The organism is Flavobacterium rivuli WB 3.3-2 = DSM 21788 (assembly GCF_000378485.1).
In the GTDB taxonomy this organism is placed as follows: Bacteria; Bacteroidota; Bacteroidia; order Flavobacteriales; family Flavobacteriaceae; genus Flavobacterium; species Flavobacterium rivuli.
In genome coordinates this window covers 57,672-158,353 of sequence record NZ_KB899974.1, presented here as the reverse complement: position 1 = coordinate 158,353, position 100,682 = coordinate 57,672, and the positions used below count along the sequence as shown (strand labels likewise).

Below are 100,682 nucleotides of genomic sequence, written 5' to 3'. Positions count from 1 at the left end.
ACCCTGTTAGGATATTTTTCGTGGTCAGATTTGTAACGGCTCTCTGTATAGTTGTAACCTGCAATATCAAGCAATCCGGGATATTCGGTTTCGTTACTCATTGCTACACCTGCAAGTCCTGCCGTTGTAGGGCGCGATTTGTCATATTTTTTAACCGCGGCAACAAGGCGTTTAGCAATAGCGCCAAGCCTCATAGCATCCGGGGCATCTTTTTTATAGCCACCGTAAGCAGCCTGCGTAAAGCCCATTGCTTTAGTACCGTCAAGTATTGGGTGCGAGTAAGGGTCGTTAGGATAATCTACCTCGTTACCTATACTCCATGCAAATACAGACAGGTGGTTGCGGTCGCGGCGCACAAAATCTTCAAGGTCTTTTTCGGCCCAGTCGGCAAAAATATCAGAGTTTCCTTCGTAGCCCGGAGTACCATAGTTCCATCCCTCAAGCCATTTACGCTTAGGGTATTCCCACTCATCATACGCTTCGTTTAAAACAAGTAAACCTATCTCATCGCAAAGTTCATAAAAATCAGGAGACTCTGGGTTGTGGCTTGTACGTATGGCATTAACACCTATCTCTTTAAGGGTTTTAAGCCTTGTCTTCCAAACATCCCTTGGCACTGCCGATCCTAATACGCCTGCATCATGGTGTAAACACACCCCTTTAACTTTCATCCATGTCCCATTAAGGGCAAAGCCTTTATTGGCATCAAATGTAAAGGTGCGGAAACCTGTAGTGGTTGTAGTAGCATCAGTTTGCTTACTGCCTTTAAGAACCGTAGTTTTCAGTTTATAAAGGTTAGCATTATTTAAATCCCATAACTTAGGGTTGCTGACTTTTAACTGCGTTGTAACCTTTTGGTTTTTACCAGCCGCAGCAGTAAGTTTCTGCGAGTTTTTAGCAACTGATTTTCCGTCAGGGCCAATAAGTTCATTTACAACGGTAACACTTTCTTTAGACGATGAGCCGTTTTCTACTTCAACCTCCACGTTAAGGACACCATTACCTTTGGTAACTTCAGGATATGCATATACACCCCACTGTGCAATATGCACCGGGTTAGCATATACTACCCACACATTACGGTATATACCAGAGCCTGTGTACCAACGGGAATCGGCACTTTTACTGTGGTCTACGCGAACGGCAATGGTATTGTCTCCACCAAAGTTGATATATGGTGTAGCATCATAAGAAAAAGAAATATATCCGTTAGGGCGTTTTCCTAAAGAGTGCCCGTTTACAAATACTTCGCTCCTGTTATAAACACCTTCAAAATATAAATATACTTTCTGGCCTTTTTGTGCATTTGGCACATTAAGGTTTTTGCGGTACCAGCCTATACCTCCGGGAAGGTAGCCTGTAGCACTTGCAAGTGTAGGGCTAAGCTGCCCTTTTATACTCCAGTCGTGCGGAAGGTCTATCGCCTGCCATTCTTTGTCATCAAATTTAGTTTCCTGGGCGTTCCTGGTATCTTCAAGGTTAAACTTCCAGCCATCATTTATCTTTTTTGCATCGCCAAAAGATATCTGGCTAAAGCCCGGTATCCAGGTAATGCCAAGTATAAATAAAAAAAGCAATGTATTATTCGCGGTAAGTTTTTTCATTCTTTATGTTTAATGCGAGGATTATAATATATATAATTTAATAAATGCAGCTGCCCAATGGTGAAATGGCTCATCACCCTGGGCATACTGCATTACAATCACTCTATTTACTAACCCAACAATTTATTATATTAATAGCCCGGATTTTGAACTAAGTTTTTATTGATATTTAATTCTGTTTGTGGTATGGGCCAAAGCTCGTTTACGCCCACAATAAAATTCCTTCGTTGATAGATGTAAAAACCATTACTGTCTACCGGATAGTCGCTATAGCTTTCAGGAGTATTTGTTAACTTCATACCTGTAAACTGCCTGTTTAATTCTTGTCCAGCTGTACCCCAACGTAAAATATCGTAATAATGTATACCTTCAAAAGCCAGTTCTACTTTACGTTCCCTACGAAGTATTTCTCTTACTGCGTTAGGATCCGTAGTGGTAACATCAGGCATATTTACGGTTGGCCTGTTACGTATAAGGTTTACAGTTTCATCTAACAATGACTGTGTAATACCCTCACCTGCCTCAAGCTTAGATTCAAGATAGCCGAGTAAAACTTCAGGATAACGCACTACCGGGAAATTACCACCATAGTTCATTAGGTTACCATCAAAAGTAGGATCCATTAGCTTGTTAATGCAGTAGCCGCTCCAGCTGTACCTGCTTATTCTATCGGGCGACGATGAGTCTGGCCTTGATACGTAGGTAACGCCTTTAAATTGAGTTCTATCAGATATCATAATAGTATAATCAAGCCTCGGATCCCTGTTATCGTACGGAGTGCTCGAGTTATAAAGTGGTGATAGTTCAATCGTTTTACCATCAGTACATTCATATGACTGCACTAACTCATTATAAGGTGAAAATTGGTGCCATCCTCCATAAGTTTCAGGGTAAAGGTACTGTGGCAAAACCTGGGCATAAACATCTGGCTGATATTGTGTACTAAAAATTACTTCCTTACTGCTTTCACCTGTTTGCCAAAACAATTGCGCAAAGCCCGCCTGATCAATTATGTAAACTTGGCTATCGATAATTTGCTTATAAGTTAATGCTGCATCATGCCATTTTTGCTCGGCCATTTGCACACGTCCTAAAAAAGCTAATGAAGCACCCGCTGTAATACGACCATCTTCATTAGAAGGGCGGGTAGATGGTAAATCGGGATAACTTGCTGCAAGTTCCTGCTCTGCAAAAGCCCATACATCTGCCCTTGACGTTTGCGGTATGTTATTCGCTTCCTCTACTGTTAATAAATGGGTTGACAGTGGCACATTACCAAAATACAAGGCCAGGTTAAAGTAGCAATATGCCCTTAGGGTGCGTATCTCTGCTTTCATCATGGCTTTCTTTACCTCATCCATTGGTACAGCATCAATATGATCCAAAAAATTATTACACTTAGATATCTTACCGTAAGTGTTTGACCAATATGCAGCAGTAACCCAATAACTTGAGTTTAATGTTCCATCAGTCATATGGTCGGGATAAAATTCTTTTTCCGATCCATCGCCTGCCGCAAGATCCAGCCATAGTAAAGAAATGCCGTTAAAAAAATCCTGACCTGCCCAGTAAGCACCAATATTGTAGCAACCGGTAAGCGCCAGCATAGCATCATTTTCAGTTTTCCAAAAAGTAGCATCAGAAATCTGATCTAACGGCTGCTTGTCTAAAAAATCTTCTGTACAACCAATAGTAAGAACGGACATTGTAATGACACAAAGTACTTTAGCCGGAGATAAAAATTTATATTTTATAGTTTTCATGATATTTATATGTTAAAAAGATGCGTTTAAGCCAAGTGTATATGTTTTAGTGATAGGATAAAAATTGCCACCACCCATTTCTGGGTCCCAACCCTTATAAAAATGATTGAATGAAAGGACATTTTGACCCCCAATATAAAATCTCAGTCTTGACATTTTTAATTTATCTTTTACCAGGCTATCTGGTAAAGTATATCCAATTTGTATATTTTTAACCCTCAAAAAACTTGCGTTCCGTAACCAATATGTAGATGTCATCGTAGTACCGCTACCACCATTAAGACTGGTTAATTTAGGATATGATGCATTTCTGTCAGGATTCGCTTCTGTCCAACGGTTATCTGCCTGCCACTGTTGTATCTGTCCTCCATTATAAAATGCGTAGGCCTGATAGGAAGATAATTGTTTATCATAACCGCCAAGCCCTTGCAGTAGTGTAGCAAAATCAAAGCCTCGATAATTAGCTGTTAAATTAAGTCCATAAGTATATTTTGGCATTGTATTACCTATAACTTTCCTATCGTAAGTAGCATCCACTTTACCATCCGGGACACCATCCGGACCGCTAATATCTTTGTATCTAACCAGTCCCGGTTCTGCTGCATAAGGCTGTGATGGATATGCTGACACATCATCCTGGTTTACAAACAAGCCATCTGCAACATAACCATATATAACACCTATAGGCTGCCCTACAAACAAGTTACTATTAATATCTTCGCTAAGTCCGCTAGATAACTCCGTAACTTCATTTTTTATATAGGAGAAGTTAGGGCTAATTCCTATTTTAAGATTACCTATTTGTTGGCTATAGTTAAGAGCAACCTCAAACCCTGTATTTTTTACACCACCTACATTTACCGGAGATGTACCCATACCTAATACTGATGAAGTGGTTACCCCATAAAGTACACCAGATGTTTTTTTATTGAAAAAATCGGCAACAAGCCCTAATTTTCCATCAAAAAAATTAGCATCCAAGCCAAAATCAGTTGTAGCTGTACTCTCCCAGGTTATATCAGAATTACTTGTAGTTGTTACAGCAGCACCCGGTAATAAAGCTCCCCCAAAAGAATAGTTTTGCCCTAGGCTAACCCTGTTTTGGTAAGGATATGACCCTACATTTTGATTGCCCAGCTTACCCCATGAAGCACGAAGCTTAAAAGTTTGAAGCCATGATAATTTATCTTTAAGGAAAGATTCTTCAGATACGATCCAGCCTCCCGAAAAAGATGGGAATACACCCCAACGGCCTTCGCTTGGAAACCTCGATGTACCATCAGTCCTTATATTAGCTTCAAATAAATACTTGTTGCCAAAAGAATAATTCAACCTTCCAAAATAGGACCTGATAGCCCACTCTGACGCAGATCCTGAAGTTGTCATGCCTTCAGCTGAGGCCGCATTAAGCTCGCTAAGTAAGTTATTTGGAAAGTTCCTACGGTAACCGTTAAGGCTCCAGTCAGAATATTTTTCCTGAGATGCGCCCCCCAGAAGCGTAAAACTGTGGTCTTTAATTGTTTTAGTATAAGTAGCTAATGCCTGTAACGTAACCTGAGTACCCTGCCCTGAATATACATTTAAATTATTAGGGCCTATAGTTTTATATTGATCAAACTGTACTTCAGCCAAATAATTTTTATCATAGAAGCTAAACAGGTTATAGCCGGCTTTACCACTTAGGGTAAGCCCCTCTATAGGTTGCCATGCCAATTCACCGCTTCCTAAAAAGTTTTTATTAGTTCCCTTTTTAAATGAGTTACTATCTACCCATGCTTCAGGGCTATAATTATCCTGGTAGCCATAAGTACCATCCGACTTTCTGCCTGCGTAAATAGGGCCTTCACGTACAGCGTAGCCTATAATGCTCATCATATCACCTTCAGATTGTATAGGCTCGTTGGTTTCTGATGTATATCCCATTAAATTTACTTTAAGGGTAAGATTCTCCTTTATTTTACTGTCTACATTAAGCATAAAATTATACTTTTTGTAATCGTTTTTAGCCACGAGGCCGTTTTGTTCTAAATAAGTAGTAGAAAACAAATACCGTGTTTTTTCATTTCCACCCATAAAGGTAAGATTATGGTTAGTCTGGAAGCCTGATCCTGAATTAAGCAGGTTTTTTAAATGGGGAACATTTGGGTAATTGTCAGGGTCTGATTGATTGCGGAATTTTTCGATGTCAGCATCAGTATACGAAGCAGCCTGCCCCATATTTGCATTAGCTTCATTTCTCATTGCGGCATACCCGGCAGAATCTAAAAAGTCAGGCAATGCTACAGCACTCTGAAAACCTGCATAGCTGTTATAATTAACCTGCATAGTCCCTGCCTGCCCCCTTTTTGTCTCAATTATAATTACACCATTTGCAGCCCTGCTACCATAAATTGCCGCTGATGCTGCGTCTTTAAGTACAGAAATACTCTTTATATTATTAGGATCTACATCGTTAAGTGATACCGCGATACCATCTAAAATTACTAATGGGCTACCCCCTGCTCCATACGACCCTTGTCCTCTAATAGTTATACTGGCACCATCATTACCTGGCCTGCCTGATGTTTGGGACACTACAATTCCTGACGTTAGTCCTGACAGAGCCTGTGATGCCTGCGTAATGGGCCTGTTTTCTAAATCTTTCGATGCTATTGCTGATACAGAGCCCGTAAGGTTAATTTTCTTTTGGGTGCCGTATCCTACAACAACTACTTCATCAAGTACTTGCTTGTCGGGTGTTAATGACACATCAATAACAGATTTTCCATTTACATACACTTCTTTAGTGGCAAAACCTAAATAAGTAAAAACCAAAGTATCAGTTGCTGTAGCAGCAATAGAATAACTTCCCCTGTCGTCGGTATTAGCAACATTTTTTGTAGCTTTAGAAAGTACAGATGCGCCGATAAGCGTTTCATTAGCGTTATCTGCCGCGACCACTTTTCCAGTAACCTGCTGTTGTGCAAAAACCGGAAATGACAGGAGCGTTATTATACACACCAGCCATAAATTAGGATAGGGTTGCAAAGCACTATCTTTTGCTTTCGCTACATTTCCTTTGAGTAATTGATTCATCATACTTGTACATTAAATTAAAATAGATAATACATTAATTAAGTGTTGCCTTTCACAACAATGTGCACTACAACGTTTTAGTGAATAGGTCAAACGTTAGGCGCTAAAAAAAATCCTTTACATAGCTAACAAAACGCAATCTTTTCATTACTTCATGTTGAATTAATGGCTCTACTTTTGTGCATACAAGTAGTAACTACCCTAACATGAAAACTTTAATTTCAATCATTTGCTGCTAAAAGATATTTCCTTCTAACAACTGTTTTGCTTAAAAAAATTTATGGTATTATTAAAGCGATAAAAACATTATTCGCATTTATAATGTTAAAAAACCGTTAATTACTTTTACAAATTAATGGCATTTTTGAGCATCTAAATTTTGAAAAATTATCCAATTATTAAGTTTTATTATCCCAAAAATATCAAATGCATATTTTATGCTTAAATTAGCTTAAAATATCGTTATCGTTGAAACCACATCATCTTACTATTTCCCCAAACTCTACCAGGTCATTCACAGCAAAAAGAGAAATTTTGCCCGATATAAATAGTTGGTGGCATTACCATGAAGAAATTGAACTCATATACTTTAAAAAGGGATCTGGTACGCAATTTGTTGGCGATAATATAAGAAATTTTAAAAGTGGTGATGTTGTACTTGTGGGTAGCAATTTACCGCATTACTGGCAGTTTAGCGAACGGGACAAGGAATCGGAAATTGAGGTGTATGTAGTGCATTTTAATAAGAACTTTTGGGGAAAAGACTTTTTATACCTGCCGGAAAACCTGGAAATTAGCAGGGTCATAGAAAAATCTAAAAGGGGTATACAAATAGAAGATAATTTTGATAATTGCCTTACAAAATCAATCATACAGGTAATAGAGTCGCAAGGTCCCAAAAAAATAATAAACCTAATTGAGGTACTTTTAGAAATCAGTAAGTGCATGAAGGCGCAGATATTGGTCTCATTAGGTTTTAGGGCAAATTTTCAGGAATCTGAAAGAGACCGAATGCAGGCAATTTATAATTACACCCTTAAAAATTATAGTCAAAAAATTAGCCTTGATAAAATTGCTAATGAGGCAAAAATGAGCCGTACCTCATTTTGTAAATTTTTTAAATTGAGAACAGGCAAAACATATTCTGAATTTGTAAATGAAATAAGAATAGGAAATGCCTGCAAAATGCTTATCGAGAAAAGAATGACAGTTAAGGAAATTTGCTTTGAAAGTGGTTTTTTAAACTTTTCGAGCTTTCATCAATGTTTTAAAGAAATTACTGGACAAACTCCTTTAAAATATCAAAAATCGTATAATTAATAATTTTTCACAACCAATTGATAATACGCCTCAATTTTTTTTTAACTGATTACTATATTTTTGAATTCAGTAATTTGTAATAGTCAGGATCTATTAAGGCCTGATGTTGTTATTCAAATTACATGCCTTTACTATTCAATTGCCTATTACACACAAGATGATAAAAATACACAAAGCTTTTTTACTATTATTATTTGCAACAAGTGCTTATTCACAACAAGAATTAAAACTTCATTATAACCAGCCTGCAACCGTATGGACGGAGGCATTGCCTATTGGTAATGGGCGGCTTGGAGCTATGGTTTTTGGCCGGGTTAATGAAGAACTTATACAACTTAACGAAGCTACATTATGGAGTGGTGGGCCGGTATTAAAAAACATAAACCCTACAGCTTTCGAAAATTTAGCGCCTACAAGGGAAGCTTTAATTAATGGCGATTATGAAAAAGCTTATGAGCTAACAAAAAAAATGCAGGGCGTTTACAGCCAAAGTTACCTGCCATTAGGCGACCTGTTATTAAAGCAAGATTTGGGTAATGCTAAACCATCTGCTTATTACAGAGATCTAAATATACAAGATGGTGTAGCCACAACAACTTTTACCGCTGATGGAATATCTTACAAACGCGAAGTTTTTGCATCGGCACCGGGGCAATGTATTATTGTGAGGCTTACAGCCAGCGAGCCCAATAAACTTTCGATTACAGTTAATGCCAATAGTCAACTACAATATAAAAGTTCTATAAAACAACAAGCCTTGTTTTTAAATGGCAAAGCCCCCGCTAATACAGATCCCAGTTATATTAATTATAATAAGGAAGCCGTGGTTTATAAAGATGGTGGTTGCGGCGGCATGCGTTTTGCATTAATTGTAAAACCCATTATTAAAAGTGGTACACTTACTACCAATAGCGATAATAGTATAGATATTAAAAATGCTACCGAAGTTGTACTTGTACTATCGGCAGCTACAAGCTTTAATGGTTTTGATAAATGCCCGGACAGCGAAGGTAAAGATGAAAAAAAACTGGCAGAAGAGTATCTTGCAAAAGCTGATGGCAAAAAGTATGACCGATTACTTAAAGAGCATCTGGAAGATTTTCACCACTTTTTTAATCGCGTTTCTTTAAACCTTAATAACAGCGAAACTAATAAGAGCAATCAACCTACAGATAAACGGCTTGAAGACTATGCTACCGGTGCAAAAGATGCAAACCTTGAAGCACTATTTTTTCAATACGGGCGGTATTTACTAATATCTTCATCACGCACTAAAGGCGCACCTGCTAATTTACAGGGAATTTGGAATAAGGAATTGCGCGCGCCCTGGAGCAGCAACTATACAACTAATATTAACCTTCAAATGAATTACTGGCCTGTAGAAACGGCAAACCTTTCGGAGTTGTTCTCTCCGTTAAATGATCTTATAAAGAACCTTTCAGTTACCGGTGCAGAAACAGCACAAAGCTTTTACCATGCACACGGTTGGGTAGTACACCATAACTCTGATATCTGGGCTTTAAGCAATCCAGTGGGCGACCTTGGTAAAGGCGACCCTATGTGGGCAAACTGGTATATGGGAGCCAACTGGCTAAGCAGGCATTTATGGGAACATTATCAGTTTACCGGCGATAAGAAATACCTTAAAGAAGCCTATCCTATTATGAAGGGTGCCGCAGAGTTTACTTTAGACTGGCTACAAAAAGATAAAGACGGCTATTTAGTTACAATGCCATCTACCTCGCCAGAAAACAGGTATTATTACGATGGTAAAAAGAAAGGAGCCGTAACAGTGGCAAGTACTATGGATATGGGTATTATTAAAGATTTATTTGCTAACATTACAGCAGCGTCAACCATCTTAAATACCGATGAGGATTTTAGAGACACTATTATAACTGCTAACCAAAAATTATTCCCATTTAAAATTGGCAGTAAAGGCCAGTTGTTAGAGTGGTACAAAGATTTTGAAGAAGAAGACCCACACCATAGGCATATGTCTCACCTATATGCATTGCACCCTACAAACTTAATATCGCCATTAAAAACACCCGATCTTGCCAATGCTGCCAAAAAAACGTTAGAACTGCGCGGCGATGGTGGCACCGGCTGGAGCCTGGCTTGGAAAGTAAATATGTGGGCACGCCTTTTAGATGGCAACCATGCCTATAAGTTATTTAGGAACCAGTTGCGCCTTACTAAAGAAAGCGACCCTCATTATAACAGCGGTGGTGGTGTATACGCTAATCTTTTTGATGCGCACCCCCCATTTCAAATAGATGGTAACTTTGCAGGTACCGCCGGCGTTATAGAAATGCTTATGCAAAGCCAAAATGAAGAAATACAACTACTGCCTGCTTTACCTAATGTCTGGGCCAATGGCACTATTAAAGGTATTGTGGCAAGAGGCAATTTCATTGTAGATATTAGCTGGGATGAAGGCAAGCTTTCATCAGCCAAAATTGTTTCTAAAAATGGAAATGATTGTACCATAAGAGCAAACGAGCCTTTTGAAATTAAGTCACTGCATTTAAAAAGCGTAAAATCAGCTATAGGTTATACTATTAGTTTTAAAACTAGAAAGGGGTATGAATACCTATTAAAATCGATATTGTAAACATAATCTCCAGACTTGGGTTCGTTTCTATATTTTCCAAATTTTTAAAAAACCCTAAAAAAGCGTGAGAAACCCTGCAAATCCTTGAATTTGCAGGGTTTTCTGTTTTTAAGCACCCCACCAAAATTTATAACGAAGCCCAAAATTATTGTGGCAAAATCGTGGCAAAATTTCACTATAATTTTTTTTGCCACAAAACACCATATAAACACCTGTATACCAATATGTAAAGCAGGTTAGCGACTTGATTTAAAGACCCTGTAATTCTACCTTTATTAATTTAAAATGTTGAATTATGTTAGAGAGCAGTTTTTGGTTGGGTGTTTTTATTAAAAGGCATTGATAGTGAATACTGGATTATGACCGCAGGGCAGAAAACCGATTCTCCTACTCTCCAGGCACTGGCTATTATTAAAAATATAAAGACCATCCATTGTGCATGGAATGTGATAGGGTACTGCAAATATCCTCCAACCGGAAAATGAATGAATACCTTAAAGAGATCGCGAACCTGAGCAGGTTTTCTTTAAGCTCAATACGCACATGGCCTACAATACATTCTGCAGTAAGTAACCTTTGCCAACAAAGGACTGATTCCTGTGGTAAAAGAGATGTTCGGCTACCAGTTAGTCAAAAAGGCGGAAGCATACGCTATTACTCAACAAATGACAACCGGTCGTGCAACGTCCCTATTTAACGAAAGGATTAATAAGGATAACCGGAAATATCATCGGATGATATTGCAGTGATCGGCAGGTTGGAAAAAGAGAGAAAAGCGATAAAGAAAGTAAAATATACAATTATCATAAAATTAACCCTTGACATTATAAATATAATCCTGCTTTGTAACCCTGCATATTACTACTTATTCATAAAGGAATAAATTTTATAACTTAGATTTTACAATACCGGCATCAATATCATCATGTGATGTATTATATATTTCCTGGCCATTTTTTATAACAATTACCTGTGGTGACTGGTGTGTAACCTTAAAACGGGATGCAATTTCGTTACTTATATCACGGTGTGCAATAAGGTCAAGAAAGTAAGGTTTTGCACTCCCCTCTTCAATATTGTATTCATTTTCAAAGTTCTTTAATGCCATGCGGCTAACAGGGCAACGTGTGCTGTGTTTAAAAATTATAACAGGTACCTCTTCAGACTCTAAAACTATGTTATCAAGTTGTTTAAGTTCTGTTAAATTACCCCATTGAAAACCAGATTCAGGCGTATCTTTACTGTCAGAATTACCGAATATTTTACCGAAAACACCCATAATTATATATTTTTAAGACAATTTGTCGCTTAATTACTTTAAAACCGTAATGAAAAAGACAATTTGTCGGATTTTACTTATTGGATTAAAAATTGAATTGTACTTATCAAATTTAAACATTTTAGATTATGAACTTAGCCAATTTTACTATAAAATCTCAGGAGGCCATACAAAGGGCACAACAAATAGCCCAGGAACTTGGGCATCAGCAAATTGAAAACGAACACATTGTTAAAGGTATACTTGAGGTTGATGAGAACGTAACCCCGTTCCTTCTTAAAAAACTCAATGTAAACCTGCCGTTATTTAGCCAGATACTGGATAGCACCCTGCAAAGTTTTTCAAAAGTTACAGGTGGAGAAATGGGTATAAGCCGTGATGCCAATACGGCCCTAACCGAAGCATCTAACATTGCCCGAAAAATGAACGACGAGTTTGTTTCTATAGAGCATTTGTTACTTGCCATTTTAGCATCGCGCAGCAGGGTTGCACAAATATTAAAAGACCAGGGCGTTACAGAGAAAGGCCTTCGCGCAGCTATAGATGAAATGCGCAAAGGCGAAAGAGTAACATCTGCCAGTGCCGAGGAAAACTACAATGCCCTCAACAAATTTGCCAAGAACCTTAACCAGCTGGCTAATGATGGTAAGCTCGACCCTGTTATAGGCCGTGACGAAGAAATTCGACGTGTATTGCAAATACTAAGCCGCCGTACTAAAAATAACCCAATGCTTGTGGGTGAACCCGGTGTAGGTAAAACTGCCATAGCCGAAGGTTTGGCACACCGTATCATTCAGGGCGATGTACCGGAGAACCTTAAGAATAAAGTGGTATACTCGCTGGATATGGGTGCGCTCATTGCAGGTGCTAAATATAAAGGAGAGTTTGAAGAACGGTTAAAATCGGTTGTGAAAGAAGTTACCTCTGCCGATGGTGATATTGTACTCTTTATAGACGAAATACATACCCTTGTGGGTGCAGGTGGTGGCGATGGTGCCATGGATGCTGCCAATATACTTAAGCCGGCACTTGCCCGTGGAGAGCTGCGCGCAATAGGTGCAACCACACTTGATGAATACCAGAAATATTTTGAAAAGGACAAAGCGTTAGAACGTCGTTTTCAGCGCGTTATGGTAGACGAACCGGATACCGAAAGCGCAATATCAATACTTCGTGGTATTAAAGAAAAATATGAAACACACCACCAGGTACGTATTAAAGATGAGGCTATTATAGCTGCAGTAGAACTGTCACAACGCTATATTACAAACCGCTTCCTGCCGGATAAAGCCATTGACCTTATGGATGAGGCTGCCTCTAAAATAAGGATGGAGATAAACTCTAAACCTGAGGAGCTTGATGTGCTTGACAGAAGGATAATGCAGCTGGAAATTGAGATTGAGGCCATTAAGCGCGAGAATGACGAAAGTAAACTGAAATCGTTAGGCCTTGAGCTTGCCAACCAGAAGGAAGAACGTAATGAGATTTATGCCCGCTGGAAAAGTGAGAAAGATGTTGTAGACGGGATTCAGGCTACAAAAAGTGAAATTGAGAACTTTAAACTGGAAGCTGAGCGTGCCGAACGTGATGGCGACTATGGTAAGGTTGCCGAACTGCGCTACGGAAAAATAAAACAGGCACAGGAAAAACTGGACGAAATGCAAACACAGCTGCATGAAAACCAAAATGGCAAAAACCTTATTAAAGAAGAAGTAACCAGGGAAGATATTGCCGAAGTTGTAGCAAAATGGACGGGCATCCCGGTTACTAAAATGCTGCAGGGCGAACGCGAAAAACTGCTTAACCTTGAGGCAGAACTGCACAAACGTGTGGTAGGCCAGGAAGAAGCTATTGAGGCTGTTAGCGATGCCGTAAGGAGAAGCCGTGCCGGATTACAGGACCAAAAGAAACCTATAGGATCATTCCTGTTTCTTGGTACAACAGGTGTTGGTAAAACTGAGTTAGCTAAAGCACTTGCCTCCTACCTGTTTGATGATGAAAATGCCATGACCCGTATAGACATGAGCGAGTACCAGGAACGCCACAGCGTGAGCCGTTTAGTGGGTGCTCCTCCGGGATATGTAGGCTATGATGAAGGTGGACAGCTTACCGAAGCAGTGAGGAGAAAACCATATAGCGTAGTGCTTCTTGACGAGATTGAGAAAGCCCATCCTGACACTTTTAATATCTTATTACAGGTGCTTGATGAAGGCCGACTTACCGATAATAAAGGGCGGGTTGCCGATTTTAAGAACACCATTATTATCATGACCAGCAATATGGGCAGCGCTATAATTCAGGAGAAATTTGAAAACCTGAAAGGCAATGTGGAAGCTGCCATTGAGGCTGCTAAGGTTGAAGTGCTCGGATTGTTAAAACAAACGGTACGCCCCGAGTTTATAAACCGCATAGATGATATTGTAATGTTTACCCCGCTTAGTGCCGATAACATAAGGGAAATTGTAAGCTTACAGATTAAAAGCGTTACAAAACTGCTGGCACAGCAAAACATTACGCTGGATGCCACACCGGAAGCAATTGACTACCTTGCTAAAAAAGGTTATGACCCTGATTATGGCGCACGCCCGGTAAAACGTGTTATACAAAAAGAGATTATGAACGAGCTGTCTAAACAAATACTATCCGGTAAGGTAAGTACTGATAGTATTATACTTATAGATAATTTTGATGGACAGTTAGTTTTCAGGAACCAGACTGATCTGGTTAATAACTAAATAAATGTTATGTATCATAATTTAATGCCTTGTGAAAACGGGGCATTATTTGTTTTAACTAATTTGTTAATAATTAAGATCATCAGGCTCACATTAATTTTATAAACTATCACTACTCACGATAAAGTTTTTGAAATTACATGCCAGGATATCAATAGCAAATTTTATAAAACAAAACATCCCGCTAATGCAGGATGTTTCTGTAAAATATCTAAAAGTTTAGCGGGCACTTCTGTAATTATAGTATTGACGTATTGTCATCATATCTTTATCCTGTAATTTTTTTCTGTGGGAAAATAACGCAACCAATCCTGCAATAATTAACGAGCACGGCAATAATATAAACAGGCCATTAATAAGAAAACTGCTAAAGCCTGAATGATCGAATCTAAAATTATTCATGATCAGGTATCCGGTAAGTATAAGACTCATAACAGATAAGAAAAAGTATAATAGCTTCATAGTTGGGGTTGCTTAAGAGTTAGACGTTTAGCTTAATCCTGTTTCAAATTTCTACAATTAAATCCTTATCTGCCAGAACTTTGTGACTATATAACTTTTGATTAAGATACTTTTAACATGCGCTGCCTTTTTTAACTTTATTAAATTTAAGTGTAATGTAGTAAAAAGTATTTTATACGACCTGAAATTTGGTGCGCGATTTTTTTATATGAGTTCAATGCATTAAATTTATTTTTACAATCTATAGGTAAGGGTTTTGCTTATATAGTGCCCGAAGTCAGGCTTACAACAAATATAGACAAACAGGGTATTTTTGTATATGCCACCAAGCTAAAAGCTAAACATATATTTAATAATAGTTTCGAGTTTTACCAGGCAGCTACTATAGGCGATGGCGATGGTTTAAGGGGTTTCAGGAGAGAACGCTTTAGTGGTAAAACATCTTTTTAACACAACTCTGTTTAAGGGTCGATTTTGGTAAACTTGCTAATGGTGTTATCCCTATTACTTTTGGATGCTATGCAGGCTTTGATTACGGGCGCGTTTGGGTAGATAACGACACATCATCAAAATGGCATACGTCTCCGGGTGGTGGTTTTTAATTTAATATTGCAGGTCTTACCACCGCTAATATTGCTTACTTTAGTTCATCTGATGGTGGTCGCCTTAGTGTAAAGTTACAATTACCGTTTTAGTACGGACAAGATATGATGAAACAAAAACACAGGAAGACGCTCCGGTATTTTTTGTTATGTTTACTACATTTAGCTTTTAGACTTTAAATTAACCACACCACTTTGCAAACCATCGCCTTTTACTTCCAGTTTTATATCACCCGGTTTATCGGTGGCTTTTACAAGCACTACCAGTTTACCGCTAAACAGTTTCATAGTGGGCTCATGGAAAATTTCGAGCGATGTTGCATCGCCATTACAAGCAGCCCTGTAAGTACCTGCACCCGTAACTGTAAAATCGAGCTGGTTAGTAGCTGTTGGGCAGGGCAACCCATTTTTATCTACTACAGATACAGTTATAAAAGATATATCTTCCCCATCGGCAGTAATGGTTTCCCTGTCCGGGTTTAAAACAATTTTATAGGGAGCTCCCGCAGTTTTTACTTCTTCCTGCGCAACTGCCTTACCGTTTTTATCTAAGGCAACAACTTTAAGCGTTCCCGGTTCATATTTTACGTCCATCCACATTAGGCGGTACCTGTTTTGTGGCGATGCATTGCTTTTCTTTTGTATACCCATGCTTTTACCATTTACAAACAGCTCTGCACTATCATAATTAGTATATACAAACACCGGTGTAGTTTGCCCTTCGCGGCCTTCCCAGTTCCAGTGTGGTAATATATGCAATGTTTCGGCTTCTTTATTCCAACGGCTCCTGTACAGGTAAAATCTGTCTTTAGGAATACCCGCTAAATCTGCCATACCAAAATAGGAACTGCGCGATGGCCATTTCTCGTCATAAGGTGTTGGTTCGCCCAGATAGTCAAATCCTGTCCATACAAACTCGCCTATAACCCATGGTTTATCATCCTGTAACACAAAATCTTCATCGGGCACATTGCTCCAGCTGCATGCTTCAAGGTCGTAAGATGAACATTGCAAATCATCATATTGCTTTTCTTTGGCCTGTACTACAGGAAATTTATAAATACCACGGGAACTTACTGTAGATGCCGTTTCTGAACCTAAAATAAAACCCTGCGGAAACGATTTGTAAGCCTCTTCATAAAGGTGCACACGGTAGTTTAGCCCGGGAATATCGAGCACAGAACCAAAACCGGACTGCATAGTTTGTTTAACCTGATCCATACCCACTGTAACGGGTCGCGTAGGGTCTTCACGATGAAAAATATCCTGTAAAAACTTTGCACGCACAATACCTTCGGCTCCATACTGGTCGGGCACTTCATTACCGCTGCTCCACATAACAATACATGGGTGGTTACGCGTTGCCCTTATAAGATTTACAAGATCCTTCTCGGCGTATTCATCAAAAAAGCGGTGGTAGCCATTTTCTACTTTGGGCTTAACCCACTCGTCAAAACTTTCTGCAAGAAACATAAAGCCCATTTCATCTGCCAGTTCAAGCTGCTCAAACGACGGCATGTTATGCGAACTGCGTATGGCATTACACCCCAGGTCTTTTAGTATGGTAAGTTGGCGGCGCATTGCGGCTTTATTTACCGCAGTACCCAGTGGCCCAAGATCGTGGTGCAGGCAAACGCCTTTAAATTTTGTTATTTTACCATTAAGGCTAAAGCCTTTGTTAGCTTCATATTTTATTTCGCGAATACCAAATTTCGTTATCTCTTCATCTTTTAAAGTGCTGTCTGCAAATAACTGCGTGGTTGCAGTATACAGGTAAGGTGTTTCAGGACTCCATAAATTAGGGTTGGCTACCGTAATGTTCTGCTCAAAGCCTTTAGTTGCAAAATCTTTAGTAGTACCAGTTGCAACAACTTTTCCCTTAGCATCTTTAATGGTAGTAACCATATAAATAGTATTACCTGTAGCTTTAGCTTTAATATTTATGGTAGCCGCACTTTTAGTAATAACGGGAGTGGTTATATAAGTACCCCACTGCTCAAAACTTTCAGGCTCTTTAACAACAATACTCACATTTCTATATAGCCCCGCACCGGGATACCAGCGTGACGAATATTCTTTATTAGTAAGTTTTACCGCCAGTATATTCTCCTTACCGGCAATAATATCGTTAGTAATATCTATGTAAAAGTAGCTGTAGCCATAACCCCACTGCCCTATTTTTTTACCATTAAGGTACACCTGCGGTTCGCTCATGGCGCCATCAAAAACCAATAGTGCTTTTTTGCCTACTTTAAACTGTGGTAAGGTAAATGTATTGCGGTACCAGCCGGTACCTATGTGTGGCAAGGCACCTGTACGCCCCGTCTTTTCAGATGCCTCAGTTTCGCCATTTTGTACAATAGCTACTTTTTGCATGTCCCATTTTTTATCAAATGGCCCATAAATAGCCCAGTCATGTGGCACTGTAACTGTTTGCCAAGCATCATCATTAAAATTGTTGCTGTAGGCATCGCCGTTAACGGTATTAGAAAATTTCCAGTTGTTATTTAATACCGTAGTATTGCTGGCAGCACTGCCCATTTTTGCTGAAGAACAGCCAACATGCAGAAATCCAGCGAGTAGAATTACTGAAGCTAACAGGAGTTTATTGTTCATTTTTTTCATTAAGTACTATTTAACCGAGAAGTATAAGCAATGTAAACAATTTTATGTCATAATAGTTCTGAGATTTCTTCTGTGCGCTAATAGGGAGAAATCTCTAATAGACAAAACACCACATTTTTTTGTTCCAATTACTTAGTATTTATAAAACAATCCCAAGCCGTAAAGATAATATTACTTTAAATTAGACAGCAATATTTTATACTTTCTGCCTACAGGAAGTTTTATAGCATTTGTAAGCGTTATATTTTCCTGCTCTATTATACTAATACACGCCTTATTAACTATAAAAGAACGGTGTACCTGTACAAAATCGGGGCTTGCAATATCCTGTGCTATACCTAAAAGGGACCCATAAACTATGTGCGGCGATTTTAGTTTATGGCAAAACAACTTCATGTAGTTACCCATACTCTCTACATAAATTATATCGTTTACCCTTATTTTTACTACTTCACCGTCAGACCTGTAACTTATAAATTTTTCTTCGGTTGCATTTTGCTTTTCTAAAGCATAACCTATATAATATGCCTTGGCTTTTTCTATTGCTTTGCTAAACTTTTCTAAAGAAATAGGTTTTAGTAAATAATCTATAGCATCATTAGTATAAGCCGATAGTGCAAAATCAGAATAAGCGGTTGTAACAATCGTTAACGGCCTCTTAGGCTGAAGTTCCATAACCTCAACACCATTAAGCACGGGCATGTTTATATCGAGAAAAATAATATCATATTTGTTTTCATTCAGCATCTTAAGGGCTTCTGCCCCACTGTAAGCACTACCGGAATGCTCTAAATCATCAAATTTAGAAATATGCGATATGAGTGCCTTGTGTGCAGGTGTTTCGTCGTCTACTATAAGGCAGCGGTAGGTAGTTCCCATATATTTAGTTTTATAGTATACATATTATCCTGTTTTGTGGCTATAAGCTCGTGCTTTAAACCATACACCTCGAGCCTTCGTTTTAAATTTTCTATACCTATGCCCGTACCTGTAAGGCGGGAGCCGCTTACCAAAAAATTATTTTGTAACGAAAAAGACAACTTTCTTTTATTTATATTTAGGTGCATCTTAATTATTGGTAACGGCACTTCACCCGAGAATTTCACGGCATTTTCTACCAGTGGTAAAAAGAACAATGGCGGTATCTCTATAGCATCTATCGCTCCTTCAAAACTTTGATTAACTTCAAGTTTTTCATTTCTAAATGTATAGTATTCTACGTAGCGTTTAATAAAATTTACTTCTTCATTAAGAGGTACGAGGTTTTTCTTGGTTGCCTCAATCTGATAGCGGAGCATATCGGCAAGGTTTAATATCCTGTCCGGCACATTTTCCGGTTCCGATAACGATTCGCCATAAAGGTTGTTCATAGCATTAAGCAAAAAATGAGGATTAAGCTGCTGTTTTAAAAAAGAAAGCTCTGCCTCAAAATTCAGAATATCTTTTTGCCCTTTAGAAATATTCCTCAAAATCCAGAGATGGATAAAGTAAATTCCCGTACCGTTGCTTGCAACCGTTACCAACTTTAGTGCAGTGAATTTTCCGAGATCAAAATAATCAAAATAGTAGCAAACAATAAAATAAAACGAGCACCAGAATAGTATAAACATTACAATGAAAGAGGCATACTTTTTTTTTAAGAACAACTCCTTTATAAGTACCATGTTACTAAAAATTATAGCTATATAAAAAGGAAAAATACCAATGCATATTGTAAATAATAGCTTAAACCAGCCAATGTGAACCTTATGTATCTGCGAATAAAAATCATTGTAAACACAGCTAAAAATTACACTTAGGAAAACAATAATGAGTATAACGTTTCTCAGGAAGAAATTTTGATAAATTTTCAGGATATTCATAATTACAAAATTAGCCTATAATTTAAACTACAAGCTTTTACAACAGTATATTTATACAAACGCCATTGGTATAAATGATGTGGCGGCTGTATAATTAAAACATTTACACAGGTAATAACGTACTACTTTTACCACAATTATATAGCTATACATTAAAATCAATCATCAGTCAGAAAATGAAAATCAGGTTATTAATCCTATTGCCGCTAATTACAATATTGCCGGCTGCTGCGCAAAACGATTCTATACCTAAAGAAACGGGAAAGGTAATTACATCAAAATTCCCTACCACACGTGTGTTTGATGTGCAGTACAACCAGCTGGGCCCGGCAGATTATACCACAAAAGCCTTTGGTAATGAGAAGGAAAAAGCCCGTGTAAACAACCATTACCGTTTTAGGGTTTCGGCAAACATACCGGTATATAAAACTAACCGATTTTTTATTACAGGGTCACTACGATATAAGTATGAAGTTTTTGAGTTTGATAATGTGTATGATATTCCTTCCCAGACTAACTATAACAGGCCCACGCAGGAGTTTCATTATTTTGCCGGTGCCGTTAGTGCCACTTATTTTTCTACATTGTTTAAAAAACCTGTAATCTATAATGTTTCGGGTACGGTAGATGCTAACCAGTATGCTTTTCAGCGGGTTAAAGGGCTTGCATCGGCTACGCTCGTATTAAAAAAGAACGACAGGACAACCATTACTGCGGGTGCGCTTGCCATGTTAGACCCATCCTCTATACTGCCTTTTGTGCCTATATTTACTTATGAGCATAATTTTAAAAACTCTCCCTGGACATTAGATTTTATAATGCCACAGCGTTTACTGCTTAAACGTAAACTGCTGGAAAAAGGTCAGCTATCTGTTGGTACAGAACTTAACAGCGAGAATTTTTATTTAAGGCTAAATACCGGCCTGCTTAATGGAACTTATGAATTAAACCAACTGGAACTACGCTCCGGCCTTACCTACGAATACTGGCTTGGCAAAAATCTTATTGGCACTTTTAAAGGGGGGCTTACCAACGTTATTACAACGCGTATAACAGAGAGGGGCGAAAAAACAAGTAAATATGTACTTGAAAGTAAGCAGGATCCGCAATGGTATTTTAATATCGGGATTTCTTACAATCCTTTTTAAGGTGTTAAACTTAAATATAATATGCAATGCCGGTATCAATTTATAAAACGAACATAACATCTAAGGTTAAAATTAAAAAGGTAAAGCCGCTACTTGATGCTTTGCTGCATAATGAAAAATGGAATTTTGACCTTGATGATTGCGATAAAATTTTAAGGATAGACAGTTCTAAAAATGTAAATAACAGTATAGTGGCTGCATTGCACAATGCCGGTTTTAAATGTGAAGAGCTATTCTGATTCCCCCAACCTGATTCTTCAATTACTTATTCATAAATTGTTTTTTGCTAATGCTTAACACTACATGTGTTGGGCATTTTTTGTTTTTACGGCATTTATCAATCAGTATTATAAATAAAAACTTAGTAATAAAGTTGCAAAATGTGTAGTGAATAGTATTATAATGACAGATTACCATTATATTAGCTATGTTAAAATTAAGATAAACAATGATATTTTTTGAAGTCCTTACCTACTTCACAATCTCTATGAAAAAAAGCTTACTTATATTCCTAATAACGTTACCCTTATATGTATTTGCACAAATATCTCCTAAAAAAGAAAGCGAACTAAAGCGACAGTTTGCAAAAGCGGCTCATGACACTACAAAAATAAATATTGCCGGGCAGCTGGGCGGTAGTTACAGGTTTAGCAATATAGATTCTTCTATGGTTTATTTAAACCGTGCCCTAAAGATGAATGACAAATTGCCCAACCAATATGCAACGTTTGCTGTACAAAAAAAGGCTTATCTTTTATCGTTGAGAGGTGCAACAGAATTAGAAGCAGGGAGGTTGCCGGAGTCGTTACAATCTCAGTTTGAGGCATACCGCATAGGCAAAGATTTAAATGACGAGAGCATTATGGCTATAGCGCTTAACAGGATAGGCAATACCTACATGGAATTAGGCGATTACACAAAAGCAAACGACTATTATGTACAGTCTAAAAACCTGTTTAAAGCTGTTGGCAACACTGGCATGTATTACAATGAAGTTTCTAACATAGGTAATATATATGACCTGCTAAAAGTACCCGATTCTACTTTGTACTATCAAACCTTAGTATATAACGCACACATTAAAAACCCGCAAAACAGGTATGATTTTACGATTCCCGAAATAATGTTCAGGATGGGGAATGCCTATAAACTAAATGGCGATACAAACAAGGCTATGAACTTTTACAAAAGAGGCATAGCTGAGGCTAATATTGATAACGATATAAGAAACCTTACCATGAATAACCTGTTCCTCGCAAAGTTATATAATGAGCTTAAAGTACCGGACTCTGCCATGAAATATGCCCGTAATGCAATGCAATCCGGCAGGGCTGTTTCTTTTAGGAAAGGTTTGTATGACGCTTCCCTCCTGCTTAGCGACTTGTATAAAAACAAGGGCGAATATAACAATGCTCACCAATATCTTTCTGTTGCTATGGCCGAGAAAGATAGCCTTATGGGTGCTGAACGTTTTAGGGAACTGCAAAAAATTGTTTTAAACGAGCAGGAGCGTCAGCGGGAAGCTACTGCAAAAAGGATTGCCCTGCAAAACAGCCAAAGGCAGTATGTACTTATAGCCGGTATTTGTATATTTCTTATTATAGTGTTCATTCTTTACCGTAACAACAGGCAAAATAAACGCATTAATAAAAAGTTAGAAAGTACTCTTACTAATTTAAAGTCTACACAGTCGCAACTTATACAGAGCGAAAAAATGGCATCACTGGGCGAACTTACCGCAGGTATTGCCCACGAAATACAAAACCCGCTAAACTTTGTAAACAACTTTAGCGATGTGAGTATAGAATTGCTGGAAGAGATGCAGGAAGAAATAGATAAAGGCGACATAGAAGAAGCCAATGCTATAGCTGTTGATATAAAACAAAACCTCGAAAAAATTGCCCATCACGGCCGTCGTGCCGATGGTATTGTAAAAGGCATGCTCCAGCACAGCCAGTCGTCTACAGGGCAAAAAGAACTTACTGATATTAATGAACTTACAGATGAATTTTTGCGACTCGCCTATCATGGCCTGCGTGCAAAGGACAAAACATTTAATGCCGATTTAGTAACAAACTTCAGCGAAAGCCTGCCTAAAATACCTGTAATACCTCAGGATATTGGGCGAGTACTGCTCAATCTTTTTAACAATGCTTTTTATGCCACACAGGAAAAAAGTAAACAGTCGCAGTTTACAATTAGCAGTTACAAACCCGTAATAAAAGTTACTACATGGCAAAAAGATAATGCCATTATGATTGCCATAAAAGATAACGGCAACGGTATCCCAAATGCTATTAAAGATAAAATACTACAGCCATTTTTTACAACCAAGCCCACAGGTGCAGGTACCGGGCTTGGCCTTTCGCTTAGTTATGATATTGTTGTAAAGGCACACGGCGGCACTATAGAAATTATAGGTAACGAAGGCGAAGGAGCCGAATTTACCATAAGCCTTCCTGTTTAAAATTTATAAAACATCAAGCAAATGAAAAGAATTTTACTTTGTTTCTTATTATTTCTTACAGTACCTGTATTTGCTCAGAACGAATGGCCGGAAGCATTTGTTATGGATAATAATGCAAATATATATACCCACCTCCCTAACAGAAACTGGCAATATATAAATACCGGCGAAGATAGTGTTGCCTTTAACAATGTTATAAAGCCTGAATATTCTAAACGGTTTAAGGAACAAACAAACAAGATATCTAACATTAAAGAAAAAGCACATATATGGGTGCGGTTCAGGATTAAAAATGCAGCAAAAGAGCCATTGATCTTTACCATTTCTGTTTATAATGAAAGAGAAGATGTTTATATTAACCGCAAAAATAAATGGGAACACTTTGTAACCGGTTACATGGTGCCCTGGAGCAAACGTAGCGGAATAAAAAGTATTGACGATATAAAATATACTCTTGCAGCAGGAGAAGAAATAAAAATATATGCAAATTTAGGCGACGTAACTTTTATAAACGGCGTTGGCCCCAAAATAGGTAATTATCTTAAAGTTGTAGACCGTTATTACTTAAGTGCACCCAACTATGCTAAAGATGATGTTTTGTCTTTCGGTTTTTTTGGCTTTATCATTTTTGCATTAATATTCAATCTGTTCTTTTATTACGTTAACCGCGAAAAGGTATATCTTGTCTTTGCATTCCTTTTGTTTTTCTCGGCACTGTTAATTGCCGAAAATGTTTTATCGTCTTTGCTGTTTGGCGAGTACAGGATGGGTTATTCTGCCTTCCTGGCCGCTACAATTATCTTTTTTATAATTACGTTTATACATACGTTACGCTACTTTTTCAGGATAAAGATACATTTTCCGGGTTGGGATAAGTTTTTAATTTATTTCTCTGTTTTTGTTGGAGTTACGGGTTTTGCAGAGTTTATACTTTTTATTAACAACTGGCCTATTCCTTTAATTGTAATAGGTATTATAACTGCTTTAGGATTTTTCGTCTTTTTTATAGCCGCCATAGTAATGATCATTTCATTGCTTCGCAAAAAAGATAAGGAAGCCCGTCTTTTTGTTATTGCCGCAATGCCATTTTTACTAAGTCCCATAATTGCTGCAATTATAGAGTGGGACTGGATATTTGCAGCATGTGGCATGTGGACAATCCTTGTTTTATCCTGGGGAATGTTTGCCCGTTTTAAATCGCTGCAAATAGAGAATGCCCGCGCCGCCCTGGAAAAAGAAGAAGAACGCAACCGCCTTATAGCACAGCAAAATGAATTACTGGAACAGCAGGTAGCAGAGCGTACGGCAGAGCTGCAACACTCGTTAGAGAACCTTAAACAAACCCAGGCGCAGCTTATACAATCAGAAAAAATGGCGTCGTTGGGAGAGCTTACAGCAGGTATTGCCCATGAAATTCAGAACCCGTTAAACTTTGTAAACAATTTTAGCGACGTAAGTGTAGAGCTGTTACAGGAACTTAAAGAAGAGGTAGATAATGGCGACCTTACAGAAGTAAACGCCATTGCAGATGACGTAATACAAAACCTTGAAAAAATTGCGCATCACGGCCGCCGTGCCGATAACATTGTTAAGGGAATGCTGCAGCACAGCCGTTCATCGTCGGGACAAAAAGAGCCAACAGATATTAATATACTTGCCGACGAGTTTTTGCGCCTGGCCTACCATGGCCTGCGTGCTAAAGATAAAAGCTTTAATGCCGAGATGATAACTAACTTTAGTGAAGGCCTGCCTAAAGTAACCATAATATCTCAGGATGTAGGCCGCGTGCTGCTTAACCTTTTTAACAATGCTTTTTATGCTACACAGGAAAAGAGTAAGCAGTCGCAGTTATCAGGGAACGGTTACAAGCCGGTAATTACAGTTACTACATTGCAAAAAGAGGATGTGATACAAATTATTATTAAAGATAACGGAATAGGTATTCCACCTGAAATTAAGGATAAAATACTACAGCCCTTTTTTACTACTAAACCTACCGGCGAAGGTACCGGCCTTGGCTTATCGTTAAGCTATGACATTATTGTAAAAGCCCACGGCGGAACGCTGGATATAGAAAGCCAGCCGGCAGAAGGTGCTGAATTTATTATAACACTGCCCGTTAGCTGATCTTAAAATCCCATAAATGAAAAAAATATTATATCTCTGTGTTTGCTTATTAACCGTTAGTTATGCTTTCGCGCAAAAAAACTTTCCTGAGCCCTTTATTGTAAGTAATGACTTAGACACTAACCACAATCTGCCTGTTGAAAACTGTCAATACCTGGTTACTAAAGATAGTATAAGCTTTAAAGTAGCATCCGGGGCAGAAAGTAATTCTAAATTTAAAACCGGCGTTGAAAAAACTGCCGATGTAGGAGACAAGGCTAATATCTGGATACGCTATAAATTAAAGAATGGTCTTAAATCCCCTAAAAAAATAGTGCTGAGCCTAATTACAGGCCGCTGTGATATGTATGTTACAAACGGTAATACTACCAAACATTTTGTAACCGGTTATTATGTTCCCTGGAGCCAAAAAGATGGTATAAAACGTTTATTACAAATACCAGTAATACTACCGGCAGAGGGAGAAATTACGGTTTATAACCATTATATAACCAAAGCTGGACTGACAAATATCCCAACCCCGATAATAGGTGATTATAATAAAGTAGTTGAAAAAGAACTCACAAAAAAAGTTTCTTACGATGAAGATATGCTTTTAGAGGCAGCACTATTCGGTTTTATACTATTTGCAGCATTATTCAATTTCTTTTTTGTAATAATAACCAGGGAACGGGTTTATGTGCTCTATTTTGTTACACTGCTTATTTGCGCATTATCATACGGAACAGATATTATAGCATCAATGTTTTTTAATGAGAACCCTAGAGCGGTATCATCATTTAATGGTATGGTAAGCTTAATATTGTTATTTATGGTATTGCAAACCTTCAGGGCATTTATTCAATTAAAAAAGACGTTTCCGCTGTGGGATAAATTTTTGCTATGGTACCCCATTTTTTTATTGGCTACCAGCACGATATCGTTAATACGTGGCCCTTTGTTCGTTCAGGAAGTAGCAGAAATAATATCTATAGGCAGTATTTTATTGTTTTTAATAGGTAATATAATAGTACTGATTAAATTGCTTTTAAGAAGAGATAAGCAGGCAAGGATTTTTATTGTAGCCGGAATCCCCTTTTTGGCATGCTTTCTTTTATCAATATTTAATAACCTGGACTATTTAAGAATTATAGGCGGGCTATGGGCTATAATAGTATTATCTTGGGCCATGTTTGCACGCTTTAGGCTATTGATGGAGGAAAATGCCAATCAGGCATTGTTACGCGAAGAAGAACGTAATAAACTTACAGAACAGCAAAATGAAATCCTTGAAATACAGGTAGCTGAACGCACTGCAGAGCTGCAAAGCTCTATAGAAAGCCTTAAGCAAACACAAACCCAACTTATTCAATCAGAAAAAATGGCATCGCTGGGCGAACTTACTGCCGGGATAGCACACGAGATACAGAACCCGTTAAACTTTGTAAACAACTTTAGCGATGTAAGTATAGAGTTGCTTGATGAGATGCAAGAAGAGATGACTAAAGGCGATACCGAAGAAGCTGCTGCAATAGCAGGCGACATTAAGTTAAACCTCGAAAAAATTGCCCATCATGGCCGCCGGGCAGATGGTATTGTAAAAGGTATGCTGCAGCACAGCAGGGCGTCATCAGGCCAAAAAGAACCTACCGACATTAATGTTTTAGCCGATGAATATTTACGCCTTGCCTATTATGGCCTGCGTGCCAAAGACAAAGGCTTTAATGCCGAACTGGTAACAAATTTCGGCGACAGCCTTGCTAAAATAAACATTGTACCGCAGGATGTTGGCCGTGTTTTACTTAACCTGTTTACCAATGCTTTTTATGCAACGCAGGAAAAGAGTAAACAGTCACAGTTTTCAGATGGAAGCTATAAGCCGACAGTAAGTATTATAACACATCAAAAAGATAATACCGTTGAGATTATTGTAAAAGACAATGGCACTGGTATACCCGACGCTATAAAAGATAAAATACTCCAGCCTTTTTTTACCACCAAACCTACCGGCGAGGGTACGGGGCTTGGCCTGTCTTTAAGTTACGACATTGTGGTTAAAGGCCATAACGGAAGCATTGAGATTGATAGTAATGAAAATGAATGGTCTGAATTTAAAATTACATTGCCAATAGCTTAACTATGAAAAAATATATACTACTGCTTGCAGCAATGTTGCTAAGCTATACTGTTACAGCACAGCATGAGCGTGCAATAGATAGCCTGGTAAATCTTGGTTTTTCTCAAAAAAACACGGTTAAGTACTTTCCTGAAATTAACCGGGACAGCCTGTTGCAATGTGTATATATGGCAGCCACTACCGAAAAACGTGTTGACCTTGCCTACCAGATAACCTCTTTTAATGGCATCCTTCCTCAAAAAGAGGCACTAATGTATTATGACAAGCTACTAAAATACAGCCACAAAACTGGCGATAAGCCTTTTGAAGCTATAATAATGAGCGAAATTGCCTATTATATTGCTATTAATGGCAACACAGCCAGTGCTCTTAGTATGTTAACAAAAGCACTTGCTATAGCAAAAAAATCTGGTAATAACCACGCAATAGGCATTGTATATGCCAACCTTGGGGTTAGTTATCCTCAAAATCTGGAAATGAAAAAAAAATATTTCCAGTTGGGCCTAAAATATTCTTTATTGGCAAAAAACGATTTTTTTGCAGCCTCTGTCTATGTTAGCATTTATAGCGTATATATAGAACTTAAACAAAAAGATTCTGCCCAATATTATTTTTATGAAGGGCTTAAGTATAGTATAGAACATCAGCGCGACGAAGCTTTTTCTCCTATGGCAATTATGTATGTAAGAGGAAAAAGCAACGCTCCTTATTATTATAAAAAAATACTTAAAAGGCCCTATGTAAAAGTGCAGGGTTATTTGCGCGCCCAGATATTAATGGAGCTTGCCGGTTACTACAAAGGCCGTAACATGATCGATTCGACAGTATACTATGCCGACCAGTCTAAACAATTACTAAAATCAGAAGATTATGTTACCCAGCGGTATCACACCTATGGGTTGTATCAAATTTATAAAGGTATAAATGCCGACAGTAGTAACGCTTATATAGAAAAGAACCTTATTATAAGAGATAGTATTTTTAGCAGCCGCAACATGGAATATGCTGCCAGCATGAAGTTTACCGAAGAGCAGCAGGCACGTGAACTTGCCCTTAACTACAAAAACAACCTTAAACTGTATGTACTGGCAGGCATTGTGCTTATAATTCTTATTGTTTTGCTGTTGCTTTGGCGCAACAACCGCATACAGAAAAAAGCTTTTGCCGACCTTGAATTGCAAAAACAGGAAACTGAGACTCAGAAATCTGTTGCAGAAGTGGCACTATCTGAACTTAAACAAACCCAGAACCAGCTTATACAATCAGAGAAAATGGCATCGCTGGGCGAGCTTACTGCCGGGATAGCACACGAGATACAAAACCCATTAAACTTTGTAAACAACTTTAGCGATGTAAGTATAGAGCTGCTCGATGAAATGCAGGAAGAAATGGCTAAAGGCGATGCCAAAGAAGCTGCCGCAATAGCGGGCGATATTAAGTTAAACCTTGAGAAAATTGTCCATCACGGCCGCCGTGCAGATGGTATTGTAAAAGGTATGCTACAGCACAGCCGCGCATCATCGGGACAAAAAGAGCCAACTAATATTAATATATTGGCTGATGAATATTTACGCCTTGCCTATCACGGATTACGTGCTAAAGACAAAAGCTTTAACGCCGATCTGGTAACTAATTTAGACGAAAGCCTGCCTAAAATAAACATTGTTCCACAGGATATTGGGCGTGTTTTGCTTAACCTGTTTACCAATGCTTTTTATGCTACTAACGAGAAGAGTAAGCAGTGGTCAGTAAACAGTTATCAGTCGCAGTTTGCAAGAGAAGGTTATAAACCAATAGTTTCCGTAAGCACCCACCACAAAGGAAACGCCGTCGAAATTATTATAAAAGACAACGGTACTGGTATTCCGGATACAATAAAAGATAAAATACTGCAGCCGTTCTTTACCACAAAGCCCACAGGCGAGGGTACGGGACTGGGCCTTTCTTTAAGCTATGACATTGTGGTTAAAAGCCATAACGGAACAATAGAAATTATAAGTAATGAGGGCGTTGGCAGCGAATTTATTATTAAAATCCCGGTGTAAACATTTGCTCAGGGCTCAGGAATTTAAGTGTAATTTAACTATATTGCAGCGTTTCCAAACAACAAATTTTCAGCATGGCTATAAAAATATTAGTAGTAGATGACGAGGCCGATGTACAGCCACTTTTCCTGCAACGGTTTAGGAAAGAAATTAAAAATGAGGAAGTTGAATTTGATTTTGCCCTTTCCGGAGAGGAAGCCTTGAAGTATCTTACAGACCATTACTCTGAAGTAGTGCTTATATTATCTGATATAAATATGCCTGGCATGAGCGGTATAGAGCTGCTGTCTAAAATAAGGACACAATACAGCGCACCACCGCCTGTAGTAATGATGGTAACTGCTTATGGCGACGACGAAAACCACAGACAGGCCATGCAAAACGGCGCCAACGATTTTTTAACCAAACCACTTGATTTTAATTTACTAAAAGACAAGCTTAAACACCTTACATAATAATGTCTAAAATACTTGTAGTAGATGATGAAGCGGATCTTGAGATACTCGTAAAACAAAAGTTCCGCAAAAAAATACGCGAAAACATATACGAATTTGTCTTCGCACAAAATGGCGAAGAAGCCCTTGAAAGAATAAAAGAACACCCGGACCTGGAAGTTATATTAAGCGATATAAACATGCCGGTAATGGACGGGCTTACGCTTTTAACACGCCTTGCAGAAGTTAACCCAACACTTAAGGCAGTTATGGTATCTGCTTACGGAGATATGCAAAACATACGGTCTGCCATGAATAAAGGGGCGTTTGATTTTGTTTTTAAACCTGTAGATTTTGATGACCTTGACCTTACCATACAAAAAACAGTTGTGCATGTAAGGCAAATGCAGGAAACTATTAAGGCCATTAAAGAAAATAACATACTTAAAATGTATGTAGACGAGAATGTGCTAAACTTTATGGCACATAAAGAGTTTGAAACCAGCCTGCTTAAAAACGAAGTACTTGATGCTACTGTTATGTTTATAGATGTGTGTGGTTTTACCTCTATTACAGAACAAATTCCGGCTAATACAGTAGTGACACTCTTAAACGGTTTGTTTGATAAAATTGTTGCCGGTATCATAGCCCAGAATGGACACGTAGATAAATTTATGGGCGATGCCGTTATGGCGGTCTTTAGGGGAGAATTTCACCTGGACAGGGCTATAGATGCCGCATTGGCCATACGCGAAGAAATTAAAAATACCGAAGAGCTTATTGCCGGTGAGAAAACTTTTAAACCCGAGATATCGATAGGGATAAACTCGGGCGAAATGGTATCGGGTAATATTGGTTCGGCATCTTTAAAAAGGCTCGATTACACAGTAATAGGCGATGCTGTAAACCTGGCGCAACGATTACAATCTGTTGCTAAGGCAGGGCAGATACTTATTACAGAAGAAATATACCACAAGGCAAAAGAATCATTTAAGTGCAATCCTGCAGGCGAGTTTACTTTAAAAAACAAGGTAAAACCCGTAGTTACCTACGAGGTTGCCGAATAACTGTTAATGCCTGGCATGGCGGCTTAATACCCCGCCGGCCGTTTCTTTAATAACATTAGTAAATACAAATGCTTTTGGGTCCAGTTCGTGTACAATGTTTTTAAGGCGCCTAAGTTCTAAACGTGTTACTACTGTAAAAACAATATCGCATGGCTGACTTATGTTATAACTGTCCTTAAGAAAGCCTCTTTCGCCTTTATAAATGGTTATACCCTTGCCCAGGGTCATTACAAGTTCTTCTTTTATAAGTTCGCTCTGGCCGCTTATTATAGTTACACCATTAAATTCCTCAATGCCCTCTACTACAAAGTTTATGGTTCTCGATGCACAATAATACGTTAATATAGAGTACAATGCCGTGGGCAAACCCAACTCTACAGCCGCAACTAAGAATATTATTATATTAATACCAAGTATTATTTCGCTTATGGTAAAGCTTATGCGCTTGCCTGTATATAATGCCAGTACCTCTACCCCATCGAGCGCATAACCACCACGCATGGCAAGGCCAATGCCTATTCCCATAAAAACACCTCCAAAAATAGATACCAGTAATTTATCTGATGTAATTTCCGGGTACGGAATAAATTGCAGGCATAGTGCAAGGCCTATAATTGCCAAAAAGGTTTTTATGGCAAACCCCTTATTTACCTGAAAGCCCGCCATAATTATTAAAGGCAGGTTTGCCACTACAATTACAACACTTATGGGCCAGTGGTATAGCTCATGTAATAAAAGCGATAAACCTGTAATACCTCCGTCAAAAAAACTGTTAGGTACTAAAAAGCCCTTTAATGCAAAACCACAAAAAAGAATACCGGCGGTGGCATAAAGTACATCTACAATAGTATGTTTAGCAAAAAGTTCTTTCATTATAATGTATTCTTAGATAGTAGTATAGTTAGGTTTTCCTGTTTTTTGGCGTTACGCTGTTGCAGGTTTGTTTTTGTAAAGTAATGGTGCTTTTGCAAAAAATCTATTTGCAGGCGGTTCCAGTCATCTTCATTACTAACCTTACCGGCAGTAAGCATTTCAAGATACAGCCCGTGGCCGGTTTTAAAAAAATCGTCACGGCCCAGATAATCAAGGTCGGCATCGCAAATAATTTCTTCCGTTTTAGAGTGCGGGTTTTGTGGCAGTTTCGTAGCCATTATAATGCGGCAAATCGTATCTATATCGGCAGCATTGTAGCCGTAATTGGGTAAAACCTCCGCTGCAATTTTACAAGATATGGCCTCATGCCCGTCACTTTGTGTTAAATAGCCCGAATCATGATATAAAGCGGCAATAAGCAGCAGTTTTGTATCGGCAACGTTTATGGCCTCCTCTTTAGCTATATAAGCCGCATGATTATATACATCGAGCGTATGCTTAACCGTGTGGTAATGCAAATGGGGAGCTAATTCATTGGTTAACCTGCCAAGTATAAATTGAGATTCCGGTAGCTGAAGCATATATAGATATTAGCGGCTAAAATACAAAAAATTATATATTTTGTACAGCATAATAATAATTTGGTAATAGTAAAATCAGGAATTTATATAATTCATAAAGTTTACTTAATCCCGATAGCGCGTTTCATTTAAAGACAGGCTGTTATTGTTTTCTTAAATACTTTTTACAGGTATAACGAGTACGCAAATGGGCTATATTTGTAAGAACTTCTATACTATTTTATATGCCGGTTTTAATATTATTACGTCACGGGCAGTCTGTCTGGAACCTGGAAAACAGGTTTACAGGCGATACAGATATAGACCTTACACCCGCCGGCGAGCAGGAAGCTGCCCTTGCCGGAAACCTTCTTCAGGATTTTCATGTAGATGTAGCCTATACCTCTATGCTTAACAGGGCGATGCATACCTTAAATATCGTATTGTCAAAAATAGGTACAACAATACCGGTTATACGATCGGCAGCATTGAATGAGCGCAATTATGGTAGCCTTCAGGGACTTAATAAAGCCGAAGTAGAAAAGCAGTACGGCACTAAACAATTAGTGCTATGGAGGCGGAGTTATGATACAGCGCCGCCCAACGGCGAAAGCCTTAAAGATACCTACAACAGGGTAATACCGTACTATAACGAAGAAATAGCACCACAGTTACAGGCAGGCAAAAATGTGTTGATAGTAGCACATGGCAACAGCCTTAGGGCGCTAATGATGTACCTTGAACATATTAGCGTTACCGATATTACCGGTATAAATATAGCTACGGGCATACCAAGGCTGTACACATTTACAAGCGATATGCAACTTCTTGATGCCCATTATTTAGCCAACGCGGCACCGGAACCTGCCACAAAATAAGTACAATAAACTATAGTAAAAAGCAAAACAGCCCATTAGAGCTGTTCTGTTGTTTATTGAAACGTGTTTACTAATAAAATTTTGGCGGAGGGTTTAGCGTAAGGTTTTGCCTTTGGTGCCAGTATGGATATATCGTGGCAACTTCGCTTGCTTCATCCAGTTTTTTTACCTGGTCTGTGGTAAGGTTCCACCCTATGGCTTCGAGATTTTGTTTAAGTTGCTCTTCGTTTCGTGCACCTATTATTACGCTTGATACCGTAGGGCGTTGTAACAACCAGTTTATCGCTACCTGCGGTACTGATTTTCCTGTCTCTTCAGCAACATCCTCCAGGGCATCGGTTATTTTAAACAGGTGTTCCTTCTCTACTGCACTTTCGGGTACCGGGCTGCCACCATCAGACACCCTGCCTGTATTAGGCCAGTCTTTGCTTCGGCTAAACTTGCCTCCCAGCCTGCCGCCTGCCAACGGGCTCCATACTATAGCGCCTACTTTTTGGTCGATGCCCAGTGGCATTAACTCCCACTCATATTCTCTGTTAGTAAGCGAATAGTAAACCTGGTGAGCCACATACTTATTCCACCTATATTTTTCGCTCACTGCCTGAGATTTCATTAAGTGCCAGCCGGAAAAGTTAGAAGCCGCGATATAACGCACCTTACCACTCTGAACCAAATCATCAAGTGTGCGTAAGGTTTCTTCTACAGGTGTGTTGCCATCAAAACCATGCATGTGGTAAATATCAATATAATCGGTTTTAAGCCTTGTAAGGCTGCCCTCTATCTGTTTTAGCAAATGATGGCGGGACGATCCCTGGTTATTAGGCGCATCGCCAAAAGTAAACGTAGCCTTAGATGATAAGAGCAGTTTATCTCGCTGTAAATGGCTTATGGCTTTACCCAATATATTTTCAGATAAGCCATCGCTGTAAATATCGGCGGTATCAAAAAGGTTAACGCCGGCCTCCATACATATATCTACTAAACGTGTAGCCTCGGCCACATCTGTGCTTGCCCATGCCTTAAAAAAATCGTTGCTGCCGCCAAAGGTAGCCGTACCAAAACTTAGAACCGGAACAAATAAACCGGATGCCCCTAATTGTCTGTATTCCATAATTATAAATTATTAATTTGTAAAGTTATTATTTACTGCTTATAAAATTACATTATAATTTTGTAAAGCAATACACGCAAATTTCAGAATATAATTACAAACTATCTTGTAAATTTAAATGGAATACTTGTAAATTTATTACATGATAAATATAACTGCTACAGACAATAGCAAAGTCATATTTTAGTAAAATTATTGTTGTTTTTGTCATCATATAAGCAAAAAAAATTAGTTCATTTCAGTTATAATAGTAGTTTTGTTGAAAATCACAATCATGAAAAAAACACTACTCTTTGCCTCACTTTTATTTGCAGGCCATTATGCTGCCAGTGCACAGCAAAATATTTCTTTTGAAACATCTGAAGGTTACACAACCGGCGCCCTTCACGGACAGAATGGCTGGACGGTTGAGGATGATGAAGATGGAGGTACCGGCCCAAACAATATAGTAATATCTACAAGCCAGCATAGCGATGGCACTAACTCTTTAAAATTTGTAGCTGATGAAGAGGATAATACCTTACTTTATGATGTTTATAAATTTGTAACACCGGGAAGTACTACATTTAGTATTACACAGGATGTGTTTATTGATGGTATTGACGAAACTGACGGTTCTGATCTTGGCTTTGTTACAGTTGACATACAAGGTGAAAACACAATACCAAATTCTGCTTTTAGCTTTGAATATGACGGAACTATCAGCGTGCTTTCAAATTATGACGCTATTGAAGATGAATATGATTTTGAACAGGTTGGTACATTTCAGGACCAGACATGGTACCATATAAAAACCACATTTAACCTTACTGCAGGTACTGTAAAATATTATTTAAATAATCAATTAGTATATACCGCAACCCTGCCGGCAGGTCAGGGAGTGGATGCAATTGCTTATAAGTTTGATGATTACACCACGTCATTTTATGCAGATAATATTGTAATATCTACAGATGTTGCAGGTATTGATAAAGTGGATGCTACGAAATTTTCGGTATTTCCTAACCCTGCAACAAATAGTGTAACCATCGCCAATAACGGTAATGCAATTGTAAACGGCATTACTATTACAGATTTGAATGGCCGTACAGTAAAAACTTTTACACTAACCGGTGTTGTAAATGCACAAATAAATCTAAGTGAACTTTCGGCAGGTGTTTATATGATGAATATAGCATCTGATAGAGGAACTGTAACAAAAAAGATCTTTAAGCAATAGTAATTCTAGTAACACGTATTAATAAGGCTGAAACTACCCGTTTCAGCCTTATTTTATTTAGGAATATTTAAAAACAATACAAAAAATACTTACTCGTTATTTTTAATATTGTTAGTTTTGCCAAAATTTTAAATTATGAAAAAAACATTACTATTAGCCACGCTTATGCTGGGCGCCCTTACTGGTATTAATGCACAGGAAACAATTTCTTTTGAAACAACTGAAGGGTTTACCCTGGGCCAGTTAAGTGGCCAGAACGGCTGGATTGTTACAGATGATGGCAATGCTACTGCACCAAATGCTATAAATGTTATAGTATCTGATGAATTGGGAACAAACGCCATTAAGTTTCCGAGTACTACTAATATAGACTTTGGCGATATCCATGCATCAAAAATGATTACCCCGGGTAATGTTTTTAGCATTACACAAAAATTGTATGCTGCAGGCAGAGATGTTGACTTCGGATCGGATATGGTATTGGGAACAAGTGCCATGATAGATGGAGAATTAGTACAAACATCCGGTATTGACTTTGACTATGAAGGTCATATTCAGATTTTAACAAGCTACAACGAACCTTTTGATGCTTATGGCTATAGTTATGTTGCTTTACCTGTTAGAAATTTTGATGCTGATACATGGTATACCGTAAAAGAAACGTTTAATATTAATGCTAATACTGTAGATTATTATGTTAACGATGTATTAGTAGGTTCTGGTGTGTTATATAGAGGCGGTGTAGATGCTATTACCTATATGCATGACGCTTTGACTACAGTTCATTATGTAGATGATATTAGTGTAGTTACAGAAACTGCAGGTTTACATAAAGCTATAGCCACTACATTTTCTGTGTCTCCTAATCCGGCTTCAACCGTTATTAACATTACAAACAACAATAACGCACTTGTAAACAGCATATCTGTTACTGACCTGAACGGACGCGTAATTAAAACCAACCAGTTTACCGGTGTTGCTAATGCCGAATTAAACATTGCAGACCTTTCTGCAGGCATATACATGTTAAACATAACATCTAACCAGGGAACTGTAACAAAAAAGGTTGTTAAGAATTAATTAGTCTTAAATAGCTACTTCATACAAAAGCCCGGAAATATAATTTTCGGGCTTTTTACTTATATTGGTAAACCTTAATAATATTAAATTTTCATTATTTTAAACCTAATAAAAAACTTAAGTAACTCATATACTGAAAAATACCTATTGTTAGGTATTTTTTTTATGTCTTATTTATTATATCTTTAAGCTTTAAATTCTTACAATTTATACTCCGTTAAAAAATACAAGCCTATAAATTTAATACACAACAAATGAGCAAAAAACCATTCAGGATAGGATTATGCATGGCCGGGGCAGTATCTGCCGGGGCATATACCGCGGGTGTTATGGATTACCTATTAGAAGCACTTGCCGAATGGGATAAAAGACGTGGTGAGCCGGGAGTGCCTAACCATAGTGTTACCATACCTATTATGGGTGGGGCATCGGCAGGCGGAATGACAGCCCTTTTAGCCGCAAGTACTCTTAACAATACCATTACACCGGTACCTTTGCCTGAACCAGCAAAATTATTAGATGAACACCCCGAAAATAAACTTTACCACAGTTGGGTAGACCTTATAGACGGGGATATGTTTCCGCACATGCTCGAAACTTCAGATATTAAACCGGGCAAAATAATATCAGCGCTTAACTCTGATTTTATAGACAAGATAGCCAATAAAATGATGCGGAGCGATGTAACAAAATGGGTACCTACACCCTCTTATTTTGAAGCTCCCGTAAAAATATTCAGCACCCTTACTAACCTTGAAGGCTTTTATTATTATGCCGACCTAAATTCTGCACAACGCAACGAGGTTCGTAAAGAAAAATACTACATGTCGGTACATAACGACTATGCGTGTTTTGAGGTTATGGATGGCGTGAAGCCAGAAACGGGAGGCCCGTGGATACCGCTCGATTTTAGAAGCGGCAAATATGTTGCTACTGCAAAAGATGCGGCAATGGCCACCGGAGCATTTCCTGCAGGGTTGAAGCCGAGGATACTGGTACGCGAAAAAAAGTATGTAGAGCAAATACCCTGGCTGGATTACGTTTTTAAAAATACACCCTTAACAGATGATCTTGTTACTACCCTTAATGTAGACGGTGGCGTTATAAACAATGAGCCGTTTGAAAAAGTGCGCGACCTGCTTAACGATATTTATTTAAAAGAATATGGTGCAGGCTTTATAAGCGAAGATGCTAAAGAAAAAGCACTGGCAGATATAAACTGCGATTACAACACTTTTGAGAATACAGTGCTCATGATAGACCCGTTCCCGAGTGTACAGGCCGACCCTTTTGTTATGGACTCCGATATTATGACGGTATTGCCTAACACGCTTAGCGCAATGCTATCGCAAATGCGGGCCAAGCCAAAAGAGTATAAGGATGCCATGGTGCTTAACGATGGCAGCAGGTTTATAATATCGCCTTCGCGCATTATTAAAAACCTAAAGGGTGAAGACGAAGAGGTTTTTGGAGAGAAAGCCATTGCCTGCGGTAACCTTTCAGGATTTGGCGGGTTCTTAAATAAGGAGTTCCGCATACACGATTATTATCTGGGAAGGTACAACTGCGAGATATTTTTGAGGGATTACTTTACCGTTCCGGAATCGGCGTTATATAACAACGAGATATTTAAAGAGGGTTATAAAAATGCCGACTGGGCAAAATTTGCATCGGGAGTTACAAAGCCGGAAGAGCAAAAAGAATACCAGATCATCCCGATATTTACCCCACGCCCTGCCCCACGCACCTTAAAGATGCCTGTATTTAGTTCGGGCGAAAACTGGCCAAGAATTAAACCCGAAGATATAGACCGCTTTAAGACACCTCTTAAAAAGCGTGTTGAAAAACTGATACTTAATGTAGCCGATTTGCCCTGGTATCAGGACTTACTATTAATGGGTGGGGCAAAATTATGGCTTAATAAAAAACTTACCAACAAAACCCTTTCGCTTATAAAAGACTCGTTGTATGAATGGTCGCTTATAACGGGCTATACATCAGACAAGGCAGTAGCGAAAGCAAAAGCAGCAAACAACAAAATTCCATAACACTATGTCAAGAGCAAAAGTTTTAGAAACTGCAAAAGCAGAGTTAAATACGGTAGAGAGCCCCGCCGGAAGCAACAAAACAAAGTATGGCGTTTGGTATAACCTTAACGGGCAAAAGTGGTGTGCCATATTTGTAAGCTGGGTTTTTGATAAAGCCGGAAATCCGTTAGGTAATATCCAGACACCAAAAGGCATCCACCATTGCCAGTCGGCACATAACTACTACAAATCTAAAAACAAGCTCACGACAACACCCGAACCCGGCGACATTGTAATTTACGACTGGGAAGGTAACGGCTATGCCGATCATATAGGGATATTTATAAAATGGAAAAATACTGCTAAAACGTTGTTTGAGGCTTATGAAGGTAACACTATTCAGGGTAATGACAGCGATGGCGGTAAAGTAATGGTGCGTGAACGGTCGCGCAATCTGGTAAAATCGTTCATTAACCCGGGGATCTATATAGATGTTGCCATTACCGTGCCCGATGCCGTATTGAGCAATGGTGCAAGAGGATCGGCCGTAACAGTTTTACAAAAATATTTGTTTGATTTAGGATATGCTATAGAGGTAGACGGATGGTTTGGCACCCAGACCGAAGATTTTTTAAAGCAATTTCAACAGGAAAACAATATGGCAGTTACCGGTACTGCAGATACAGTTGTTACAGGCGCACTGCAGGAGGCTGTAAACGATCAAAGGATAGCCCGTGCCAAATTAATATCGGGGAGTTACCTAAAAAAGGGGAGTTCAGGATTTTTAGTTACCGAGGTGCAGAAAGCATTAAACGCTAAAGACCCGCAATTAAATTTACCTGTTACAGGCGTATTTGCAGATAAGACTTATAAGGCAGTTAAGGCTTTTCAGCTAAATAATAATTTGGACGATGATGGTGTGGTTGGCCCGCTTACTTTTGCCAAGTTGGGAATTGTTTAGTGTTTAATGGCAGTCACAATCTTACCTGTTCGAAAAATTGCACATATAATTATATTTTTCAGAGAGATTATATGTCAATTACGATATAACGTATAGAAATATTTGAATATATTTATTTTAAATTTCAAGAATTAAAGCGCTGAAAAACAATAATTTAAAACCTAAAAAACAATCATCTATTATAGCATAGAGAAAATTTATGACAAATTTTTAATTACACATTAATAAAGGTAGTATCTTTGCCTAACGTTGTTAAACGATTTAATGCAAGATACAATGGCCAGTAAAGATAGAATACTAAGACAAAAGGAAGAAACCAGGTGCAATATCCTGAATGCTGCCTATGACATAGTTAAAGAAGAGGGATGGCTTGGTTTGAATATGCGTAAGATTGCCGACAGGATAGAATATACTGCCCCCATTATTTATGAGTATTTTTCGAACAAGGATGCCATACTGAATGAATTAACTAAAAAAGGTTTTTTAGAGTTAACACAAAAGCTTAAAATAGCTAAAGAAAACTCAGCAAGCGCCGAAGAGGGACTTGAGGCAATGTGGTTAGCTTTTTGGGATTATGCTTTTAGCGATAAGGAGCTTTATCAGGTTATGTTTGGTGTAGAAATGACATGTTGCTTAATGCAGTGTGCTGAGGCAGAAAATCCGTACCGATTATTTACTGATACTATTAGTGAAGTTATGGGAAATCCGGCGCACGAGATTGTTAAGCAAAAATATTTTACTTTCTTCTCGATCATACATGGACTAATATCCATAAATATTATAGGTAATGGTTTACCTGTAGAAATGAATACACAAATATTAAGAGATGCTATTAGCGGAATAATACATTCACTAAAAGTAGCAGCATAATTTTTTTGTTGTAAACTTAACGCTGTTAGATTATTTATTAAGCATAAGTATAATAGTAGCATTTTTTTTAACAATTAACTTAACGCCGTTAGATTATTTAAGGCATAATATAAGAGGATAATTACCTTTTTTTTGATTTGCCACTTAACGTTGTTAGATTATTTACAAGGTGTATAACTAACAATTTTTAAGGCAATTATTTGCCAAAGCACTTAACGGTGTTAGATTATTTAATTAATGTAATAATTATGAAAACATTTAATCATTTATAGTTACCCGGAACACTTATTCTATATCATCAATTACACATATAAATACAAAGCAATACCTATATAAATGAAAACAAATATCTCTCCTCAATATAATTTAATCTTCAAAATTCTCGACAACATGAAAATTATCCTTCCCCTTGCCATGTTACTGGCAGCAATGGCCAGTTGTGGCCCAGACCAATCGGCACAACAACAGGCGGTACCAGCCCCTACCCTTCCGGTTGCTACCATCAACAGTGCCAATACAGTTACAGACCAGGAATATCCGGCAGCATTACAAGGCACTGTAGATATAGAAATTCGCCCACAGGTTAACGGTAACCTGGAAAAAATATTTGTAGATGAAGGCGCCCTTGTAACTAAAGGCCAGCCATTGTTTAAAATAAACGAACAGCCTTACCGTGAGCAACTTAATAATGCTCTTGCAAGCTACCATGCTGCCCAGGCTTCCTTAATTAACACCCAGTTAGAAATTGATAAACTTACCCCACTTGTTGCTAACAAAGTAGTATCTGATTATCAGTTAAAAACAGCTAAAGCTTCACACCAGGTTGCACAGGCAAACCTTGAGCAGGCTAAAGCAATGGTGGGCAGTGCAAAAATTAACTTAGGCTATACCCTTATTACAGCACCGGTTGGTGGCTATATAGGCCGTTTACCAAAAAAACAAGGCAGTCTTATTGCGGTAACAGATGCTGAGGCATTAACCAAACTATCTGACGTTCATGAGGTTTATGCTTACTTTTCTCTTGGCGAAGCCGACTTTATTAAGTTTAAAGAGCAGTATAGCGGTAATACTATAGACGATAAAATTAAACATCTTACACCTGTGTCATTAGTACTTGCAGATAATTCTGATTATCCTGTAACAGGAAAAGTGGATATGGTAGATGGCCAGTTTGATAAAAACACCGGAGCTATTACATTAAGGGCAAAATTTGCCAATGCTAAAGGATTGTTACGCTCTGGTAACACAGGTAAAATACGCCTTAGCCTGCCCCATGAAAATGCCATTATTGTACCTCAGTCGGCTACTATAGAAATGCAGGATAAAGTTTTTGTTTTCACTGTAAGCAAAGATAATAAGGTAACTAAAATGCCAATTACAGTTATAGGAAAGAGAGGTACTGATTACTTAATTAACGACGGTGTAAAATCCGGCGATCAAATTGTACTTAGCGGTATCGATAAACTTCAGGACGGACAAGTAATACAACCTGAAAAAGCGGGTAAAGTTGCCCAAGTAATTAATAAAAAATAATTTTTACGACAATGTTCAAAATATTTATACAAAGGCCGGTACTGGCAACCGTTATCTCCATCTTATTGGTGATTATGGGTATACTGGGGCTTACAAAATTACCTTTACAACAGTTTCCTGACATTGCCCCACCATCTGTATTAGTTACAGCTGTTTATCCGGGAGCAAATGCCGAAACAGTTTTACGATCTGTTGCTCCGTCATTAGAAGAATCTATAAATGGTGTTGAGAACATGACCTATATGAGCTCTACAGCCAGTAACGACGGTACATTAGCCATTACAGTTTTCTTTAAACTGGGCACAAATGCAGACCAGGCTGCTGTAAATGTACAAAACAGGGTTGCGCAGGCAACAAGCCAGTTACCGGCAGAAGTTGTTCAGCAGGGTGTTATTACCGCTAAGCAGCAAAATAGCTTTATCATGGCTATAGGTTTATATACCGAAGACGAAGCTAAATACGACCAGACTTTTGTTGCCAATTATGCTCAGATAAACATTATCCCTGAGATAAAACGTATACCGGGCGTAGGTTCGGCTGCTATTTTTGGAGGTACAAAAGATTACTCAATGCGTGTATGGCTAAACCCTACGCAAATGGCAACTTATAATGTTGCGCCAAATGAGGTTATGGCAGCTATACAGGACAAAAGCTTAGAAGCTGCCCCAGGTAAATTTGGAGAAAGAAGTAAAGAAGTTTTTGAATATGTAATTAAATACAAAGGAAAACTTACTAAACCGGAAGACTACCAAAACATTGCAATACGATCTGACGCAGACGGATCTGTACTACGTTTAAAAGATGTTGCAAGAGTAGAACTTGGTGCTTACTCATATAACAGTTTAACACGCTTAAACGGTAAAAAAGGAGTTGTAATGGGTATTATCCAGTTGGCTGGTTCTAACTCTAACGATATTCAGGTTGCCATTAATAAATTGATGGTTAAAGCATCTAAAGATTTTCCTACCGAAATAAAACACAATATATTTTACAGCACAAAAGTTTCGTTAGACCAGTCTATCGAGCAGGTAGAACATACACTACTCGAAGCTTTTATTTTAGTATTTATAGTAGTATTTATATTCCTTCAGGATTTTAGGTCTACTTTAATACCGGCAATTGCTGTACCGGTAGCCATTTTAGGAACATTCTTTTTCATGCAGCTTTTTGGTTTCTCAATAAACCTGCTTACGTTATTTGCCTTAATCCTGGCCATTGGTATTGTGGTAGATGATGCTATTGTAGTTGTAGAGGCGGTGCATGCCAAAATGGAGCACAAAGGACTGTCTCCTAAAGTAGCAACACAGGAAGCCATGCACGAAATTACAGGTGCTATTATCTCAATCACGCTGGTAATGGCTGCCGTATTCCTTCCGGTAGGCTTTATGGAAGGTTCAACCGGGGTATTTTACCGCCAGTTTGCCTTTACTATGGCAATTGCAATTGTAATTTCTGCTGTTAATGCATTAACGTTAAGCCCTGCCCTTGCCGCTTTGTTCTTAAAAGATAACCACAGCGCTCACGACGGAGAAGCTCCATACGCTAACAAAGGATTTAAAGAAAAGTTCTTTATAGGTTTCAATAATAGTTTTAATGCATTAACAAACCGCTATGTAGGTGGTATAGCTTTCTTAATACGTAATAAATGGGTTAGCCTGGGCGGCCTGGCATTAGTTACCGTGGCTACCGTTGTAATGGTAAAAACTACTCCTGCAGGATTTATACCTACAGAAGATCAGGGCTTTATTGCCATATCAGTAAACACACCATCCGGTACTTCGCTTGATGGAACCCAAAAAATAATGACAGAAGCTGAGAATACCTTAAGAGGCCTGGATGCTTCAAGGTTTGTAACGGCAATCTCCGGTTTCAACCTGCTTACAAATTCTACAAGCCCGTCATCGGCAGTTGTGTTTGTATTGCTTAAGCCAAATGAAGAACGCGGCGATGTTAAAAACATAGACGAAATTATGAACCAGGTTCGTGGCAAATTAGGTGCCATTTCAGGCGGTAGTTTCTTTGTATTCAGCTTCCCTACAGTACCGGGCTTTAGTAATGTTGAAGCGTTAGATTTAGTATTACAGGATAAAACCGGCGGTAAACTGGATAAATTTAGCGGCATCTCTCAGGGCTTTATAGGAGAATTAATGAAACGCCCGGAAATAGCTGTGGCCTTTACAAGTTTTAAAGCCGATTATCCTCAATTACAATTGGACATTAACGATGCAAAGGCCGACCAGTTAGGTGTAAAAGTAAAAGACATTTTACAAACTATGCAGGCTTACTTTGGTAGTGCACAGGCATCAGATTTTAACCGCTTTGGTAAATACTACAGAGTTGTGGTTCAGGCAGATATTCAGGACAGGGCAGATCCGTCGGCTATAGACAGGGTATTTGTAAAAAACAAAAACGGCGAAAGTGTTCCTATAAATACCTTGGTAAAACTAACCCGTATATATGGTTCTGAAACAGCTTCGAGGTATAACCTTTTTAACTCTATCTCTATTAACGCAATTCCTAAACCGGGATTCAGTTCGGGAGATGCCATCAAGGCAATTGAAGAAGTTGCGGCACAAAACTTACCGGCAGGATATAGTTATGAGTTTTCCGGGCAAACACGCGAGGAGATTTCTTCCGGAGGACAGTCTGCTACGATTTTCTTATTATGTCTTATCTTCATTTACTTCCTGCTTGCAGCGCAGTACGAAAGTTACATCCTGCCTTTAGCAGTAATCTTATCAATCCCTGCCGGAATATTCGGAGTATTTGTAGCCATAGGCTTAACAGGAATAGAAAATAACATTTATGTACAGGTTGCACTGGTAATGCTTATAGGGCTCCTCGCTAAAAATGCGATCCTTATTATTGAGTTTGCATCGCAGAAACGAAAATCAGGACAGGCATTGGCTAAAGCTGCTATAGATGCTGCCAAGCTGCGCTTACGTCCTATCATCATGACGTCGCTTGCCTTTATTGTAGGTTTAATACCCATGATGAGTGCCACAGGACCATCTGCACAGGGTAACCACTCTATTAGTATAGGTGCTGCAGGAGGTATGATATCGGGTGTAATATTAGGTTTGTTCATCATCCCTGTATTATTCGTCATCTTCCAGTACCTGCAGGAAAAAGTGGGCAAAAAACCACAGGCAGTAATCAATAACGAAGCAAAAGCTGCAAATGCCGCTGCATCTATTTAATCATAATCATGAAAAAGTATATAACAACGTATTCAGTATCCCTTTTACTGATACTTATAACATCCTGCAAAATATCTAAGGATGTAGAGACTCCTAAAGATGCCCTGCCGGAAACATACAGGGATGTAACATCTACAGATACTACCAGCATTGCAGACCTGGACTATAAAACCTTTTTTACAGAGCCTACCCTGCAAACGCTTATAAGCAATGCCGTTGCTAAAAACAACGACCTGCTGGTAGCCCAAAAGAATATAGAAATTGCACAATTGCAATACAGGCAAACCAAGTGGAACAATGTGCCCAACGTTAATGTAAACGTAGGTGCTACTTCTACAAATCCGTCGCAAAACAGCCTTAACGGTATAAGCCTTAGCCAGTTTTTAGGCCAGAACCATATTGACGATTTTACTGCTTCGGCAGGACTATCATGGGAGGCTGACATCTGGGGTAAGATAAAAAACCGCAAGCGTAGTGCACTGGCACAATACCTGCAAACCGAAGAAGCTAAAAAAGCACTGCAAACTACTATTGTATCTACTGTAGCAAAGGGTTTTTACAACCTGCTTATGCTTGATGCCCAACTGGAAATTGCTAAAAAAAACGTAGCACTTAATGAAAGGACGCTGACCATTATTAACCTGCAATATGATGCAGGCCAGGTAACATCGTTAGCTAAACAGCAAGCCGAGGCACAACGTTTAGTTGCGTCTCAGCTGGTGCCGGAGTTAGAGCAAAACATTGCCATACAGGAAAACGCGTTAAGCGTACTGGCGGGCAGTTTCCCTAAAGCGGTAGAGCGTAAAGTGGTATTAAACAACATTGCATCAGGCAATAATTTAACGGCAGGTGTACCTTCATCTTTAGTAAGCCATCGCCCGGATGTAAAAGCTGCAGAGCTTGCCATACTGGATGCAAATGCTAAGGCAGGTATTGCAAAAGGAAGCCTTTACCCATCGTTAGTAATATCTGCAACTGGTGGCGTAAATGCCTTCGAAGCCAGTAAATGGTTTAATATTCCTGCTTCGTTGTTTGGTATTGTGGGCGGTAGTATTGCACAGCCACTATTAAACGGAAAAAGGCTGCGCACAGAATATGAAGTTGCTAAAGTGCAGCGCGAAAAAGCAGTAATAAACTTTCGTCAGCAGGTATTAGTTGCTGTACAGGAAGTATCTAACTCGCTAATAAAAATAGAGAAACTGGAAACAAGCTATGGTATAGTTGCCAACAGGGTAAGCACGTTGCAAACCGCAGTGGGCAATGCCGATATGCTTTTCCAGAATGGTATGGCAAATTACCTGGAGGTAATTACTGCGCAGGGCAACTTACTGCAAAGTGAGCTTGAGCTTGTTGCCCAAAAGAAATCGAGGCTTGAAGCCGATGTAGAGCTTTACCGCTCTCTTGGCGGAGGCTGGAGATAATTTTTCGAGGTTTTGTTTATTGAGAGAGGGGCGATCTGTAATGGGTCGCCTATCTTTTTTTTTATAGTAGACACAAAATAATTCTTACAAAAAAATAGAATAATTATATGTTAATGCGTAAAGTCATTCTAAATGATTACCTGAAATTTACATTTTGTTATAATCTGACTTTAAATGGTTAGATTTGGATAATATTTTAAATCAGGTACCGTGCAAGAAGCAAATATCATGACGAATGAAAATGACAAGTTTCAATTCCCGAAGACGCCAACAGGAATAGAAGGGCTTGATGAGATTACCGAAGGCGGGTTTCCTAAAGGCCGGCCTACCCTTATATGTGGCGGCGCAGGATGTGGTAAGACACTACTGTCTATGCAGTTTTTAATTAAAGGTATAACAGAATATAATGAACCGGGAGTTTTCATGTCGTTTGAAGAGCCCAGTAATGACCTTTCTTTAAACGTAAAATCTCTTGGTTTTGACCTTGAAAAACTTAAGGCCGATAAAAAGCTGGTGGTGGATTATGTGCGTGTAGAACGTTCTGAAATTGAAGAAGCAGGAGAATATGACCTTGACGGACTCTTTATTCGCCTTGCACACGCCATAGATACGGTAAAAGCTACCCGCGTGGTGCTTGACACTATAGAGTCTTTATTTTCGGGGCTTGATAACCAGGCAATTTTAAGGGCAGAGCTGCGCAGGCTTTTTCATTGGTTAAAAGAAAAAGGCGTTACTGCGGTAATAACCGGAGAGCGCGGAGAAGCAACATTAACACGCCAGGGACTTGAAGAATATGTATCGGACTGTGTTATAGTATTAGACCACAGGGTAATAGAACAGGTTTCTACACGAAGGCTGCGTATAGTAAAATACCGCGGGTCTACCCACGGCACTAACGAATACCCTTTCCTTATAGACGAAGATGGTATATCTGTATTACCTATTACGTCGCTAAGACTTGATAATGAGGTATCATCGGATATTGTATCTACAGGGGTTCCCGGCCTCGACAGCATGTTTGCAAGCGGCGGTTTTTACCGTGGTAGTAACATATTAATATCGGGTACGGCAGGTACTGCTAAGACCACTATCGCCGCTTACTTTGCCGAAGAGCAATGCCGCAAAGGCGAACGTACCGTGTTTTTTGCCTTTGAAGAATCGCCACAGCAATTGGTGCGTAACATGAAGTCTATAGGTATGGACCTTGATAAATATATACAGTCAGGACTTTTACAAATACACTCTTCCCGCCCATCATTAAACGGATTAGAGCTGCACTTGCTTAAGCTTCGCAAAATGATTAAAGATTTTAAACCCACAACAGTTATAATAGACCCTATAAGCAACCTTATAAGCGTGGGCAGCGAGCAGGAAGTACGCTCTATGCTGGTACGTTTAATAGACATGCTTAAGTTTAATAATATCACCGCCCTGTTTACTTCACTTAATAAACAAAACGAAAACTCCAGGCCTGACCTTGCCGAAGAATCGGTTTCATCGTTAGTAGACACTTGGGTTACAGTGCGTGATATGGAAGGTGTAGGAGAACGCAACCGTGGGCTGTTTATAGTAAAATCGCGTGGTATGGGCCACTCTAACCAGGTGCGCGAATTTGTAATTACGGCTAAAGGGATAGAATTGCTTGATATAGAGATGGGTCCTAATGGTATATTGACAGGCACCGCCAGGAAAACCAATCAGCTTAATAAAGAAGTAACCGAGGTTACCCTGCAAAACGAACTGGAACGCAAAGACCGTGAGATTGCCCGTAAGCGTAAATTACTTGAAGCCAATATTGAAGCGCTTAAAAACGAGTTTGAATCGGTTGAAGAAGAACTAAGCATCTTAAAAGCTACCGAAGCCTTGCAGGCAAAGGTGTCTTTAAATAATAAAGAAATTAGATAATGGCAGAAAAAGTAGCCGAATGGCAATTAATGCTTTACATAGCCGGGCAAACGCCAAAGTCTATCAAAGCATTAAATAACATAAAAAAATATGCCGAAGAACACCTTAAAGGTATTTACAGCATAGAGATTATAGACCTGTTGCAAAACCCGCAACTGGCAGAAGGTGACCAGATACTTGCAGTACCCACACTGGTTAGGAAATTTCCTGAGCCAATACGCAAAATTATAGGCGACCTTAGTAACGAAGAAAGGGTACTTGTAGGATTAAACATTAAACCCTTAACTTAATTAAATTGGAAAACGGCCAAAACAGCACTGCCGAATCTGGGAGACATGAGTTTTTACTTTTTGTTTCGGGCATGTCTGTTAAATCAGGCCACGCCATAGAAAACCTGCGCAAAATTTGCGATACTTACCTGCCCGGCAACTTTGAGATACAAATCATAGATATAAGCCGCGACAGGGAACAGGCAGTAAATTATCAGATTGTAGGCATCCCCACCTTAATAAAAACAGCCCCGAATACACCCCGAATTATTATGGGTGATTTGTCGGATACCGAAAAAGTTTTAAGAATACTTGACCTTTAATTTGGAAGATAAAGATTTACATATAAGCCACCTTGAACAGGAAATTGAAACCTTGCGCAGCCAGCTGGATGATGCCAATAATATTATTGATGCCATCAGGGATGGATCTGTAGATGCATTGGTGGTACAGAAAGAAGGCAAGGCAGAGATATACTCTATAGAAAGTGCTGATTATACGTACCGTATCCTTATCGAAAAATTTGGAGAAGGTGCATTAAGTATCTCCGACGATGGGCTTATATTATACTGTAACGACTATTTTTCTCAGCTTATAGGCATTCCAGCAAGTAAAATTACCGGCAGCTATTTTACAGAATATGTAAACTCTCACAGGGATTATGTAAGGCTAAAGAATTCGTTAAATGACGGGCCTGTTAAGGGAGAATTTACATTGAAAGGTAACGACAGAAACATCCCCGTTTACATATCTTTAACCGACCTGCACCCTACTGTACCTGCTATTGGCGTTGTAGTTACCGACCTTTCTGAAAAGAAAGGGCACGAACTGGCACTCGTAAAGCACCAACACGAACTGGAAGATAAAATTCATGAATTAAATGCCAGTAACACCAGCCTGGAGCAATTTATACATGTTATATCGCACGACCTTAAAGAGCCGTTGCGCAAAATATTAATGTATACTGCACGCCTTAATGGTAGTGAGGAAAATGAGGATGCCGTTTACCACAATATTATTAAATCATCGGCATTACGACTAAACTCGCTGGTAGATGACCTTGTTAAGTATGCTTTTATAGCTAATAAAGATGAGGAATTAAAAATATCCTTAGACGAAGTTTTAAAAGAGGTTATCGACGACCTTGAAATTACAATACAGGAAAAAGCTGCCATTATAGAAAGTGACAGCCTGCCCGTAATAAAGGGTTCAAAGGTACAAATGAGGCAGTTGTTTTCTAACCTTATTATTAATGCCATTAAGTACAGTAGAGAAAATGGTATACCTGTAATTAAAATTAAATATGCGCATGATATAGTTACCGAAGGTAAAATTAAATATCATAAGGTTAGCATAACAGACAATGGTATAGGAATGGAAAAAGCCCATATAAGCAAAATATTTACTATCTTTCAAAGGTTGCACATGCGAAACGAATACTCCGGAAACGGAATTGGCCTTGCCATCTGCAAGAAAATAATGGAAAACCATAACGGACACATTACTGTAGAAAGTATAATAGGAAGTGGCAGCACCTTTAACCTTTATTTCCCTGTAAATGATATTAACTAACCTACATATTGTAATTGCAGAGGATGATCCTGATGATGGCATGCTTGTAGTTGAAAGTTTTACCAGGAACGATTTTTATGCAAAGGTAAATTTGGTTAATAACGGAGAGGAATTAGTTGAGTACCTAAAGAACAATACTAACAATATTCCCGACATTATACTTACCGATATTAACATGCCCATAATGAATGGTATTGAGGCTTTAATTCAAATTAAAGATAATTCAGAATTTAACAAAATACCATGTTTTGTGTATTCTACATCAATAAACCCGTCTTATGAAGCACGGGGCAGAGAACTTGGTGTAAAAGGGTTCCTTATAAAACCATTTAGCCTTGAAGAATTTGACGATATTCCTAACAAAATTATTTCTATCCTGGATAACGCATAGATTTATAATTACACACAAAATTATAAATACTGGTTTTATAAAGTTGTAACAAATCAGCACGGTCACTGCATAGAATACCCGTATCACTTTGATGTGCAAAATGAATACGGGGTGCATTACTAATAAGCCTTCCAAATGGACAATGCGGGATTATCGCACAAAACTAATCAGGATAATTGTGCATAATGGCAATAAAGTGACTCCGTTGGTTTTACTAAAGAAAAATGCGTAATTTTAATACTCTAACATTTCGTCGTCTACAAAGCAATACAACCAGCGTTCTCCCGGTTGTGCCGATGCTATAACAGGGTGACCGGTAGCATTATGGTGTTTACGCATGTGCTGCTGCGGCGACTGGTCGCAGCATAAGGTAACGCCACAATCCTGGCAAATGCGCAAATGCACCCACTGGGTATGTTGCTTTACACACTCTTCGCATACGTTTGTTTTGCTGGTAATAACTTCTCTTATAGCATTTAAGTGGCTGCAAAAATTAGGATCGCTCATAATGTTTTTTTTGATTTAGTAGTTATAGTTCTGCAAGATATTTATGTACCATAGTTACTGCCATGGCACCCTCGCCCACTGCGGCGGCAACACGTTTAACAGAGTTAAACCGTACATCGCCTGCGGCAAAAGAGCCGGGCATACTGGTTTCTAAATGATAGGGCCTTCTTTCCAGCGGCCAGCATGCAGGGAAACCCTGAAAGTCTAAAAGGTCGCTGCCCGTTACAAGATAACCGTTTTTGTCGCGTATAATGGCTGTATCTTCGGCCCAGTCTGTATTTGGCTTACCTCCTATGCAAATAAAGAGCTTACTCGTATCATGCCACTCATCGTTGCCGGTAACAGAGTTATAAATACAAATGCGCTGTAATATATTATCGCCTTCCAGTTTTTTTACTTCAGAATTATAAAGTATGTGTATATTAGGTATTTGGGTAATGCGTTTTACAAGGTAATCAGATAGCGTTTCTGCAAGGTTGCCCTTTCGGATAACCATAAAAACATTTTGCGCAAAGCCCGAAAAGTAAGAAGCTGCCTGCCCCGCCGAGTTTCCACCACCTATGATGTACACATCTTTACCATTGCAAAAACAGGCTTCGCCCATACCCGCACCATAATAAACACCTTTATTAAAAAATTGCTTTTCGTTAGGCAGCCCCAGTTCGGCATAATCTATACCTGTAGCGCAAATGTTAGCTTTGGCAACCATTTTATCGCCACTGGCAAGATCTACATGAATGCGGTTATCATAAAAAGTACCTTTTATACCTTCGCCAAGCAGCAATATTTCCACACCAAATTTTAGTGCCTGCTGCCGTGCCCTTTCTGCCAGTTCTGCACCCGATATCCCTTTAGGGAAACCCATATAGTTTTCTATTAGAGAGCTCGTACCCGCCTGCCCGCCTATAGCTTCTTTTTCTACAAGAATAGTCTTTAACCCTTCAGATGCTGCATATACCGCAGCACTCAATCCCGCAGGGCCTGCTCCATATATAGAAAGGTCATATTCTGCAAGGCTTGGCTTTTTTATCCAGCCCAAATGTCTGGCAATTTGTTCTATAGTAGGGTTAATAACTAAGTCTCCATCAGGAAATTTAATTGCTGCCGTAGTATCTTTAGAAAATTGTGAAGCGATATTCTTATCGTTAATTTCAATCCAGTCGAAATCGACCACACTGCGGCGTAAAAATTCGCGTATGGGATATACCGCTGCCGAATCGGCCCTGCCATATAATTGTAATCTGTCCATACCCTAAAGGTAAGAAATATAGTATACAGCTAAAATATTTTTTAACGGTGTTCTTTATAAAAGTTAACACTTTTTAACAATTGTAAATTTTCAATTTCAATTGCAGACAAAGGACTTGCATTCCCGGCAGCTAAGGCATCTTTCAATTGTTGCATGGTCCTTATACCCACTACAGCGGTAGTTATAGCAGGATTATCTATTGCATAACGTGTGGCGGTAACAGATGGCGTTTTACCTTCAGGGATATTCGCATTAAATTCTTTTAAAATAGCGGTTACTTCTTCTTTAGTAAAATTTAGATATTCTTTAGCCGGTTTATCTGCCAGTAGCCCCGAAGCTACTGTACCACGGGCCAAAACACCTATTTCATTTTTCTGCAAAAGACTAAGAGTTTCCTCTTCCGGCCTGCGATCTAATAAACTGTATTGGGTCATTACCGCAGCAATATTCGACCGGCTTACATATTCCCTGATAACATTAGGGCGAATAGACGAAATGCCGTAAGCACGTATCTTCCCTAAATCTGTTAATCGTTCAAAAGCTTCAATAACCTCATCTTCAGGATCTTCAATAGTACCCCCGTGCAACAGGTATAAATCTATGTAATCGGTTTGTAAACGTTTCAGGCTATCGTCTATAGCTTTAAGAATGTAGTTTTTACGCGGTGTCCAGTCCCAACCGGAACCGTCTTCTTTCCAGCGGTTGCCTACTTTGGTAGATATCAGCACATCGTTTCTCTTGCCCTTTAGCGCATTGCCTAACAGTTGTTCATTAGAGCCTTTATCATAAAGATCGGCAGTATCAAACAGGTTAATGCCTTCGCTTATGGCTTTGCCTATAATAACATCATTATCTTTAACATCAGCTTTTAAAGACATACAGCCAAAGCTGACTTCGCTTACTTTAAGGCCTGATCTTTTAAGGGTATTGTATTGCATACGTAATTTGTATAAAATACAAATATAACCATTAGTTTTCCTGACGGTACAAGACTATGATTACTTTATGATTTAATACCAAAAGCGTATGTTATAGTATGCTTATATGTGCGTCCCGGTTGCAGAATAGTATCCGGGAAATTAGCATGGTTAGGGCTATCAGGATAGAACTGGCACTCCAGGCAAAGGCCATCAAAAGGTTTATATCGCTTGCCATTATGCCCTTCGTCTGCACTATCTAAAAAATCGCCTGTGTACAATTGTACTCCAGGATATGTAGTAAAAACCTTCATTACCCTACCGGAAACATCATCAGAAAGTATACAAACCGGATTATTTTTTGGTATATCATCATTAAAAATATAAAAGTTATTGAGTCCGCCGTCTTTCATAACATCGCTTAACGCCTGGCCATGAAAGCCCTGCATGCTTACCTGAATAATTTTCCCCGTGGGAATATATTGCGGTGTACTTTCTAACATTGAATCCGCTTCTATTTGCAACTTATGACGATGAATAGTTTCATCCCTACCGGACAAATTAAAATAAGCATGATTTGTAAAATTTACGGGCGTAGGTTTATCAGTCTCTGCAAAATATTCTATTATAAACTCATTGGCATCTGTCCATTTGTAGACCACTTTTACTTTTAATTTGCCGGGAAAACCACCTTCGCCATCAGGGGTATCAAGCAAAAAGGCAACATTATCATAACCCAAAACAAAGTCGAACACTTTATTATTAAACCCGCTAAACCCGCTGTGGTTGTTATTTATGCCATCGTTTTTATGCAATTGATAATGTTGATCGTCAATAGAAAATTGGGCATTTGCTATCCTGTTAGCAAACCTGCCTATGGTTGCTCCTATATATGCTCTATCTGCCAAATACCCTTTAAGGGTTGGGTAACCCAATACCACATTACTGCGATATCCATTTTTATCCGGCACCACTATGGATTTTACTATTGCTCCATAATTTGTTAATTCAATATAATTTCCGTGTATATTTGTCAACCGGAACACAAATATTGCTTTGCCGTTATGATAGCCAAAATGTTCATGGTGAGTTTTAGTAATAACCTGATTCATAAAGAAATTTTCGTTAGTATTGTATAACTCTAAGGTTCTAAGTAACTAAGAATCTCAGGTTTTAGAAATCGATATAGTAAACTTACAAAAATAGAATTGTACCATTAAAATACAATGGACAATATTTTTATAAACATGGATTAAATTATGATAAATATTAATTCTGGCATTTAGTAATAAGGTACTACAACAAACATTAATGAACACAGAAGAAAACATTAGGGTTAAGGAAGGATTTTTAGGCCAGCGCATGATTGTACTACCTAAAAATATTGTTTCGGGTATTAAAAAGAATCCGTTGGTAAGCAGCCTCTATTTTACAGATATTGGTTTTTTCCCAAAGGCCAGCCACCATCTTATAAAGCGCAAAAATGGCAGCAAACAGTTTATATTAATGTATTGTTACAAGGGTGAAGGCACTATAGAGCTGGAAAATCGTACTGTCTTTCTTAAGCCTAACACGTATTATATTATACCACCCGGCCTGCCGCATGAATATTATGCACTGGCAGAAAACCCCTGGAGTATTTACTGGATACATTTTACCGGTGTACAGGCAGCCCATTTTTACGATAAGTTTACATCCCTGCATCCGGAAGGCGCGCCTTTGCTCGCCCTGGAAGAACGTCGTATAGGCCTTTTTGACAACCTTATTAACGTAATGGAAGATGGCTATAGCGCAACTAACCTTGAGTATGTAAACCTATCGCTATGGCAGCTGTTAAACTCCTTTTTATATGAAAGTTTTTTTTATGGTGAAGACAAAAAATATTCAGAGAATAATACAGTTGAGGCTGCAATAGACTATATGAAAAAACATCTCGAAATGCCTCTTAAAGTAAATGATGTGGCAGCACATTTTAGCTATTCACCATCGCACTTTTTTACCTTATTTAAAAAACGTACAGGCTATTCTCCTATACATTATTTTAATTACCTTAAAGTACAAAAAGCCTGCCAATACCTTAGTTTTACATCTATGAGCATAAAAGAAATAAGCTTTGCCCTTGGCTTTAACGACCCTCTTTACTTTTCGCGTTTATTTAAAAAATTAATGAGTACATCTCCCCTGCAATACCGTGCAGAATACCGCCACTAACGCAACCGATTTCGGTTTTTAGCCATTTCAACCCTAAAATCAGATAATAGTCCATTCATTCAAAAAAAATATCCATATTCAAAAGGGTTCATTCTGCTAATTTTACATCTGCTATAAAACCTTTTATGAAAAACTATAATTATACTTTCCTGCTTTCTATTAGCCTTGTGGCTGCATTGGGCGGCCTCCTTTTTGGTTATGACTGGGTGGTTATTGGCGGTGCCAAGCCATTTTATGAACTCTATTTTGGCATTGCAAATTCTCCGGCCCTGCAAGGTTGGGCCATGAGTAGTGCCCTTGTGGGCTGCGTGGCCGGTGCTGCTGTTGCCGGCAAACTTGCCGATACTTACGGGCGTCGCCCGCTACTTATTATTGCTGCCGTATTATTCTCCTTATCTGCTTTAGGCACAGGAGCGTCAGAAACTTTTACGGCATTTATCATCTGGCGCATTATTGGCGGTATTGGCATTGGTATAGCTTCTACCATTTCGCCTTTATACATTGCAGAGATTGCTCCGCAGGAAACCCGTGGGCTGTTTGTATCTATAAATCAGCTTACTGTTGTTATAGGCATACTTGGCGCACAAATAACTAACATGCTTATTACAGAATCTGTCCCTGATGGCTTTACGCCCGAACAGATAATGGCTTCATGGAACGGGCAAACAGGATGGCGCTATATGTTTTGGGCGGGTTTACTACCTGCCGTGCTCTTTTTTATACTTATGTTCCTTATACCCGAAAGCCCACGTTATATGGCTAAAAAACATAAATATGCAAAGGCCGAAGGAACTCTTGCCAGAATAGGCGGGCTATCTTATGCCGAGAATGAACTATCTAACATTAAAGCAACTTTTGATTCGACCGAAGATAAGCGTACCGATATTAAAATGCTGCTCGACAAAAAAGCATTATCCATACTTACCATAGGTATTGTATTGGCAGCCTTCCAGCAATGGTGTGGTATAAATATTATTTTTAACTACGCTCAGGAAATATTTGTATCTGCAGGATACAGTATTAACGACCTGTTTATGAACATTGTTATTACAGGCAGCATAAACCTTGTGTTTACTATTGTAGCTATGGGCACTGTGGATAAACTGGGACGTAAAAAGCTTATGCTTTTAGGCTCTGGCGGGCTTGCTGTTATCTATGCCGTAATGGGGTATTTCTACTACGCACATGTTACCGGCCTTCCGTTATTGCTTCTGGTTTTATTAGCTATTGCCATATACGCCATGTCGTTAGCACCTATTGTTTGGGTTATCCTTTCAGAAATTTTCCCTAACCGCATTCGTGGTGTGGCAATGTCTATAGCAACCTTCGCGCTATGGATAGCCTCTGCCCTACTGGTACAAACCTTCCCGTTCTTTAACGAATACCTTGGCACATCGGGCACCTTCTGGGTGTATGGCATCATCTGCGCACTGGGTTTCGTATTCGTATTAAAAAGACTGCCGGAAACCAAGAATAAAAGCCTGGAAGAAATTGAGGAACTACTTCTTAAAGACAAAAAAGCCACTACCAAAATATAATTCATCTCTTAGAGTACATTGTTATGCAAAAAGTAAATGTTTGGCAGGAAAAAGTGATCCTGCCCACGTATGAGACGGGAAAACCTGAAAAAAACCCTGTGTTTATAGAAAAGCGAGTATACCAAGGCAGCAGCGGATCTGTATATCCGTACCCTGTTATAGAGAAAATAGAAGATGTAAAAGTTGATAAGGAATACCAGGCAGTATATCTTGAAAACGACTTTGTTAAAATAATGATATTGCCGGAGCTTGGCGGCCGCGTACACATGGCTTATGATAAGACCAAAGAGCGCCATTTTGTATATTACAACCGGGTTGTTAAACCTGCATTGGTGGGCTTAACAGGCCCATGGATATCTGGCGGAATAGAATTTAACTGGCCGCAACACCACCGCCCAAGTACTTTTGATGCGGTAGATTTTACCATTGAAGAACATGCCGACGGCAGCGCGACCGTATGGTGCAGCGAACTGGAACGTATGTTCCGCACTAAGGGTATGGCTGGCTTTACATTACACCCAGATAAATCCTATTTAGAAATAAGGGCTAAGCTATATAACCGTACCCCTTTTCCGCAAACATTTTTATGGTGGGCAAATCCTGCCGTTAAGGTAAATGATGATTACCAGTCTGTCTTCCCGCCCGATGTTAATGCGGTATTCGACCATGGCAAGCGCGATGTATCATCGTTTCCCATTGCTAAAGGCACCTATTATAAAGTAGATTACTCACCGGGAACCGACATTTCTAAGTATAAAAATATCCCTGTGCCTACATCGTACATGGCTATTACATCTAAATATAATTTTGTAGGTGGCTATGAAAACGATTCTAAAGGTGGCCTGCTCCACGTGGCCAACCACCATGTATCTCCCGGAAAAAAACAGTGGACGTGGGGTAACGGCGATTTTGGGCGTGCGTGGGACCGTAACCTTACCGATGAAGACGGGCCTTATATTGAATTGATGTGTGGTGTTTATACCGATAACCAACCCGATTTTTCGTGGCTGATGCCCGGAGAGCAAAAAGATTTTGTACAGTATTTTATGCCATACCGCGATCTTGGGGTAGTAAAAAATGCGACACAGGATGCCATGGTTAATTTAGAGAAAATAGAAGGCAAACTTGTTGTAAAAGTATATACTACAGGTGTGTATCCTAATACTAAAATAACGGTTAAAAATGGTAATATCATTATCCTGAAGAAGGAATATGACGCCTCACCCACTACTTCTTACAAAAAAGAAATTGAGTATACTGAGGATAACCTTGAAGGGTTATCAATATCTGTTACTGATGCTAAAGGTAAAGTACTGGTAGACTGGGAATATGAAGGGCCTAACGAAGCTGAGATCCCGGAACCCGCAAAACCTGCTATGGCGCCTGAAGATATAGAAAACAATGAGCAGCTGTTTTTAACGGCTTTGCATTTAGAGCAATACCGCCATGCAACATATAGCCCAATTCCTTATTATGAGGAAGCGCTGAGACGCGATGCAGGAGATATTCGCAGTAACAATGCCATGGGGTTATGGCTCATGCGTAAGGCAAAATTTAGCCAGGCCGAACCTTATTTCAGGGCAGCAATAAAAACACTTACACAACGCAACCCTAACCCTTATGAGGGCGAACCCTATTTTAACCTTGGCCTGTGCCTTAAATATTCAGGCAGGAACAGTGAGGCTTACGATGCTTTTTACAAAAGCGCATGGAATGCTGCGTGGCAAAACCAAGCTTATTTTTATGTAGCCCAGCTTGATGCCCTTAAAGGCGATTATGATAAGGCATTAGTGCATGTAAACAAAGCCATTGCTAAAAACACACAGGACCATAAGGCGCTGCACTTGCAGTTAACATTGCTTCGTAAATTAGGACAGGCCGAAAAAGCGTTACAACTTAACGATGCTTATCTTGCCGAAGACCATTTTAATTACGGTGCGCTTTATGAAAAATACCTGTTAAGCAACAATGAGGCCGACATGCAATCACTGCATTTATTAATTCGTAGCAATATTCACAATTATATAGAGTATGCACAGGATTATGCTGCTGCCGGTTTTTACACAGAAGCTATAAACCTATTACAACTGGGCATAAACAATGATAACGAACACTACCCTATGGGATGGTATTACCTTGGTTGGTTCTATGAAAAAGCAGGCGACACCACTAAAGCTACTGCGGCCTACAAAAAAGGAGCTGAAGCCAGTCCTGAATATTGTTTTCCTAACCAGGTAGAGGCTGTACAGGCACTCACGGCAGCGGTAAAAAATAACCCTGACGATGCTAAGGCATATTATTATTTAGGTAACTTTTGGTACGGAGCAAGGCAGTATAATGAAGCTATTGCCGCTTGGGAAACCTCTATAGAGGCTGACCCTAAATTCCCTACTGTGCACCGCAACCTTGCCCTTGGATATTTTAATAAAGTGGCTAAACCACAGGAAGCATTGGCATTATTAGAGAAAGCGTTTGCACTAGACCCTACCGATTCCCGTATACTTATGGAGCTCGACCAGTTATACAAACGCTTTAATAAAGACCTTGTATACAGGCTGGCCTTTTTAGAGAAACATTTAGAACTTGTCATTCAGCGTGACGATATTTATTTGGAGCGGATTGCCTTATACAACCTTTTAGGTAAGCACGATAAGGCTTACACGCTATTGCAAAACCGTATTTTCCACCCGTGGGAGGGCGGTGAAGGTAAAGTGGCCGGGCAGTACCTTACAAGCCTTATAGAAATGGCTAAAAAATACATAATGGAAGGTAAATATAAGGAAGCCATATCTAATCTGGTTCAGGCACAAACCTACCCGGATAACCTGGGCGAAGGCAAGCTTGATGGTGCTCAGGAAAATGATATTTTTTATTGGCTGGGTGTAGCATTTGAGAAAAACGGTAATACGGAAGAAGCAAAAAAATGGTGGAAAAAAGCATCGGAAGGACTTGACGAACCAACGGCTGCAATTTTTTACAACGACCAACAACCTGACAAAATTTTCTATCAGGGTCTTGCTTTACTAAAATTAAATAACCCGGATGCTGCCAATACACGCTTTGAAAAACTGGCTTCTTACGGCGAGAAACATCGTAACGATAATGTAACTATAGATTATTTTGCAGTATCACTACCCGACCTGCAAATATTGGAAGACGATCTTGACCGCCGTAACCAGATACACTGCGGTTACATGCAAGGACTTGGATATCTTGGCCTTAACAAGAAGGATGAGGCAGAAGATATATTTACTTCAGTGTTAGAAGAAGAGAAAAGCCATGCCGGTGTTACCCTACACCTCACTATGCTTAAAGAGCAGCTTAACAAAGTTTAAGCAAATACTTGAGTAAAAGTGAAAAGAGGCTGTCACTTTTTGCTTTTACTCAAGTTTATATTTATTGGGTATGTCGCTGCATTCTCAAGTTGTATTAAACTGCTTATCTGAATATAAAATCAATATTGTTTAAAATACGGCACTATTGTTTTACAATTTGACATCAGCCCTAAATTATTTTGGTACTTTTATAATAACAAACAGGCTGCTGTAGTATTCAGAATTTTGTAAATCATGCAAATGTATTAGTTCACTAAAAATAATGCATTACTAAACAATAGATTTCCGTTCTCCCAAAACCCACGAAATAGAGGGTTATCTACCATATAAATTATTTGCCCCTGCCCTTTTTGCTCTACGGCAAAGGTTACGGTATTAGCAAAAGTCTTTTTAAGGCTGCTGCCAATGAAACCAAAACTTTTATAACCTGCCGGAATATATGCCGTGTTTACAGCCCCCTTAAGCAACTGGTAACGGGCATCGCTTATTTTGAGGCTAAAATAGGTATTGCCCAGTCCATAATTAAGCGGATGGGTGGTATCTATAGTGTTTTCTATAATAGCACCTGTAACTACAGATGATATTCCGCGCCTTAAAAAACTCTCGTAGTTGTAATAACGCGCATTAAGCTCTTCGGCCTCTTCTTTATCTTTTGCGGTATTACGGGCAGCATCGGTTGCATATTTTGTAAGGCTGTAACCCGGCCTGTCATCAAACAGGTTAAGTGCCCCACCCATTGCAATAACTTTACCGCCATTAGTTATAAAAGTATCTATCCTCACTTTTTCCGGTTCCGATAATGAATACCATCCGTCGGGTATTAAAAGGGTATTAAAATCTGCCAGTTTTACACCTGCAAAATTTTGCAGGTCTACTATACTTACCGGATAATCTATAATTTCGTCCATATAAAACCATGCCTGCCCAAAATCGGTACTATTTACATCTTTGCCTGCTACGAGTAAAACTTTTGGCTCTTCGAGCAGCGGATAGGATTCTCCACCAAGATCTGACCCATTAATGGCAAACCCACTTTCTATAACTTCATAATCGCGTTTGCTTTCCAGCAGTACGGTCATTGCCTGTTTAAATTCGGTAAGCTGGCTGTTGTCGCCTTTTAAAACCACGAGGTCGCCGGGGCTCACTTTAATGCCTCTGTATAGAGCGGCTTTGCGGGCAGACCTTACTTTTATCTTATTTTTATGCAACTGAGCCAGTATCTTTGCCGATGCCCGCCCGTTCCACGGAATATAATAGGCATAGACCCTGTCATATTCAAACTTGCCTTTGTACGTTACTTCTGTTTTAGTTTTAACAGAGATTTCCTTTTTTAGTGCATAACTATCTATACCATAAGCATGCGGCAGTGCCCATGCGGTAATATCATAAGATAAACTATCGCTTAAATGCTGTTGCGGCTCAAACAAAACCTGTGTAAGCAATGCTTTAGGCTGGTTGATACTAATAATTAAATCATTTGGCTCCAACACAAAATCTTTGTCCTTATCGCTTTGGTAATGGTAACCTGATAATTTTTTAGTTTCATCGGCAAAAGCATACTGTATTTTGTTTCGGGTAAGAAGCTTAGCCAGCTCTTCGGTCTTGCCGTTATTTTTAACTATGTAAGTCCTGTAAGTGCCTTTAGGGTTCTCGCGGCTGTCTTTAAAATAAGCCCTAAAGTTTTTAACCAGTTTATCTTTTTGCCATGATGCCGTTTCTACCGCAGTAAGAACTGCTGTAGTATGGTGGTTTATCCTGTCCTGAAGCGTTAGTGTAGTGCCATTGCGCATTTGTACTGCCCGCCCTGCACCAATACCGCCCTGCTCATACGTCATTCCCACCGCCCCGTTAAATGATGGGTAGGTATCGCCATAACTGGGATAAAATAAATCATACACTTCACGGGTAAAATAGCTCCAGCCATTGGCATCAAACTTTTTAGCCGTCATTTCGCCAATTACGCTATAAAAATCTTTTTGTGCCGGTGTAATATAGTCATGCATAGGCTCTGCCGGCGGCGGAAAAAAATACGGCTCGTTAAAACCCATTTCGTGCACATCTACATGTACCATAGGCATCCACTCATTATAAAGCGCCATACGCTGTTGTGTCTCTGTTTGCACCTGCCATGCCCAGTCGCGGTTAAGGTCGTAAGCATAATGATTCTCTCGCCCACCCGGCCAGGGTTCCATGTGTTCACGGTCGGTAGTGCCAGTGTGGGGTTCTTTGCCACTAATGCTTCGCAGCCAGTTGCCGTAATGCGAAAATCCATCAGGGTTAACACAGGGGTCCAGTATCACAATAGTATTTTGCAGCCACTCCTTTGTAGCAGTATTGGCAGGGTTTATAAGTTCGTAAGCAACATTCATAGCACTTTCTGTGCCCGCAGGTTCATTGCCATGAACGTTAAAGCTAAGCCACACAATGGCCTTATCTATAGCAACGGCAGGTTTTGGCCCCATGCCAATATTGTACAAGTTATTCTGGCGGATGTTTTCTATATCCTTCAAATTTTCGGGGGTCGAAATATAGTAGGCATTCAGTCCGCGTTCCTCGTTGGTTTGTCCATAAGGTTTATGCTGTATATAACCCGAATTTTGTACGAGGTAGCTAAAGTAATTTTCGACCTGATAATGGTAAGTAACCTGTTTACCATAAGATGGTAAAAAATCGGCAGGGCTTTTAAGCTGTGCCTGTAACGACAGGCAAATACAAATAAAGAGGCAGGTAAATAATTGTTTCATAAACAATGGATGGTATAAAAACCAAATGTAAGAAAATTGGGCAAACAGGATAAACTTATTTAAGCTGAAAGAACCAAAAACATATATTTATAAGCTTTAAACATAAATATTTAAAAATCAATAACTTAATTAAAAACGAAAACGATTTAAAAATTGAAAAATCCCTACTAATGGGTATTTTTTTGTACTGTGGTAAACCGTAAATTAGCTACATAGTATTAATGCCCCTAAAATTAAAACTATGGAAACAGAAATTACCCAACACGACAGTTTTATGCAAATGCTACTTTTAGACCTTCTTATTTTTATTTTACTTATTGTACTGTTTTATTTTTTGTACAAATTGTATCTGCACTTAATAAAGTATCCTGAAAAAAGCCAGTTGTAATTTATATGTAAGTTAGTCATAAAACATTGTCCTTGCATTTAAGATACCTTTAACCTAATGATTGCTATATTTGATTTAACAAGTATATAACTCAATGAACATAGGCAACGGTAATATAACGCAGGCGTTAGAACAATGTAAACAGGATTTGGAAAATTTTAAAAATGCAAAGGTTAAATGCGGTATCATAGGCCGTAGCGGCACAGGAAAGTCATCGCTTATAAATGCTATTGTAGGCGAAGAAGTATCTGCCGTAGGCGAGATAGAAACCACTATGAAAATCAGTGAACCTATAGAACATAAGGGGTTGCTGTTTTATGATCTGCCCGGAAGCTCTACTATTAATTTCCCTATGGATACCTATATTGAAACTATGGGTATTAAGAATTTTGACTGTGTAATCCTTGTTACTTCCGATCGTTTTTTTGAGGATGACCTGTACCTGATTACCGAAATTGCCAAACTTAAAATCCCGGTATTCCCGGTGCGTACCAAGCTCGATTTTTCTATAGACCGTGCATTAAAGCGTGGTATTACCGAAGAAGAAACGTATAACAGCATTTATGCCGACCTAAAGAAAAGCCTTGAGAACTATAATGTAAAAGGCATCTATCTTACATCTGCCGACTACCCTACCCGTTACGACCTTAATAAACTTCTCGACGATATTTCTAACAGCCTTAACAGCATAAAGCGCGAGCGTTTTATTGCCGATGTTAACGTGATTAGCCACAACCTGCTTAAAGAAAAACGCGACCTTTCTACTAAATTAATCTCCCGTTATGCTGCGCTTTCGGCAGCAAATGGGCTAAATCCTATTCCGGGACTTGACATATCGGTAGATCTTGGACTGCTCTATAAAATGAGCACCGATATACAGGAAATTTACGGCCTTAAAAAAGAACAAATACACTACAGTTCTACCCTGTTGGGCGATAATAAATCGAAAGTTATTGTGGCCAAAGCGGTGCAGTTTGCCTCTAAATACATAGGCCGCGAAGCTATATTGTTACTCCTTAAAAAAGCAGGTATGGGCTTTGCTAAAAAAGAAATCTCCAAATGGATACCCTTTGTGGGGCAGGCCATTGCCGCCGGACTGGGGTATAAAATGACATCGTCTATAGGCGATGAAATGCTTACCGATGCCGAAGATATTGCCTCGCAGACTTTTGAGGCGATTAAGGGGGTGTAGAGTTGGTAAAAATTAAAATGAAATGCGAAAAATAAAAGCCGTAATCTTCGACCTCGATGGCACGTTAGCCAATACTTTACCGCTGTGTATTAGTGCCTTTAGGAAATCTATAGAGCCGTTGATAAATAGAGAAATATCCGACGAAGAGATCATTGCTACCTTTGGCCCATCGGAAGAAGGAACTATTGAAGCCCTTGCCCCTGATTTTTACGACAAGGGCTTAGCCGATTATATTACCCAATATACTGCCCTGCACGATATGTGCCCTCAAATTTTTGATGGTATGCCGCAAATTCTTGAAACACTTAAAATTAACGGCATCCGTACTGCAATGGTTACCGGAAAAGGAAAAGCCAGTGCCGATATCTCACTACAGCATTTTGGAATTACAACGTATTTCGAACTATTAGAGACCGGAATACGCACCGGCCCAAGCAAGCCGGAGGGAATAAAAACAATTCTTAATAAATGGGAGGATCTTGATAAAGATGAGATTATTTACGTGGGCGATGCACCAAGCGATATTACAGCCTGTCGTGAAGCGGGCATCTCCATTGTCGCTGCTGCCTGGGCGGAAACTGCCGAACCTGAAAAACTAATTGCCCTACACCCTGATGAATTGTTTTATACGGTTAATGATTTCGCTGAATGGTTGTACGGAAAAATTTAGATTTTCGCTTAAAGAACGCAAATAAGGCGGATTGAAAAAAAACTTATGCGGGTTTTACGGCTGAGTGCAGCTGGCTCCCCTCTTGAGAGGGATTGGGGTTGTTCACAGTTTACTTAAGTACGGAGTAAAATTGTTTGCTAAGTAATAATGAAGTGAATTAAGTGATATGTATATTAATCCTATATAACATACCCCTAACCCCTCTCAAGAGGGGAACCATCTACACTCAATCGGGCCAATTCAGGCCTGTAAGTACTTTTGCTTTCATCCGCATTCATTAGTATGCAAATAATTAGATCGCATTGTGCCTCGCAATGACAGCGAAGGTTAAACTACCTATAAATTTACTACTCCTCCAGTTTTCTTCTTTTACGCTCTGTTGCAAGTAAATTAAGTTCGCGGCTTGTTTGGCCTGAAACCGAGGTGTTTTCTTCAGCACGACGAATAAGGTATGGCATAACATCGCGCACCGGACCAAACGGAAGATATTTAGCAACATTGTAGCCATTCTCCGCAAGGTTATAACTTATGTTATCGCTCATACCATACAGCTGCCCAAACCAAACGCGGTTATCGTTTTTATCAAGGCCGTTATGTTTCATGAGCTTCATTAATTTATAAGAGCTTTCTTCGTTATGTGTACCCGCAAAAATGGCCATTTTATCAATGTGCCCGGTCATATAAGCAATAGCATCATCATAATTAATATCGGTAGCTTCTTTAGAAATGCAGATTGGCGACGGGTAACCCATTTCGGCAGCACGCTTATTTTCTTTTTCCATATAAGCGCCACGCACAATTTTCATACCTATATAAAAGCCTTGTTCCTGTGCAAGTGTGTGTAATTTTCTCAAATAAGTCATCCTGTCATGGCGGTACATTTGCAGGGTATTAAAAACAATAGGTTTCTCCTTGTTATATTTTGCCATCAGGTTGGCCACCAGGTCATCTGCAGCATCCTGCATCCAGCTTTCTTCGGCATCAATAAGCAAGGCTACATCATTAGCATGGGCTGCTTTACAAACAATTTCAAAGCGGTTAAGCACGCGGTTCCATTCGGCAGCCTCCTCAAGGTTAAGGGTTTTACCTTCGCCCAGCTTTACATACAAATCAAAACGCCCAAAACCCGTAGGCTTAAAAACGGCAAAGGGTATGGCACTAATTTCTTTAGCAAACGTAATAGTTTTAAGGGTCTTCTCCAGCGCCTTATCAAATTCAGCCTCGTCTTCTTTAGCCTCTACAGAATAATCAAGCACAGACGATACACCCTTGGTAAACATTTTTTCTACCACAGGCAGGCAGTCCTCTTCGGTAGTTCCTCCACAAAAATGGTCGAAAACCGTAGCACGAATAAGCCCTTCTACCGGCAAATGCGCCTTAAGGGCAAAATTTGTCACTGCTGTCCCTATACGCACCAGTGGTTCAGACGCTATCATTTTAAACAGGAAATACGCCCTGTCCAGTTCGGTATCACTTTTAAGTGCAAAAGCAGCAGCGGTATTATTGAAGATCTTTTCCATTACTTTAAAAAAATTTATGCAAATATAAATACTGTTCAAGAATATAAAGCGATTTTTAGCTTATTTTGCCATTTCTTTAATACAAAACCATGCAGCACATTACCAGCTCCGGCTACAACATATATTTTAATGATGATTGCTACAGTTACCTGCAGGCATTATTAGCACCGGGCAGCTACAGCAATATATTTATAATTGCCGACGAAAACACATCGCAGCACTGCCTGCCTAATTTTTTAGCACAGCTGGCTACAGAGTTGCCTATCGAAATTATAGAATTTGATGCCGGCGAGATTAATAAAACTATTGAAACCTGCATACAAGTATGGCATGCACTTACTGATATGGGTGCCGATCGTAAAAGCCTTGTAATAAATGTGGGCGGCGGCGTATTGACTGATCTGGGCGGGTTTGCTGCTTCTACCTTTAAACGCGGTATGGATTTTATCAATGTGCCCACTACCCTGCTTGCCATGGTAGATGCATCTGTAGGTGGTAAAACAGGTATAGATCTGGGAGTACTTAAAAACCAGATAGGCGTTATCAATAACCCTGTAGCCGTTTTAATAGACAGTCAGTATTTAGAAACACTGCCGGCTGCAGAAATGCGATCGGGACTTGCTGAAATGCTGAAGCACGGGTTAATTGAAGATGAAAAGTATTGGGCGCAATTTAGCAACCTTGACGGTTTAACCACAAATGATTTAGATAGCCTTATTTACAGGTCGGTTCAAATAAAGAATGAAGTGGTAATGCAGGACCCTACAGAGAAAGGACTGCGCAAAATATTAAACTTTGGGCATACGCTGGGGCATGCTATTGAATCTTATTTTTTAGAAAGCCCACTTAAAACCACACTTTTGCATGGTGAGGCCATTGCTATAGGCATGATACTGGAAGCACACATATCTGTAGCTAAAAATCTGTTGCCACAAGCCGAATATATTCAGATAAAAGAGGTTATACATTCTATATTCCCTAAGGTTGAATTTACACCACAGGATATAGACATTGTTATAGGATTATTAATACATGATAAAAAAAATGAGGCCGGGAAGGTACAATTTGTACTGTTAGAGCGCATTGGCCATGCAGTTATCAACAAGGAGGCAGAGAACCAATTGATATTCAACGCTTTCGGCGACTATCAAAACTAACAATTTTTTAAGACATTTGTTTTTAAATACGCATTATTATTTTTTACATTTGCCGGGATGAAATTAAAACAACAGGTATTTTGCCTTACAAGCGTGGTTAATAAATACAAGGCTTTAGCCAATGTAAATGTGCTGCTTCCTGCTAACAGGATAGTACATTCTGCAACGGATTTATACAGTATTAATAACTGCCACGACGAGTTACAGATACGATATGCTAATTTAAGGGTTTGAAAATGGTTGTACCATTAGGATATTTCTTATTTTTATAATCACTTTTCCCCAAATTTCATAAAATGAACACAAGATATTTTGACCTTATAAATCAAACGTTTTACTTTCCTCAGGAAGAATTTACGTTAAACAAAGATAACCTGCAATTTCATAACATAGACCTAATGAAACTTGTAGAGCAGTACGGTACCCCGCTAAAGTTTACGTACCTGCCGCAAATTTCCAGCAACATTCGAAAAGCAAAAGAATGGTTTAGGAATGCCATGGAAAAAAATAAGTACGACGGTAAATATTACTACTGCTATTGTACAAAAAGCTCTCATTTTGAATACATTATGAATGAGGCTTTTAAAAACAATATTCACATTGAAACCTCGGCAGCTTTTGATATTAATATTGTTGAGAAATTACTTGAAAGTGGCAAGATAAACAAGAATACCTATGTTATTTGCAACGGTTTTAAAAGAGACCAGTACATAACAAATATTGCAAGGTTAATGAACAATGGCCACAAGCAAACCATTCCTATTATTGACAACTACGAAGAGCTTGACCTGTTACAGGAACAAATAAACGGTAAGTTTAAAATAGGTATCCGTATTGCTGCCGAGGAAGAGCCTAAGTTTGAATTTTATACTTCGCGCCTTGGTATTGGCTACAAAAATATTTTACCTTTTTACCGCAAACAAATTCATGAAAATAAAAATGTAGAGCTAAAAATGCTTCACTTTTTTATTAATACAGGTATAAGGGATACGTCTTACTACTGGAACGAACTTTCTAAGTGTTTAAAGGTGTATGTTAACCTTAAAAAAGAATGCCCTACACTGGACAGCCTAAACATAGGCGGTGGTTTCCCAATCAAAAATTCGCTTCATTTTGAATACGACTATCAGTACATGATAGACGAAATTACCAACCAGATTAAAAAAACGTGCGAAGAAGCCGATGTTCCCGTACCTAATATTTTTACTGAGTTTGGTTCGTTTACCGTGGGCGAAAGTGCCGGTGCCATTTATCAGGTACTGTATCAAAAACAACAAAATGACAGGGAAAAATGGAACATGATAGATTCTTCTTTCATAACTACCCTGCCGGATACCTGGGCTATAAACAAGCGTTTTATTATGCTTGCCATTAACAGGTGGAATGACCAGTATGAGCGTGTACTGCTGGGCGGTATGACGTGCGACAGCGATGATTATTACAACTCTGAGCAAAATTTAAATGCCATATATTTGCCCAAATATAACCGCGATAAGCCTTTATACATTGGCTTCTTTAATACCGGCGCTTACCAGGAAACCATAGGTGGATATGGTGGTTTGCACCACTGCCTTATACCGCAGCCTAAACACATCCTTATAGACAGGGACGAGAACGGCTTCCTTGCTACAGAGATATTCTCTGAACAACAAAAAGCAGAAGATGTACTTAGTATTTTAGGATACAACACTACTACTGTACAAGAAGAGAAATAGTTAGAACACAGAATTGAATTTAAAATAAAGAACAACAAACAAGAACACAATGAATAAAGGACCTATTAGCCAGTTTATCGAGAAGTACTACCTGCACTTTAATGCAGCGGCACTTGTAGATGCTGCAAAGGCTTATGAAAAGCAATTGCAGGACGGTGCAAAAATGATGGTTACACTTGCCGGTGCCATGAGTACAGCCGAGTTGGGTAAAATTTTTGCAGAAATGATCCGTAAAGATAAAGTACAGATCATATCGTGTACAGGGGCTAACCTTGAAGAAGATATAATGAACCTGGTAGCACACTCTCATTATGAAAGGGTGCCTAACTACCGCGACCTTACACCGCAGCAGGAATGGGACCTTTTAGAAAGGGGACTAAACCGCGTAACAGATACCTGTATACCGGAGCATGAAGCTTTCCGCCGCCTGCAAAAACATATTTACAAAATATGGAAAGATGCAGATGATAAAGGAGAAAGCTATTTCCCACATGAATTTATGTACAAAATGCTTTTATCGGGTGTTCTTGAAGAGTACTATGAAATAGACCTTAAAGACAGCTGGATGTATGCTGCAGCAGAGGCTAACCTGCCTATTATTGTACCGGGATGGGAAGATAGTACTATGGGTAACATTTTTGCATCATACGTTATTAAGGGCGAATTAAAATCTACTACTGTAAAAGGTGGTATAGAGTATATGGCATTCCTTGCAGACTGGTATACAAAAAACAGCAGCAATGGTGTTGGGTTCTTCCAGATAGGTGGTGGTATTGCCGGTGATTTTCCTATTTGTGTAGTGCCTATGCTTTACCAGGATATGGAAATGCACGATGTTCCTTTCTGGAGCTACTTCTGCCAGATATCTGATTCTACCACAAGTTATGGTTCATACTCCGGTGCTGTGCCTAATGAAAAGATAACATGGGGAAAACTTGACATTAATACCCCAAAATTTATTATAGAATCTGATGCAACTATCGTTGCACCTCTTATATTTGCTTACTTATTAGATTTATAGTTGATTTATGAAAAGAGTTATTGTTGATTACGCTAAACTAACAAATGAAATCCTGACCCTATTGGTCGAAAGATTCCCTGACGGTTATGATGATTCGCACATCATTCGCTTTAAAAATGCCAAAAATGAAACTATTGAGGCTGTTGAAGTAAAAACCGAAGATACTATTTACCTTGTAAAAGTAAGTACCAAACTGGCTGACAGGATTGAAAACTTTGATGATGACGATATTGATGAACCGGCAGATGATCTTGACGCATTGAAAGAACTGGAAATTGATGACAATGACGATGACGACGATGCTCCGGCTAAAGAAGATGACGCAGATACTGATGGCGATGCAGACGAAGATGATGATGACGATGACGAAGAAGGCGGCAGCCGTCGCAGCAAAAAACACGATATTGCTGATGATGAGGATGAAGACGATGAGGACTAATCTTTGTTGCTAAAATATATTTATATTAAAGAACTCTTAACAGGGTTCTTTTTTTGTGAGTAAAAGTTTAATTTTAACGGGAATAGATTTACTTTTCACACTAAAAAGACAAAACAATTAAACACATAAAACTATGAAAAACAAATTAATACTTCTTGCTGCCGGGCTTGTAATGTTTAGCTGTCAAAAAAAAGAAAACACAGATACCGTTATCGAACAGACTACTGTAGAACAAACCGCACCTGATGTAGTTACTAAACAATGCTATATGCAGGTAACCGAAATAAAAGAGGGTGGTAAAACCGTTAACGATAGTATACTGCTTAATATAGAAACAAAAGGCGACAGTATAACCGGTACGTTTAAATGGCTGCCTTACTACAAAGACAAAAAAACAGGCGATTTTAAAGGTACTATTAAAAACAATATTGCTAACACCATTTTATCTGCAAAGGCAGAAGGCACAACTAATCTCGAAGAGTTTGTAATTATATTTGACGCAAACAATGCCTCAATTAAAATGGGCGAAATGGCCGAGGGTCCAGATGGTATTTGGCATTATAAGGATAAGGCTGCAACTTCCGAAAATGCCATTCCTAAAGTGGAGTGTAAATAAATCTTTTTAGCTCTTCCATTTCGACGAAGGAGAAATCTCTACACTATATGAGATTTCTCCTTCGTCGAAATGGAATATAATTTTAATCCCTTAAAATGATTTTGCAACCTCGTTGTGTTACCTTACTTTCGCAATCCAATAAATTTGGATTAACAGCATGCACCACCACTTTATAATTTTTAAGCCTTACGGTTACCTTAGTCAGTTTACTTATAACCTTAAACGCAACAAAAAACTTCTTGGCGAACTGCACGATTTTCCTGAAGGTACCATGGCTATAGGCCGCTTAGACGAAGACAGCGAAGGGCTGCTCCTGCTTACTACCGATGGTATGATGAGCGAAATAGTGCGCAGTAAAAAAGTGGAGAAAGAATATTACGTTCAGGTAGATGGGCTGGTAAACCAGGAAGCTATAGAAAAACTTAAGCAAGGTGTAGAAATAGGCTTTAAAGGGACAAAATATATTACTTTGCCCTGCGAAGCACGCCTATTGAATGATATCCCGGATTTCCCACTACGTGGCAAAAAAATCAGGGACGAACGCCATGGGCCCACATCATGGTTATCGGTTACAGTTACAGAAGGAAAATTCAGGCAGGTGCGCAAAATGACATCGGCAGTTGGTTTTCCTACATTACGGTTAGTAAGGGTGCGTATAGGTAATGTGCAACTTGAAAATTTACAACCGGGCGAGGTTAAAGAAGTCGAAGCGTTTCAAGTATAATTAATTACCCGACTTAAAAGTCAGCGCTACGGTAGTACCACTCCCCTTTTCGCTATTTAATGCTATAGTTGCACCCAGCATATCGCATAAACGTTTTACTATAGATAGCCCCAATCCAGTGCCTTTAATAGCTGTATGCTCTGTAGCTTCAGACCGGTAAAATTGTTCATACACCCGGTTAAGGTCTTCTTTTGCAATGCCCCTGCCATTATCTGTTATCATACACGTAACATCAGCACTATTTTGCACAAGTGTTATATCAATATGGCCGTCATCATAGCTGTATTTAATAGCATTAGAAAGCAGATTTTCTATAATTATGGCTGCCATGGCAGCATCAGTAACAACATAAAAGTGATCTTTAAAACTGAAATTAACGCTTATATTTTTAGATTTAATTTCGGGCGAATACCGTTCCATAGCCTGTAAAATAATTTCGTCTAACGCTGTACTTTTAAGCTGCAGTGCCGCCTTATTACTTTCAAAACGTGCCAGCAGCAAAAGTTGCTCAACCATTGTTGTAAGGCGGTTAACCTCAACAATACAATAGTTTATTTTTTCTACATACTCGGCGGTTTCTCGGGGTTTGCGTATTAAAACTTCGAGTGTGCCGCGAATTATTGCAAGCGGCGTGCGTAACTCATGCGATGCATGAGATGCAAATTGTTTTTCGCGTGTTATGGCATTCTCTATCCTTTCCAGCAACTCATTTATTGTGGCCGACAGCATATACAACTCATCCCTGTTAACAGGTAGTGCTATACGTTTATCAATACTGTTTTCGGTAATCTTTTTTGTAGTACTAATAATATTAAGTGCCGGTGCAATACTTTTGCCTGCTATAATACGCGTAATAACAAAGAGCACAAGCAGCACTATTGGATAAGTAACCCAAAGCACGAATAATAAATTATTAAGCACGCGATGTGGCAGTTCTACCGACATGGCAATTATAACATATCCCTTTACCTCACCGTTATTTAACAATTTTGCCATTTGCTGCCGTATGGCAATGCCAGATACAAATGTATCTGTATATTTATCATGTTGGCTGTAGCTCCATTTTAAATTGGCACCATTAAGATTGGGTGATTTCTCAATGCTTTTACCATTAGTATCAAATATCTGTACAAAAACAGGGTTAATAACTATAGCCTTATGTTCGCTTTCGTCCCACTCATTTACCCCTGTAAAACGCTCAAATGGCTGTTGTTTAGCTACAAAACTTGTATGGCTGTCTATCTCTAACTGCAAATCCTGATTAATATCATAATTTACCGCAGCAGAAACAATGTGGTAAATAACTATAAACACCACCAGCACCAGCGTGGCTGCACCTGCAAGGTTATATACCGCAATACGGTTTTTAAAAGATAATGGTGCCATAGTTTTATTCTGTTTCGTTAGCTATGTAGCCCACACCACGCACGGTTTTTATATAACTTTCTTCTTTGGTAAAGCCCAGTTTCTTACGGATACCGTTTATAAAAACATCAATTACTCCTGTATCATAATCAAAATGAATGTTCCATACCTGCTGTATAATATCGGTACGGGTACACACAGTACCTTTGTTCTTTAATAAAAATTCGAGCAGAGCAAATTCCTTTTGCGTAAGCAATACTTCGCCATCGGCATTAAAAACCTGGTGGGTACCTGTCTTTAGGGAAACAGGCCCTAATGTATATTCCGTTTTATCATCAACAGTATTCCTAAACTGTACTTTTATGCGCTCTAATAACTCCTCAAAACTAAAGGGTTTTTTAATATAATCGTTAGCGCCACTTTGCAGCCCGGCAACGGTTTCCTGTACAGTATCTTTGGCAGTCAGAAAAATAATAGGCGTAACTTTATTCGACTTACGAATGGTCTTACAAATCTCCAGACCGGACAATTTAGGCAGCATCCAGTCGAGCAGTATAAGGTCATACGGATTATTTAGTGCAGCAATGAGCCCGTTATCGCCGCTCGCCTCAACAGTAATATTGTAACCTTCTTCGGTTAAGCCCTGTTGTAAAAAGTTAGAAATACCGGCCTGGTCTTCTACTATTAGGATTTCTTTTGCCATGAAATAATTGTCCATTTTGATAAGGCAATTTATTAAATATTATGTTGTAAAATCATGTAAAACAATTTAATAATTAGTTCATTTTTAATTTGAAAAAGTATAATCTTAAAATTGAACAACCATACCCACCCCCACCTGGCTGCCATTGTAAAATGGCATCATAGATGTTGATACGTTACTATCTTTCTGACCAAATAGTTTATCTTTTAAAAATGGGCTAACCCAGTATGCTATCTTAGTACTTAGTATACCAATACCTGCACCGGCTGCTACATCGCTAAGCCAGTGGCGGTTATTATATACCCTGAAAGCCCCCGTACCTGTTGCAATTAAATAACCTGATATACCATACCATACAGACTCATCTTTATACTCCTGCCACATAAACTCTGCACCGGCAAAAGCATTGGCAGTATGGCCAGACGGAAAAGAGTTTGCGGTGGTACCATCCGGCCTCATTTCGTGTGTTAACGATTTTAAGCTAAATACTGTAGTGCTTAAAATAAGATATGACGTTGCCATTATTAGTGCCTGGTCTTTATAGGTATTTTTACTTTTTACACCCAGTGCATGCAATGCAAATACAGATGCCATAGGTACATATTGAGAAAAGTCGTCTATCGTTAATTTATTGTCTATATCTTCAGTTACTTCTTTTTGTAACTGACGGTTAAAACTTTTAAGTTGTCCACTTTCCAGCGCATAGGTTCCATACCCTATTAATACACCGGGAATAATAAGTTGTTTATAATTAAATTTTAAGTTACCTGTTTTTGGTTTGCAAATAATAACGGTATCTGTAGTGGCATTTACAAAGCTTTGGCTGTGAGTAATTGTGGCGGTAAGCAACAGCCACAATAGCATAAGTGATTTAAACATAAGATAAAAATTTAGGGTGTTAAGTTCCTGTCCACCCATAAGCAGGCAGGCTCTACGTAATTTTATCTCATATAATTTAGTTGGTTTTTTTTAAAGTGTTAGCTGCAACAAAGACATTATGTGCGGGTTGCTCTCTAAGTAGTTTATGTACAAATAAATAATCAGCGCTCTGATACCATGAGATAGCTTCGTTTAAAAAGGGCTTATTCATTGTTTGCAGCGTAAGGTTGTTGTCTTTTACGTTATAATTATAGAAGTGCTGTTTCTTCTGGTCACTAAGTATCAATACCTTATTATCCTTCATAAGTGTAAGTTTTCGGTACGTGCCCATAAGCGCCCTGTTAGTAAACTGTGATTGTAATACATCTTTACCAAAAAAGTTAGAACTATAATCCCAATGCAACAGCGCGAACAAAGTAGGAAAAAGATCTATTTGCGAGCACTGTTTGGTAATTTTCTCATTAATCCCATTAGGCAGGTTGTATATCATGGCAGGTATATGATAGTTAGCCACATCTATTTCATCCTTACCGGCACTACTGGCGCAATGGTCGGCTATTAATACAAATACCGTATTTTTAAACCACGGTTTTGTTTTGGCCTCGCGAAGCATTTGCCCCACTGCATAATCGGCATATTTTACGGCACCATCGCGCCCCGTACCCGATGGAATGTCTATTTTTCCTGCCGGATATGTATAGGGTTTATGGTTACTGGTAGTCATCACAAAATTAAAAAAAGGCTCACCTTTAGCATAATGCTCATCGGCAACTGCTATCATTTTTTTATAGATGTCGCCGTCGCAAATTCCCCACGCATTTTCAAAGGTTACATCTGTATCTTCAATATGGTGACGGGTGGTTTTAATATCATCGCTTAGCACACTGCCGTGCCCGCGGTCGTAAATTGTAAAACCATTACCGCCAAAATAACTGTTCATATTGTCGAAATAGCCATCGCCTCCATAAAAAAAGTTGCTTTTATAATCATGTTCTTTAAAGACCGATTGTACTGTAAGCAGCCCGTGATTATCGGGGCGTTTTACAATGCTTTGACCCGGTGTGGGTGGTATACATAGCGTTACAGCCTCCATACCCCGCACAGTACGGGTTCCTGTTGCATATAGGTTACTAAACAGTATACTATTTTGTGCCAGCGCATCCATATTAGGCGTTATGTTTTTGGCATTGCCAAACTCTGCCATAAATGAGGCGCTCATGCTTTCCATCAATATAAAAACCACGTTAGGCTTGGCTTCTACACCTGTATTATCTACATTTCTTAGTATAGAATTTCCCTGATCTTTAAATTGCGAACTGGTTTCTTTAACCTCATTGCGCGCCATAGCAAAAGCTTTCGAATCGCTTATTGTTGTATAGAAATCGGCGTAGTCCATACGGTTATTCCTAAATTCTGCAAAAAAGGAATAAATGCCTGCCTTCGAAATCTCATTATTGTAACGGTTAGCAGACCATTCGGCATCAGTATTTTTAATAAAAGTTATGTAAAAGAACATTACAGCCGCGGCAGAAGCAAGTGCCACAGCCCTTTGCCTAAAAGAAACCTGTGTTGTAAACGTAGCTTTAAAGATGCCTTTTTTTACTAATATAAATAATATAAGAGCCGTTACCGCTACCACACCACCAAGTAACACCGGTAACGGATACGACTCCTTAATGTTACTTATAACCTCGTTTGTATATATTAAATAATCTACTGCTATAAAATTAAAACGGGTGCGAAACTCCTCCCAAAAAGTAATCTCGGCAAAAAATGTAAATGCCAGCACCAGTATTGTAAGTGTAAAGAAAAAATAGGTAAGCGATTTATCTGCCACAGAACCTATAAAGCGGTTAGGAAGTAAAAAAACATAAAGCACAGATGGTAATGCAATAAAGCTGCATACACCAAGATCAAAAAATAATCCGGCTGCCATAGTTTCTATAAATGCAAATGGCTGCCACGAAACCTCATTATATTGCCATATAAAAAACACAAGCCTGAGCAGGAACGACAACAGTAAAAAACCTGCTATAAAATTATATAGAAGTCCAAACCTTTTAGAAACTCTAATCCCTGATTTAATTGATTTATTAATATTCATGTCCGCTGTATTATATGACAAAATAACGGCGGCGAAACGGCTAAATTGGCTGAGCAACTTGAGTTTAAGCTAATCTTAAGAGTAGCTGAGACAATGAGACTTTATTAAATTAAAATAATTATAATTTAATAAAAGTTCATTTAATCGCTACATCAGTATCTCGTGAAGTGTTTTTCTTTTTTATATATTTTAAAAAAATGTACAAAAATCATTAGATTTCTTTAAGAAAGAATACTAAAATATTCGCTTAAGATTTAACTTATCATAACGTTAAATGTATAATTTAAAGTGCGGTTTAAGAGTATCTTCGCAATCCCAAAAAAACATATTGTGGCTGCTGACTCACTAAAAACTACACTATTTCTTATTCCCGGCGGGCAGGAACTTTCCTTACCAGACAATGGCGCTAAATTTGCAAAAGCACTCCGCCACTCTGTCCTTACTAAAAAGGCACAGATTATAATGCTTGCTGATAATGCTCTTGTACCCGAGGAAACGGTGCAAACCGCCCAACAATATAAAAATGTGCTGCTTATAGAATCTGATGTGATTGTTACGGAACAGGACGCCTGGCAGGTTTTAGAGCAGATGTTAGAAGGGCATTTACCCGTTATTTCTTCTTTTGGGTTTGATTACCAGGTTGTACAATTAGAATTTATAAATGTTAAGTACGAAGATTTTGAAAGGCTTGCAAAATTTATGTAACTGATATTTGCACTGTCTCATTTTACAGCTTATAATTTTAATAACTTTGTGGCTTATTACCATTGCTTATTCTGCAGGCATCGCTACTCCGCCAACCATTAATCTTATACCTTGCTGTGAAAAAAATCCTTATAATTGATGATGAAGAAAAATTAAGAACCCTCATGGCGCGCATTATAAGCCTGGAGGGGTTTGATGTAATACAGGCAGCCGACTGTAAGTCTGGTTTAAAAAAACTTGAGCAAAACAATATAGATGTTGTATTATGCGATGTTAAGCTACCCGATGGCAACGGTGTAGACCTTACCGCTATAATTAAACAAAAGGCGCCGCATACAGAGGTTATTTTACTTACAGCTTATGGTAGTATCCCGGATGGCGTACAGGCTATAAAGAATGGTGCCTTCGACTATATTGTAAAAGGAGACGATAACAATAAAATTATCCCACTGATACATCGCGCTATAGAGAAAAGCGAGCTTACCCAACGTGTCTCCCAACTTGAAGCTCAACTCGAAACTAAATTTTCTTTTGAAGGGATTATAGGTACATCAAAATCCATTCAGGAAGCTATAGAACTTGCTAAAAAAGTGGCACCTATAGATACTACGGTGTTGCTTACCGGCGAAACCGGAACCGGTAAAGAGGTGTTTGCCAATGCCATACACCAGTCCGGCAACCGGAAAAATAAAAATTTCGTAGCTATTAACTGCTCGGCATTTAGCCATGACCTTTTAGAGAGCGAAATGTTTGGCCATGCAGCAGGAGCATTTACAGGAGCCACAAAAGATAAAAAAGGCTTATTTGAAGAAGCCCACAACGGCACCATATTTCTGGATGAAGTGGGCGAAATGCCGTTAGACCTTCAGGCAAAGCTGCTCCGTGTTATAGAAAATGGGGAGTATATTAAAGTAGGAGAAAGTAAAATAACCAAAGTCAATGTTCGTATTATTGCAGCTACCAACCGCAATTTTGCACGGGAAATAGAAGCAGGAAACTTTAGGCAGGACCTCTACTACAGGCTGTCTATTTTCCAGATACAATTGCCGTCATTAAGGCAGCGTGTACCTGATATAGAGCCTCTTGCAAAATATTTTCTCAAAATATTCAGCCTTAAAACCAATAAAAAAATCACAACCCTCTCTCCTGATTTTGTCCAGATACTCAAACTGCACAACTGGCCGGGTAACATACGCGAACTTAAAAATAGTATAGAGCGTAGCGTTATTTTAGAGAATAGTAACACCCTTACCCCTGCCAGCTTACCTTACGAAATGCAACAGCTTACAGATCAGGATACTTCGACCGGAGAGCCTAAAATATTATCGGCATTTTCATTAGCATCTGCCGAAAAAATACATATCCAAAAGGTTATGAATCATACCAATGGCAATAAAACCGAAACTGCGCGCCTGCTTGCTATTGCTCTTACTACCCTTTACAGAAAGCTTGACGAGTATAAAATACAATAGATAAAAAACCTGCAAGGCCTTGCTGACCTTGTAGGTTAGTAAAAAAGTTAGATATATTATGGTATGCTCTAATTAGTTATGATTAATTTCCCGGTTGTTGTACCTTCAAAATTCTTTGCTTTATAAATGTAAAGCCCTTTACTTAGTGATGATATATCTATTCGGGAAGTGTTATCCTGATCCTGAACAAACAAAACCGACTGCCCTGAAAGCGAAAACATCTCAAAACTAAAACTTCCGGTAGCTGTTCCAAAATCTAAAGATATGAACTGTGAAGCCGGATTAGGAAATACGTTCAGAGCAGTTTTATTTTTACCTGCTACACCTGCGATTGTCTCTGAACATTCCCATGCTACAGTAGCACCTCCGTTTCCACTAAAAGTATTTTGGTCAATAGTAGTATTTGTTACCGCATATACGCAATTTCTTACGTGTATACCATCTTGGGCGCTGTTGTTAATGGTGTTGTTTGTAATGATACAGCCATCTTCGCCACCCACATTATTCTGGAAAGTAATGCCATGAAGATTATGTGTGTCGTTAATGGTACAAAACTGTATATCAGCACCGTTTACATCGTCAATACCTATCCCGCCTACACCACGCAGGCTCACGTTATTTTCGTTGAATAATGAGTTGCGTACAGTGCAATTATCGCTTCCCAGGTCGATTGTTAGACCTTCACCATGATTTAAAAAGCAATCTGCTGTTGTGATAGTGGTTTCCGGGCTATTGTTTTGAGAAATACCCACCCAGCTATTGTGGTGAGAAGTTATACCGGTAAGCTCTGTGCTAACAGCGCCGTCAAGTAAAATACCCGATCTCCAGCTTGCAGGCCCACCGGCGCTATTGTTTCCACAATCTGAAACATTTATATTTATAAGGTGGTTATTGTCTGAAAAAACCATGATCCCTGGGCCACCCTGGTCCTGCCCCAGCAACCTAAAGTCGCGGAGCGTACAGCCATTGATGCCATCCTGTATTACAAAAGCTGCAACATCGGCAGTTGCTCCATTTGTCTTTTGGATAATAGTACCGATACCTAGGCCTTGAATTGTAAGTAATTTATTTACAGTAACCGTTTGTGAAACATAATAAGTACCGGCCTGCAGGTCTATGGTGCTGCCGGGACTTGCACTATTAATAACAGCCTGAAGGTTATCTGTTCCCGGGGGTACTATTACCGCAAAGGCATTAATTGCCTTAAGGCAAATGAGCAATGTTATACTAATAAATTTTTTCATTTCATGTATAGGTTTCGTTAAGCTTGTTATTATATACTACTTATTTGCAGCAACTACAACGTTTTCAAAATTAGGTCGGTTTCAATCATGTAAATCATTAAAATGGTTCAATATGTATACAAAATGTATAATTTTAAATTTTTACCTTGCTAAATAGAGCCGTTGAACGAAAATGTCGAAAAAAGAAATTAATGGGCCCCTCTTTTAATTTCAATATCGTATTAATTTTAAATAAGATTGACGCGACCCTATCATTTTAAAAGTATCAACCCTATCAAAACGATAGGGTTTTTTATTTGGCACACCCTAAACAATTACTCAAACCACTGCAATACAAGCAACTAAAGGTTACTATTTAATAGGGGCATGCTAATTGGCTTTACTGGTACAAACACAAAATGTTTATATCATGAAAAACAAAGCTTTAAACGTTTATGCTAAAGCACAAAAGTTTGCCGACCTAACCACCACCCTCATCATTAAAGGTAATATCCGCAGGGCTAAAAAATGCCTTGATATAGCCGAACTGCTTTTTACTACAGGCAGTAACGAAACAAGGAATGCTATAGGTAATATCTATGTAAACTCGGTTTCAACCTTTATGGAAATACACCATTGCAGCATTGCCAGGCTTTTCCCGGATACCCTTCATGCCGAATATGTAAAACAGGTAAACGCATCGGGCGTATAAATAAATCAGGTTATGCTACTCACAATAATTCTTACAGCAACAGGTATACTCCTGTTTGCCCTTTGCTTTAAAGCCATCGATTTTTTCGATAAAATGTAATCACCATGACAGCACTTCTCATTATTGCCATTTTTGTTTTTGGGTACATCTGTTACGTACTCATAAAACCCGAAAAATTTTAGCCTCACGGCATAATCTTTAACCCCTACTCATGAATACTGAAATTTTAGGAATTATAATTGTTTTCGTCCTTACGGTGGCACTGGCAATACCGCTGGGCAAATACATAGCCCGTGTGTACCGGGGCGAAAAAACAATTACCGATGTTATTTTTAACCCCATCGAAAAAATACTGTTCCGCTTTTGCGGAATTAACCCTGCCGAAGAAATGGGTTGGAAACAGCACCTTAAAGTACTGCTCACCATAAACTTTGTATGGTTTTTACTAAGCATGTTTGTGCTTATGTGCCAGGGATGGCTTCCCTTAAACCCGGATAACAACCCCGGCATGACCGCCGACCTTGCCTTTAACACCGCAATATCTTTTGTAGTAAACTGCAACCTGCAGCACTACAGTGGCGAAACGGGATTAAGTTATTTTGGGCAATTATTTTTAATGTTTTTGCAGTTTGTATCGGCAGCCACGGGGCTTGCCGCAGCTGCAATATTATTCAACGCACTTAAAGAACGCACCACAGAAAAACTGGGTAACTTTTATGTGTATTTTTTAAAATCACTTACGCGCATACTATTGCCCCTGTCTATTATAGTAGCAACGTTATTAGCCTTTAACGGCACCCCAATGACGTTTGAAGGCAAACAAAAAATGGTTACGCTGCAGGGCGAATCGGTTGATGTTTCTACAGGTACGGTTGCCGCTTTTACCGCCATCAAGCATATAGGTACAAACGGTGGCGGTTTCTTTGGGGCTAACTCGGCGCACCCGCTGGAAAACCCGAATTACTTTACCAATATGGTAGAGCTTGCAGCCCAAATGATCGTGCCTTTTGCCATGATATTTGCCTTAGGTTTCTACCTCAACCGAAAAAAATTATCCCTCATGATCTTTGGGGTAATGACCGTAGGTTTCTTACTCCTGGCAGTACCAACGGTTATGGCAGAAATGAACGCCAACCCTGCCCTAACAAGGATGGGTATTGACACGAGTATGGGAGCGACCGAGGGTAAGGAAGTACGCTTTGGTGCAGCAGCTTCCGGTTTTTGGAGTATAGCAACTACAGTTATCTCTACAGGATCTGTAAATTCTATGCACGATAGCGCCATGCCGATATCCGGGTTAATGCAGCTGCTTGCTATGATGGTTAACTGCTTTTACGGCGGTTGCGGTGTAGGGCTGCTTAACTTTTACATCTTTATTATCCTCTCAGTATTTATAAGCGGACTGATGGTAGGGCGTACCCCCGAATTTCTTGGCAAAAAAATAGAAGCACGCGAAATGAAAATAGCTATGGTTATTGCATTATTGCATACCCTGCTTATCCTGAGTGGAACAGCTTTGTCTACCGCATTGCCGGAGCTTGGCGCAAGCACACTTAACAATCCCGGTTTTCATGGCTTTAGCGAAATACTGTATGAGTTTACATCTTCATCGGCTAATAACGGTAGTGGATATGAAGGCCTGGGCGATAACAACCCGTGGTGGAACATTACAACAGGAGTTGTCCTTTTACTGTCGCGCTTTTTGCCCATAATTGGCCCCATTGCCATAGCAGGTATACTGGCATCTAAGAAGCATGTGCCCGAAAGTGCCGGTACACTAAAAACCGATACTTCTACTTTTGGACTGATGGTATTTGCGGTAATTTTTATTATTGCTGCGCTGTCCTTCTTCCCTGCCCTGGCACTTGGCCCCATAGCCGAATATTTTTCACTTGCTTAATTTATAACAGAAAATGAAAACCCAAAATAAATCGCTGTTCCAGAAAGAACTGGTGCTTGAGGCATTAAAACAGTCGGTCATAAAACTGAATCCTAAAAGCCTTATCAAAAATCCTATCATGTTTACGGTAGAGATAGGCACCGCAGTAATGCTTGCTGTTTGCATCTGGATACTTACCGGAGAGCAAAGCCAGGGCAGTTTTGCTTACAACTTTGTAATATTCATAGTGCTGCTGTTCACGCTGTTGTTTGCCAATTTTGCCGAGGCCATTGCCGAAGCCCGTGGTAAAGCCCAGGCCGACAGCCTGCGCAAGACCCGCGAAGAAACCCCTGCTAAAAAAATAGAGCCTGTAGGCGAAATATATTTAGACGAAGTAATTGTAGTGCCCTCGTCTACGCTTGTAAAAGGCGATGTGTTTTTATGTGAGGAAGGTGATATTATACCTACCGACGGTGAAATTATAGAAGGCATTGCCACAATAGATGAAAGCGCCATTACCGGCGAAAGCGCCCCTGTAATACGCGAATCGGGTGGTGACAAAAGTTCGGTAACCGGTGGTACAAAGGTACTTTCTGACAGGATTAAAGTACGCGTTACTACAGAGCCCGGCGAAAGCTTCCTTGATAAAATGATAGCTCTTGTAGAAGGTGCTTCCCGACAAAAAACACCTAACGAGATTGCACTTACCATACTGCTTGCAGGCTTTACGCTCATCTTTATCATTGTATGCGTTACGTTAAAACCCTTTGCCGATTTTTCTAAAGCACCTATAACCATTGCCGCTTTTATAGCGTTGTTTGTGTGCCTTATCCCTACAACAATAGGTGGTTTGTTATCTGCCATTGGTATTGCGGGTATGGACAGGGCCTTGCGTGCCAATGTAATAACAAAAAGTGGCAAGGCGGTAGAAACTGCAGGCGATATAGATGTATTGCTTTTAGATAAAACCGGAACCATAACTATAGGTAACCGTAAGGCTACACATTTTTACCCTGCCGATGGAGTAGATGAAAAAACGTTTATTGAAGCAGCCGTAATAAGTTCGTTGCTCGATGAAACTCCTGAGGGCAAATCAATTATAGAACTGGCTGGCGTTGACCCTAAATTCAGGGCAAAAGATTCGGTATTTATAAAATTTACGGCTGAGACAAGAAGTTCCGGTGCCGATGTTGCCGGACGCAGGATTCGTAAAGGCGCATCAGATTCCATAAAAAACCTCGTAGAAAAAGCAGGAAACCCTTTCCCTAAAATGATACAGGATAAAGTGGCCGAAGTTGCAGGAAACGGCGGTACACCACTGGTTGTGAGCGAAAATGAAAAGGTACTTGGCGTTATAGAGCTTCAGGATATTATTAAAACCGGCATACAGGAACGCTTTGAAAGGCTGCGTAAAATGGGCGTTAAAACCGTAATGGTTACCGGCGACAACCCTCTTACCGCACGCTTTATTGCCGAAAAAGCCGGAGTAGACGATTTTATTGCAGAGGCCAAGCCCGAAGATAAAATGAACTATATAAAAGAGGAGCAAATGCGGGGCAAACTTGTTGCCATGATGGGAGATGGTACTAACGATGCCCCGGCACTTGCCCAAGCCGATGTGGGTGTTGCCATGAACAGCGGTACTCAGGCAGCTAAAGAGGCCGGTAATATGGTAGACCTTGATAACGACCCTACAAAACTTATTGAAATTGTTGAGATTGGCAAGCAGCTCCTAATGACCCGCGGTACACTTACTACCTTTAGCATTGCAAATGATGTTGCCAAGTATTTCGCCATCATTCCGGCATTGTTTATTACCGCGATCCCTGCCTTACAGGGGCTTAACATCATGAACCTGCACAGCCCTGAGAGTGCTATACTATCCGCGGTAATTTTTAATGCAGTTGTTATCCCGTTCCTTATCCCGCTTGCGCTTAAGGGAGTTGCTTACAAGCCTATAGGGGCATCGGCATTACTTCGCCGCAACTTGCTTATCTATGGTTTGGGAGGTGTTATCGTTCCGTTTATTGGCATAAAACTTATTGATGTTGTTGTTGCCTTATTCATTTAAAAATTAAAACATTATGAAAAATACATTTTTACAGGCCATAAAACTTTCATTAGCATGCCTGATTTTATTATCCGGAATTTATACACTCTTAATTTTTGGCATTGCTCAGGCTGCGCCTAATCATGGCAAAGGCGAAGTGGTCTCTGCCAATGGCAAAACTTACTACGCCAATATTGGTCAGTCATTCACTTCAGATAAATATTTTAATTCGAGGCCGTCAGCCGTGGCATACAATGCGGCAGGTTCCGGAGGCAGTAACAAAGGGCCATCTAACTCTGAGTATCTTGCTGAGGTGCAAAAACGTATTGATACCATTTTAATCCTGAACCCCGACATGAAACGCAGCGCCATCCCTGCCGACCTTGTTACAGCCAGTGGCAGTGGTTTAGACCCTCATATCTCTGTGCTGGCGGCAAAATTCCAGATAAAACGCATTGCAAAAGCTAGGAACATTAAAGTTAACCAACTGGAAACCTTAATTGAGAATCATACCGAAAAAGCACTGCTTGGCTTATTTGGACCAGAGAAAATTAACGTATTGGAATTGAATATAGCGCTGGATAAACTGAAGTAGTAGCTTTCAAAATTTATTTAAACCTACAAGGTTCTAAAAACCTTGCAGGTTAATCAAAAACAAAAAACAACTTAATTAAACAAAATGAGAACACTAAGCACATTTGTAATGCTTTTTATTATTACTGTGGGTATGAACGCGCAGGACACAATTACAAAAAAAATTCCGTTTGACGGTATGGACCTTACCTGGATAAACGGACAGAACAGGCAAAAAAACTTTCCGCTTACCTTAAAGGATAAAGATGGCGAAACTATACTAACAGGCGTTACCTATCTTGATACCTATTACAATTACAACTTTGCAAACCCTATAGATAATACCCAAACCATATCGGCTACAATGGGGCGCCATAACGAGTTTACCGTTAACCTTGCCAGCATAGGTTTTGAAACCAGTTATAAAAATATCATTGGCCGTGTATGGCTACAGTACGGTCAAATGGCATCGGTAGTAAATGATGTGGACGGATCTGTGAACAGAGGCCGCAATACAAGCATCAACAACCTTAAATACATACGTGAAGCCGCAGCAGGTTACCATTTTGATGTATGGCATGGCATTAATGTAGAGATGGGTATATTTATGAGCTACATAGGCCTTGAAAGTTATGTAACGCAGGAAAACTGGAACTACCAGCGTAGCATGCTGTGCGACTTTACACCATTTTATTTTACAGGTGCACGTGTACAGATGTTCCCTGCCAAAAACCTTAAAACAGAGGTTTGGTTACTAAACGGCTGGCAGAGCTACAACAGCTTTAGCAAAGGACCCGGCTTAGGGAGTTCTACTTACTACCGCCCTACAGAGAACCTGCAGCTTGTGGCTAACTTTTACTTAGGTAAAGACACCCAGAACCCCGATGTTATGGGCAATCAGTCTAAAAGACAGCGTTTTCACCACGACAACAGTGTTGTGGCACGTTATTACAAAAATTCGGAATCAAAAGGAATATCGCAAATGGCGTTCAGCTTAAATTCACACTATGGTTTCCAGAGCAATAACCAGGCCGGCGATATTGTAAAAGCTAAAGATAACTTTATGCTGGGTAGCTCTTTGGCAAACCGCATCTGGTTTAATAAAAACAAACTGGCACTGACACTGAGGGCAGATTATATGACCAACCAGTCGGTAGTAAATGGTGTAAATACATCACCTTACCTTGCCTTTACCCCTGCAGCTACAGGCGATGTACCTAACAACTATGATGAGGCAATTGTCAATGGCGATAAACTAAAAATATTCCAATTTACATCTACCTTCGATGTTATGCCAAGCGACTATGTTACCTTCAGGCTGGAATATGGTTACAGGAGCAGCAACATACCTTATTTTACAGGGCATGGCGGAACAACATCGGCCAGCGGATGGACAAACGGCCCTGTAAGTGATTCGCCTTGGGCAGCCGTACTAAAAAAGAATGAAAACAGGATTACCCTTGCCGTTAACTTCAGGCTATAAACTGTGGATACAGAAAAAGAAATAAAAGAAAACAATGTACAGCATTTTTTCGACCTGATACAAAAGTCGCGAATAGCAACGAAAAAAATATAATTTGGATGACTTGAAAGGGAAACAGCCGCGACTTTTAATTGAAATTTATACAGGCGTTAAACAACTTGAAGCATGAATAGCCTAACAAATTTAGCCCTAATGTTGTGTTTTACTGTAACAGCAGCAAGAGCACAAACAGATACATTGCAGGTTATACCACCGTTGCAGGTACCATTTTTAAAAATAAGCGGATATATAGAAACCTATTATTCATACGATTTTAATACTCCTGAAAACAATACACGTTCCGGCTTTATGTATTCGCACAACAGACATAATGAAGTAACCTTGAATTTAGGCCTTATAAACGCAACGTATAATAATGACAAGTTTAGGGCCAGCCTTGCCATCATGGCAGGTACTTACACAAATGCTAATCTTGCTGCTGAAGGAAGTACCCTGAAAAACATTTATGAAGCCACCGCAGGTATAAAAATCTTCCGGAACAGCAATCTCTGGATTGATGCCGGTATTTTTACCTCACACATTGGCTTTGAAAGTGCCATAGGAAAAGATTGCTGGACATTAACCCGTAGTATTTCTGCAGAAAATTCGCCTTACTATGAAAGCGGGGCAAAATTATCATACACATCAGTTTCCGGAAAATGGTTTGTAAGTGCACTTGTACTTAACGGCTGGCAGCGTATACAGAGGGTAGATGGAAATAAAACTATTGCCTTTGGCCACCAGCTAACATATAAGCCAAATGCAAAAGTTATGCTAAACAGCAGCTCGTTTGCAGGCAATGATAAACCTGATAATGATAAGAGGATGCGCTACTTTCATAACTTTTATGGGCAGTTTATGGTAAACGAGAAATTAGGAATTATAGCAGGGTTTGACATTGGGGCCGAGCAAAAAGCTAAAAACAGTAAGAGTTATTACAGCTGGTACACGTCTGTATTTATAGTTAAATACTCCATTAACAAAGCGTCTATAAGTGCACGCTGCGAATATTACGCTGATGAACATGGGGTAATTATAAACACCGGTACAGATAATGGATTTAAAACCTTTGGTTACTCGTTAAACTTCGATTACACTATTTACAGCAATGTTGTGTGGAGGATAGAGGCACGTAAACTAAACAGTAAGGAGGCTATCTTTACTAAAGATGGCAATGCAACTAAAAATAATGCGTTTGTTACAACCGCACTGGCAATATCATTTTGATGAATAGCGAAAAAGAAAACAATGTACAGCATTTTCTCGACCTGATACAAAAGTCGCGAAAAGGAAAGTTTAAAGTCTACATCGGCATGAGTGCCGGTGTAGGCAAAACTTTCAGGATGCTGCAGGAAGCGCATACCCTGTTACGAAACGGCATCGATGTAAAGATAGGGTTTATAGAAACCCATAACCGTAAAGAAACACACGACCTTCTCGACGGGCTGCCTATTGTACCCAAGCGTTCGCTTTTTTACAAAGGCAAGCACCTTGAAGAAATGGATTTGCAGGCAATTATTAACCTGCGCCCGGAGGTTGTTATTGTAGATGAACTTGCCCACACTAATATTGAAGGCAGCAAAAATGAGAAGCGTTGGCAGGATGTAATGGAGATACTGGATGCAGGAATTAACGTGATAAGCGCAGTTAATATTCAGCATATTGAGAGTTTAAATGATGATGTGAGGGAGATTACAGGTATTGAAGTTAAGGAGCGTATACCTGATAGTGTACTTAAAGCAGCAGATGAAGTAGTTAACATAGACCTTACTGCTGATGAGCTTATTGAACGTTTAAAAGAAGGCAAAATTTATACCGAAGACAAGATAGCCCAGGCGTTGAAAAACTTTTTTCAGTCGGGGCATATATTGCAGCTGCGGGAACTGGCACTTAAGGAGGTTGCCAGCCAAGTAGAGCGAAAAGTAGCGACCGAAATTTCAGGCACAACAACATTTAAGCAGGAACGATTGTTAGCATGTATAAGCAGCAATCATATTACCGCTAAAAAAGTATTGCGCAAGACCGCACGCCTTGCTAACCATTACCATAGCAAATGGTACGTGCTGTATGTGGAAACTCCCGATGAAGCCGCCGATAAGATTGCGCTCGACAAACAGCGGCACCTCATCAACAATTTTAAACTGGCGACAGAACTGGGTGCCGAGATCATTAAAGTAAAGAGCCACCGCATTGCAAAAACCATTACAGAGCAGGCCGACATGCGAAAAATCACCACGATATGCATTGGCAAACCGCACCTTACATTGCTGCGGGTAATTTTATCGACAAACATTTTCAACGAACTTTTAAATAAGCTATCTTCGAGTGATATAGACCTCATCATTCTATCCTGAACATGAAAATAAAAACCAAACTTATCCTGGCAATGGGATTGCTGTTTATGCTGATACTTGCACTATCTGCTTTGGCTATCCGCCAGGTAAACCTGCTCGCGCAGGACACTAAAAACATACTGGTAGCCAATTATAAATCGCTGGATTATTCGCGCAATATGTATAAGCTGCTTGATAATGATGCCAACGAGATATCGTCATTTGAAAAATTCCAGATTGCGCTCGACGGGCAGAAAAATAACGTTACCGAGATAGGCGAACAGGAATTAACTGCAGACCTGCAGGAAGATTTTAATGCCCTTTTAAAAAAGCCCGATGATTCGGCCCTTAAAAATAAAGTGCGGAGCGACCTTAACAGCATCATGAAACTAAACATGGATGCCATTAAACGCAAGGGAGACACTGCCGGGAAAACCGCAGAAAACTCCATACTCTGGATATCCATAACCAGTTCATTTTGCCTTATGGTAGGCTTTACACTTATTGTAAACCTACCGGGATATATTGCCAACCCAATACGCGACCTTACCGAAAGTATAAGGGAAATTGCAGCCAAAAACTATTCGCGCAGGGTAAATGTAAATGGCAATGATGAGTTCTCTGTACTTACACGATCATTCAACACTATGGCACAAAAGCTACAGGAATATAACGACAGCAATCTTGCCAAATTAATGATGGAAAAACAGCGTATAGAAACCCTTATAAGCAATTTGCACGATCCTGTTATTGGCCTCGATGAAAAACATAATATCCTGTTTATAAACGACGAAGCCCTTAAAATTTCCGGGTTAAAGAAAGAGAAAATTATAGGTAAGCCCAGCCAGCAGATCGCGCTGCAAAACGACCTTATGCGATCGCTGTTGCAACATTTAGCTACAGCGACCCAAAAACAGGAAACCCTTAAAATTTATGCAGATAACAAAGAAAGCTATTTTGAAAAACAGGTCGTGCCAATAAGCATTATCCCTACAGGAGAAACCGATGTAAAGCCTATAGGGTCGTTCATTATTTTAAGGAATATAACGTCTTATAAAGAATTAGATTTTGCCAAGACAAGTTTTATAGCAACGGTATCGCATGAGTTTAAAACACCGATAGCATCTATGAAAATGAGTCTGCAATTACTTAAAAATGATAAGACCGGCGACCTTAACGAAGAACAGAAAAACCTTGTAGACAGCATTAAGGACGATACCGAAAGGTTGTTGCGTACTACAGGCGAATTACTGAACATTACACAGGTAGAAACAGGCAAAACGAGCATTGATATTGCTGCCTGCGAACTGGATACACTGGTTAACGAAGCTGTAGAAGCGAACAAACAACAGGCAATTGCCAAACAGATAACTATTAAAGAACATCTATTATCGGGGTTTCCTGAAATTTTGGCCGATGCTCAAAAAACAACCTGGATCATTTCTAACCTTATTTCAAATGCTATCAGATATTCGTATGAGAATTCTGTTATACAGGTATTATCAAGAGAATATAAAGGAAATATAGAGCTGACGGTTAAAGACAACGGTACGGGAATTGCCGATAATTACCTGCCCAAGATATTTGATAAATACTTTCGTGTTCCGGGAACACAAAAAGAAGGAACCGGGCTTGGGCTTGCCATAAGCAAAGAATTTATGGATGCACAGGGAGCTACCATCAAAGTAAAAAGCACACCCGGAGAAGGCAGCGAGTTTACACTGATTTTTAAAAAGGCGTATTAGTTTAAAATTTATGAACTTTGGTTTAATACTATCGACCAATTGCTTTAATAATTCTTTCTTCCTGAATTAATACATCACACTCTAATGAGCCTTGCCTCCACGTTTCATTTAATTATCAATAATGCTAATAGTACCTCCTTCAGCAAATGTAAAATTTGTTACTGTTTTAAGCCTGCATATATGTGCTACATAACACGTTAAACAGGAAGCCAAAATTATTATATAATTGCAAAATCTCATAGCAAGCTTTTCTTAAAATAGGGCTATTAAAGCGTTGTGTATGTTAAATTATGTATGACTGATAATTAAAATGTATTATTTTTTTTTACTTCACAAAAATACATCTCTACGAAAACGATATATGTAGAACCCCAGTGTTTACTGGGATTTTTACATATATCGTTCTTAACGTAGTAACTATAACGATGTAAATAACGTTATAAACACCCATTGACAGGATAGCACAGGATAGCGATATGTTAATGAAAAGTTTATTTTGTGGTTAAATATTTATTTTTTGTAACCATAAATTATTAACTCATGAAAAAAATTACAAAATGCTTTTTTTTCAGATTCCTGGTAATCTTCCTGACCATGCTTCCTGCGTTTTCGTACGCACAGGGGCAAACTGTTCAGGGAACTGTACTGGATTCTGGTGGAGGACCAATACCGGGAGTCAACGTTTTGGTTAAAGGAACAAACAAAGGCGTACAAACAGATTATGATGGTAAATTTGCTATAGAAGCTGCCAAAGGAGATATTTTGGTACTGTCTTTTGTGGGTATGGAAACCCAGGAAGTTACAGTTTCTGATAAAACAGATTACAGCGTTACCTTAAAAGACGGTTCTGCCGAGCTTGAAGAGGTAGTTGTAGTAGGATACGGACAAAGAAAAAAATCGGATGTTACGGGTGCTATTACAAGCGTAAGCGCAAAAGATATAGCGTCGAGGCCGGTAAACAATACGCTTGAGGCCATACAGGGTAAGGCTGCCGGTGTAGATATTACATCGAGCCAGCGCCCCGGTACCCTTGGTGCCATTACCATTCGTGGTGTACGTTCGCTAACCGCTTCTAACAGCCCGTTATATGTGGTAGATGGTATCCCGTTAACTTCCGGCGGTATAGAAAATCTTAACCCGTTAGACATTGAGGCTATAGACATCCTTAAAGATGCTTCCTCTACGGCTATTTATGGTTCGCGTGGTGCTAATGGTGTTGTAATTGTAACTACTAAGAGAGGTAAGAACGGAAAATTAAACATTGGCCTAAGCTACTCTACAACCATAGAAACGCTTGTAGACAGAATGGACATGATGAACGCTTCTGAGTATATTACTTTTAGGCGTTGGGCAAGATATTACTCTAATCCTACTACTTTTCCAAGGGGTGACCAGCCTACTTTAGCCAATGACCAGGCAATATTTTTAGCATCGTCAGATCCTTCTGCTTTTGCAAATATTAACAAGGGTTGGGAGTCTGGCACATGGGACGGCTCTAAAGTACAAACTACTGATTTTAGAGATTTTGTAACCCAAACAGGAGTAACTAACCAATACTCTCTAAATGTAAGCGGCGGTACAGATAAAATTAAGGCTTTCGGGTCTTTTGGATACCTTGATAACAAAGGTACTGTGGTGGGCCAGAGCTATAAAAGATATACCGGTAAAACGAGTGTAGACATCAATGCTACTAAATGGTTCTCTTTTGGTACAACGTTAAATGCAAGTTACGGCGTTCAGCAATACGGCCAGTCTACCGCTGGGCGAAGCAGCCTTGTTAATACAGGTGGGTTGTATGATACTGCCCGTGCCATATTTCAATATGCTGTACCTTATGATGCTGATGGCAACCGTATAGAGTTTCCCGGTGGAGATGATGGTGTAAAAACAGTAATAGATGAGGTTAACTACTCTCAGGATGAGCGTGTAAATACAAGGATATTTGGTAGCTTTTACTCTCAATTAGATTTTGGTGCTATGTGGGAGCCGCTTGCAGGCTTAAAATACCGCATAAACTTTGGCCCGGACCTTTCTTTTAACCGCAATGGCCTTTACCTTGACAAAAAATCGGTAACACGTGCCGGTTCAAGTTATGCATCTATTAATTCTAACAACGACCTGTCTTATACGTTAGACCATCTTATATTTTATAACAAGCAATTTGGCAGGCATACGCTGGACTTTACATTACTGCAAAGTGAAACAAAGTACAAGTATGAATATAACAGTATGGCAGCAAACAATGTACCATTTACTTCGCAAAAATGGGATGCTCTTAATAATGCTAACGTTACCCTTTCATCTTGGGGTTCCGGCTTAACAGAGAAACAATTACTATCTTACATGGGGCGTGTTAATTACACTTTTAATGATAAGTATAATTTTACAGCATCCGGCCGCTGGGATGGTGCATCGCAGTTAGCCCCGGATAACAGATGGTCGTTCTTTCCAAGTGCAGCAGCAGCCTGGACTATGAAAAAAGAGAAATTTCTCGAAAACACCAACTGGGTAAACAATTTAATTTTACGTTTGGGCGTGGGTGTAACTGGTAACTCTGCCATAGACCCTTATTCTACTAAAGGGCCACTAACATCAATAAACTACCCTAATGGGGCAAGCCTTCTTCCGGGCACAGTACCATCTACAACGCTTGCTAACCAAAACTTAGGGTGGGAAAAAACTACAGCTTATAATATTGAGGCAGAATTCTCTTTATTTAATCAAAGGGTAAGAGGTACACTGGATTTTTATACTGCTAAAACGACGGACCTGCTTTTGTTAAAAAACCTGCCTACTGTTGCAGGGGCTATTAATACGTATGCTAACGTAGGAGAAACAAAGAGTAACGGTATAGATCTTACTCTTAGTACTACAAACCTGGAGTTTGGTAAATTTTCATGGGATACATCATTTAGCGTATCATACCAAAACAACAAAATTGTAACCCTTTCTAACGGTAAATTTGACGATATACAAAACAACTGGTTTATAGGTGAGCAGTTGGGTGTTATATATGGCTACAAATCTAATGGCCTTTGGAAAGAATCTGACGCTGCAGAGATGGCACTATTTAATGCTAACGGGCATAACTTTACACCGGGTACGGCAAGGCCGGCAGATATTAATGGCGACCATAGAATAGACGCTAATAACGACCGCGTTATTGTGGGTAACACATTACCTAAATTTGTAGGTGGTGTAACAAACACTTTTAAATATGGTGACTTCGAGCTTTCTATATTTCTTTATGGCAGGTTAGATTATACTTATAATACTGGTGGTGAAGCACAAACAGGACGCTTTAACCAACGAAAAATTGATTATTACACAGAAGTTAACACTAATGCCGAATATCAAAAACCGGTATTTACAGCTGGTACAGGCGACCCGTATGCTACTACTTTAGGTTATAAAGACGGTTCGTTTATAAGGATACGAAATATTTCGTTAGGATATAATTTCCCTAAATCAGTTACCGACAGGTTAGGAATAAGCGGTTTAAGATTATATGCACAGGTAATCAATCCCGGCTATATTTATTCTCCAATTGATTTTAGAGATATGGATACAGATAGCACTACTTATAACAGAGGATTTGTTTCAGGACTTAATTTTGAATTCTAAGATTTTAAAAAAAATATTATGAAAATACTTAAAACGAAATATAGATACATAAGCTTAGCACTGCTTTTAGCAACTTTGCCTGTAATACAATCCTGTAATAAAGATTTTCTTGACGAAGAACTCACAACACAGAGAAATACTGAATTTTATAAGACCGAAGAAGGGATCCAGTCGTTGGCAGAAGGTGCTTATTACCGTGTACTGGCACTACCCTTTACGAACGAAAACCAGTACACATCTTTAAATTATGGTACAGATGAGTTTGTTATAGGTGGAGATGACTCTAATGGTGTATGGAACAACTACTCTGTTGCTTTACAGTCCAGCATAAACGCTATTAATAGTAATACTGTAGCTTCGAATGAACAGTGGGACATGCTTTATCTTGGTATAAATGTATGCAACCAGTTAGTTACCTATGCTACAGATATAGAATCTGTAAACCCTGCCATTAAACAGGTTGCTTTAGGCGAAGGTTATTTTTTCAGGGCATTCAGCTACCTGCGTTTAGTAAGGCAGTTTGGCGGTGTGCCATTAAAACTTAATGTTAGTACAACTGTAGAAACAGAGTTTAGCCGTGCTACCGCAGAAGCCGTTTACACCCAGATCATTTCTGATTTTACAAAAGCATACGAGTTGTTGCCTAATGCCGGAGGTTCATCAAAAGTTACTAAAGATGCTGCTGCACACTTTCTTGCAAAAGCTTACTTAAGCCGTGCAAGCGAAATAAACGATTCATGGAACAGTGCTACAAAACAGGCCGACCTTAACCAGGTACTTACATTAAGTAACGAGGTTATTGGCAACCACGCCCTTGCTACTAATTATGCCGACCTGTGGAGGTACACCGCCCCTAACAGTGCTAATGAGTCTTTGCCTGAAATAATTTTGTCTGCACAGTTTACAAATGACCTTGGTGCATCGGCAGCTAACTTTTCGTGTACATCATTTGCTGCAAAATACGATGATTTACCTTTCATGAAAAGAGATTTAACAGGTATGCGCCCTTATACAAGGTTAGCACCCTCTTATTTTACTTATGAAATTTACGACGGTATAAACGATTCAAGATTCTGGAAAAGCTTCCGTACAAAACACCGAGTAAACAATGCATCCGGTACTACGTATGTAAATGGCGATTTAGGTATCATGTACATTATCAACAACAAAAATGATAACACTTTTGCCCAGACAAAATACTTAAATACAATTGTATACACCACAACCGGTAAAACTATACCATCTGTTTACGTAGCCCATGCATCAGACGGCAGGTCGCTGTTAAGCGAGCCTCGTTTTCCATCACTTTCTAAACATTTTGATGCATCAAGGTTGCAGGTTAATGATACCCGTGGGTACCGTGATGGTATTGTTGCCCGTTCTGCCGAAACCTATTTAATGGCTGCCGAAGCAAACATAAGGTTAGCTGCAACAGGTGGAGGCGGATCGTACACAGAAGCATTAAACTTAATAAATACAGTACGCACCCGTGCAGCATTTAAAGGTGGCGAAGTTCGTAGTGCTTATGTAGATGGCGGAGGTGCCTATGCATCGTCTCCATTAAACCAGCCTGTAGCAAGTAACTCTTACATGCCGGAAAATTCATATTTCGAATCTACACACCTTGCCCCTACTACAGATGCAACTACATTAAACATAGGCAGTATAAGTAGTTTACCTGCAGAAGATGAAGCTGTTATCACTACACTTGGATACTCGTCTGATTATGACCGTATGCTTTGTTTAGTACTTAACGAGCGTGCAAGAGAATTGTGTGGCGAGTACCTGCGCTGGGAAGATTTATCAAGAACAAAAACACTGGTAAAACGTGTTCAGGCTTACAACCCTACAGCAGCTCCTAACATTAGGGATTTTCATAACTTAAGGCCAATACCACAAACGTTCCTTGACCTTATTACTGCTAATGGCAGTCCGCTTTCGCCGGACCAGAAACAGGCAATGCAAAACCCCGGTTACTAATTTACTTATTTAACCTTAAGGTTATAAAACACTATAAATACACAAGTTATACATTATAGCTTGTGTATTTATCATTTATAAATAAATCAACAGTAAAATAATTACCAATGAAAAAACACCTTGTTATAATAGTATCTGTTATATCCTTATTTTCCTGTCATCGCCCCTCTAACACCGGCACAATGGTAAAAATAAATACTGTAAAAGTAGCTGCACCATTTAAAATGCCCGCTATTACTATACCTGATTTTAGTAATTGCCAAAAATTTTTAATTACAGATTATGGTGCCGTTCCCGGAGATAAAGAAAATACAAGCAAGGCAATTGCAACTGCCATAGCTAAAGCAACTGTAAATGGCGGCACGGTAATTATACCAAAAGGCGAATGGCAAACCGGAAAAGTACATTTAAAAAGTAATGTAAACCTGCATTTAGAGGAAGGTGCTGTACTGTCTTTTTCATCGAACCCCAATGATTACCTGCCAGCCGTACACACCACCTGGGAAGGGATGGAATGTTACAATTACTCACCATTAGTTTATGCTTATAACTGTATTAATGTAGCTATAACCGGTAAAGGGGAGCTTAGGGCCGAAATGGAAACGTGGCAAAAATGGTTTGCACGCCCCAAAGCCCATATGAACAGTCTTAAGTATCTATATGACCTTGCTGCTAAAGATGTACCTGTAGAACAAAGGCAAATGGTTAACGATTCGGCTAACTTAAGGCCTCAATTTATACAGTTTAACCGCTGCCAAAATGTATTAATGGACGGTGTATCGGTAAAAAACAGCCCGTTCTGGACCGTTCATCCTTACTTATGTAAAAATGTCGTAATACGCCATGTAAACATATATGCGCATGGGCATAATAATGATGGTGTTGACCCCGAAATGAGTGAGAATGTACTCATAGAAGATTGTATTTTTGACCAGGGAGATGATGCTGTATCTGTAAAATCTGGCCGTGACCATGATGCATGGAGGTTGCATACTCCAAGTAAAAATACTGTTATACGTAATTGCCTTGTAAAAAATGGCCACCAGTTAATAGCGCTGGGCAGCGAATTATCCGGCGGTATAGAAAATGTGTTTATAGATAATTGCGAAGTTGTTGACGGGGCCAAGTTAAACCACCTGCTATTTATCAAAACGAATGAAAGGCGTGGCGGGTATGTAAAAAATATCTGGATGCAAAATGTAAAATCAGGGAAAATAGACCTTGGCATACTGGGCATAGAAACAGATGTACTTTATCAATGGAAAGACCTAATGCCTACTTACAAAAGAGTCCTTACCCCTATTTCAAATATTTATCTTGACAATGTACATGCCACCGATGTAAAATTTATTTCCCGTGTTAAGGGTCAGCAGGAACTGCCTGTAAATAATGTTGTGCTTAAAAAAGTAACTGCTGATAAAGTGACAGATAAAAATGAGACACTCATTAACGTAAATAACTTTAAAAGAGAACTTTAATTAACATTTAAAGCACTATAAACAATGAAGTTATTTAAAACCCTTTTTATTTTAGTACTTGCTGTAATTATATTACAGTCTTTTAAAAAAGACCATGTAAACATCTGGATGATAGGCGACTCTACCATGGCTCCTAAAAAAAAGGAGGCTTTTCCGGAATTAGGTTGGGGAGTAGCACTCTCTAATTTTATAAAAAGCGATGTAACAATACATAACCATGCCGTAAACGGCCGTAGCACCCTAAGTTTTATTAACGAGAATGGCTGGAAAAATGTTTGCGACAGCATACAGCCCGGCGACTATGTTATTATACAATTTGGGCATAACGACCAAAAGCCAAAGCCTGACCGCCACACAGAACCTTTCGGGTCTTTTAAGGATAACCTGAAAAAATTTATTGCAGAAGCACGAAGCCATAAAGCCACACCGGTACTGTGCTCGTCTATTGTAAGGCGGCATTTTAACGGTAAAGGTAATTTAGTAGATACTCATAAAGATTACATAATAGCTACTAAGCAGGTTGCCACAGAAACAGCTACAGACTATGTTGATATGGAAAAACTTACACGCAAATTAGTTTTAGATATGGGGCCACAGGGCTCTAAAACCATTTATAATTTTACCGATAAAAAACAGGACTCTACACACCTTAATGTTGAAGGTGCTAATGTAGTTGCAAAATTATTTGTAGACGATGCTCAAAAAAGAAAATTGCCTATTGCAAAATACTTTAAAACTAAAAAATAAGCATACAATTTTACACGTTATCAAGGCTGCCTCAAAAGGCAGCTTTCCTTTTTTTGTACATATCATTTATTTTATATGGGCATAAAAGGTTTTAGTTATTGAATTTCTCTTATTACCTTTATCCATTATAAATACTACACATGAAATCATTAAAAATAGCCGGCGTTCCGGAACATTTTAACCTGCCGTGGCACCTTTGTATAGAAAATGGCGAATTTGAAGACGCAGGAGTCGATTTACAATGGACAGATGTGCCAGAAGGTACCGGCAAACTGTGCCAGATGCTTCGCGATGGCGAAACTGATATTGCCGTAATACTAACCGAAGGTATTGTTAAGGATATTGTTGCAGGTAACGATAGTAAAATTGTTCAGGTATATGTACAATCTCCATTAATCTGGGGTATACATGTAGGTGCAAAATCTGA

General features: G+C 39.2%; 75 protein-coding genes (1 of these 75 only partly in view). 54 read left to right on the top strand and 21 right to left on the bottom strand.

The features are described 5' to 3' along the window. The 3 genes from F565_RS0117625 to F565_RS0117615 form a co-directional block, all read right to left on the bottom strand. The coding region (locus F565_RS0117625) for a glycoside hydrolase family 2 (protein ID WP_020214570.1) at positions 1 to 1,604 on the bottom strand (1,604 nt) is incomplete at its 3' end. A gap of 131 nt (positions 1,605 to 1,735) precedes the next feature. Next, positions 1,736 to 3,367 (bottom strand): RagB/SusD family nutrient uptake outer membrane protein, encoded by a 1,632-nt coding sequence (locus tag F565_RS0117620; RefSeq protein ID WP_020214569.1) that lies wholly within the window; start codon positions 3,365 to 3,367, stop codon positions 1,736 to 1,738. A gap of 12 nt (positions 3,368 to 3,379) precedes the next feature. Continuing rightward, positions 3,380 to 6,445, bottom strand: a complete 3,066-nt coding sequence (locus F565_RS0117615) for a SusC/RagA family TonB-linked outer membrane protein (RefSeq protein ID WP_197062245.1) — start codon at positions 6,443 to 6,445, stop codon at positions 3,380 to 3,382. A gap of 531 nt (positions 6,446 to 6,976) precedes the next feature. On the opposite strand from F565_RS0117615, the gene F565_RS0117610 reads away from it, so the two are divergent. Together F565_RS0117610 and F565_RS0117605 are read left to right on the top strand one after the other, a co-directional pair. Further along, the gene (locus tag F565_RS0117610) at positions 6,977 to 7,762 is read left to right on the top strand and encodes an AraC family transcriptional regulator (protein WP_020214567.1); all 786 of its coding nucleotides are present in this window, start codon (positions 6,977 to 6,979) and stop codon (positions 7,760 to 7,762) included. A gap of 157 nt (positions 7,763 to 7,919) precedes the next feature. Further along, positions 7,920 to 10,379, top strand: a complete 2,460-nt coding sequence (locus tag F565_RS0117605) for a glycoside hydrolase family 95 protein (RefSeq protein ID WP_020214566.1) — start codon at positions 7,920 to 7,922, stop codon at positions 10,377 to 10,379. 886 nt (positions 10,380 to 11,265) lie between these two features. On the opposite strand, the gene ytxJ is transcribed toward F565_RS0117605, so the two are convergent. Then, positions 11,266 to 11,658: a bacillithiol system redox-active protein YtxJ gene (gene ytxJ, locus F565_RS0117590; protein WP_020214564.1), complete on the bottom strand. Its 393-nt coding sequence runs from the start codon at positions 11,656 to 11,658 to the stop codon at positions 11,266 to 11,268. A gap of 128 nt (positions 11,659 to 11,786) precedes the next feature. On the opposite strand from ytxJ, the gene clpB reads away from it, so the two are divergent. Next, entirely contained in the window at positions 11,787 to 14,393 is a 2,607-nt protein-coding gene (gene clpB, locus F565_RS0117585) for an ATP-dependent chaperone ClpB (protein WP_020214563.1), read from the top strand. 729 nt (positions 14,394 to 15,122) lie between these two features. After that, entirely contained in the window at positions 15,123 to 15,305 is a 183-nt protein-coding gene (locus tag F565_RS0117580) for a hypothetical protein (RefSeq protein WP_020214562.1), read from the top strand. Positions 15,306 to 15,619: 314 nt separating this feature from the next. Here the strand turns inward: F565_RS0117580 and F565_RS0117575 are convergent, their stop codons facing one another. The 3 genes from F565_RS0117575 to F565_RS0117565 form a co-directional block, all read right to left on the bottom strand. Then, positions 15,620 to 17,998 carry a DUF4982 domain-containing protein gene (locus F565_RS0117575; protein WP_020214561.1) on the bottom strand — a complete coding sequence of 793 codons (2,379 nt, stop codon included), beginning with the start codon at positions 17,996 to 17,998 and terminating at the stop codon, positions 15,620 to 15,622. 255 nt (positions 17,999 to 18,253) lie between these two features. Beyond that, on the bottom strand, positions 18,254 to 18,961 hold the full coding sequence (locus F565_RS0117570; protein WP_020214560.1) for a LytR/AlgR family response regulator transcription factor: 708 nt from the start codon (positions 18,959 to 18,961) through the stop codon (positions 18,254 to 18,256). Beyond that, positions 18,934 to 19,746, bottom strand: coding sequence for a sensor histidine kinase (locus F565_RS0117565; protein WP_231559628.1), 813 nt, complete (start codon positions 19,744 to 19,746; stop codon positions 18,934 to 18,936). The genes F565_RS0117570 and F565_RS0117565 overlap by 28 nt, the downstream gene beginning before the upstream one ends. Positions 19,747 to 20,120: 374 nt before the next feature. Here F565_RS0117565 and F565_RS0117560 point away from each other — a divergent pair, with 374 nt between their 5' ends. From F565_RS0117560 to F565_RS0117525, 8 genes are all read left to right on the top strand, one after another. Next, on the top strand, positions 20,121 to 21,092 hold the full coding sequence (locus F565_RS0117560; RefSeq protein ID WP_020214558.1) for a hypothetical protein: 972 nt from the start codon (positions 20,121 to 20,123) through the stop codon (positions 21,090 to 21,092). Between the two features lie 26 nt (positions 21,093 to 21,118). Then, positions 21,119 to 21,331 carry a hypothetical protein gene (locus F565_RS0117555; protein ID WP_020214557.1) on the top strand — a complete coding sequence of 71 codons (213 nt, stop codon included), beginning with the start codon at positions 21,119 to 21,121 and terminating at the stop codon, positions 21,329 to 21,331. A 248-nt stretch (positions 21,332 to 21,579) separates the two neighbouring features. Further along, positions 21,580 to 23,559: a tetratricopeptide repeat-containing sensor histidine kinase gene (locus F565_RS0117550; RefSeq protein WP_020214556.1), complete on the top strand. Its 1,980-nt coding sequence runs from the start codon at positions 21,580 to 21,582 to the stop codon at positions 23,557 to 23,559. Between the two features lie 21 nt (positions 23,560 to 23,580). Further along, complete coding sequence (locus F565_RS22500) at positions 23,581 to 25,686, top strand: ATP-binding protein (protein WP_020214555.1); 2,106 nt, start codon at positions 23,581 to 23,583, stop codon at positions 25,684 to 25,686. Positions 25,687 to 25,702: 16 nt separating this feature from the next. Further along, positions 25,703 to 27,802, top strand: a complete 2,100-nt coding sequence (locus tag F565_RS22495) for an ATP-binding protein (RefSeq protein ID WP_020214554.1) — start codon at positions 25,703 to 25,705, stop codon at positions 27,800 to 27,802. A 2-nt stretch (positions 27,803 to 27,804) separates the two neighbouring features. Further along, positions 27,805 to 29,847 (top strand): sensor histidine kinase, encoded by a 2,043-nt coding sequence (locus tag F565_RS23290; protein WP_020214553.1) that lies wholly within the window; start codon positions 27,805 to 27,807, stop codon positions 29,845 to 29,847. A 74-nt stretch (positions 29,848 to 29,921) separates the two neighbouring features. Beyond that, positions 29,922 to 30,302 (top strand): response regulator, encoded by a 381-nt coding sequence (locus tag F565_RS0117530; protein ID WP_020214552.1) that lies wholly within the window; start codon positions 29,922 to 29,924, stop codon positions 30,300 to 30,302. Between the two features lie 2 nt (positions 30,303 to 30,304). Then, positions 30,305 to 31,348: a response regulator gene (locus F565_RS0117525; RefSeq protein WP_020214551.1), complete on the top strand. Its 1,044-nt coding sequence runs from the start codon at positions 30,305 to 30,307 to the stop codon at positions 31,346 to 31,348. A gap of 3 nt (positions 31,349 to 31,351) precedes the next feature. Here the strand turns inward: F565_RS0117525 and F565_RS0117520 are convergent, their stop codons facing one another. Together F565_RS0117520 and F565_RS0117515 are read right to left on the bottom strand one after the other, a co-directional pair. After that, positions 31,352 to 32,221 carry a YitT family protein gene (locus F565_RS0117520; protein WP_020214550.1) on the bottom strand — a complete coding sequence of 290 codons (870 nt, stop codon included), beginning with the start codon at positions 32,219 to 32,221 and terminating at the stop codon, positions 31,352 to 31,354. Then, positions 32,221 to 32,802: an HD domain-containing protein gene (locus F565_RS0117515; protein ID WP_020214549.1), complete on the bottom strand. Its 582-nt coding sequence runs from the start codon at positions 32,800 to 32,802 to the stop codon at positions 32,221 to 32,223. The genes F565_RS0117520 and F565_RS0117515 overlap by 1 nt, the downstream gene beginning before the upstream one ends. A gap of 224 nt (positions 32,803 to 33,026) precedes the next feature. Here F565_RS0117515 and F565_RS0117510 point away from each other — a divergent pair, with 224 nt between their 5' ends. After that, complete coding sequence (locus F565_RS0117510) at positions 33,027 to 33,659, top strand: 2,3-bisphosphoglycerate-dependent phosphoglycerate mutase (RefSeq protein WP_020214548.1); 633 nt, start codon at positions 33,027 to 33,029, stop codon at positions 33,657 to 33,659. Positions 33,660 to 33,729: 70 nt separating this feature from the next. Here the strand turns inward: F565_RS0117510 and F565_RS0117505 are convergent, their stop codons facing one another. Continuing rightward, positions 33,730 to 34,770, bottom strand: a complete 1,041-nt coding sequence (locus F565_RS0117505) for an aldo/keto reductase (RefSeq protein ID WP_020214547.1) — start codon at positions 34,768 to 34,770, stop codon at positions 33,730 to 33,732. A gap of 274 nt (positions 34,771 to 35,044) precedes the next feature. Here F565_RS0117505 and F565_RS0117500 point away from each other — a divergent pair, with 274 nt between their 5' ends. From F565_RS0117500 to F565_RS0117440, 13 genes are all read left to right on the top strand, one after another. Then, positions 35,045 to 35,989: a T9SS type A sorting domain-containing protein gene (locus F565_RS0117500; RefSeq protein ID WP_020214546.1), complete on the top strand. Its 945-nt coding sequence runs from the start codon at positions 35,045 to 35,047 to the stop codon at positions 35,987 to 35,989. 135 nt (positions 35,990 to 36,124) lie between these two features. Then, entirely contained in the window at positions 36,125 to 37,069 is a 945-nt protein-coding gene (locus F565_RS0117495; RefSeq protein ID WP_020214545.1) for a T9SS type A sorting domain-containing protein, read from the top strand. Between the two features lie 254 nt (positions 37,070 to 37,323). Beyond that, entirely contained in the window at positions 37,324 to 39,117 is a 1,794-nt protein-coding gene (locus tag F565_RS0117490) for a patatin-like phospholipase domain-containing protein (RefSeq protein ID WP_020214544.1), read from the top strand. Positions 39,118 to 39,121: 4 nt separating this feature from the next. Next, positions 39,122 to 40,057 (top strand): peptidoglycan-binding protein, encoded by a 936-nt coding sequence (locus F565_RS22485; RefSeq protein ID WP_020214543.1) that lies wholly within the window; start codon positions 39,122 to 39,124, stop codon positions 40,055 to 40,057. Positions 40,058 to 40,321: 264 nt separating this feature from the next. After that, positions 40,322 to 40,927 carry a TetR/AcrR family transcriptional regulator gene (locus F565_RS0117480; RefSeq protein ID WP_020214542.1) on the top strand — a complete coding sequence of 202 codons (606 nt, stop codon included), beginning with the start codon at positions 40,322 to 40,324 and terminating at the stop codon, positions 40,925 to 40,927. 390 nt (positions 40,928 to 41,317) lie between these two features. After that, entirely contained in the window at positions 41,318 to 42,460 is a 1,143-nt protein-coding gene (locus tag F565_RS0117475; protein WP_020214541.1) for an efflux RND transporter periplasmic adaptor subunit, read from the top strand. Between the two features lie 11 nt (positions 42,461 to 42,471). Beyond that, positions 42,472 to 45,660: an efflux RND transporter permease subunit gene (locus F565_RS0117470; RefSeq protein ID WP_020214540.1), complete on the top strand. Its 3,189-nt coding sequence runs from the start codon at positions 42,472 to 42,474 to the stop codon at positions 45,658 to 45,660. An 8-nt stretch (positions 45,661 to 45,668) separates the two neighbouring features. Beyond that, positions 45,669 to 47,081, top strand: a complete 1,413-nt coding sequence (locus F565_RS0117465; protein WP_020214539.1) for a TolC family protein — start codon at positions 45,669 to 45,671, stop codon at positions 47,079 to 47,081. Positions 47,082 to 47,309: 228 nt separating this feature from the next. Continuing rightward, complete coding sequence (gene kaiC, locus F565_RS0117460; RefSeq protein WP_020214538.1) at positions 47,310 to 48,986, top strand: circadian clock protein KaiC; 1,677 nt, start codon at positions 47,310 to 47,312, stop codon at positions 48,984 to 48,986. Then, positions 48,986 to 49,276, top strand: a complete 291-nt coding sequence (locus F565_RS0117455; RefSeq protein WP_020214537.1) for a circadian clock KaiB family protein — start codon at positions 48,986 to 48,988, stop codon at positions 49,274 to 49,276. Before kaiC ends, F565_RS0117455 begins: the two co-directional genes overlap by 1 nt. Before the next feature lie 5 nt (positions 49,277 to 49,281). Next, complete coding sequence (locus tag F565_RS0117450) at positions 49,282 to 49,578, top strand: circadian clock KaiB family protein (RefSeq protein WP_020214536.1); 297 nt, start codon at positions 49,282 to 49,284, stop codon at positions 49,576 to 49,578. Between the two features lies 1 nt (position 49,579). Then, complete coding sequence (locus F565_RS0117445; RefSeq protein WP_154652654.1) at positions 49,580 to 50,827, top strand: sensor histidine kinase; 1,248 nt, start codon at positions 49,580 to 49,582, stop codon at positions 50,825 to 50,827. Continuing rightward, the gene (locus F565_RS0117440; RefSeq protein ID WP_020214534.1) at positions 50,814 to 51,218 is read left to right on the top strand and encodes a response regulator; all 405 of its coding nucleotides are present in this window, start codon (positions 50,814 to 50,816) and stop codon (positions 51,216 to 51,218) included. Before F565_RS0117445 ends, F565_RS0117440 begins: the two co-directional genes overlap by 14 nt. Positions 51,219 to 51,452: 234 nt before the next feature. Here the strand turns inward: F565_RS0117440 and F565_RS0117435 are convergent, their stop codons facing one another. From F565_RS0117435 to F565_RS0117420, 4 genes are all read right to left on the bottom strand, one after another. Continuing rightward, positions 51,453 to 51,725 carry a UBP-type zinc finger domain-containing protein gene (locus tag F565_RS0117435; RefSeq protein ID WP_020214533.1) on the bottom strand — a complete coding sequence of 91 codons (273 nt, stop codon included), beginning with the start codon at positions 51,723 to 51,725 and terminating at the stop codon, positions 51,453 to 51,455. 22 nt (positions 51,726 to 51,747) lie between these two features. Further along, positions 51,748 to 52,974 carry an NAD(P)/FAD-dependent oxidoreductase gene (locus tag F565_RS0117430; protein ID WP_020214532.1) on the bottom strand — a complete coding sequence of 409 codons (1,227 nt, stop codon included), beginning with the start codon at positions 52,972 to 52,974 and terminating at the stop codon, positions 51,748 to 51,750. Positions 52,975 to 53,015: 41 nt separating this feature from the next. After that, the gene (locus tag F565_RS0117425) at positions 53,016 to 53,912 is read right to left on the bottom strand and encodes an aldo/keto reductase (RefSeq protein WP_020214531.1); all 897 of its coding nucleotides are present in this window, start codon (positions 53,910 to 53,912) and stop codon (positions 53,016 to 53,018) included. 65 nt (positions 53,913 to 53,977) lie between these two features. Further along, positions 53,978 to 55,003, bottom strand: a complete 1,026-nt coding sequence (locus tag F565_RS0117420; RefSeq protein WP_020214530.1) for an aldose epimerase family protein — start codon at positions 55,001 to 55,003, stop codon at positions 53,978 to 53,980. Positions 55,004 to 55,202: 199 nt separating this feature from the next. Between F565_RS0117420 and F565_RS0117415 the strand changes: the two genes are divergently transcribed. From F565_RS0117415 to F565_RS0117405, 3 genes are all read left to right on the top strand, one after another. After that, a complete protein-coding gene (locus F565_RS0117415; RefSeq protein ID WP_020214529.1) occupies positions 55,203 to 56,102 on the top strand; it encodes an AraC family transcriptional regulator in 900 nt (299 codons plus the stop codon). A 125-nt stretch (positions 56,103 to 56,227) separates the two neighbouring features. After that, positions 56,228 to 57,640 carry a sugar porter family MFS transporter gene (locus F565_RS0117410; RefSeq protein WP_020214528.1) on the top strand — a complete coding sequence of 471 codons (1,413 nt, stop codon included), beginning with the start codon at positions 56,228 to 56,230 and terminating at the stop codon, positions 57,638 to 57,640. A gap of 23 nt (positions 57,641 to 57,663) precedes the next feature. Beyond that, a complete protein-coding gene (locus F565_RS0117405) occupies positions 57,664 to 60,975 on the top strand; it encodes a DUF5107 domain-containing protein (RefSeq protein ID WP_020214527.1) in 3,312 nt (1,103 codons plus the stop codon). Between the two features lie 245 nt (positions 60,976 to 61,220). Here the strand turns inward: F565_RS0117405 and F565_RS0117400 are convergent, their stop codons facing one another. Then, a complete protein-coding gene (locus tag F565_RS0117400; protein WP_020214526.1) occupies positions 61,221 to 63,719 on the bottom strand; it encodes a M14 family zinc carboxypeptidase in 2,499 nt (832 codons plus the stop codon). A 482-nt stretch (positions 63,720 to 64,201) separates the two neighbouring features. Between F565_RS0117400 and F565_RS22480 the strand changes: the two genes are divergently transcribed. Further along, on the top strand, positions 64,202 to 65,299 hold the full coding sequence (locus F565_RS22480) for a GTPase (RefSeq protein WP_020214524.1): 1,098 nt from the start codon (positions 64,202 to 64,204) through the stop codon (positions 65,297 to 65,299). Positions 65,300 to 65,321: 22 nt separating this feature from the next. Next, a complete protein-coding gene (locus tag F565_RS0117385; RefSeq protein WP_020214523.1) occupies positions 65,322 to 65,969 on the top strand; it encodes an HAD family hydrolase in 648 nt (215 codons plus the stop codon). A gap of 347 nt (positions 65,970 to 66,316) precedes the next feature. On the opposite strand, the gene F565_RS0117380 is transcribed toward F565_RS0117385, so the two are convergent. Continuing rightward, entirely contained in the window at positions 66,317 to 67,489 is a 1,173-nt protein-coding gene (locus tag F565_RS0117380; RefSeq protein ID WP_020214522.1) for a proline dehydrogenase family protein, read from the bottom strand. An 89-nt stretch (positions 67,490 to 67,578) separates the two neighbouring features. Here F565_RS0117380 and aroB point away from each other — a divergent pair, with 89 nt between their 5' ends. The 7 genes from aroB to F565_RS0117345 all read left to right on the top strand — a co-directional run bounded on the left by aroB (position 67,579) and on the right by F565_RS0117345 (position 73,161). After that, entirely contained in the window at positions 67,579 to 68,646 is a 1,068-nt protein-coding gene (aroB, locus tag F565_RS0117375) for a 3-dehydroquinate synthase (protein ID WP_020214521.1), read from the top strand. 57 nt (positions 68,647 to 68,703) lie between these two features. Continuing rightward, complete coding sequence (locus F565_RS22940; protein ID WP_020214520.1) at positions 68,704 to 68,880, top strand: hypothetical protein; 177 nt, start codon at positions 68,704 to 68,706, stop codon at positions 68,878 to 68,880. Between the two features lie 62 nt (positions 68,881 to 68,942). Continuing rightward, entirely contained in the window at positions 68,943 to 70,361 is a 1,419-nt protein-coding gene (locus tag F565_RS0117365) for an arginine decarboxylase (protein ID WP_020214519.1), read from the top strand. Between the two features lie 49 nt (positions 70,362 to 70,410). Further along, a complete protein-coding gene (locus F565_RS0117360; RefSeq protein WP_020214518.1) occupies positions 70,411 to 71,382 on the top strand; it encodes a deoxyhypusine synthase family protein in 972 nt (323 codons plus the stop codon). Positions 71,383 to 71,389: 7 nt separating this feature from the next. Then, complete coding sequence (locus F565_RS22935; RefSeq protein ID WP_020214517.1) at positions 71,390 to 71,821, top strand: hypothetical protein; 432 nt, start codon at positions 71,390 to 71,392, stop codon at positions 71,819 to 71,821. A 133-nt stretch (positions 71,822 to 71,954) separates the two neighbouring features. Then, entirely contained in the window at positions 71,955 to 72,437 is a 483-nt protein-coding gene (locus tag F565_RS0117350) for a hypothetical protein (protein ID WP_020214516.1), read from the top strand. A 157-nt stretch (positions 72,438 to 72,594) separates the two neighbouring features. After that, a complete protein-coding gene (locus tag F565_RS0117345; protein ID WP_020214515.1) occupies positions 72,595 to 73,161 on the top strand; it encodes a pseudouridine synthase in 567 nt (188 codons plus the stop codon). On the opposite strand, the gene F565_RS0117340 is transcribed toward F565_RS0117345, so the two are convergent. From F565_RS0117340 to F565_RS0117325, 4 genes are all read right to left on the bottom strand, one after another. Then, a complete protein-coding gene (locus F565_RS0117340; protein ID WP_020214514.1) occupies positions 73,162 to 74,547 on the bottom strand; it encodes a sensor histidine kinase in 1,386 nt (461 codons plus the stop codon). 4 nt (positions 74,548 to 74,551) lie between these two features. Beyond that, positions 74,552 to 75,229 (bottom strand): response regulator transcription factor, encoded by a 678-nt coding sequence (locus tag F565_RS0117335; RefSeq protein ID WP_154652653.1) that lies wholly within the window; start codon positions 75,227 to 75,229, stop codon positions 74,552 to 74,554. A 105-nt stretch (positions 75,230 to 75,334) separates the two neighbouring features. After that, a complete protein-coding gene (locus F565_RS0117330) occupies positions 75,335 to 76,108 on the bottom strand; it encodes a phosphatase PAP2 family protein (RefSeq protein ID WP_035642558.1) in 774 nt (257 codons plus the stop codon). Between the two features lie 76 nt (positions 76,109 to 76,184). Then, positions 76,185 to 78,212, bottom strand: coding sequence for an LTA synthase family protein (locus F565_RS0117325; RefSeq protein WP_020214511.1), 2,028 nt, complete (start codon positions 78,210 to 78,212; stop codon positions 76,185 to 76,187). A gap of 330 nt (positions 78,213 to 78,542) precedes the next feature. Between F565_RS0117325 and F565_RS0117320 the strand changes: the two genes are divergently transcribed. Both F565_RS0117320 and F565_RS0117315 read left to right on the top strand, forming a co-directional pair. Continuing rightward, positions 78,543 to 78,917 carry a hypothetical protein gene (locus F565_RS0117320; protein ID WP_020214510.1) on the top strand — a complete coding sequence of 125 codons (375 nt, stop codon included), beginning with the start codon at positions 78,543 to 78,545 and terminating at the stop codon, positions 78,915 to 78,917. A 116-nt stretch (positions 78,918 to 79,033) separates the two neighbouring features. Next, positions 79,034 to 80,389: a sigma-54-dependent transcriptional regulator gene (locus F565_RS0117315; protein WP_026300138.1), complete on the top strand. Its 1,356-nt coding sequence runs from the start codon at positions 79,034 to 79,036 to the stop codon at positions 80,387 to 80,389. Positions 80,390 to 80,457: 68 nt separating this feature from the next. Here F565_RS0117315 and F565_RS0117310 read toward each other — a convergent pair whose 3' ends face one another. Then, a complete protein-coding gene (locus tag F565_RS0117310) occupies positions 80,458 to 81,633 on the bottom strand; it encodes a T9SS type A sorting domain-containing protein (RefSeq protein WP_020214508.1) in 1,176 nt (391 codons plus the stop codon). 409 nt (positions 81,634 to 82,042) lie between these two features. Between F565_RS0117310 and F565_RS0117305 the strand changes: the two genes are divergently transcribed. The 14 genes from F565_RS0117305 to F565_RS0117245 form a co-directional block, all read left to right on the top strand. Then, positions 82,043 to 82,324 carry a DUF7674 family protein gene (locus tag F565_RS0117305; protein WP_020214507.1) on the top strand — a complete coding sequence of 94 codons (282 nt, stop codon included), beginning with the start codon at positions 82,043 to 82,045 and terminating at the stop codon, positions 82,322 to 82,324. Positions 82,325 to 82,428: 104 nt separating this feature from the next. Next, positions 82,429 to 82,506: a K(+)-transporting ATPase subunit F gene (gene kdpF, locus F565_RS22750; RefSeq protein ID WP_081621360.1), complete on the top strand. Its 78-nt coding sequence runs from the start codon at positions 82,429 to 82,431 to the stop codon at positions 82,504 to 82,506. A gap of 29 nt (positions 82,507 to 82,535) precedes the next feature. Next, positions 82,536 to 84,224, top strand: a complete 1,689-nt coding sequence (gene kdpA, locus F565_RS0117300) for a potassium-transporting ATPase subunit KdpA (protein ID WP_020214506.1) — start codon at positions 82,536 to 82,538, stop codon at positions 84,222 to 84,224. Positions 84,225 to 84,237: 13 nt separating this feature from the next. After that, the gene (kdpB, locus tag F565_RS0117295) at positions 84,238 to 86,274 is read left to right on the top strand and encodes a potassium-transporting ATPase subunit KdpB (protein ID WP_020214505.1); all 2,037 of its coding nucleotides are present in this window, start codon (positions 84,238 to 84,240) and stop codon (positions 86,272 to 86,274) included. Between the two features lie 13 nt (positions 86,275 to 86,287). Next, on the top strand, positions 86,288 to 86,848 hold the full coding sequence (locus F565_RS0117290) for a K(+)-transporting ATPase subunit C (protein ID WP_020214504.1): 561 nt from the start codon (positions 86,288 to 86,290) through the stop codon (positions 86,846 to 86,848). Positions 86,849 to 86,932: 84 nt separating this feature from the next. Beyond that, positions 86,933 to 88,309: an outer membrane beta-barrel protein gene (locus tag F565_RS0117285; protein ID WP_081621358.1), complete on the top strand. Its 1,377-nt coding sequence runs from the start codon at positions 86,933 to 86,935 to the stop codon at positions 88,307 to 88,309. A 165-nt stretch (positions 88,310 to 88,474) separates the two neighbouring features. Beyond that, positions 88,475 to 89,575: a porin gene (locus tag F565_RS0117280; RefSeq protein ID WP_020214502.1), complete on the top strand. Its 1,101-nt coding sequence runs from the start codon at positions 88,475 to 88,477 to the stop codon at positions 89,573 to 89,575. Beyond that, positions 89,575 to 90,702 (top strand): histidine kinase, encoded by a 1,128-nt coding sequence (locus F565_RS0117275; protein ID WP_020214501.1) that lies wholly within the window; start codon positions 89,575 to 89,577, stop codon positions 90,700 to 90,702. Before F565_RS0117280 ends, F565_RS0117275 begins: the two co-directional genes overlap by 1 nt. A gap of 2 nt (positions 90,703 to 90,704) precedes the next feature. Then, the gene (locus F565_RS0117270; RefSeq protein ID WP_020214500.1) at positions 90,705 to 92,426 is read left to right on the top strand and encodes a sensor histidine kinase; all 1,722 of its coding nucleotides are present in this window, start codon (positions 90,705 to 90,707) and stop codon (positions 92,424 to 92,426) included. 540 nt (positions 92,427 to 92,966) lie between these two features. Beyond that, positions 92,967 to 96,050 (top strand): SusC/RagA family TonB-linked outer membrane protein, encoded by a 3,084-nt coding sequence (locus F565_RS0117265; protein ID WP_020214499.1) that lies wholly within the window; start codon positions 92,967 to 92,969, stop codon positions 96,048 to 96,050. 18 nt (positions 96,051 to 96,068) lie between these two features. Beyond that, the gene (locus F565_RS0117260; RefSeq protein ID WP_020214498.1) at positions 96,069 to 98,030 is read left to right on the top strand and encodes a RagB/SusD family nutrient uptake outer membrane protein; all 1,962 of its coding nucleotides are present in this window, start codon (positions 96,069 to 96,071) and stop codon (positions 98,028 to 98,030) included. 107 nt (positions 98,031 to 98,137) lie between these two features. Then, entirely contained in the window at positions 98,138 to 99,508 is a 1,371-nt protein-coding gene (locus F565_RS0117255) for a glycoside hydrolase family 28 protein (RefSeq protein ID WP_020214497.1), read from the top strand. Between the two features lie 24 nt (positions 99,509 to 99,532). Then, entirely contained in the window at positions 99,533 to 100,255 is a 723-nt protein-coding gene (locus F565_RS0117250) for a rhamnogalacturonan acetylesterase (RefSeq protein ID WP_020214496.1), read from the top strand. 140 nt (positions 100,256 to 100,395) lie between these two features. Continuing rightward, positions 100,396 to 100,682: the 5' end (the start) of a substrate-binding domain-containing protein gene (locus F565_RS0117245; RefSeq protein ID WP_020214495.1), read on the top strand. 559 nt of this gene lie beyond the right edge of the window; the window shows 287 of its 846 coding nt (coding positions 1-287); it begins with the start codon at positions 100,396 to 100,398; its stop codon lies beyond the right edge, outside the window.

What these genes read in the sequence shown, in the direction of transcription:
- F565_RS0117385 (WP_020214523.1), top strand. Translation starts at nt 65,322, where the DNA reads ATGCGAAAAATAAAAGCCGTAATCTTCGACCTCGATGGCACGTTAGCC.
- F565_RS0117470 (WP_020214540.1), top strand. Translation starts at nt 42,472, where the DNA reads ATGTTCAAAATATTTATACAAAGGCCGGTACTGGCAACCGTTATCTCC.
- F565_RS0117435 (WP_020214533.1), bottom strand. Translation starts at nt 51,725, where the DNA reads ATGAGCGATCCTAATTTTTGCAGCCACTTAAATGCTATAAGAGAAGTT.
- F565_RS0117430 (WP_020214532.1), bottom strand. Translation starts at nt 52,974, where the DNA reads ATGGACAGATTACAATTATATGGCAGGGCCGATTCGGCAGCGGTATAT.
- F565_RS0117455 (WP_020214537.1), top strand. Translation starts at nt 48,986, where the DNA reads ATGGCAGAAAAAGTAGCCGAATGGCAATTAATGCTTTACATAGCCGGG.
- F565_RS0117345 (WP_020214515.1), top strand. Translation starts at nt 72,595, where the DNA reads ATGCACCACCACTTTATAATTTTTAAGCCTTACGGTTACCTTAGTCAG.
- F565_RS0117310 (WP_020214508.1), bottom strand. Translation starts at nt 81,633, where the DNA reads ATGAAAAAATTTATTAGTATAACATTGCTCATTTGCCTTAAGGCAATT.
- F565_RS0117255 (WP_020214497.1), top strand. Translation starts at nt 98,138, where the DNA reads ATGAAAAAACACCTTGTTATAATAGTATCTGTTATATCCTTATTTTCC.
- F565_RS0117365 (WP_020214519.1), top strand. Translation starts at nt 68,943, where the DNA reads ATGAACACAAGATATTTTGACCTTATAAATCAAACGTTTTACTTTCCT.
- F565_RS0117555 (WP_020214557.1), top strand. Translation starts at nt 21,119, where the DNA reads ATGCCGGTATCAATTTATAAAACGAACATAACATCTAAGGTTAAAATT.
- F565_RS0117405 (WP_020214527.1), top strand. Translation starts at nt 57,664, where the DNA reads ATGCAAAAAGTAAATGTTTGGCAGGAAAAAGTGATCCTGCCCACGTAT.
- kdpF (WP_081621360.1), top strand. Translation starts at nt 82,429, where the DNA reads ATGACAGCACTTCTCATTATTGCCATTTTTGTTTTTGGGTACATCTGT.
- F565_RS0117420 (WP_020214530.1), bottom strand. Translation starts at nt 55,003, where the DNA reads ATGAATCAGGTTATTACTAAAACTCACCATGAACATTTTGGCTATCAT.
- F565_RS0117380 (WP_020214522.1), bottom strand. Translation starts at nt 67,489, where the DNA reads ATGGAAAAGATCTTCAATAATACCGCTGCTGCTTTTGCACTTAAAAGT.
- F565_RS0117275 (WP_020214501.1), top strand. Translation starts at nt 89,575, where the DNA reads ATGAATAGCGAAAAAGAAAACAATGTACAGCATTTTCTCGACCTGATA.
- F565_RS22500 (WP_020214555.1), top strand. Translation starts at nt 23,581, where the DNA reads ATGAAAAGAATTTTACTTTGTTTCTTATTATTTCTTACAGTACCTGTA.
- F565_RS0117285 (WP_081621358.1), top strand. Translation starts at nt 86,933, where the DNA reads ATGAGAACACTAAGCACATTTGTAATGCTTTTTATTATTACTGTGGGT.
- F565_RS0117335 (WP_154652653.1), bottom strand. Translation starts at nt 75,229, where the DNA reads ATGGCAAAAGAAATCCTAATAGTAGAAGACCAGGCCGGTATTTCTAAC.
- F565_RS0117490 (WP_020214544.1), top strand. Translation starts at nt 37,324, where the DNA reads ATGAGCAAAAAACCATTCAGGATAGGATTATGCATGGCCGGGGCAGTA.
- F565_RS0117495 (WP_020214545.1), top strand. Translation starts at nt 36,125, where the DNA reads ATGAAAAAAACATTACTATTAGCCACGCTTATGCTGGGCGCCCTTACT.
- aroB (WP_020214521.1), top strand. Translation starts at nt 67,579, where the DNA reads ATGCAGCACATTACCAGCTCCGGCTACAACATATATTTTAATGATGAT.
- F565_RS22940 (WP_020214520.1), top strand. Translation starts at nt 68,704, where the DNA reads ATGAAATTAAAACAACAGGTATTTTGCCTTACAAGCGTGGTTAATAAA.
- F565_RS0117265 (WP_020214499.1), top strand. Translation starts at nt 92,967, where the DNA reads ATGAAAAAAATTACAAAATGCTTTTTTTTCAGATTCCTGGTAATCTTC.
- F565_RS23290 (WP_020214553.1), top strand. Translation starts at nt 27,805, where the DNA reads ATGAAAAAATATATACTACTGCTTGCAGCAATGTTGCTAAGCTATACT.
- F565_RS0117290 (WP_020214504.1), top strand. Translation starts at nt 86,288, where the DNA reads ATGAAAAATACATTTTTACAGGCCATAAAACTTTCATTAGCATGCCTG.
- F565_RS0117560 (WP_020214558.1), top strand. Translation starts at nt 20,121, where the DNA reads ATGAAAATCAGGTTATTAATCCTATTGCCGCTAATTACAATATTGCCG.
- F565_RS0117250 (WP_020214496.1), top strand. Translation starts at nt 99,533, where the DNA reads ATGAAGTTATTTAAAACCCTTTTTATTTTAGTACTTGCTGTAATTATA.
- F565_RS0117520 (WP_020214550.1), bottom strand. Translation starts at nt 32,221, where the DNA reads ATGAAAGAACTTTTTGCTAAACATACTATTGTAGATGTACTTTATGCC.
- F565_RS0117530 (WP_020214552.1), top strand. Translation starts at nt 29,922, where the DNA reads ATGGCTATAAAAATATTAGTAGTAGATGACGAGGCCGATGTACAGCCA.
- kaiC (WP_020214538.1), top strand. Translation starts at nt 47,310, where the DNA reads ATGACGAATGAAAATGACAAGTTTCAATTCCCGAAGACGCCAACAGGA.
- F565_RS0117425 (WP_020214531.1), bottom strand. Translation starts at nt 53,912, where the DNA reads ATGCAATACAATACCCTTAAAAGATCAGGCCTTAAAGTAAGCGAAGTC.
- F565_RS0117415 (WP_020214529.1), top strand. Translation starts at nt 55,203, where the DNA reads ATGAACACAGAAGAAAACATTAGGGTTAAGGAAGGATTTTTAGGCCAG.
- F565_RS0117280 (WP_020214502.1), top strand. Translation starts at nt 88,475, where the DNA reads ATGAATAGCCTAACAAATTTAGCCCTAATGTTGTGTTTTACTGTAACA.
- F565_RS22480 (WP_020214524.1), top strand. Translation starts at nt 64,202, where the DNA reads ATGAACATAGGCAACGGTAATATAACGCAGGCGTTAGAACAATGTAAA.
- F565_RS0117515 (WP_020214549.1), bottom strand. Translation starts at nt 32,802, where the DNA reads ATGCTTCAGCTACCGGAATCTCAATTTATACTTGGCAGGTTAACCAAT.
- F565_RS0117480 (WP_020214542.1), top strand. Translation starts at nt 40,322, where the DNA reads ATGCAAGATACAATGGCCAGTAAAGATAGAATACTAAGACAAAAGGAA.
- F565_RS0117500 (WP_020214546.1), top strand. Translation starts at nt 35,045, where the DNA reads ATGAAAAAAACACTACTCTTTGCCTCACTTTTATTTGCAGGCCATTAT.
- F565_RS0117510 (WP_020214548.1), top strand. Translation starts at nt 33,027, where the DNA reads ATGCCGGTTTTAATATTATTACGTCACGGGCAGTCTGTCTGGAACCTG.
- F565_RS0117575 (WP_020214561.1), bottom strand. Translation starts at nt 17,998, where the DNA reads ATGGGCAGTGCTGCCAGCAATACTACGGTATTAAATAACAACTGGAAA.
- F565_RS22485 (WP_020214543.1), top strand. Translation starts at nt 39,122, where the DNA reads ATGTCAAGAGCAAAAGTTTTAGAAACTGCAAAAGCAGAGTTAAATACG.
- kdpB (WP_020214505.1), top strand. Translation starts at nt 84,238, where the DNA reads ATGAAAACCCAAAATAAATCGCTGTTCCAGAAAGAACTGGTGCTTGAG.
- F565_RS0117615 (WP_197062245.1), bottom strand. Translation starts at nt 6,445, where the DNA reads ATGATGAATCAATTACTCAAAGGAAATGTAGCGAAAGCAAAAGATAGT.
- F565_RS0117440 (WP_020214534.1), top strand. Translation starts at nt 50,814, where the DNA reads ATGATATTAACTAACCTACATATTGTAATTGCAGAGGATGATCCTGAT.
- F565_RS0117340 (WP_020214514.1), bottom strand. Translation starts at nt 74,547, where the DNA reads ATGGCACCATTATCTTTTAAAAACCGTATTGCGGTATATAACCTTGCA.
- F565_RS0117410 (WP_020214528.1), top strand. Translation starts at nt 56,228, where the DNA reads ATGAAAAACTATAATTATACTTTCCTGCTTTCTATTAGCCTTGTGGCT.
- F565_RS0117270 (WP_020214500.1), top strand. Translation starts at nt 90,705, where the DNA reads ATGAAAATAAAAACCAAACTTATCCTGGCAATGGGATTGCTGTTTATG.
- F565_RS0117565 (WP_231559628.1), bottom strand. Translation starts at nt 19,746, where the DNA reads ATGGTACTTATAAAGGAGTTGTTCTTAAAAAAAAAGTATGCCTCTTTC.
- F565_RS0117260 (WP_020214498.1), top strand. Translation starts at nt 96,069, where the DNA reads ATGAAAATACTTAAAACGAAATATAGATACATAAGCTTAGCACTGCTT.
- F565_RS0117475 (WP_020214541.1), top strand. Translation starts at nt 41,318, where the DNA reads ATGAAAATTATCCTTCCCCTTGCCATGTTACTGGCAGCAATGGCCAGT.
- F565_RS0117620 (WP_020214569.1), bottom strand. Translation starts at nt 3,367, where the DNA reads ATGAAAACTATAAAATATAAATTTTTATCTCCGGCTAAAGTACTTTGT.
- F565_RS0117525 (WP_020214551.1), top strand. Translation starts at nt 30,305, where the DNA reads ATGTCTAAAATACTTGTAGTAGATGATGAAGCGGATCTTGAGATACTC.
- ytxJ (WP_020214564.1), bottom strand. Translation starts at nt 11,658, where the DNA reads ATGGGTGTTTTCGGTAAAATATTCGGTAATTCTGACAGTAAAGATACG.
- F565_RS0117350 (WP_020214516.1), top strand. Translation starts at nt 71,955, where the DNA reads ATGAAAAACAAATTAATACTTCTTGCTGCCGGGCTTGTAATGTTTAGC.
- clpB (WP_020214563.1), top strand. Translation starts at nt 11,787, where the DNA reads ATGAACTTAGCCAATTTTACTATAAAATCTCAGGAGGCCATACAAAGG.
- F565_RS0117550 (WP_020214556.1), top strand. Translation starts at nt 21,580, where the DNA reads ATGAAAAAAAGCTTACTTATATTCCTAATAACGTTACCCTTATATGTA.
- F565_RS0117465 (WP_020214539.1), top strand. Translation starts at nt 45,669, where the DNA reads ATGAAAAAGTATATAACAACGTATTCAGTATCCCTTTTACTGATACTT.
- F565_RS22495 (WP_020214554.1), top strand. Translation starts at nt 25,703, where the DNA reads ATGAAAAAAATATTATATCTCTGTGTTTGCTTATTAACCGTTAGTTAT.
- kdpA (WP_020214506.1), top strand. Translation starts at nt 82,536, where the DNA reads ATGAATACTGAAATTTTAGGAATTATAATTGTTTTCGTCCTTACGGTG.
- F565_RS0117400 (WP_020214526.1), bottom strand. Translation starts at nt 63,719, where the DNA reads ATGAAACAATTATTTACCTGCCTCTTTATTTGTATTTGCCTGTCGTTA.
- F565_RS0117330 (WP_035642558.1), bottom strand. Translation starts at nt 76,108, where the DNA reads ATGTTTAAATCACTTATGCTATTGTGGCTGTTGCTTACCGCCACAATT.
- F565_RS0117505 (WP_020214547.1), bottom strand. Translation starts at nt 34,770, where the DNA reads ATGGAATACAGACAATTAGGGGCATCCGGTTTATTTGTTCCGGTTCTA.
- F565_RS0117360 (WP_020214518.1), top strand. Translation starts at nt 70,411, where the DNA reads ATGAATAAAGGACCTATTAGCCAGTTTATCGAGAAGTACTACCTGCAC.
- F565_RS0117305 (WP_020214507.1), top strand. Translation starts at nt 82,043, where the DNA reads ATGAAAAACAAAGCTTTAAACGTTTATGCTAAAGCACAAAAGTTTGCC.
- F565_RS0117570 (WP_020214560.1), bottom strand. Translation starts at nt 18,961, where the DNA reads ATGGGAACTACCTACCGCTGCCTTATAGTAGACGACGAAACACCTGCA.
- F565_RS22935 (WP_020214517.1), top strand. Translation starts at nt 71,390, where the DNA reads ATGAAAAGAGTTATTGTTGATTACGCTAAACTAACAAATGAAATCCTG.
- F565_RS0117325 (WP_020214511.1), bottom strand. Translation starts at nt 78,212, where the DNA reads ATGAATATTAATAAATCAATTAAATCAGGGATTAGAGTTTCTAAAAGG.
- F565_RS0117605 (WP_020214566.1), top strand. Translation starts at nt 7,920, where the DNA reads ATGATAAAAATACACAAAGCTTTTTTACTATTATTATTTGCAACAAGT.